This is a genomic window from Kitasatospora sp. NPDC057904 (assembly GCF_042887925.1).
Classification (GTDB): domain Bacteria; phylum Actinomycetota; class Actinomycetes; order Streptomycetales; family Streptomycetaceae; genus Kitasatospora.
The window spans coordinates 204,555-315,190 of sequence record NZ_JBHVOL010000008.1; the positions used below are offsets into that span (position 1 = coordinate 204,555).

The window sequence follows — 110,636 nt, forward strand, 5'->3', positions numbered from 1 at the left end:
GCCGGGTTTGTGCCTCTAATCCCCCCCGGGGGGCGCGGGGGGGGCCGCGGCCGGGGCGCGCCCCCCGACGGGCGAGACAGCCGAGGACGAGAGGGAGGGGAAGCGGGAGGAGGAAGCCCCCCGACGGTCATGTCCGATTCCCGCCAGTCGACACCCCTCCGGTGCCGCAGACTGGACAGCGTGATCGACGACGACATCCGGTATCGAGCCGTGGACAGCCGGGACTCCCGCTTCGACGGCGTCTTTTTCACCGCCGTCACGACGACCGGCATCTACTGCCGGCCGAGCTGCCCCGCGGTGACGCCCAAGCGCACCAACTGCGTCTTCTACCCGAGCGCCGCCGCTGCCCAGGGCGCCGGCTTCCGCGCCTGCCGCCGCTGCCGCCCCGACTCGGTGCCCGGCTCGCCGGAGTGGAACCACCGGGCCGACCTGGTCGGCCGGGCGATGCGCCTGATCGGCGACGGCCTCGTCGACCGCGAGGGCGTCGCCGGCCTCGCCCACCGCCTCGGCTACAGCGCCCGCCAGCTCCAGCGCCAGCTCATCGCCGAACTCGGCGCCGGCCCGATCGCGCTCGCCCGCGCCCGCCGCGCCCAGACCGCCCGGCTGCTCCTGCAGACCACCGAACTCCCGGTCACCGACGTCGCGTTCGCGGCCGGCTTCGCCTCCGTCCGGCAGTTCAACGACACCGTCCGCGAGGTCTACGACCGCACCCCGAGCGGCCTGCGGGCCGAGGTCGCGGCCGGCCGCCGCATCGCGACCCCGGCCGGCGGCCTCACCCTGCGCCTCGCCTACCGCGGCGCGATCGACAGCGACCACCTGATCGACTTCCTCGCCCTGCGCGCGGTCCCCGGCGTGGAGGAGGTCGTCCCCGGCGCGCGCCCCGGCGTCCGCACCTACCGCCGTACCCTCGCGCTCCCCTACGGTCATGGCATCGCCGAGGTCGACGGCCTCGCGCCCGGCGACGAGCGCACCCGCGGCTGGCTCGACTGCCGCCTCCTCCTCGCCGACCTGCGCGACCTGCCGACGGCCGTCCAGCGCCTGCGCGTCCTCTTCGACCTCGACGCCGACCCCGACGCCGTCGACGAGCAGCTCGGCGCCGACCCGCTCCTCGGCCCGCTGGTCCGCGAGCGTCCCGGCCTGCGCTCGCCCGGCCACGTCGACCCGCACGAGCTCGCCGTCCGCGCCGTGCTGGGCCAGCAGATCACCGTCGGCGCGGCCCGCACCCTGGCGGGCCGGCTCGCCGAGAAGTACGGCACCGCCCTGCCCGAGCCCAACGGCGGCCTGCGCCTGCTCTTCCCGACGGCGGCCGCCCTGGCCACCGCCGACCCCGAGGACTTCGCGATGCCCGCCGCCCGCCGCCGGGCGCTCACCGGCCTCTGCGCCGCGCTCGCCGAGGGCGTGGTCCGGCTGGACGGCGGCGTCGACCGGGAGCAGTCGGCCGAGCAGCTGATGGGCCTGCCCGGCATCGGCCCCTGGACGGTCGGCTACCTGAGGATGCGGGCGCTCGCCGACCCCGACGTCTTCCTCCCGAGCGACATCGGCGTCAAGCACGGCCTCGTCCGCCTCGGCGCCCCCGGCGACCCCAAGTCCGCCGCCCGTGCCGCCGAGGCGTGGGCCCCCTGGCGCTCCTACGCGGTCCACCGGCTGTGGGCCGGGTCCGCGAGCGCCACCAGTACCGGAACGGAGAACGCACGAGCATGACCACGACCGTGTTCACGACCATGGAGAGCCCGTTCGGCCGGCTGCTGCTGAGCGGCGTCCGGCCCGACGGGGACGGTCCGGCCGCGCTGGCCACCGTCACCGCCCCCGGCCAGAAGTACGCCCTCGCCGAGCCCGCCGACGACTGGGTCCTCGACCCGGAGTCCCTCGCCGAGCCGGTGGCCCAGCTGACCGCCTACTTCGCCGGTGAGCGCACCGGGTTCGACCTGCCGCTCGCCCCGGAGGGCACCGACTTCCGGCGGCGGATCTGGGCGGCCCTGGACGAGATCCCGTACGGCGAGACCGTCACGTACGGCCGGCTCGCCGCGATGGCGGGCGAGTCGCCGCGGGCCGTGCGCGCCGTCGGCGGCGCCGTGGGTGCGAACCCGCTCCTCATCGTCCGCCCCTGCCACCGCGTCCTCGGGGCCGGCGGGGCCCTCACCGGCTTCGCGGCCGGGGTCGACCGCAAGCGCTGGCTCCTGGAGCTGGAGAGCGGCACCCTGTTCTGAGTGCCGGCCGGCCCGGCCCCGATTCCTAATGCCGCCCTGCCCGGCCCCGATTCCGAGTGCCGTCCCGCCCCGTCCCGTCCCACCCCGCCCCGCCCCGTGCCGAGCCGGGTCTACGCCCGAAGGTCGACGCGCCAGTTGTGGCTCCGCATGAGGCGGCCGGGCGGGAACTCGAAGTCCGTCTCCCCGAGCAGCGTGAAGCCGGCCTTCTCGCAGACGGCGTTCGACGCGGGATTGTCGACCGACGGGAAGGCGTGCAGGTACCGGTGCCGGGCCTCGCGGCGGGCGGCGGCGACGGCCGCGCGGGTCGCGGCCACGGCGATGCCCCGGCCCTGGAAGGGCGGGAGGACGTTCCACCCCATCTCGTGGACCGTCCCGCCCTCCCACGTCCGGGTGCCGTAGCCGACGGTGCCGACGGGTTCGCCGCCGGGGAGCAGCTCGATCCGGTACATGCAGCCGAGGCCGGAGGGGACGAAGTCGAGGTAGCGGGCGTGCCGGACGAGCAGCTGCTCCTCGCTCTCCGGGCCGCCGACGTGCGTCTTCATCTCCGGCGTGTTGACCCGGCGCAGCAGCGCGAGGTCGGCGTCCGTCCAGGGTTCGAGGTGTACCAGTGCCGTGTTCACGGCACGCACGGTAGTGCTCGTGGGGTGGGCGTGACCAGCGGTTATTCGGCGGTCGGGGTGGGGCCGGCGAGGGCGCGGGCGAGCTGGTCGAGGGCGGGCAGGGCCTGGAAGACGGCGTCGCGGTCGGCGGGGTCGAGGGTGCCGAGGGCGTCGGCGATGCGGCGTTCGTGGGCGTGCTGCCAGTCGTCGAGCTGGCGCTGGCCGGCGGGGGTGAGGGCGATGCGGGCGGTGCGGCGGTCGCCGGGGTCGGCCTGGCGGTCGACGAAGCCGGCGTCGAGGAGTTTGCCGACGAGGCCGCTGACGGTGTTGGGTGCGAGTCGCTGGCGGGCGGCGAGTTCGCCGACGCGCAGGGGTGCGGCGGCGAGGGTCTGGAGGAGTTCGACCTGGGCCATGGGGAGGGATTCCCACGGGTAGTCGGTGCGGATGCTGCTGCGCAGGGCGCGGCGCAGGCGGGTGACGACGTCGGTCAGCCGGCGGGCGTGTTCGACCGACGTTTCGGGGGTTCCGGTGGCGGAGTCGGGAACGTGCGGTGACGACGGCATGGCGGACAGCGTATCGCCTGGTACGGACGCTTCGGCCGGCCCGGTGGGGGTGCCGGGGAGCGGGTTCGGGCGCTGCCCCCGGCCGCTGCGCCGGCCCATGCGAACCGCCGGCCGAACCGCTGGCCGAACCGCTGGCCGAACCGCTGGCCGAACCGCTGGCCGAACCGCCGGCCACACGCCGTGCGCATCTGATTCCGATCAGGTCGTAGAAAGAACATGTCTGCATCCGATATATTGAGTGACATGAACGCCACCGTCCTCGCCGCGCGGCTGCTCACCGAGCGCCCCAGGCCCCGCGGCATAGCCGGCTGGCGCCACGCCCACTGGCTGGCCGTCGGCACCGTGTGTCTCGGCGCCTTCCTCGGTCAGCTCGACGCCAGTGTGATCGCCCTGGTCTTCCCGGCCCTCGGCCGTCACTTCGGCGCGGGTTTCGCCGCCGTCGAGTGGGTCGCCCTCGCCTACCTGCTCGTCCTGGTCGCCCTGCTGGCCCCCATCGGCTGGCTGTCCGACCTGGTGGGCCGCAAGACGATGTACATCGGCGGTTTCGCCGTCTTCGGTCTGTCCTCGCTCTGCGCCGGGTTCGCCGGCGGCCTCTGGATCCTGGTCGGCTGCCGGGCTGTGCAGGCCGTCGGCGCCGCGATGATGCAGGCCAACAGCGTCGCGCTGGTGGCGCGCGGCGTGCCCGAGCACGCGATGCGGCGCGCGCTCGGCATCCAGGCGGCCGCCCAGGGCCTAGGGCTGGCGCTCGGGCCGACCCTCGGCGGGCTGCTGGTCGAGCACGCGTCGTGGCAGTGGGTGTTCTGGGTCAACGTGCCGATCGGCGTGCTCGGCATCGTCGCCGGCTGGTACCTGCTGCCGCGCACCAGGGCGGAGCGCGCGGCGGTCGTGCCCGGGCCGCGCCGGCCCCTTGGGAAGGCGCACCGCTTCGACTTCCCCGGCATGCTGCTGATCACCGGCGCCACCACGGCGCTGCTGCTCGCCCTGTCCACGGCCTCGGGCCTGCCGCTGCCCGGTTGGCTCGTCGCCGTCCTCCTCGTGGCCTCGGCCGTCCAGACGCTCGCGCTGGTGCGCCAGGAGCAGCGGGCCGCCCGGCCGATCCTGGCGCCCGGGCTGGTCAACACGCCGGGCGTGCGGTCCGGGCTGGTGGTCGCGCTGATCGGGTACCTGCTGCTGTTCTGCCCGCTCGTGCTGGGCCCGGTGCTGCTGACCGGAGCGGGCGTGTCGACGGCCGGCGCGGGCCTGGTGATCACGCTGCTGCCGGCCGCGTTCGCGGTCGCGGCGACGGTCGGCGGCGGGCTGCTGCCGCGCGGCTGGTCGGACGTGACGAGGTGTCGCTCCGGCGCGGTGACGGCGGGTGCCGGACTGCTGCTGTTCGCCCTGCTGCCGGTCTCGGCCGGGGTGTCGGCGGTCCCGCTGCTGGTCGCCGGGTACGGTCTGGGCCTGCTGCTGCCGGCGAACAACGCGTTGGTGATGCGGGCGATCCCGGCGGCCTGCTCGGCGGTCGGCGGCGGCATGGTGAACATGGCGCGCAGCCTGGGCACGGCGCTCGGCATGGCGCTGTCCGTCCTGGGTGTCCACCTGGCGGGCGCGGCGTCCGGTGGGCGGACGGTGCTGCTGGTCCTCGCGGGGGTCGCGGCGGCGGCCGTGCTCCTCACCCGGCCGGTCCGCCCTGCTCGCCCTGCCCGCCCTGCCGGCCCCGCCCGCTCCTGACGCGCGACTAGGACACGGCGTTCAGCGCGTCCTGGGCCCGGTTGAGGCCGAGCCGCACGAGCGTCTCCACCGCGTCCGCGCAGCGGTCCAGCACGCCCGGCAGGGCGGCGAGCTCGTCCTCCGAGAACTTCTTCAGGACGAAGTCGCCGACGCTCTGCCCTTTCGGCGGGCGGCCGAGGCCGAAGCGCAGCCGGACGAAGTCGCGGGTGCCGAGGACGTCGCCGACCGAGCGCACGCCGTTGTGCCCGCCGGGGCCGCCGCCGCGCTTGAGCTTGCAGGAGCCGAACGCGAAGTCGAGGTCGTCCTGGACCACCACCAGCTGCTCGACGGGCACGCCGTGGCGCCGCATCAGGCCGGCCACCGGGCGGCCGGACAGGTTGATGAACCACTGCGGCTTGACGAGCAGCACCCGCCGGCCGTCCACCTCGATCTCGGCGACCCGGCTGCCGATCGCGCGCCGCCGGAACCGCGCGCCGTGCCGCTCGGCGAGCCGGTCGACGGCGAGGAAGCCCGCGTTGTGCCGGGTGAGCCGGAACCAGGGGCCGGGGTTGCCGAGGCCGGCGACGAGCCAGGGGGCGGCGGGGGTCATGTTCGGTGCTCCAGAGCGCAAGGGGGAACGAACCGGGGGCCGGTTCGAGAAATCAGGGTCGAAAGAGAGCGGGGTGCGGTGGGGACGACGGAACATTCCGTCGTCCCCACCGCACCCCTTGGCCGGTCAGGCCGTGCGGACGCGGCTCAGGAGGCGGGCACGCCGGGGGCGGCGCCGCGCTCCTTGAGCATGTCGGTCATCAGCTCCAGCTCGGAGGTCTGGGCGACCACCATCGACTGGGCGAGCCGCTTCTCGCTGTCGTTCTTCGCCAGGTCCACGTAGCCCTGGGCCATCTCGACGCCGCCCTTGTGGTGCTCGATCATCAGCTGCAGGTAGTACACCTCGGCGTCCTTGCCGCCGAGCGTGCGCAGCTTCGCCAGCTGGGCGTTGGTCGCCATGCCGGGCATCAGAGAGCCGTCGTGGGCCTGGTAGTCGTGGCCCATGTCCATCCACGCCATCGGCTTGGCCGGCGAGTGCTGCGACAGCCCCCACTGGTCGAGCCAGCCCATCATCATGCCGCGCTGGTTGGCCTGGGTGTTGATGATGTCGAACGCCAGGGTGCGGGTCGGCTCGTCGGAGGTGCGGTCCCGGACGATGAACGACAGGTCCACCGCCTGCTGGTGGTGGGTCGCCATGTCGCGGGCGAACCCGGCCTCGGGCGAGCCGTCCGCCGGGACGGTCAGCGAGGACGAGCCGGAGGCCGACGTCCCGCTCGCCACCAGGGCCGGTATGCCGAGCGCCAGCGCGACGGCGGCGGCCAGCGCGGCCGGCCACCAGAGCCGGCGCCGGGGCCGGGCGGCGACGGCCTGCGGTTCGTCGGCGTCCTGCGGATCCCCGGGGGTCACGGGCTTCCCGGCGGTCACATCTGCCCCATGGTGCAGGAGGCGCCGGGCTCCTGCGTCTGCTTGCCCTGGACGTACTTGGTGAAGAACTGGTTGACCCGGGGGTCGGAGGCGCTGTCGACGACGAGCTGGGTGCTCCAGGCGTTCAGGGTGATGGTGCCCTGCTCGTCCGGGTAGGGGCTCATGAGCGAGTACGGGGTGGCCTTGACCTTGTCGGAGAGGGTCTTGACGTCCTCCGGGGTGGCCTTGCCGTTGTAGGTCACCCAGACCGCGCCGTGCTCCAGCGAGTGGACGGCGCGCTCGTTCTCGACCGGCTGGTCGTAGACGTGGCCCATGCAGTCCAGCCAGACCGCGTTGTGGTCGCCGCCGACCGGCGGGGTCATCGGGTAGGTGACCTTGTCCTTGACGTGGTTGCGGCTCAGGTCGCCGAAGGTCTTCACGCCCGGGATGTCCGCGTTGGCGGCGACCTCCTGGGCGTGCTTCTTGTCGCTCTGGTCTTTGAGGACCCAGGCGATGGCACCGCCGGTGCCGGCGACCAGGACGCACGCGGCGACGATGGCGATGATCTTGTTGCGGCGGTCGCGGCGCTGCTCGGCGGCGCGCAGCTCGGCGATCCGGGCGCGGCGGTCGGTGGCGCCCTGCTGCTTGTTCTTGCTGGACTGCTTGGAGGCGGAACCCATGATGGTTGTCCTTTGTCCCCGCGCGCCCGGCTGGGGCGGCGGTCGGATGAAGTGGGGAGGGCGGATCCGTCCGGTGGCGGACGGCGGGTTCCGCTCAGGAGCGGTGCACCTGGAGTTCGTGCAGATCGGGTGCGGGGTGCGGGCCGACGAGCAGTCCGGCGGGGGCGACCCGGGGCAGCGCCTCGGGGGCCGGTGCGTGCGGTGAGACCACCGGCTGCGGGTGCGGCGGCGGGTTGGGCAGCTGGGCGTCCTGGCCGCAGTACGGGTGGCTGGAGCAGCCGTTGTCCCGCTGCGGGGGACGGCCGTCGGCCGAGCACCAGGTCCAGTGGCGCGGTCCGTCGACGTGCGGGTGGTGGTCGGCGGGCTTGGCGGTGCGGCCGGTGGCCGTGCCCGCGGTGGCCTCCGTGGCGCCGGAGGCGGCGGAGACGGTGGTGACCGCCGTCACGGTGGACGGCGCCGGGGAGCCCTGGTCGGCGGCCATCGCCCGGCCCGAGCAGGGCAGTGCCGTCAGCAGCCCGACCAGCAGCAGGATCCACAGCACACCCGCCGGGCGGCCCGCCGGTGCGGCCCTCCCCGGTCGGGGCGAGCTGGGGGCCGACGCGGTCATGGGCACATTTAATCAGCCGAACGAGTGATGCGATGCCCCTCCTCCGGCCCCATTTTCGGCCCCCAACGGCACCGAACGGCACGGAAACACCCGCTCCGGACACTTCCGGCAACCAGGGACGGAACGGTGCTGAACGCGGGGGCGGACGGGGTGGCCGGGAACGTTCCGGACGGTGTCCGGTTGTCGCCGAAACCCGGACAGCGTCGTTGCACTTGGAGACAATGACGTCGAGTCCGGCCCCGCCGGGGGCGGCGCGACCACGGACCGACCAGGAGCCGCCAGATGAGCAAACAGGGTGCACCCGCACAGCCCCACCGGCCCGACGACGGGTGGTGGGACGCCGTCTACGACGGCCCGGCGGGCACCCTCCCGGACACCCCCGGGGCGGACCCGGGCGCGGGCAGCGTCGACGACTGGTTCGACACGGCGGCGGGCCTGATCGCGCCGCAGCGCACCGGCGAGCAGGCGGAGGCGGCGGCCGGGGCCGCGGCGGAGGCGCCCGTGGGCGCGCGGGACAGCATCGACGACTGGTTCGACACCGCGCTCGACGTGATCGGCCAGCCGGACCCGGCCCCGGCCCCGGTGTCGGCCCCGGTGTCGGACCCGGCCCCGGTGTCGGCGCCGGTCGAGTGGCCCCCGCCGTCGCCGTCGGCGGAGACGCACAAGTTCCCGGCACCGGACTTCCGGACGGGCCCCGTCGCGCTCGACAAGCCGGACGCACCCGAGGCGGCGGCAGCGGCACCGGAGGACGTGCGGCCGGAGCCCGCCGTGGAGCCCGAAGCCGGGCCCGAGCCCGAAGCCGGGCCCGCCGTCGACGCGGCACCGGCACCGGCACCCGCGCCGGACCCGCAACCGGAAGCGGAACCGGAACGAGAGCCCGAGCCCGAGGCCGTCCACGTCTCTCCGCCCGAGCCGGAACCGGCCCGCACGCCCGCGCCGGAACCGGAAGCCGTCCGCGCCCCCGAACCGGACCCCGCCCCCGAGCCCGAGGTCGTCCGCGCGCCCGAGCCGGAGCCGGAGGTCGTCCACGCCGCGGAACCCGAACCCGAACTCGCCCCCGAACTCGCCGCCGAACCCGAACCCGAACCCGCTCCCTCCCCCCGCCCCGTCACCCGCTCGCCGCTGGCCGCCGCCGCGGACGCCGTGCCGCACGTGGGGGAGCGCCCGCCGACGTACGGGCCGGAGCCGACGGCCGTGCCGGAGGCGGACCCGGGCTCGCTGGGGTCCGTCGTGGCGGACACCGTCCTGGAGGGCGCCCAGTACGGTCCGGCCGTCCTGCGGGCCGTGTCCGTGCGCGGCGACTTCGCCCGGTACCGGGGCGAGCCGCGGCGCGACGCGCTGCTGGTGACGCGGTTCGGCGACGGCCCGGACGGGCTGCTGCTCGCCGTGCTCGGCGGCTTCGACCGCAACGGGTTCGACGACGGCGGTTCGACGGCCGACGAGGACGTGCCGCCCGAGGCGGTCGGCACCGCGGCCGGCGAGGCCTGCCGTCAGCTGGCCGCCGCGATCGGCCGCAGCCGGGCCGGTCTCGCCGCCGACCTGCGCGCCGGCGCCCGCGACCGGCTGCGCTACGGCCTCCAGCGGCTGGTCACCGGCGCGGCGGCCCCGCTGCGGGCGCTGGCGCCGGGCGGGGAGGACGGCCCGTCCCCGGCGTCGCTGCACTGCCTGATGGTGTCGCTGGACCCGGCGGCCGGCTACCGGGCGGCGTTCGGGGTCGGCCCCGGCGGGCTGTACCTGCTGCGTTCCGGTCACTGGATCGACGCCTACGCGGCCCGGCTGCTGCACCACCCGGACGGCGTGCCGGCGCCGGCGGACGGTCCGGTGCCGGAGCCGCGGCCGTTCCGCTTCCGGCTGGTGCCGGCGACCCCGGGCGACATCCTGCTGCTCTGCACGCCGGGCCTGGCGGACCCGATCGCCGACGAGCCGGCCGTCGCCCACTTCCTGTCCTCGCACTGGGCCCACCCGCACCCGCCGGGCACGGTCGACTTCCTGCGCCAGGTGCAGGTCCGGGCGAAGGGCTACGCGGACGACCGGACGGCCGCCGCCGTCTGGACGGAGTAGGAAGCGGTCCCCCGCCTCACGTCACGCCCGCAGCAGGATCCGCGCCACCGCCGTGGCGTGGGCGAGGGCCTCGTCGGTGCGGCTGCCGGGGAGGCCGAGGGCGACGGGGACGGCGAGCCCGTCGAGCAGCGCGCGGAGCCGGGTGGCGCGGTCGGCGGTCGGGCCGGGGGTGAAGTGGCCGGCGGCGGTGCCCTCGTCGATGAGGCCCGCCAGGTCGGACTGCCACGGCGCCTCGATGTCCTGCTGGCCCTGGCGGAGTTCGGCGCTGGCGGGGGAGCGGCCCCACACCTCGATCCACAGGATCCAGCGCGGGTCGCCGGGCCCCTCGGGGAGGTAGAGCCGCAGGTAGGCGTCGAGGCGCTGCCACGGGTCGCGGGCGTGGTCGGCGAGGGCCTCGCGGCGGCGGGCACCGAGCTGGTCCTCGCTCCAGCGGAGGGTCTCCAGCAGCAGCTGGTCCTTGCTGCCGAAGTAGTAGAGCAGGTGCCCGGCGCTCATCTGGAGCTGCTTGCCGAGCCCGGCCATGGTGAGTTTGGCGAGCCCGTGTTCGGCGATCGCGGCGCGGGCGGTGGCGAAGACCTCCTCGCGGGGGCGCGCCGGCCGGCGCGGGCGGGCGTCCGCCATGTGTCGTGCTCTCCCTCGGTGCGCAGCGGAGGTCGTGGTTCGCAGCGGGACCGAACGCTACCGGAGCGGGGCGTGCGCACCCCGCTCCGGTGGCGTCCCGTCAGGCCTGGGGCTGCTGCTGGGTGATGCAGTGGATGCCGCCGCCGTTGGCGAAGATCCCGCGGGCGTCGACGAGTTCGACGGTGCGGCCGGGGTAGGCCTCGCCGAGGATGTCGGCGGCCTCCTGGTCGCGCGGGTCGTCGAAGCCGCACAGGATGACGGCGCCGTTGGCCACGTAGTGGTTGATGTAGGAGTAGTCGACCGGCTCGCCGTCCTCGTCGAACAGGACGGTGGGGGCGGGCAGTTCGACGACCTCCAGCTGGCGGCCCTGCGCGTCGGTGGAGGCGCGCAGGATGGCGACGAGCTCCTGGCAGACGGCGTGGTCGGGGTGGGCCGGGTCCGGCTGGACGTGGGCGACGACGACGCCGGGGCGCACGAAGGACGCGACGATGTCGATGTGGCCGCGGGTGCCGAACTCGTCGTAGTCGCGGGTGAGTCCGCGCGGCAGCCAGACGGCCTTGGTGGTGCCGAGGAAGGCGTGCAGCTCGGCCTCGACCTGCTCCTTGGTCCAGTCGCTGTTGCGGCCCTCGCCGAGCTGGACGGTCTCGGTGACGAGCACGGTGCCCTCGCCGTCGACGTGGATGCCGCCGCCCTCGTTGATCAGGCGGGAGACGAAGCGCCGGACGCCGGTCAGCTCGCCGATGTGCTCGGCGATGTGCTGGTCCTTGTCCCAGCGGGCCCAGGACTGGGCGCCCCAGCCGTTGAAGATCCAGTCGGCGGCGGCGAGCGAGCCCTTGCCGTCGATCAGGAAGGACGGGCCGATGTCGCGCATCCAGGCGTCGTCCAGGGGGCGTTCGACGATCTCGACCTGCTCGGAGACGTACTTCCTGGCCTCGGCGCTCTCCCCGGTGTTGACGATGAGGGTCACCGGCTCGTACCGGACGATGGTGTTGGCGACCGCGGCCCAGGCCTCGCGTCCGGCGTGCAGGTTCTCCGGGGTGTCGAAGGTGGGGTTGGTGGTGGGGAAGGCCATCCAGGTGCGGTCGTGCGGGTGCCATTCGGCGGGCATCCGGTAGCCGAGGGAGGCGGGCGTGGGGGTGGTCATCAGGGGGTCCTTGGGGGAGGAGGTCAGAGGAAGTAGAGGCGGCTGAGCGAGACGCTGTCGGCCGGTTCGGAGCGCAGCGGCGAGCCGTCGAGCGAGACCAGTCCGGTCTCGGTGACCTCGACGTGGCCGAGGCGGGCGTTGCGCACCATGTCGCGGGGCCCGATGCCGCGGGTGCCGCGGACGCCGACGCGGCGGCGGCGGGTGGGCAGGCCGTCGGCGGGGCGGTCGAGGTAGGCGCCGTCGGCGGCGGCCTGGGCGACGAAGGCGACCGAGATGTCGGCGGCGGTGGCGCCGTGGGCGCCGAACTGCGGTCCGAGGACCAGGGGTTCGCAGCGGTCGGTGGAGGCGTTGGGGTCGCCGACGACGCCGTAGGCGGGGAATCCGGCCTTGAGGACGAGCTGCGGTTTGGCACCGAAGTGGTCGGGGCGCCACAGGACGATGTCGGCGAGTTTGCCGACCTCGATCGAGCCCACCTCGTGGGAGAGCCCGTGGGCGATGGCGGGGTTGATGGTGAGCTTGGCGATGTAGCGCAGGACGCGCTCGTTGTCGTCGCCGCCCTCGGTGGTCCCGTACCCACCGTCGAGGGGGCCGAGTTCGGCCTTCATCTTGCCGGCCATGGCGAAGGTGCGCCGGACGGTCTCGCCGGCGCGGCCCATGCCCTGGGCGTCGGAGGAGGTGATCCCGATGACGCCGAGGTCGTGCAGGACGTCCTCGGCGCCCATGGTGCCGGCGCGGATGCGGTCGCGGGCCATGGCGGCGTCGCCGGGCAGGTCGACCTTGAGGTCGTGCGCGGAGACGATCATGCCGAAGTGCTCGCCGAGGGCGTCGCGGCCGAACGGCAGGGTGGGGTTGGTGGAGGAGCCGATGACGTTGGGGACGCCGGCCATCTTGAGGACGTTGGGGACGTGTCCGCCGCCGCAGCCCTCGATGTGGAAGGCGTGGATCGTGCGGCCCTCCAGCACCTTGATGGTGTCCTCGACGGACAGGCACTCGTTCAACCCGTCCGTGTGCAGGGCCACTTGGACGTCGTACTCGTCGGCGACGCGCAGCGCGGTGTCGAGGGCGCGGGTGTGGGCGCCCATGTCCTCGTGCACCTTGAAACCGGAGGCGCCGCCCTCGGCGAGGGCCTCGATCAGCGGGGCCGGGTCGGAGGACGAACCGCGGCCGAGGAAGCCGATGTTGACCGGCCAGGCGTCGAAGGCGTTGAAGGCGTGGCGCAGCGCCCAGGGGGAGTTGACGCCGACGCCCCAGACCGGGCCGAACTCCTGGCCGATGATGGTGGTGACGCCGGAGGCGAGCGAGGCCTCCATGATCCGCGGCGAGAGCAGGTGGACGTGGGTGTCGATGGCGCCCGCGGTGGCGATGAGGCCCTCGCCGGAGACGATCGTCGTGCCGGTGCCGACGACGACGTCCACGCCGTCGAGGGTGTCGGGGTTGCCGGCGCGGCCGATGGCGGCGATCCGGCCGTCGACGAGGCCGATGGACGTCTTGCGCACGCCCTGGATCGCGTCGATGACGAGGACGTTGCTGATGACGACGTCGCAGGTGTCGCGGACGGCGGCGGCCTTGAGGTGCAGGCCGTCGCGGGCGGTCTTGCCGAAGCCGGCCAGGAACTCCTCGCCGGGGGCCTGGGAGTCGGACTCGACGCGGACGATGAGGCCGCTGTCGCCGAGCCGGACGCGGTCCCCGGCGCGGGGGCCGTGGACGGAGATGTAGTCGTGCGGGGTGATCGAGCTCACGAGGGCACCTCCGAGTCGTCGAAGCCGGTCAGGTAGCCGGTGGCGCGGGCCTTGGCCAGGGCGGCCTCCTTGGCGCCGGGGGCGTCCAGGGGGCCGTCGACGAGGCCCGCGAACCCGATGGCGACGCGTTCGCCGCCGATCGGCACCAGGCCGACCTCGACGGTGACGCCGGGGTCGAAGCGCACGGAGGAGCCGGCCGGGACGGCGAGGTGGGTGCCGTAGGCGGCGGCGCGGTCGAAGGCCAGGCGCGGGTTGGCCTCGAAGAAGTGGAAGTGGGAGGTGACCGAGATCGGCACCTCGGAGGTGTTGTGGACGGGGAGCAGGAGCGTCTCCTCGACCGGGTCGTAGCCGGCGCCGTCGCCGGCGAGCGCGCCGCCGGGGGCCTCGTCGCCGAGCGAGCCGGCGCCCTTGAAGGGGTCGTTGACGACGGCCAGGCGGGTGCCGTCGTCGAACACGGCCTCGACCTGGACGACGGTGACGACGTCGGGGACGCCGGGCAGGACGTCGTCGGCGGTCAGGACGCTGCGTCCGGCCTCGATGGCCTCGGCCAGGCGCCGGCCGTCGCGGGCGGCCTCGCAGACGGTGTCCGCGATCAGGGCGGTGGCCTCGGGAATGTTGAGACGCACGCCCCGGGCGCGGCGGGCGCGGGCCAGCTCGGCTGCTGTGAAGATCAGCAGCCGGTCCCGCTCGGTGGGGGTCAGTCGCACGGTTCCTCGCTCGCGGCTCGTCGGGCCCCTCGGGCAGGTGGGGGGGCGGCTCGGGGGGTGCTCGGACGTTCGGGGCGCTCAGGGGTGTTTAGAACGTCGTTCAAACTTCTCGGGCCATTGAACCCGGCCCGGGCCGCTCTGTCCAGCGTTGCGGCTCCGCGCCGGTTCGGCGCGCCGGGGCGGCGGGCGGGGTGAGCGGGGCGCGCGGGGGAGGGGGCTCGACGGCGGGACGGGCCGGCGCACGGCGCGGGGAGGGCACGGTTCCGCGCGCCGGGTGTGCGCGGGATCGGCGAGGGGAGGGCTCGAATGCGGGCTCTGCGCTTCGCAAACCCGTCCGGCGCGGGCAGTTGGATCACGCGAACCTCCCCGTGCCCCTTTCACCCCACGTGATCGGACGCACACTGTTGCAAACGCCGTCAGCTGGGCATGAGGATGGTGGTCGGAACGAGGAGGGCCACCCGGCGGGCGGGGGATCCTGCCCGGGGGCCCGGATGCGAGGGCGGGGGCAAGTGGTGATGGACGGTCAGTCGCGATTCCCGCGGCAGCGGACGAGTTCGGGCGACGCCTACCGGTCCGGGCCGGTCCAGGCTCAGGGCGGCACGACGGGGACCGCCCTGCCGGGTGCCACCGCCCCCGGCTGCGCGCTGCACCGCCGGCTCCATCTGACGCTCGACCCGGCCGACCTGGTCGCCGTCGGCTCGGTCCGGCACCGGCTGCGCACCGCACTGAGCCACTGGGGGGTGCCGGAGCTCTCCGACACCGCCGAGCTGCTCTCCTCCGAGCTGGTGACCAACGCGCTGCTGCACACCGGCAAGGGCGCGGTGTTCGACGCGGTGCTCGGCACCGACCACCGGCTGCGGATCGAGGTGCAGGACGGCGCGACCCGGCTGCCCGGCCGCCGGCGCGACCCGGACGCCGAGTACGCGACCTCGGGCCGCGGGCTCATGCTGGTCGAGGCGCTCGCGGACGCGTGGGGCGTCCAGCTGCGCGGCGACGGCAAGGTCACCTGGTTCGAGCTCGCGACGCCCTGACCGGACCCGCGGCCGGGCCTACGGTCGGATCCGAAGCCGGTGCCGCGGCCGGTGCCGCGCCGGTGCGCCGCGGAAATCGCCGGAGCGCGCGACCCGCCCGCAGAATAGTTCGGATGCGGTTCATTCGTCGTCGAAGGACGCCCTGAACAGAAGGCGGAACAGAAGATTTCCGGCCCGTTGCCATTGCCGCTGGGCCGAACATTGGCCAGGATGGTGGGAATGTGTGACCACGTGCGGAGAGCAGCGGGGAGACGGTACCTCGACTGACCGCCGCAGGCCGGCACCGTCCGATCCAGCACCACCCACCACATCGCCACGCGGTCCGGCCGGACGGTCGGCGGGTCCGTCACGGCAGCGGCAGGAGCAGCATGCCCACTGAGCCCGAGTCGCCGGGGCCGGCGCTTCCTCCCGGCGCGTCCACGGCCGACCCGCCGGTCGGCTCACCCGGTCCCACGACCACGGGCACCGGCCGGGCGAAGCCGCCCGCCCAGGCCGTGCGCCGGCGCCCGCTGCGCACCGCCCCCGGGGCCGTCGGCCGCCTGGCGCCGATGCTCCCCGGCGGGCTGCCGTCGGCCGCCGGCGACGCCATGCCGGACTGGCTGGAGCCCGCGATGGCCGCCAACGGCATCGGCTCCTTCGACTGGGACATCCGCCGCGACGTGCTGGAGGGCGACCCGCGGGCCTGCGCGATCATCGGCCTGGACGAGGTCGGCCAGGGTGCGTTCGACCGCACCGCCGCCTCCTTCCTCGCCCTGCTGCACCCCGAGGACGCGCCCGTGGTGCGCCGCCGGGTCGAGCGCGCGGTCGCCGAGCTCGGCCAGTGCGGCGCCTACTACCGCACGGTCGGGCCGAACGGCACCATGCGCGCCGTGCGCTTCCGCGGCCGGGTGCTCGCCGACGCCTTCGGGCGCGCCTCCCGGATGGTCGGCTTCGTCTGGGACGCCACCGTCGAACTGCACAAGCGCGACCGCGCCGACCGGCTCGCGCTGCTGCGCGAGGAGCGCTCCCGCTTCATCAAGGAGGCCGCCCGCGCGCTGTCCGAGGCGGTCACCGTCCGGGACGTCGCCCGGGTCTTCACCGAGCTGCCGTTGCCCGGGCTGCCGCCGGACGGCCTGGTGCTGGCCGCCTTCGAGGCCGGGCGGGCCCGGATCCTCGGCGCCTCCGGCTACCGGCCCGGCGCGCTCGCCATCTGGGACCGCACGCTGCTGCCCGCCGGCCACCCCGCCGCCGAGGCGCTGCGCCACCGCGCGCCGGTGTTCGTCTCCTCCCGCGACGAGTACCGCGACTCCTACCCCGACGTGTGGGAGCCGACCAGCCGCAACGGCCGCGGCTCCTGGGCCTACCTGCCGCTGGTGGCCAGCGGCCGGGCGATCGGCGTGTGCGTGGTCAGCTTCGACGACGAGCGCGAGCTGGACGCCGACGAGCGGACCCTGCTGACGACGCTGGGCGGCCTGGTGGCCCAGTCGCTGGCCCGGGCCCGGCTGCACGACGCCGAGCACGAGCTGGCGGCCGGCCTCCAGAGGGTGATGCTGCCGCGCACCGTGCCGTCCGTACCGGGCGTCACCACGGCCGTGCGCTACCTGGCGGCCGGCTCCGGGCTGCAGATCGGCGGCGACTGGTACGACGTGGTGCCGCTGCCCGGCGGGCACGTGGGCCTGGTGATCGGCGATGTCCAGGGCCACGACGTGCACGCCGCCGGGATCATGGGCCAGCTGCGGATCGCGCTGCGCGCCTACGCGGCCGAGGGGCACCCGCCGGCCGCCGTGATGGCCCGCGCCTCCCGCTTCCTCGCCGACCTGGACACCGACCACTTCGCGACCTGCACCTACGCCGAGGTCAACGTGGACTACGGCGTCGTCTACGCGGTGCGGGCCGGCCACCTCGACCCGGTGGTGCGCCGCTCGGACGGCACCGCGGCCACCGTGCCGGTGGCCGGCGGCCTGCCGCTGGGCATCGACCCCGACCAGGAGTACCGGGTCACCCGCTTCAGCCTCGACCCGGGCGAGACGGTGCTGCTGTGCACCGACGGCCTGGTGGAGTCCCGCGGCATGGACCTGGACGAGGGCGTCGCCCGGCTCACCAGGGCGCTCGCCGAGCCGCTCCCGCCCGCCGAGGAGGCCGCCCGCGACCCGCTGGAGGACCTGGCCGACCGGATCGCCTCCCAGGCCGCCGACTCCAGCGAGCGCGAGGACGACATAGCGCTGCTCCTCCTGCGCTGGGACGGGCCGGCCGGCGGCCTGGCCGCCCAGCAGCTGCGCCGCCGGATCGGCCAGGCCGACCTCGCCCGCATCGCCGAGGTGCGGGCGGAACTGCGCGACGCGCTGCGCCGCTGGGGCGTCGCCGAGTTCATCGACACCGCCGAACTGCTCTCCTCCGAGCTGGTCACCAACGCCATCCGGCACACCGACCGAGACGCCATGTTCACCGCCCGCCTCTACCGGGAGGCGGCCTCCGACGGCGGCCGGGCCCGGCTGCGGGTCGAGGTGGAGGACGAGTCGGACCTGTGGCCGACCCGCCGGACACCGGGCGAACAGGCCTCCTCCGGACGCGGCCTGATGCTCGTGGAGGCGCTCGCGGACGCCTGGGGCGTCGAGCCGCGCGGCTCCGGCAAGCGCATGTGGTTCGAACTCAGCGGCGGCGCCGCGGCCGCGTAGGAGCGCGCCCGTGCCGCGGCACTAGCCGAACTGCTGCTCCAGGTCCTTGAGCTTCTGCTCCAGCGAGTCCAGCCGGGGCAGCGTCACGGTGTCCTCGTCGGCGGTGAGGTCGATGGTGCGCAGCTCGGGGCGGGCCGGGAGGCCGGGCGGCACCACGGTGCCCCCGGCCGCGGCCTCGACCCCGCGGGGGCCGGCGGAGCGCTCCGCCCCGGGCCCGCCGGCTATGGCGGGCTCCGAGCCGGCGGACTCCAACTGCCGGGCGCCGCCGCGTCCGCCGCGCCAGGCGCCGTTGCTGCGGCTGATGGCCCGGATCTCGGCGCGCTCCCGGCGCCCGGCGAGCTTGCGGCGCTCCTTCTCCGCCACCCGCTCCCGCTTCTCCTCGCGGACCTCGTCCACCGCCTCGTCGAGGCTGCGCACGCCCTCCAGGAGCATCAGCGACCAGGCCGCGTACGTCTCGCGCGGCGCGCGCAGCCAGCGCACGATGCGGATCTGCGGCAGCGGCCGCGGGACGAGCCCCTGCTCGCGCAGGGCGGCCCGGCGGGTCTGCTTGAGCGCCCGGTCGAACAGGATGGCCGCCGAGAGCGACATCCCGGAGAAGAACTGCGGGGCGCCGGCGTGGCCGAAGCCGCGCGGGGCGTGCACCCAGTTGAACCAGGCGGAGGCGCCGGCGAACAGCCACACCAGCAGGCGCGAGCCGAGGGCGGCGTCGCCGTGGCTGGCCTCGCGGACGGCGAGCACCGAGCAGAACATCGCCGCGCCGTCGAGCCCGAACGGCACCAGGTACTCCCAGCCGCCGGAGAGGTTCAGGTTCTGCACCCCGAAGCCGACCAGGCCGTGGAAGGAGAGCGCGGCGGCGACGGCGGCGCAGCAGAACAGCAGCGTGTAGGAGGCACCCCCGTACAGGGATTCCTTGCGGCGGCGCCGTTCCTCGGTTCGCTCCCAGGTGTCCGCGCCCGCGGCGGCGGATCCCCGGCTCCGGGCCAGGGCCAGGAGGAGTGCGCTGACCAGCAGCCCTACGCCTCCGGTGACGGCCCAGCCGAGCGGTATGTCGGACAATTTCATCGCCGGGACCAGCCTCGCTTTCCTGCGTCGCGTTCCTGCGTCGTGATGGCGGGGACCATCATGACGGATGCGTGCCGAAGGAATGGCCGATTCGCCGTCAATGCGCTGAGTAGAGGGATTTCTGACCCCGACTCAATCGCATTTTCGTATCAATGTGCGGCGGACGATTGCCGGAATTCCGGGCTTTCCGGATTCCCGCTCGCACGTCCTTTCGTCAATTCCGCGTGACGCGCGGGCAGCCGCCGCACATCGCCGCGGGCTCGGCGGTGTAGACGAGGCAGCAGCTGGCGCGCGCCCGGTCGGTACCCGAAGGACCGCCGGGGCCGCCGCCCCGCGGGCCGAAACCGGCGCCCGGGGTGAAGGGGGACGGGCCCGGGGCGGAGGTGGTGGCCGCGCCGGGCGTGCACGCCGGGGCGGCCGGGTCCAGCAGGGCGGTCAGCTCGGTCCGCGCCCGCTCCTCCTCGCCGAGCAGTCCGGCGACGTGCCAGAGCCCCTCGACCGCAGCGTCGGTGGCCATCGCCCACAGCACGCGCGGCCCGCGCCGCACCTCGGGGCGGAACGCGGCCAGCACCGGCGCGAGGAACCCGCCCACCGCCCGCCGGAGTTCGGCGGCCAGCGCGGCCCCGCCCGGCACCGGACGGGCCTGCGGCAGCTCGGCGGCCGGGTCCTCGGGCAGGCAGGCGAAGGCGCCCGGGCGGACCGTCACCTCGCCGGTGCGGCGGCGCAGCGAGACGTCGGCGGGGGTGAGCAGCGGGACGCGCCGCTCCAGGAACCACGGCGCGGTGAACAGCAGGGAGGCGGGCCAGACGAAGCGGTGCAGGGCGAAGCCGGCGGCGACGTCCGGGCGCAGCGGCTGCCCGTAGCGGGCGAGGCCCTGGCGGGCGTCGTGGGCGATCAGGTCGCGGACGGCCCCGGGGCGGTCGGCGAGGTCGGCGGCGGGGATCCAGCCGCGGCCGCGCCGGGGCGGGGCGCAGTGCACGCGCAGGACGGGGGAGAGGACGGCGAGCCGGCGGTAGGCGGCGGCGCAGGGGTCGGCGGGGTCGGGGTCGGCGGGATCGGAGGCGTCGGGGTGGGGGCCGGCCGTGGTGGTGTGCGGGGCGCGCGGCGCGGGGCCGGGCCGGGTGCTGCTCGCGGTGGCGCTGGTCGCGGTCATGGGCGGGCCCCATCGGGTCGTCCGGGCCCGCCGGCGGGTGGCACGGCGGGGCCCGCCGGACCGCTGGGCGGAGCCCCGGCGCGCGCCCGCGCCGGGCCGGGGCATGGCGGTGCCCGGGAGCGGCAAGGCGAACCTGGCCGGGGCGCTGCTCTCCCCAGCCAGGTTAGGCTCACCTTAGCTGATGCTGCCCCTGGTCTCCCGTCCGATGCGTCCGTCCGGGGGAGGCGCCGGAGCGCGGCCCGCGCCCAGCTGGCGCGCGAGCCACACGGGCACGCCTCCCAGGGCGTGGACGAGCCGGGTGGCCTCGGCGCGCAGCCGCGCCGCCTCGGCCGGTTCGGACACCTCGGCGAGCGCCGCGAGCGCCGGTGCGACGCCCACGGTGAAGCCGAGTTGCTCGCGCAGGCGCAGCGAGGCGTCGAAGCCCTCGCGGGCGTGGCCGTGGTCCCCGCGCGCGAGCGCCAGTGCGGCGAGGTGGCGCCAGGTGTAGGAGCGCAGCAGCTCGTCGCCGCGCTCGCCGGCGCCGTCGTGCGCCCTGCGGTAGGCGATCCAGGCGGCACCGCGGTCCCGCAGGAGGTTCTCCGCGACCAGGCCGCGGCGGAAGTCCAGCAGCGGGCGCCCGGGGGCGTCCGGCGGGAGCAGTGCCGAGGTGCGGCCGAACGCGGCCTGCGCCTCGTCGAGCCGGTCGCGGGGGCCGAGCACGCTGGCGAGGTACGCCAGGAAGCCGCGGGCGCAGGCGGCGGCCGCGCGCTGCTCGGTGGTGGTGACGCCGGCCTCGGCCAGGCGCAGCGCCTGCTCCGCCTGCGTCCAGTGCGCCGCGGTGAACAGGCAGCGCTCGATGAGGAGTTCGGCGCGCCCGAGGGCGACCGCCGGATCGTGTTCGGCGGCCGGTCGCAGCACGTCGGCGGCCTCCTGCCAGCACCCCCGGGACCGCAGCCGCCACACGGCGTCCCCCGGCTCCTCCGGTGCCGCCCGCCCCCGCCCGTCCGGGCCGCTCGGGCCCCATCCGTGCTCCGACAACGCCACCTCCTTGTGTGCGCCATCCAGCATCGGCACGGCACCCCGCAGGTCCTGGCGCCGGGCTCCTGCTCACCTTGCGGGCGAGGGGAGTTCGGCGACAGGACGGGGTCCGCGCTGTGGCGGCAATTCAACACGCGGGTGAGCTTGTGCACCAGATCACGAGCGCAGGTTGTTGCGTCCGCGGAGGAATCGATCCAGTGGGGCGGGCGGGGTCAGGAGGTCCAGCCGGTCTCCATCAGCGCCTCGGCGGCGCCGTTGGCGGGCTGCGGGACGCCGGCGAGGTCCAGGCTGAACAGGGCGACCAGCAGTTGTTCGCCGCGGACGGTGGCCTGGTGGGAGTAGCCCGCGAGGGTGAACATCGCGGCGGCCATCTCCTCGGCGTGCAGGGTCTGCAGCCACAGGCACTCCACCGACTTGACGTCGGCGGGCTCGGTCCAGGTGTCGACCTGGGCGACCATCCGGCTGCCCAGCAGGGTGACGCCGTCGCGCTCCTGGGCCTCCGTCAGCTCCAGGTCGTCGAAGCCGAGCCACTCCAGGTAGCGGGCGGCGGTGAACACGGCGTCCTGGGAGGTGCGCACCGGGTGCGGGCGGAAGGGCGCGCGGTGGCGGAAGGGCTTGGCCTGGCCGCCGCTGCCGCCGGGCGGGGCGGGCACCGGGGCGTTCATCGGGTGCGCCGGGTACGGGCGGGCGGGCTGCGGCCCGGTGCCGCCGAGCGGGGCGGCGGTGCCGCCGCCGCCCAGGCGGGTGGTGCGGTCCACCGGCAGGCGGACGGTGGCGCCGCAGTTGCAGGTGAACTCGGGCTGCGGCCACTGGTCGGAGCGCCCGCAGTGCGGACAGCGCATGCTCAGCCAGGAGTCCTCCCAGGAGCGGAAGCGCACCTGCACGGGCACACCGCCGCGCAGCAGCGGCACCTTCAGGGAGGCGCCGCAGGGACAGGGCAGCGAGGGCGGTTCGTAGAGGTGTTCGCGGCGGCAGGCCGGGCAGCGGATCGCCCGGCCGCCACCGCCCGCCCCCGGCCCGTGGCGAGCGGGGTCGTGTCCGGTGAAGTCGTCGGGCAGTCCGGCCATCTCGGGCTCCGTCCGTTCGAGTCGGGTGGGAGGACGCCTCCCATGCTCCCTGAAACCGGGGCCGATGGACGCGGAATGGGGCAATCCTCAGGGAGAGATCAGGGGTGTGCGGCCGGTCGGTGTGCGGAGCGTGCGGTGGGGCGGCGCGGGCCGGTGGTGTGCGCCGGGCGGATGGTCACCCGGCGGACCAGCGGGCCAGGTCGGCCGGGGTGTCGAGGTCGTCCGGGACGGCGATGTCGGCGCACTCGACGAGCGTGATCGCGTCCGCGTGCGCCGTCAGGAGCGCGCGGGCTCCCGCGTCGCCCGTCGCGCCCCGGGCGGCCTCCGCGAAGTGCCGGGCGCCGATCAGCACCGGGTGCCCGCGCCGCCCGCCGTAGGCCGCCGCGGCGAGGTCGGCGCCCGCCCGGTGCGCGGCCAGCAGGCGGGCCACCGCGGCCGGGGTGACGCCCGGGGTGTCGACGAGCATCACCAGCACCGCGGACGCGCCCGGGGCGAGCGCGGCCAGGCCGGCCCGCAGCGAGGAGCCCATGCCGCCCGCCCAGTCCGGGTTGGCGACCAGGCGGCAGCCCGGCAGGTGGGCGGTGGCGCGGACCTTCTCGCGCTCGGCGCCCAGCACCACCGTCACGTCCGTGCAGCCGCCGGCCCGTACGACGGCCACCGCGTGTTCGACCAGCGGCCGGCCGTCGTAGCGGATCAGCGCCTTGGGCCGCCCGCCGAGCCGGCGCCCGCCGCCGGCGGCGAGCACGAGCGCGGCGACCGGCGCGGGGGGCCCGGGAGTGGTCTGCATGGGCCCAGCCTGCCCGCCCGGGGCGTCGCCGTGCATCGTGGGAACCCACAGTTGTACGAATCCACAAGGCGAAGCCGCAGGTCGTGGCCGGTCCCCGGCGGTTCGGCCGCTGGCGGTGCGCCCCCGCGGCCCCTGTACTTGGCAGATGAACACCGCACCGCGCCCGCTGCTGGACCGCTTCGGCCGGGTCCACACCGACCTGCGGGTCTCGCTCACCGACCGCTGCAACCTGCGCTGCACGTACTGCATGCCGGCCGAGGGTCTGAACTGGCTGCCCAAGGCCGAGGTGCTCGGCGACGACGAGGTGCTGCGGCTGGTGCGGATCGCCGTCCGGCGGCTCGGGATCACGTCGGTCCGGCTCACCGGCGGCGAGCCGCTGCTGCGCCGCGGCCTGCCGGACCTGGTCGGGCGGATCACCGCGCTCGGCCCCGAGGTGTCGCTGACGACCAACGGCATCGGGCTCGCCCGCACCGCCGCCGCGCTGCGCGAGGCCGGGCTGCACCGGGTGAACGTCAGCCTGGACACGCTGCGGCCCGAGCGCTACGCGGCGATCACCCGCCGGGACCGGATCGCCGACGTGTTCGCCGGCCTGGCCGCGGCGCAGGCCGCGGGCCTCGCGCCGGTGAAGGTCAACGCCGTGCCGGTGCGCGGCGTCAACGACGACGAGATCGTGCCGCTCGCCGAGTTCGCGGCCGAGCACGGCTACCGGATGCGGTTCATCGAGTCGATGCCGCTGGACGCGCAGGGCGCCTGGGACCGTTCGACGATGGTCACCGCCGACGAGATCCTCGCCGTCCTCGGCGCCCGCTGGGACCTCGTCCCGGTCGGCCGGCACGGCAACGCCCCCGCCGAGGAGTGGCGCATCGCCGGCACCGACACCGTGATCGGCGTGATCGCCTCCGTCACCCGCCCGTTCTGCGGCGGCTGCGACCGGGTCCGCCTCACCGCGGACGGGCAGCTGCGCAACTGCCTGTTCGCGACCGAGGAGTCCGACCTGCGCGCCCTCCTGCGCGGCGGCGCCGACGACGACGCGGTGGAGGCGGCCTGGCGCGCCACCATCGGCCGCAAGGGCCCCGGACACGCCATCAACTCCGAGGGCTTCGTCCGGCCGGAGCGCCCGATGTCCGCGATCGGCGGATAGGGCGCGCCTTTCGGCAATTGTGATCTTCGACATGCTCCTTGGGGTTCGCGTGGCGTCGCCTTGACCCGCTCTTGGGGCGGCTGATCTGCTGGTGCGCCGTCAGACCGCCCCTCACCCCGGGAGTCCTCCGTGCCCGCCCGCCGCACCGCGCTGTCCGCCGCCACCGTGTTCCTCATATGCGTGCTCGCGCTGGCCGGGTGGCTCGTCGGCGGGCGCGACGGCACTCCGCACGTCCGGGCCGGGGGCGCGGGCACCAGTCCGCTGGAGAACCCCGACGGCACCAAGCCCGGTCTCGCGCCGCTGAGTTCGCCGCAGGACCGCAAGGCCGGCCGCGACCTCATCGCGAAGGTCGCCACCGCCGCCCCCGGCCCGCGGGACGGCTACGACCGGAGCGAGTTCGGGCCCGCCTGGACCGACAACGTCGAGGGCGTCCCGCTCGGGCGCAACAACTGCGACACCCGCAACGACCTGCTCGCCCGCGACGGCACCGCCGTCGAGCGCAAGGACGGCTCGGACTGCGTCGTCACCGCGATGACCATCCTCGACCCGTACACCGGCACGACCGTCCGGTGGACCAAGCAGCAGGCCACGAAGATCCAGATCGACCACGTGATGCCGCTCTCCTACGACTGGCAGATGGGCGCCGCCACGTGGGACAAGGCCAAGCGCGTCCGGATCGCCAACGACCCGCTCAACCTGATCCCCGCCGACGGCTCCCAGAACGCCTCCAAGGGCGACTCCGGCCCGGCCGCGTGGCTTCCGGCCGACACCGAGATCCGCTGCGCGTACGCGGTGCGCTTCGCCCAGGTGTCGCTCAAGTACCAACTCCCGGTCACCGAAGCCGACAAGAAGACCATGCTCGAACAGTGCTCCGCCCGGTGAACGCCCGATCCCGCCGTCCCCGCAGGTCCCCGGCGTGACCGGAGCACCGGCCAGGTGGTATTCGTGGGCGGTGGACTCGATGATCCCCCGGTACCCGCGGCGCGCCCTGCCGGCCCTCGCCGCCGCCCTCGCCGTCGCGCTGCCCGCGGGCTGCACCGGCTCCGTCGCCCCGGGCGGCGCAGCGGGCACCGCCCCCCGCGCGCCGATCGCCGAACGGGTCTCCGACACCGCCTCCCCGGCCCTGCGCGCCCTCTACGACCAGCGGATCGCGTGGGCGCCCTGCAGCGACGACGGCAACGGCGATCCCGAGGAGACGGTCGTGCAGTGCGCCGTCCTCAAGGTGCCGCTCGACTACGCCGACCCCGGGGGCGAGACCATCGACGTCGCCCTCGCCCGCGTGCCCGCCGCCGACCCGGCCCACCGCCTCGGTTCGCTCGTGCTCAACCCCGGCGGCCCCGGCAACTCCGGCGTCTCCCAGGTCCAGTGGGGCTGGCGGAGCTTCGACACCCCGCTGCACGACCACTTCGACCTGGTCGGCTTCGACCCGCGCGGCGCCGGGCGCACGATCCCCGTCACCTGCCTCGACGACCGCACCCGCGACGAGTGGACCAGCACCGACGACCCGTCCTACGACCACGGCCAGGTGCTCGCCGACGCCTGCGGGGCCAAGTACGCCAAGGTGCTCCCGTTCGTCGGCACCCGCAACAGCGCCCGCGACATGGACGTGCTGCGCAGCGCCCTCGGCGACCGCAAGCTCGACTTCCTCGGCCTCTCCTACGGCACCTACCTCGGCGCCCTGTACGCCGAGGAGTTCCCCGAGCGCACCGGCCGGCTCGTCCTCGACGGCGCCGTCGAGCGCAGCACCGACCTCCTGCACATGAACGGCGAGCAGGCCGCCGCCACCGAGACCGAGTTCACCGCGTTCGCCGCCGACTGCGCCTCGGCCGAGGACTTCTGCCCGCTCGGCACCGACCCGGACACCGCCCCCAAGCGGCTCGCCACGTTCCTCGACGGCCTCAAGAAGCACCCGCTGAGCACCTCCGGCGGGCGGCCGGTCACCGCGACCCTCGGCTGGAACGGCGTCCTCAACGTCCTCTACGACGGGCACCGTTCCTGGGAGCGGCTGCGCGCGGCCATCGAACCCGCGATCACCCGCGCCGACGGCGACGAACTGCTCAAGCTCGCCGACGCCAACACCGGCCGCGACGAGGACGGCCACTTCGAGACGCCCGCCGACGCGTACGCCGCGATTCACTGCGCCGACGCCCCGCTGGCGCCCACCGACGCGGACCTGCGCGAGGCGCTCGCCGACCTCTCCGCCCGGGCCCCGCTGACCGGCTCGCACGACACCCGGGCCACCCTGCTCGACCCCGACTGCCGCCCCTGGCCCTACCGTTCGACCGAGCAGCCGCACACGGTGCGGGCGCCGGGCAGCGCCCCGGTCCTCGTCGTCGGCTCCACCGGCGACCCGGTCACGCCCTACCCGTGGGCGCAGCGGATGGCGGCCGGCTTCGAGCACGGCGTGCTGCTGACGCGCGAGGGCGACGGGCACACCGCGTACGACAAGAGCGGCTGCGTGCGCGGCGCGGTCACCTCGTACTTGGTGGACGGGCGGCTGCCGGAGGCGGGCACGCACTGCGCGACGGACTGACGGCCGGCCGTCGATGCGCCGAGGGGCGCACCGCGTGGTTCGCGGTGCGCCCCTCGGGGTTCGTCCGGCTCAGGAGGACGGGGCCGCCGTGAGGTCGTAGAACGTGGCGCCGCCGACCGTCTTCGCGGTGAAGTGGCCGGTCACCCACGCCTCGATCTGGGCGCTCTCGTTCTGCTGCCCGCTGTCGTCGCCGGCACCGCCGCCGCCGAAGCCGCGGTGCGAGCCGCCGCCGATGAACCAGTGGATCCTGCCCTCCTGGACGTACTTCTGGAAGTCGGCCAGGCTCAGCGACGGGTCGGTGCCGTTGAAGCCGCCGAGGGCCATCACCGGCTTGCCGGTGGCGAGCTGGTAGCTCGCGGCGTTCTGGGAGCCGGTGGTCGCGGCGGCCCAGGTGTAGTGGTCGGCGTCCTGCTTGAGGAGGGCCGCGGCCTCGTCGCCGACCTTGGTGCCGCCGAGCAGGCCGCCCATGCCGCCGCCCGTGCCGCCGGGGCCGCCGAAGCCGCCCGCGCCCTCGGGGTCCGCCGCGCCGGGCATGCCCGGGGTGCCGGTGCCGGTGCCGGTGCCGTTGCCGCGCTCGTGGCGACCGCCGTCGGCGCTGCCGCTGCCGGAGCCGTTGCCGGAGCCGTTGCCGGCACCGGGGAAGCCGCCCTGGCCGCCGCCGAAGCCGCCCGGGAAGCCGCCGCCGTTCTGGCCGTGCGGGGCCCGGCCGCCGGGGAAGCCGCCCTGACCGCCCTGACCGCCCTGACCGCCGGGGAAGCCCTGCCCGCCGGGGAACTGGCCGCCGAAGCCCCGGCCGTTGCCCGTGGCGCCCTTGCCGCCCCGGCCGCCCTTGCCGAACGCTCCCGGCCCGAACGCGCCCTTGACGGACGGCCCGGCCGTGATGATCGAGCCGTTGTGCGCCGTGCCGACGGTGTCCACCGCGTACGCCGCCGGGCCGCCGAGCGCCGCCGCGAGGCCCACGAGGCCGGCCACCGAGGCGATCCGCGCCCCGGTCCGCCCGGAGGTCCGCCCCGCGAACTGCCCGGCCACCAGCGCGGCCGCCGCCGCGAGCCCGGCGGCCAGGACCGCCCAGCGCAGCCACGGCAGGAAGCCCGAGCTGCGGCCGAGCAGGACGAACGCCCACACCGCCGTCGTCGCGAGGGTGCCCGCGAGGACCAGCGCGTACGGCAGGCGGTGGCGCGCCCGCCACAGCCCGTCCACGCCCATGCCGACCAGTGCGGCGACGGCCGGGGCGAGCGCCACGGTGTAGTACTGGTGGAAGATCCCGGACATGAAGCTGAAGATCAGCGCGGTGGAGACCAGCCACCCGCCCCAGACCAGGAACGCCGCGCGGGCGGTGTCGGTGCGGGCGTAGCGGCGGGTCGCCCAGAGCGCGACCAGCAGCAGGATCAGCGCGGCCGGCAGGAGCCAGGCGATCTGGCCGCCGATGTCGCTGCCGAACAGGCGGGTGATGCCGGTCTGGCCCCAGCCGCGGTTCTTCATCCCCTGCGCGGCGCCGGCCGGCAGGTCGAGCCCGGCCGGGAGGCGGCCGCCGCCGCCCACGCTGCCGCGCTCGTTGCCGTCGACCCGGCCGAGGCCGTTGTAGCCGAAGGTGAGCGACAGGAAGCTGTTGTCCTGCGAGCCGCCGACGTACGGGCGGGCGGAGGCGGGCAGCAGTTCGACGACCGCGACCCACCAGCCGCCGGCGACGGCCAGCGCGACGCCCGCGAGCAGCGTCTGGCGCACCCGCCGCCACAGGCCGGTGGGCGCCACGACGAGGTAGATCACCGCGAAGGCGGGCAGGATCAGGAACGCCGCCAGGGTCTTGGTGAGGAACGCGAAGCCGAACACGGCGCCGGTGAACAGCAGCCACCGGGTGCTCGCCGTCTCGATCGCGCGGATAAGCCCGTACGCGCCGACGGTGAGCAGCAGGACGAGCAGCGCGTCCGGGTTGTTGAAGCGGAACATCAGCGCCGCCACCGGGGTGAGGGCGAACGCGGCGCCGGCGAGCAGGCCGCCGAGCGGGGAGAAGCGGCGGCGCACCGCCGCGTACAGGACGCCGACGGTGGCGGCGCCCATGAGCGCCTGCGGGGCGAGGAGCGACCACGACGAGAGGCCGAAGATCCGCGCGGACAGCGCCATCGGCCACAGCGATGCCGGGGGCTTGTCGACCGTGATGAAGTTCGAGGCGTCGGAGGAGCCGAAGAAGAACGCCTTCCAGCTCTGGCTGCCCGCCTGGACGGCCGCGGAGTAGAAGGCGTTGGCCCAGCCGGAGGCGCTGAGGTCCCACAGGTAGAGGACGGCGGTGGCGGCCATCAGGCCGAGCAGGGCCGGGCGCACCCAGCGGGGGTCGTCGGCGCGGCCGCGCCAGGCGCGGGCGGGGAGCGTACGCAGTCGGCCCGACCAGGAGGCCGGGCCCTTGGGTCCGGCCGGCGGCAGGGACTGCTCGGGGAAGAGCGGTGCCGGGACCGGTGCGGGGGCCGGCTGGGGCACCTCCGGCGGCGGGAAGTCCGCGGCCTCGGGCCACGGTTCACCGGCCGGCTGGGTGTAGCTGGTCGTGGTCATGCGCCATACCGTGCGTGGCGCGCCTGAGAGAAGCGTGAGACGGGACTGTGAGCCGGGTGTGATCTAGGGTTTCACGCCCGGTTCGGCCGTTCTTGGCGGCCCGACGGGACGGCTCGCAGCACGCTCAGGCGGGCTGGGGCATGACCAGGTGCTTGCCGAGCCACTCCAGGGCCGGGGGGATCTCGCGGGTCCAGGTGTGGAAGTTGTGGCCGGCGGTGTCCAGGGTGATCGTGGACATCTTGGTCGGGGCCTTGAAGGCGCCGACCATGGCCTGGGTCTCGCCGTAGTTGTTCTCGTCGTTGGCGGTCGTCAGCAGCAGCGAGACCGGGGCGGGCGGCTGGTTCTTCAGCCGCCACAGGAGGTCGTTCTCCTGCTTCAGCTTGTCGCTGCCGCCGAACAGGTCGCCGGTGGTCTCGTCGTGGGCCGCGCTGTAGTAGCCGGAGAGCGCGATCGCCGCGGGGTAGGAGTCGGGCTTGCGCAGGGCGAACTTGAGCGCGCAGTAGCCGCCGGTGGAGTTGCCGATCACGGCCCGGTTGTCCGGGGCGGTGCCGATCCGGTAGGTGGTGGCGAGGGCCTTGGGCAGGTCGGTGGTGAAGAAGGTCTCCACCTGGGGGCCGTTCGGCACGTCGACGCACTCGGTGTCCCGGTTGCCGACGAGCGTGGGCCTGGTCATCACGAGGATGGTCGGCGGCAGCTTCTTCTGGGTGATCGCGTCGAGGGTGGACGCCGGGTACTGCATGAGCGAGATCAGCTTCTCCGGGGTGCCCGGGTAGCCGGTGAGCACCAGGGCCATCGGGAAGCGCTGCTTGGCGTAGTCCGGCTGGAAGTACTGCGGCGGCAGGTAGACGTAGGCCTCGCTGGTCAGGCCGCTGCCCGCTCCTTTGACGTCGACCTTCTGGATCAGGCCGGAGCGCTCGGGGTCCGAGCCCTGGGCCGAGTAGAACTTCTGCTCGCCGGTCACGGCCACGCCGGAGGCGTTGGGCGTGTGGTCGACCACGGTGCCGTTCTTGCCGCTGGTGCCGAGCAGGTCGGTCCACGAGCTGTAGAAGCCGAAGTAGCTGTTGGCGACCAGGCCCATGGCGATCAGCACCGAGACTTGGGTCGCGAGGAAGGCGCCGATCCGGCCGAGCCAGGACCTCCAGGTCCGTCCGCCGAATCTCGGCCACAGCCACATGGTGGCGGCGAAGACGGCGATCGCGATCACGGACGCGACGATCTGGAGGGGGAGGCCGGTGAGACTGAGCACGGGCCCGATGGTAGTTGACCGCCGCAGGCTCCCCACGCGCCCCTCGTGCGCGCCCGTACGCTCCTTGTGCGCCCTGTTGACCTTGCTGTGCACGCTCCGGGACGATGTCCCGCGGGATACGTGCACGTAGTGTGCGCGGCGCGTGCGGGGGACGACACGTGGGGGCGGGGTTCATGAGGTCCATCACCAAGGCCGGTCTGGCCGTCGGATCGGTGCTGCTGCTGGCGGCCTGTTCCAGCGGGGGAGGGCAGTCGGCCGCGGATCCGAAGCCGTCCGGTGGTTCCGCCGCGCCGCCGGCGCCGACCGCCACGCCCCGGCCGACGCCCACCCGGCCCGCGTACGGGCCCGTGCTCACCGGAGCCGTCGACCCGGTCACCACCGCGCTCGGCAAGGTGACCTCGGCCACGACCCTCGCCGACCTCGACACCGACCTCGCCGGGATCGCCACCAGCGCCAAGGCCGCGAGCCTCACGCTGCGCACGGCCGACCAGCCGCCCGAGGTCGGGATCACGCAGAGCGACCTCGCCTCCGCCCTCACCCAGCTCGGCACCGAGATGGCGAAGATCCAGGGCGACATCAAGCACAAGACCGTGTGCGGGCTCGGCGCCGGCCTCGCGGAGGTGGGCCAGGCGGCGAGCCTGAAGGCCGTCACCGCCTCCCTCGCGAAGATGGCGACGGCCGGCTACCCGACCACCTTCGCCGTCCCGCAGCTCCCGGCGGCGCAGAACCGCACGCTGGACAACGGCACGCTGGTCCGCAAGGGGCGGCTGAACGGCGAGGGCGTGTTCAAGGTCGACAACGGCGGCTCGTCGGACGCCGTCGTCACGCTCGCCCTGGACGGCAAGGCGGTCAACTCGGTGTACGTGGCCAAGGGCTCGAACGCGAGCATCGAGGGCGTCCGGGACGGGACGTACGAGGTGTACTTCTCGGGCGGCGTGGACTGGGACAACGACGCGAAGGCGTTCACCCGGAGCTGCCGGTTCACCAAGTTCCAGGACACGCTGGCCTTCGAGACCGGGCGCACCGCCACGTCGTGGTCGGTCACCCTCAAGCCGGTGGTCGGCGGCAACGCCAAGACCGAGGACGTGGACCAGAACAACTTCCCGCAACCGTAGCGTCCTTGACGTTCGACGGCGTTCCCCGGCCTTTTTCGGTCAGGACTGTTGACCCCTTGAAGTGGCCATGGCACTTTCGTGCGGCGCGGGCCTCGGCGACCAGTCGGGCACCCCGCGATCCCCCACAAGGAGAGCCATGTTCAAGAGACTTGTCGCCGTCGCCGGCGCGAGCGCGGTCATCGCCGGCGGGCTGACACTCGCCGCAGCCCCCGCACAGGCCGTCCAGGCGGCCGACCTCACGGCGACCATCGCGCTCGACGACTGCTCGGCCTCGCTGGTCCGCTACCCCGCCTCCGTCGACGGCGACCGGGCGCTCATGCTCACCAACGGCCACTGCCTGCCCACCATGCCGAGCGCCGGCCAGGTCATCCAGAACGTCCCCGCCAGTCGCAGCGGCACCCTGCTCGACGGCGCCGGGAACAGCCTCGGCACCGTCCAGGCCGACAAGGTCCTGTACGCGACGATGACCGGCACCGACGTCACGCTCTACGAACTCACCGACACCTACGGCGCGATCAAGAGCCGCTACGGCGTCACCGCGCTGACCGTCAACGACGGCCACCCGGTCAACGGCGCGGCGATGTACATACCCTCGTCGTACTGGAAGCAGGTCTGGAACTGCTCGGTCAACGGGTTCGTGCCCACCCTGCGCGAGGACCAGTGGACCTGGCACGACTCGCTGCGCTACAGCTCCGGCTGCAACACCACCCACGGCACGTCGGGCTCGCCCATCATCGACTCCGCGAGCGGGCGGATCGTCGGCATCAACAACACCGGCAACGACGACGGCCAGATGTGCACCCTCAACAACCCGTGCGAGGTCGCCGCCGACGGCAGCACCACCGCCACCAAGGGTCAGAGCTACGGCGAGGAGACCTACTGGTTCACCACCTGCCTCGGCGCGGGCCGGGCCATCGACCTGAGCGTCGCCGGCTGCCTGCTCACCAAGCCGGGCGGCGGCAGCTCCGTGTCGGTGAGCAGCCCCGGTGACCAGTCGACCACCGTCAACGGCTCGGTGAGTCTCCAGCTCCAGGCCTCCGGCGGCACCGCGCCGCTGTCGTACTCCGCCACGGGCCTGCCCACCGGCCTGTCGGTCGACTCCTCGACCGGCCTGATCTCCGGCGCGGTGAACACGATCGGGCAGTTCCCCGTGACGGTCACGGTCACCGACGCGACCGGGGCGACCGCGACCACGAGCTTCAACTGGTCGGTCCTGGGCGCGGGTGGCTCCTGCACGCCGGCGCAGCTGCTGGGCAACCCGGGCTTCGAGACGGGTACGGCGGCGCCGTGGACGGCGTCGAGCGGTGTGATCGACAACAGCGCGTCGCAGGCGGCGCACGGCGGCAGCTGGAAGGCGTGGTTGGACGGCTACGGCTCGGCGCACACGGACACGCTGTCGCAGACGGTGACGATCCCGGCGGGCTGCAAGGCGACGCTGAGCTTCTGGCTGCACATCGACACCGCGGAGACGGGCACGACGGCGTACGACAAGCTGACGGTGTCGGTCAACGGGACCACGCTGAAGACGTACAGCAACGTGGACGCGGCGGCCGGCTACCAGCAGCGGACCTTCGACCTGTCGGCGTACGCGGGCAAGAGCGTCACGCTGAAGTTCACCGGCACCGAGGACGCCTCGCTGCAGACGAGCTTCGTGATCGACGACACCTCCATCCAGACGAGCTGACGGACCGCTGACCGGCGGTGGCTCCTGCCGCGCGGTCCGGCCGGCCCGGCTGGCTAGACTGCGCGGCATGCCTCCCGTCCTCCGCCTGAAAGGCCCCCACGACCACCACTCCCGCGAGAGCCACGCGCAGGCCTGCACGGCCGCCGTCGCCGGCCTCGCGCTCGACGCCGGGGTGACCCGGCTGACGCTCGACAACCCGGCGCTGACCGGGTTCTTCTCGTTCTCCCAGCGCCGCGTGGGCATCAACGGTGACGGGCTGCACGGCCTCTTCGACTACCGACAGCGGGGCTACCACGACGGCGCCGAGGTGCCGTTGGCCACCGGACTGGCGCTGGTGCGCGCGATGGTGCTGCGGCACGGCGTGTGGTGCCGCCTCGACGGCGACGACGGGTTCTTCGTCCACGTCGACGACGAGGGCGAGTTGTACGTCGGCGGGGCCTTCCCGGGCGCCGCCGTGGAACGGGTGCGGGCGCTGGGACTTGACGTCGACGAGGTCCAACAGTCGCCGTACGTACGGGAGTTGGACGATGTGGCCGACGCACGCCCGGCCGACGACGCGTTCTGGGCGGAGGTCGGCGCGCTGGCCGAGGCCCGCGGCGCGGTGCTGCTTGAGGAGCAGTACGTCCGCAACGGCCGCCGGTGGTACGAGATCTCCTCCGTCGAGGAGGTCGCGACCGTGCGGGCGAAGCTGACGCCCCGCGCCCGGCTCGCCGTCTGGCCGGCCCTCTCGCCCGACACCGACGCCGTCCTGGCCGCGATCGAGCGGCGCGGGCCGGTCGCGCTGCTCGTCGAGGAACCGCAGCTCGGCGACTCCTTCCCGGCGTGTGTCGCCGAGCGGCACACGTCCGTGCGCAAGGGCCGGGCCGCGCTGATCCCCGTCGATGCGGCCGATCGCCACCCGCTTCTGTCCGCCGAACTCCCGGATCGGGATGGCGTGTTGCGCACCCGGTGGCGCCTCCAGCCGACCCGCGCCGAGCGGCTGCGGACCTACCTCGGGACGCTGTGGGCCGGCGACCGGGTGCGCGGGGTGGTGTCGACGGGCCTGGACGACATCGGTGTGCACGTGAACCTCGGCGACGGTGTCGGGCGGTACGCCGGATTCCTGCGCGTCCCCGACATGTCCTGGAGCCGCTTCGACTCGGTGGAGGACGTCGCGCCGGTGGGCCGGGAGATCGAGGCGCTCGTGTTGAACGTCGAATTCTCCTGGGAGCAGGTCAACTTGTCGGTGAAGGGCCTCCTGCCGGACCCGTGGCAGCTCTTCGCCGACACCGAGCCGGTCGGGCGGATGTTCACCGGAGTGGTCCGCAAGCTCCTCGTGCCGGGGGCGCTCGTCGACCTGCGCAACGACGCCGGCCTGGAACTGGGCGGCCTGCTGCCCGCCGAGGACGTCCCGTCCTGGGTCGAGGAGGGCTCCGAAATCGCCGTCGTCCTGGAGGAATTGGACCTCGACCGGCGCCGCATCCTGCTCCGGCCTAAGCTGAGCGGATGATCAAGCCGATTGAGTTGGTGATATTCGACTGCGACGGTGTCCTCGTGGACAGCGAGGTCATCGCCGCCCGCGTCCAGATGCGCCTCGGCGCGGAGCTGGGCTGGCCGCTGACCCTGCCCGACGTGGTCGAGCACTTCATCGGCCGCTCCGAGGCCGCCAACCACGCGGTGGTCGCCGAGCGGCTCGGCGCGGCGACCGCCGACCGCTGGCGCGCGCGGTTCGTCGAGCTCCATGCCGAGGCCGTGGACGCCGAGTTGGAACCGGTGGCCGGGATCCGCGAGGCGCTCGCCGGGATCGCCGAGCTCGCCCTGCCGACCTGCGTCGCGTCCAGCGGCTCGCACGACAAGATGCGCCACACCCTCGGCCGCACCGGCCTGTACGAGCACTTCGCCGGGCGGATCCACAGCGCCACCGAGGTCGGGCGCGGGAAGCCCGCGCCCGACCTCTTCCTGCACGCCGCCCGCTCGATGGGCGTCGACCCGGCCGCGTGCGTCGTCGTCGAGGACAGCCTGCCCGGCGTCCAGGCCGCCCGGGCGGCCGGGATGCGCGCCCTCGGCTACGCGGGCGGTCTCACCCCGGCGGAGCGCCTGGCAGGGCCGGACACGGTCGTCTTCGACGACATGCGGAAGCTGCCCGAGCTGATCCGACCCTAGGGCGGGTCTTTCGGGTCAGGCGACTACCAGGGCAGGGTGGTGCCGTACTCGCTCAGGAAGCGGCCGGTCGGGCCGTCGGCCGCCGCCGTCACCTGCGCGGCGATCCGTCGGCCGCCCTCCTCGGCGGTGAGCGAGCCGGTGTGGTCGTTCAGGTCCGTCGCGCAGAAACCGGGTTCGACGGAGCTGAACTTCACCCCGGCCTCCCGCAGGGCGCGGGCGTAGACGAGCGTGACGGCGTTGAGCGCGGCCTTGGACGTGTTGTACGCGAGCAGGGTCGCGTGCTCCCACACCGGGGAGTCCGGGTCGGCGAGGAACGACGTGCTGGCGAGGCCGCTGGAGACGTTGCACACGCAGCCGGCGGACGACTTCCGCAGCAGCGGGAGCAGCGCGTTGGTGACGGCGACGACGCCGAACACGTTCGTCTCGTACACCTCCCGCATCGCGGCGACGGGCAGCCGGTCGGGCGTGTGCTGCCGGTCCCGGGTGATGCCGGCGTTGTTGACGAGGGTGTCGAGCCGGCCGTGCTCGGCCTCGACCTGCTCGACGGCGGCGCCGATCGACGCCTCGTCGGTCACGTCGAGCCGCACGAAGTGGGCGTCGAGCCCCTCGGCGGTGAGTCGGGCGGCGGCCGCGGTGCCGCGCCGGTGGTCACGGGCACCGATCAGCACGGTGTGGCCGGCCCGGCCCAGTTCGCGGGCGGCGGCGAATCCGACACCCTTGTTGGCGCCGGTGATGAGGATGATGCGCTCGGTCATGGCATCGAGCCTGGCCCGCCGCGGGCGGCGCCGGGAGGGCACTGCCGAGGGTGGTATCGCCAATGCCATGGTCGCCGGGCGAGCGGACGGGCCACACTGAAGGCGTGGAACACGTCGACCGGGCGGAGCTCGCCGCCTTCCTGCGCCGCTGGCGGGCGCGCGTGCAGCCGTCGGACGTCGGCCTGCCGGCCGGCGGGCGCCGCCGCACCCCGGGCCTGCGCCGCCAGGAGGTCGCCCAGCTCGCGGGCATGTCGGTGGAGTACTACATCCGCCTCGAACAGGGCCGCGGCCCGCGGCCGTCCCGCCAGATGCTCGGGGCGATCGGCCGGGCCCTGCGCCTGTCCGACGACGAGCGCGCCCACCTCCACCACCTCGTCGGCGAGCAGCCCGGCCCGCCGCCGGGCCTCGACCGGGAGGTCAGGGCGGGCGTCCTGCACCTGCTCGACCGGCTCGACGACACCCCGGCGGTGGTGTGCAGCGCGGTCCGCGACCTGCTCGCCTGGAACGCCATGGCCGCCGCCCTGCTCGGCGACTACTCCGCCCTGCCGCCCGCCGAGCGCAACCTGATCTGGCGCTTCTTCACCGATCCGGAGAGCCGCTCCCGCCACGACCCGGCGGGCGTCGAGCAGTTCAGCCGCGGCGCGGTCGCCGACCTGCGGGCGGCGACGGCCCGCTACCCCACCGACGCGGGCGTGCGCGGCCTGGTCGACCGCCTGCTGTCGGCCAGCGCCGAGTTCCGGGAACTGTGGGCGCGGCAGGACGTCTCCGCCAGCCGCTCGAACCACAAGCGGATCCTGCACCCGGTCGTGGGCCCGCTCGACCTCGACTGCGAGGCGCTGCACGACCCGAAGCGCGACCAGTGGATCATCCTGTACACGGCGGCGCCCGGCACGCCCTCGCACGAGGCGCTGCGGCTGCTCAAGGTGGTCGGGAACCAGGACCTGGCGGTGCGGTAACCGCTTGCGGGGCTCCGGGGCTCCGGCCCGCTGGTGCGTCGTGTTCAGGTTCCCGGCCGGCCGTCCTGGGCTCGACGGCGTTCCGGTGGTCCGCGAGGTCGGTGACCGGACTCGGTCCGGGCCTCAGCTGTCGCCGGCCGGGAGCCGCCACACGAACGGGAAGAAGTCCCGCTTCCACTGCTCGGACCTCGCCAGGGCGTCGGCGGCCGCCGGGGCGCGCAGGAAGGTGCGGTGGCGCAGCAGTTCGCGGCGCTCGGCGGGGGTGAGCAGGCGGTCGTCCTCGTCGAGGTTCTCCGGGTGGTCGGCGGGCAGGTCCGGGTGGCCGTCGATCGGCACGCACTCGGTGACGTTGAGGTGGTCGCCGTCGGCCGTCCGGTAGTCGAGGCGCAGCTCGGTGCGCCACTGGGAGTTGCTGCCCCAGCCCTGCGAGAGGTCGACGGTCGGGCGGTGGCGCCGGCGGAAGGTCCAGTAGATCGGCCAGGCGTCGGCGACCCCGCGCTCCGCGTGCGCGGCGCCGGCCCGGACCCGTACGCCGGCGCGGCTGAACAGCAGCTCGCCGAGCATCAGTCCGGGCCAGCGCAGGCCGAGCACCTCGACGGGCGCGTCCCGGTCGTCGGCCTGGTCGACCTCGGCGATCTCGTGGTGGAAGGGGTCGAAGGCGCCGTCGTCGACGATCGGGGTCATGCCGAGCGAGGCGAAGAAGCCGAGGTACTCCTGCCACGTCCGGGTGTCGTCCAGCAGGAGGTAGTCGCTCACGCGGCTCAACGCGTAGAGCTCCCAGTTGAGTTCGCGCCCGTCCGGATCCTCCCACCACGGCTGGTGCCGGGCCGCGGTGGCGAGCTCCTCGCGGTAGCCGGCGTGCAGGGCCCGGTCGAGCCAAGGGGTGACGATCTCCTCGTACCGGTGCGCGCCCTCGTAGTCCAGCAGTGCCTCGTAGAGCGCCCGCGCGCCGACCTCGTCCGTCATGCCGGGAGCCTACTCGCAGGTTTTACCGAACGGTCGACCAATTGTCCGCGCAGGTCGCGTAGCGTCCGGGGCATCCACCGAACGCGAACGACGCGGACGCCTGCCGCCACGGCCGGGCGTGCCGCCGGGAGGCATGCCGTGAACCTTGTCCACACCGCTTCGTCCCTGCCCGGGGCCTGGGAGTCGGCGCTCCTCGCCGAGGTCGGGACGGCGGTGGTGAAGGTCCTGCGGATGGACGGCCGCCCGCTGCCGCCCGAGGTCCACGCGACGGCGGAGGCGCTGGTCGTCGTGGAGGGGCGGCTGGAACTGCTGGTGGACGACGCGGAGTTCACCGTTGCGGAGGGCGAGCTGTACCGGGTGCCGGCCGGTGCGGTCCATGCGGTGCGCCCGGGCAGTCGCGGGACGCTTCTCATCGTCGAGGTACCGGAGCGGCCCTCGTCTGGGACGATCGATTCATGATCTCGGACGAACGTTTGGACCAAGCCGCGCGGCTCTACGATCGTGCCGTATTCGGCGCCGACGCCGACGCCATCCCCGCCGCCGACCGCTGCCTCGACGCGGTGGAGGCGGACCTCGCGATGGCCCGCGGCCGGAACCTCCATGCCCGGTTCCTCGCGGAAGGGGTGGCGGAGGAAGGGGAGTTGACGCTCTTCTCGCGGGCGGATGAGCTCTACGAGGCGCTGGGGGACATGAGGGGCCGTGCCGACGCCCAGTTCTGGATCGGCACGTACCAGCAGTTAATGCGCGGGGACGCCGAGGCCGCGCGCCCGTTCTTCGAGCGGGCACTTGAGCTGGCGGAGCAAGCCGACGACGACCTCATCCGGTCCTACGCCCTGCGCCACCTCGGCATCCTGGCCCACATGGCCGGCCGGTTGGCGGAGGCCCGCGCATGGTTGGAGGAGTCCACCGCGCTGCGGAGGAAGCTGAACTTCCGTGCGGGCGTGGCGGCGAACCTGGTGGGCCTGGCGTACATAGCCGCCCAGGAGGGCCGGGAGGACGATGCCGTCGCGACCCTGGCCGAGGCGGAGCGCCTGGCGACCGAGACGGAGTCGCACGGCGTCCTGCGCTGGGTTGCGGACGCGATGCTCAAGCTTCGCTCAACTTCCGTGTAGGAAAGGGGAGTTTGGCTAATCTCAGAGGTGGGGGGAGAGAGCCCCGGCAGGCCCGGCCTGCCGGGCGCTCCCATGGGTTCAGAGCAGCCCGAAGTGGAACTCCCCAGCGGCGACCGGCGCCGGTGAACGCGGAGTGCGCCTCACGGTCGACGGCCAGACGAGTGGTTCAGGCGAGCGCTGCCGTGATCGCCGCCTCGGCGTGGAGGCGGGCGGTGGGGAAGACGGGGACGGGGCTGTCCTCGGCGTGGACGAGGAGTTCGATCTCGGTGCAGCCGAGGATGATGCCCTCGGCGCCAGCGGCGACCAGCTCGGCGATCACCCGGCGGTACGCGGCGCGCGACTCCTCGCGGACGACGCCGACGCACAGCTCCTCGTAGATGACCCGGTGCACGAGTGCGCGGCCCTCCGGGTCCGGGACGAGGACGTCCAGGCCGCCGCTCGATGCGAGCCGGCCGCGGTAGAAGTCCTGTTCCATCGTGAACGCCGTGCCCAGCAGCCCGACCCGGCGCAGGCCGGCGGTGCGGACGGCGGCCGCGGTGGCGTCGGCGAGGTGGAGGAGGGGGATGGTGACGGCGGAGGAGACCTGGTCGGCGACCTTGTGCATGGTGTTGGTGCAGATCAGCAGCAGGTCGGCCCCGGCCGCCTCCAGGGAGCGTGCGGCGTCGGCGAGGAGTTCGGCGGCCTCGGTCCAGCGGCCTTCGGCCTGGAGGCGTTCGACGGTGGCGAAGTCGACCGAGTAGAGCACGAGTCGGGCGGAGTGCAGTCCGCCGAGCCGCTCCCGGGCGAGTTCGTTGAGGAGGCGGTAGTACTCGGCGGTGGATTCCCAGCTCATGCCGCCGATCAGGCCGAGGGTCTTCATGGGGCCAAATATAAAGACAGAGGCGAATTTCATGCAAATATATAAGGCTAGCTTTGAGGGGTGTCCCGCGGTACGCGGTGCTGCCATTCCCTCGTGAAGACGACCGAGCCGGCCTCCAGGGCGCGGAGCTGGACGATGCTGATGAAGTGGGTGGCGTCGCACCGGAGTTGGGCGCGGGTCTGGAGGGTGACGTCCCAGCCGAGGTCGGGGCGTTCCAGGCGGGTGGTGTGGTCGGTGCGGGCCTGGGCGCTGAGGGGGGCGTCGGTGAGGACGCGGTAGGCGGTCACGGTGTGCTCGTCGCGGACGAGGCCGTCGGGCTGGGTGCGGGTGCCGTCGGCGGCGGGGGAGAGTTCGGTGCGCCACTCGTGGCGGCCGAGGTCGTGGACGGTGACGCGTTCGGGGCGGGCGGTGAGCGGCTCGGTGAGGTGGACGGCGAGCGGGTCGGGCAGCACCGGGGACTCCAGGACGACGGCTGTCGCGCCCACGTCGGCGGCGAGGTGGCGGACGGGCAGGGCGAGGGTGCTGTGCGACGGGTCGACGGCGTACCCGGAGCCATCGGGGGCGGGCCACACCCACGGCCAGTACACGGACGAGAGCGCGAGCCGCAGCCGGTGCCCGGCCGGGAGGGAGAACGCGCAGGCGGCCAGTTCGACGGTGACGTCGGCCGTGCCCGACGTCACCAGTACGCCCCGGGTGATCAGTTCCGACGTCCCGTCCGGCCGGACCGCGCACAGCCGCGCGACGATCAGAGCCGGCCGCTCGTCCTCGCGCAGCCGCAGCCGGACGGACGGGATGCCGAGGACCTCGACGGGCTCGGGCTGCGGCCGGGAGTCGAAGCAGACCGAGCGCCCGTCCTCCTCGCGCTGGTCCGGCGCCCGGTCGGCGGGCCGGCCGAGCGGGACGTAGGCGCCCGCGTTGAGGCCGGTGTGCTGGGGCGAGCGGACGTGGACGTAGCGGTCGTCGGAGGTGGTGCCGGCGGTCTGCAGCTGGCCGTCGAGGGCGTAGTGGATCTCGCGGACGTCGGGGGAGGGCCAGACCTCGTCGCCGACCCACCGGGTGCCGAGCAGGCTGCGCAGGGCCGGTTCCCTGCGGACGCCGGTGTCGATGTCGCGCAGCCAGTGGTCCCACCAGCGGAGGGTCTCGGGGAGGGTGTCCTCGGGCAGGCCGTGCGGCCAGGGGCCGACCAGGGCGCGGGCCTCGGGTGAGGTGGCGAGCAGGCGCAGGACGAACGAGCAGGACGGGTCGCCCCACCCGGCGATCGCGAGTGCGGGGACGGAGACCGGGACGGACGTCTCCCCGGCGGCGAGCCAGCGTTCGGCCGGCGGTTCCAGGGATTCGAGCCGGGCCAGCCACTGCGGGCGCCAGGCGTCGCCGACGTGGCGGGGGTCCGGCGGCCGGGCGGCGGAGGCGACCAGGGCGGTGAGCCGGGTGTGGAGGTCGGCGGCGAGGACGGCGCCGCCGAGCCGGTGGCCGCCCTCGGGGCAGGCGGCGACGACGGCGCGGACGGTCTCGGGGGAGCGCGCGGCGAGCTGCAGGGCCGTGGTGCCGGCCGCGCCGACGCCGAGCAGCCCCACCCGGCCGCTGCACCAGGGGCGGGCGGCGAACCAGGCGATCACGGCGGTGCCGTCGGCGAGCTCCCGGTCGTCGCCGGGGGTGACCGGCAGGCCGCCGGAGTTGCCGTGACCGCGGGTGTCGACCCGGACGGCGGCGTAGCCGTGGCCGGCGTACCAGGGGTGGCGGCGGGCGTCGTCGGCGGCGGACCAGTCGGTGAGCCGTCCGGCGGAGTACTCCAGGAGGGCGGGGACGGGTTCGTCGCTGACCGGCCGCCACACCCGGGCGGACAGCTCGGTGCCGTCGGGCAGGGGGATGCGGACGTCCTCGCGGGTGGTGTGGAAGGGGTACGACGGCATTGCCGCTCCCATCGGGTCCCGGGCCGGTGAACGCCGACGGGGGTGTGCGTGCCGGCATTCCGACCCTAGGGGAGGAGTCGGCCGATTTCCTGATGAATCGGGCGCGGTGGTGAAGGCCCGGATTTGCACCGCCTTCACCCGGCGTGTTCGGGGCTCGCCAGCGCGTGTTTGTGTCCGCAGTGCTTCAGTATTTGCGAACGGCTTGCAACTGCCTCCCGGTCGAGGGAAGGATGTCCCCGCACTCCGCTCCCCCGAAAGGACCACAGCAATGGCCAGCCCCGCCGCAGGTGCCCCGTCCGTCAGATGGTGGCACCGGCTCACCCGCGAGGAGTGGATCCGCCTGGCCGGCATGGGCGGCTTCATCCTCGCGCTGCACGTGATCGGCTGGTTCACGCTGCTGGCGCTCGTCGCGCCCGAGCACTACGACGTCGGCGGCCAGGTCTTCGGGGCCGGCATGGGCCTCACCGCCTACACCCTCGGCATGCGGCACGCCTTCGACGCGGACCACATCGCGGCGATCGACAACACCACCCGCAAGCTGATGGGCCAGGGCAAGCGGCCGCTGTCGGTCGGCTTCTGGTTCTCGCTCGGCCACTCCTCGATCGTCTTCGGCCTCTGCGCCCTGCTGGCCTTCGGCATCCGCTCGCTCGCGGACCAGGTCGAGGCGGACGACTCGACGCTGCACCGGATGACGGGCCTGATCGGCACCACCGTCTCGGGGACGTTCCTGCTGCTGCTCGGCCTGATCAACCTGGGCGCCTTCAACGGCATCCTCAAGGTCTTCCGCAAGATGCGCGTCGGCGAGTACGACGAGGAGGAGCTGGAGCGCCAGCTGGAGAAGCGCGGGCTGATGAACCGCATCCTCGGCAAGGTCACCCGGGCGGTCACCAAGCCCTGGCACATGTACCCGGTGGGCCTGCTGTTCGGGCTCGGCTTCGACACCGCGACCGAGGTCTCGCTGCTGGTGCTGGCGGGCGGCGCGGCGGCCTTCTCGCTGCCCTGGTACGCGCTGCTGACGCTGCCGATCCTGTTCGCGGCCGGGATGAGCCTGCTGGACACGATCGACGGTTCGTTCATGAACTTCGCCTACGAGTGGGCGTTCTCCCGCCCGGTCCGCAAGATCTACTACAACCTGACCGTCACCGGCCTGTCGGTCCTGGTCGCGCTGGTGATCGGCCTGATCGAGCTGATCGGCCTGCTCGGCGAGAAGCTGGACATCACCAGCGGCCCGATCGGCTGGATCGGCTCCCTGGACCTCAACTTCGTCGGCTACGCGATCGTCGGCCTGTTCGTGGTCACCTGGGCCGGGGCGATCCTGTTCTGGAAGTTCGGCAAGGTCGAGGAGAAGTGGTCGGCGGGCCTGGTCTCGGCCGGCAGCGAGGCGGAGTAGTCCCCGGAGCGGTACGAAGGGGCGGCGGACCGGAGTGCGGTCCGCCGCCCCTTCGGCGTTCCGGGGTCAGCGCAGCGCGGCCAGCACCGCGTCGGCCATCACCTTCTCGCCCGTCGCGTTCGGGTGGAACGGCACGGCGGGCGAGCCGGGCAGCGCGCCCTCGACCCAGCGGTCGTCCGAGCAGGCGTCGTGCCCGGCGGTCGGCGTCTGCGTGTCGACGTAGACCGCGCCGCTGCTCGCGGCGGTGGCCTTGAGCATGGCGTTGAGGCTGCTCAGCGTCCGGTACAGGTACGGGATGTCGCGCGGCGCGATGGGCTGGCGCAGCACGCAGGACGAGCCGTCGGCGGGCAGCACGGACGGGTATCCGACCAGCAGGAGCTTGGCCTTGGGGGCCTTGGCGCGGATCGTGGCGATCGCGGCGGCGAGCCGGGGCTGCGCCGCGTCGATGCGGTCGGCGAGGTCGTCCTCGCCGTACTGCCAGCTCCAGCTGCTCCAGTCCCAGTGGCCGTGGTTGTAGACGTCCTGGCAGGGCGTGCCGAGCGGGTTGACGACGGCGCCGGCGATGCAGGTGGCGATGACGTCGCCGATGCCGATGTCGCTGGTGCCGAGGTCGTTGCCGCCGATGCCGAGGGTGATGAGGTCGGCGTCCGGGGTCACGGCGTCCAGCTGCGGGTCGTTGACCTTCAGGAACAGGTCGTACTGGGACTCGGTGACGTTCTTGACCTTGGCCGCGGCGCAGGTGACGTCGGTGTAGGCGCCCGCGTGGAGGGCGGCGGCGACGAGGTGGCCGTAGTTGTGGTCGGAGCGCAGGCACAGGCCGGCGGACTGGCCGGGCACGCCCGCGCCGGCGGCGTAGGAGTCGCCGAGCGCCACGTAGTGCTTCGGGGCGGGGGTGGCCGCCTGGGCGGTCGTCGTGGTGAGCGCGAGCGCGGCGCCGAGGGCGACGGCGGCGAGCGCGGAATTGCGGGCGCGGCGGACGCGCGAGCGGTGGGGCTGATTCCGGGCAGGGCGGAACACGGTTCCTCCTGGGGGAGAGAAACGACGAGGTGGGGGTCGTGCCAGCCGGGCGCCACAGCTACTCACAGGTAAGTTACTGCCAGGTTTCGTGCCCGTCCATCCTCGGCGGGGAATTTCTCGAAAATGCGTCAGATGGGGCCGCAGGTTATTTCGAATTACGCTCCGGTGTGTATCGAAGGTATTTCCGAAACGCCCCGGAGCGGAATTGGTGCCATTGCTTGTCACCTGCGGCCGCCGCCGGTTGACCGGACGTCACCGCAGGCCGCAGTATCGGGCGCACAGCGACGGCGCCCGTCCCCCCGCGCCGTCCGCACCCCCGCGACGGAGGACTGCGCAATGGCCCTGGACGCCGACGTCATCGTCATCGGAGCGGGACTCGCCGGTCTCACCGCCACCGCCGAACTCGCCGACGCCGGACGGAAGGTGATCCTGCTCGACCAGGAGCCCGCGGCCTCCTTCGGCGGCCAGGCGCACTGGTCCTTCGGCGGCCTCTTCCTCGTCGACTCCCCCGAGCAGCGCCGGATGCGGATCCGCGACTCGCACGCCCTCGCCGTGCAGGACTGGTTCGGCACGGCGGGCTTCGACCGGCCCGAGGACGCCTGGCCGCGCCGCTGGGCCGAGGCCTACGTCGACTTCGCGGCCGGCGAGAAGCGGGCCTGGCTGCACGGGATGGGCGTGCGGTTCTTCCCCGTGGTGGGCTGGGCCGAGCGCGGCGGCTTCCTCGCCGACGGGCCGGGCAACTCGGTGCCCCGTTTCCACATCACCTGGGGCACGGGGCCGGGGCTGCTCGAACCCTTCGTCCGCCGGGTGCGCGCCGCGGCCGCCCGCGGGCTCGTCGATCTCCGGTTCCGCCACCGCGTCACCGGGCTCGCGGCCACCGCGGGCGTCACCGACACCGTCACCGGGGAGGTGCTGGAGCCCAGCGCGGCCGCCCGCGGCGAGGCCAGCTCACGGGACGTCGCCGGACGGTTCGAACTGCGCGCCCAGGCCGTGATCGTGACCTCCGGCGGCATCGGCGGCAACCACGAACTCGTCCGCAGGGCCTGGCCCGCCCGGCTCGGCACCCCGCCCGCGCGGCTGCTCTCCGGCGTGCCCGCGCACGTCGACGGCCTGATGCTCGGCATCGCCGGCGCGGCCGGCGGGAACCTGATCAACGGCGACCGGATGTGGCACTACACCGAGGGCATCGAGAACTGGGACCCGGTCTGGGCCCGGCACGGCATCCGCATCCTGCCCGGCCCGTCCTCGCTCTGGCTCGATGCGACCGGCCGCCGGCTGCCCGTGCCGCTGTTCCCCGGCTTCGACACCCTCGGGACGCTCGAACACATCATGGCCACCGGGTACGAGCACACCTGGTTCGTGCTCAACCAGCGCATCATCGAGAAGGAGTTCACCCTCTCCGGCTCCGAGCAGAACCCGGACCTGACCGGGCGGTCGGTGCGCGGCGTGCTCGGCCGCGCCCTGCCCGGCGCCCCCGGCCCGGTCAAGGGCCACCTGCGGCACGGGCCCGACTTCGTCGTCGCGGGCAACCTCCCCGACCTCGCCCGCGGCATGAACGCCAGGACCCGCCGGCCGCTGATCGACCCGGACGAGCTGCGCCGCACCGTCGAGGACCGCGACCGGCAGCTGGCCAACCCCTTCGCCAAGGACCTCCAGGTCACCGCGATCCACGGCGCCCGCCGCTACCTCGGCGACCGCCTGGTGCGCACCGCCGCCCCGCACCGCATCCTCGACCCGGCCGCGGCGCCGCTGATCGCCGTCCGCCTCAGCATCCTGACCCGCAAGTCCCTGGGCGGCCTGGAGACCGACCTCGCCTCACGCGTCCTGCGCCCGGACGGCGAGGTGCTCCCGGGCCTGTACGCGGCGGGCGAGGCGGCGGGCTTCGGCGGCGGAGGCGTGCACGGCTACCGCTCGCTGGAGGGGACGTTCCTCGGGGGCTGCCTGTTCTCGGGCCGCGCCGCAGGCCGCGCGGCGGCGGAGGCGACGGCCTGACGATCCGTCAGTTCGCGCCGATCGGAGCCTTCCCGGCCCGGCCGGAGCCGGCGGCGGCGACGAGGGCGGCGATCCCGTCGGCGAAGAACAGGAGCGGGCCGAGGACGAGCAGGACGATCGCGCCGGTCAACTTGCCCGGCAGGGGAGGCGTTTCGACATCGGTGCCGGTGTGCCAGACCACCCGCTCGCCGAGCTGCGCCAGGTCCACCGTCGCCGTGCCCTGCCGGTCCTCGACGAAGGCCTGGCCCGGCAGGACGGTGACGTCGACGTCGCGCGGGCACGAGCCGTCCACCGGCTTCCCGTTGAGCGTGAACCGCCCGGCCCGGCAGGTGATCCGGTCGCCGGCGAGGGCCATGACCCGTTCGAGGAAGGCGTGGTCCGTGGCCGGCGGGGTGCCGAGGTAGTGGATCTCGCCGCGCTGCACGTCTTCGGCCCGGACCCGGTCGGTGAGCAGCAGGTCGTCGTCCAGGGTCTTCGTCGCGTAGCCGGTGAGGAGCACGGCGAAGCCGAGGCCCACCGCGACCAGTCCCGCCGCCCGGAGCGCGATCCTCCGCAGCCGCTTCCCGTTCACCGGTCGGCCAGGCCCAGGCGCAGGTGGTCGACGTGGTAGACGGCCTGGTCGAGCAGCGCGGCGACGTGGTCGTCGTGCAGCGAGTAGACGACCGAGCGGCCGCGGCGCTCGCCGACGACCAGGCCGAGGTTGCGCAGCAGCCGCAGCTGGTGCGAGCACGCGGACTGTTCCAGGCCGACGGCCTCGGCGAGTTCGGTGGCGGCCATCGGGCCCTCCCGCAGCCGGCCGAGGATCAGCAGGCGGGACGGGGTGGCCAGGGCCTGGAGGGTGGTGGCCACCTTGGCCGCGTTGGACGCGTCCAGGCGCATCCGCGGTACGGCGCTGTCGGCGGTCGCATGTCCCATGGGGGCATCCTACGGACCGCCCGCGGGCGGACGGCACCCGCCGGTGGGCCGGAACCGTGCGGGTACGCTGCGGAGGCCGAACGGGCCGCCGACCAGAGGAGAAGCCGAACCCATGAGCCGCCGAGACCGCGACCGCCCGCGTGCCGCCGCCTCCCCGGTGACCGTCACGGTCTGCCGCGGGTGCTGCTGCGGCACCGAGCAGAAGCACCCGGGTGTGGACCACGCCGGGCAGTACGAGCGGCTGCGGACGGCGGTCGGGTCGGCGGGCCGGGTGCGGGCGGTCAAGTGCCTGGACGCGTGCACGCATTCGAACGTGGTCGTGGTGGGCCCCTCCGGCGAGGGGCGGGCGGCCGGGGGCCGGCCGGTCTGGCTGGGCTGGGTGCTGGCCGACGACATGATCGACGAGATCGCCGCGTGGGTGCACGCGGGCGGCCCCGGCCTGGCCGATCCGCCGGGCCTGCTCGACCTGCAGGAGGTCGCGGTCTCGCGCCGGATCCGCGAGGGCCTGCCGGAGTGAGGCCCCCGTCGTGACGGGGTCGCCCCGGTCATGCGTACACAAGTCTCACGCGGGGTCAACTGGCCCGACTAGCATGACCGGTGGCTCCGAGCGGATCCGCCCAGGGAGGAAGACGATGACCACGGTCTGCCGCATCTGCGCGGGCACCGGCCGCACCGCCGGCCTCAACTGCCGCACCTGCCAGGGCACCGGGACGACGGAGGTCGGCGGCGGGGGCGGCAACTGCTTCCTGTGCGACGGCACCGGGGTGTACGTCCGCTACCGGGTGGACGCGACCGGCGCCAAGCACGCCTACCGCGACGAGATCTGCCGCACCTGCGACGGCACGGGCAACCGCGCCACCACGAGCTGGGACGAGCCGTCCGGCTGAGGCCTGACGTCCGACGGCCGGTCATGTCCGCCACCACCGGGAGGCCATGATCCGGTGTCGGAATGGTCGTGGACATGATCTTTACCTGGACTTGACCGGGTATTGGCGTCCGGGTGGTGTTCGCGCACCTGTCCGTTCACCGCGCGTCCGTGCACGGGCCACGCGCCGCTGGAAGAGTCCCGCGCATGGATATCCCTCACATGGGCGTACCGGCCAAGCTCGCCGACCGCATGAGCATGGCCGAGCAGCACGAGTACCTGCGGGCCCACTTCTCCCGTCGCCGGATGCTCCGCGCCGGTGCCGTCACGGTCGGTGCGGTCGCGGTGGGCGGTGCCCTGGGCAGCGGCACCGCCTTCGCGGCGCCGGCCACCCCGCAGCTGCTGACGGGCGGCACGGCGGACGGGATCGACGGTGCGGTGGTCGCGCCGACCGGCCGTCACCTCCAGTTCGGCGCCGAGCCGGACACCCAGTTCCGCATCTCGTGGCAGGTGCCGGTGCCGGTCAAGAAGCCTTTCCTGCGCTTCGGCAAGCACCCGTGGGACCTCGGCCACAAGGTCGAGGCCGAGGTCCGTGCCCTGCACACCCCGGCGCTGACCCCGACCGGCCAGCCGGTGGACCAGTACTACCTGCACGTGGCGCTGGAGGACCTGGAGCCGGACACCACGTACTACTACGGCGTCGGCCACCAGGGCTTCGACCCGGCCTCGCAGCAGCAGATCTCCACGCTGCACACCTTCCGCACCGCGCCCTCCCGCGACCACCGCTGGGGCAGGGTGTACGAGCCGTTCACCTTCACCGCGTTCGGCGACCAGGGCGTCAGCGCGCACGCGGCGGGCAACGACAACATCATCAAGGCCCAGAAGCCGGCCTTCCACCTGCACGCCGGCGACATCTGCTACGCCGACCCGGCCGGCTCCGGCACCGACCCGGACAAGGCCGTCTACAACGCGAAGACCTGGGACGCCTTCCTGGTCCAGACCGAGACGGTCGCCGCCGACATCCCGTGGATGGTCGCCTACGGCAACCACGACATCGAGGCCTGGTACTCGCCCAACGGCTACGGCGGCGAGAACACCCGCTTCTTCCTGCCGGACAACGGGCCGGACCCGCGCAACGTCCCCGGCGTCTACACCTTCCGCTACAAGAACGTCGGCGTCATCTCCCTGGACGCCAACGACGTCTCCTACGAGATCCCGGCCAACCTCGGCCTCTCCGCGGGCAAGCAGACCCGGTGGCTGGAGCGCACCCTCAAGGACCTGCGCGGCGACGAGACCGTCGACTTCATCGTGGTCTTCTTCCACCACTGCGCCTTCTCCACCACGGTCGCGCACGCCTCCGAGGGCGGCGTCCGCGAGGCCTGGGTGCCGCTGTTCGAGAAGTACCGGGTGGACCTGGTCATCAATGGCCACAACCACATCTACGAGCGCACCGACGCCATCCTGGGCAACAAGGTCTCCAAGCAGGTGCCGAGCGGCGCCACCATCGAGCCCGAGAAGGACGGCGTGGTCTACGTGACCGCCGGTGCCGCCGGGCGCAGCCTGTACAACTTCGCGACCCCGGACACCTACGAGGGCCACGAGAACCACCAGGACGAGGTCCAGAGCTACTACTGGAGCAAGGGGCGGGTGAAGACCCCCGAGACCATCCAGTGGTCGCGGGTGCGCTACACCGGCTACTCCTTCATCAAGGTCGACGTGACCCCGGCCCAGCTGGGCCAGAAGTCGGTCATGAAGGTCACCGCGCTGGCCGAGAACGGCACGCAGATCGACAACTACACGATCCTGCGCAAGGTCGGCGAGGGCTGGGACTCCGGCCGCGACGACGACGGCGAGGGCGGCGGCTGGGGCTGGTAGTCCCGCGCGGTCGTGACGGTACCCCGGTGTCGAGGACCGACGCCGGGGCACCGGTGCGTCAGCGCCGGGGCCCGTACATGATCACGCCGACCCCGGCGAGGCAGACCAGAGCGCCGATCACGTCGTAGCGGGTCGGCCGGAAGCCGTCCACGGCCACGCCCCACAGCAGGGAGCCGGCCACGAACACCCCGCCGTACGCGGCCAGGACGCGGCCGAAGGTGCCGTCCGGCTGGAGCGCGGCGACGAACCCGTACGCGCCGAGCGCCACGACGCCCACGCCGGCCAGCCACCACGGCCGTTGCTCCCGGACGCTCTGCCACACGAGCCAGCAGCCGCCGATCTCGGCGAGCGCGGCGAGGGCGAACAGGGCGACGGAGCGCAGGACGGTCATGACGTGCCAGGGTATGCGTTCCGACGTGCCGGGGTGTGTGCTCAGACCTGCCGGTACGTCGCCAGGAAGCGCCCGATGCGGTTGATCGCCGTCTCCAGGTCGTCGGCCCGGGGGAGGGTGACGAAGCGGAAGTGGTCCGGGCGGGGCCAGTTGAAGCCGGTGCCCTGGACGACGTGGATCTTCTCGCGGAGCAGCAGGTCCAGCACGAACTGCTCGTCGTCGACGATCTTGTGCACCGCCGGGTCCAGCCGGGCGAACGCGTACAGCGCGCCCTTGGGCTTGACGCAGCTGACGCCCGGGATCTCGTTGAGCGCCTTGAACGCGACGTCCCGCTGCTCGGTGAGCCGGCCGCCGGGCAGCACGAGGTCGTTGATGGACTGGTGGCCGCCGAGCGCGGCCTGGACGGCGAACTGCGCGGGCACGTTGGGGCACAGCCGCATGCCGGAGAGCATCGTCAGGCCCTCCAGGTAGTCCGTGGCGTGCTGCTTGGGCCCGGAGACGACCAGCCAGCCGCTGCGGAAGCCGGCCACCCGGTAGGCCTTGGACAGGCCGTTGAACGTCAGGGTGAGGACGTCGTCGGCGAGCGCGGCCAGGCAGTGGTGCTCGGTGTCGTCGTAGAGGATCTTGTCGTAGATCTCGTCGGCCAGGACCATCAGCTGGTGGCGCCGGGCGAGGTCGAGGATGCCCTCCAGGAGCTCCTTCGGGTACACCGCGCCGGTCGGGTTGTTGGGGTTGATGACCACGATCGCCTTGGTGCGGGCGGTGATCTTGGCGGCGATGTCCTCCAGGCTCGGGTACCAGTCGGCCCCCTCGTCGCACAGGTAGTGGACGGCCTTGCCGCCGGCCAGCCGCACCACGGCCGTCCACAGCGGGTAGTCCGGCATCGGGACGAGCACCTCGTCGCCGTCGTCGACGAGCGCCGTGACGGCCATCTGGATCAGCTCGGAGACGCCGTTGCCGAGGTAGACGTCGTTGACGTCGACGCCCTGCACCCCGCGCTGCTGGTAGTACTGCACCACCGCGCGGCGGGCGGGCAGGATGCCGCGCGAGTCGCTGTACCCGTGCGCCTTCGGGAGGTTGCGGATGATGTCCTGGATGATCTCCTCGGGCGCCTCGAAGCCGAACGGCGCCGGGTTGCCGGTGTTCAGCCGCAGGACGCTGTGTCCGGCTTCTTCCAGCGCGTTGGCCTGGTCGACCACCGGACCGCGGATCTCGTAGCACACGTCATTCAGCTTGCTGGACTGCCGAAACTCCACTGCGGCCTCCCGACCGTTACGGTCACACCCCGTTCGCGCTCTGCAGCTTTGTTCTACCAAGTAAGCACTTGGAAAGTCCAACCTTTTGGCTATGCTGATCCACATGTCACGCCGAAGCTACGACCAGTACTGCGCCGTCGCCCGCGCCCTGGACGCGGTGGGGGAGCGCTGGAGTCTCCTGATCGTCCGTGAACTCCTCCGCGGCCCGCGCCGCTACACCGACCTGCACGCCGACCTGCCCGGCGTCTCCACCGACATCCTCGCCGCCCGGCTCAAGCAGCTGGAGGGCGAGGACCTCGTGCTGCGCCGCCGGCTCGAACCGCCCGCCAGCGCCACGGTCTACGAGCTCACCGGGCGCGGCCGCGAACTGCGGCGCGTCATCGAGGCGTTGGGCGAGTGGGGCCTGCCGGCCCTCGGCGAGCAGCGGCCGACGGACGCGGTGCGGGAGCACTGGGTCACGGGGGCGCCGGAGGCCGTCGACGTGGTCGCGGCCGCCACCGGCTGACGGGGGGCGGCGGACGGCGCCGGCTGACGGGGGGTGGCGGACGGCGCCGCTCCGGTCCATGCGTACGATCGTCGGACCACGGAGCAGTCGGAGGAGAGCGGAGAGCGCCCGTGCCCACCACGTACCGCAGTTACGTCGCCGTCGGGGACTCCTTCACCGAAGGCATGTGCGACGACCTCATGCCCGACGGCCACTACCGCGGCTGGGCCGACCGGGTCGCCGCCGCGCTCGCGGACGAACCGGCCGAAGCGCCCGGCGCCGACGCCTTCCGCTACGCCAACCTCGCCGTCCGCGGCAAGCTCATCGGCCAGATCCACGACGAACAGCTCGCCGTCGCGGCCGGGATGGGCGCCGACCTCGTCACCCTCGCCGGCGGCCTCAACGACGTGCTGCGCCCCGGCTGCGACATCGCCGAGGTCGAGCGGCTGCTCGGCCGCTGCGCCGCCGGGCTGCGGGCCGGCGGCGCCACCGTCGTCATGTTCACCAGCACCGACCCCAGCCGCAGGATGGCCGGCGGCGCCCGGCTGCTGCCCGCGATCCTGCGGATGAAGGCCTTCGTGCACGAGCTCGGCCAGGACGACGGCATCGCCGTGGTCGACCTTTTCTCCGCACCCTGCTTCGACGACCGCCGGCTCTGGGCCGAGGACCGCCTGCACCTCTCGCCCGAGGGGCACCGCCGGGTGGCCGCCGCCGTCCTGGAGGCGCTCGGCCGCCCCGCCGGCTTCGACTGGCGCGCCCCGCTGCCGCCCGCCGCCCCGCGCGGCCGTGCCGAGAAGCTCGGCGCCGACGCCCGCTGGATCGGCTCCCACCTCGGCCCGTGGATCGGCCGCCGCCTCACCGGCCGCTCCTCCGGCGACGGCCGCCCGCCGAAGCGGCCGGAGCTGCTGCCCTACCGCTGACCGCTGACCGCTGCCCTACTGCCGGCCTACCGCTGAGCGCCGCGCTCCCGTGCCTCCGGCTCCAGGACGAGGCTCGCCATCGGGGAGTGGACCGTCCAGCCGAGCGCCGAGTACAGCGCGCGGCCGTCGGTGGTGCCGACCAGGACGGCCTGTTCGGCACCGGCCTCGCGGGCGGCGTGCTGGAGCGTGCCCATCACGATGCTGCCGAGGCCCCGGCGGCGGTGGTCGGGGGACGTGACGATCTGGTCCGGCACGGCGACCGGGCCCGCCAGGCCCGCCTGCCCCCGGGCGGCGAGGTGGCCGGTCGAGGTGCGGACCAGCGTGCGGACGACGCCGCCGCGGATCCACGTGGTGACGGTGTAGCCGGCCGGCGGCGCGGGGCGCCCCGCGCCGCCGAGCGGCAGGCTCATCAGGAAGCCCGGCACGTCCAGCCGCCACTCGGGCCCCAGCCAGGGGCGGACGGTGTCGTCCTCCGCGAACAGCTTGAGCCAGGTGCCCGGGGCCGTCGTCGCCCCGGCGATCTCGCGGACGTCGTCCTCGGCGGGGTGCGGCAGCACGCGCCGCGCGACCTCGCCGGTCGGGGCCCCGACATCGATGCTCCAGCCCCACGGCGCGGGGGCGGGTTCGGCGGCGCCCCGGGAGACGACCCAGCCGGAGATCCAGCGGCGGACGAGTTCCGTGGTGTCCGGGTCCTGGTTCCGCATCGGCTTACCCCCGTTGGTAATAGGTGAATATGTGCTGCATACCTTACATCTGGGGGAGGGGTGAGGCCAGGGGCGCAGTAGGCTTGGCGGGTTCGACGCACCGGAACGATTCGGTGCGCCCAGGCCGGAAGGACGACGACACGTGAGCGAGCGCAGCGAGCGAACCATTGAGAGGTGCGTGTTGCGCGAAGCGGCTGCCGAGCGCAGCGAGGTGGGCGCATGAGCGAGCTCAGTGAGGTGGGCGGCAACGGCGGATCGCTGCCGGTCGAACTCCGGTCCGACTGCACCAGCTGCTTCGGGCTCTGCTGCGTCGCCCTCCCGTTCGCCGCGGGCGCCGACTTCGCGGTCGACAAGGCCGCCGGCACCCCGTGCCGCAACCTCCAGACCGACTTCACCTGCGGGATCCACGCGCGCCTGCGCGACACCGGCTTCCAGGGCTGCACCGTCTACGACTGCTTCGGCGCCGGCCAGCGCGTCTCGCAGGTCACGTACGGCGGGCGCAGCTGGCGGGAGGAGCCGGCGAGCGCGCGGGAGATGTTCGACGTCTTCCCGGTCGTGCGGCAGCTGCACGAGCTCATGGCGTACCTCGGCGAGGCGCTCGGCTTCGACGCCGCCCGCGCCGTCCATCCCGAGCTGCGGGAGGCCCTGGAGGCCACCGACCGGCTCGCCGGCGGCACTCCGCAGGAGGTCCTCGCCGTCGACGTGAACGCGCACCGGCAGCGCGTCAGCGAACTGCTGCTGCGGGCGAGCGAGCACGTCCGCGCTGCCGTCCCGCGCCGCCGCGAGCACCGCGGTGCCGACCTCTTCGGCGCCCGGCTGCGCGGCGCCGACCTGCGCGGCGCGAACCTCCGCGGGGCGCTGCTGGTCGCCGCCGACCTGGGCGGGGCCGACCTGCGGCTCGCCGACCTGATCGGCGCCGACCTGCGCGACGCCAACCTGGCGGGCGCCGACCTCACCGAGGCCCTCTTCCTCACCCAGGCCCAGCTCAACGCCGCCCGCGGCGACGCGACCACCCGCCTCCCCGCCGGCCTGACCCGCCCGGCCCACTGGCCCGACACGGCCCCGGCGGAGGCCGCCCGGCAGGGCGCCCCGCGCAAGCCGCGCAGCGGCGGCCGGGCCGGTGGCGGCCGCCCGCGTCGGCGCTAGCTTCGGAGGTCCGGCCAGCCCTCGGCGTTGGAGCACGACTCGTAGTCGTAGCGGGTCGGGAAGTCCCACTCCTCGCCGGTGGCCGCCTCGTACGCCTCCTCGTGGACGTACAGCAGCTCCTCCGCCTGGAGCGCGGTGTACGGCGCGAATCGCTCGGGGTGGCCGAAGACTCCTTCGTAGACCTCTCGCCCGGCCGTCACCACGGCGGCGCGGGTGTAGAGGAAGTGGTCGTCGGTCTGCCAGTCGTGCGGCGCCTCGGCGTCCTGGACCGGCAGCCGTCCGAACTCCGCGCGGTCCAAGCGGTACAGCGCCTCGGCCAGCCGCTCCCCGAAGCTGGTGATCTCCTCGACCGGCCCGAGCGCGAGCCGCTGCGCAAGGCCCTCGCACGCCTCCTCCAGGTGGTCGCACCTCTCCAGGACGGCCGGCCCGCCCAGCGTGCCGACCAGCTCCCAGAACCGGTCCCAGGTCATGACCGACAGTTCGTCGTGCGCGTTCTCGTTCCGCATGCGACCCACCTTGTCGCATGCCACTGACACGCGATTCCCCCATGGTGCAACCGGGGCATGATTCTTACCCGAGTAGATTCTTTACCGAGTTCAGTTATGCTGGTGGTCCAGTGTGCGGGAACGACGGTCGGGAGGTCGCGGCATGGTGGCGGGAATCGACGGAGAGCTGGCGCGGGAGCGGGCCCACGTCGCCCGGTGCCGGGAGGCGCTCGCGCGGCAGGTGGACGACGCCGGGTACCAGGTGATCGCGGGCGAGGACGTGTCCGGCGACGGCGCGAGCGCCGAAGCGCTCGGCCGCTACCTGCGCACCCGGGCCCGGCGGATGGCGGACCTGCCGGACAGCCCGGCGTTCTTCGGCCGGCTGGACTTCGGCGACGTCCCCGAGGCCGGTGAGCACCGGCGGCAGCGCTACTACGTGGGCCGCCGCCGGATCTCCGAGGACCCGACCGCGCCGCCGCTGGTGGTCGACTGGCGGGCCCCGGTCTCCCGGGTCTTCTACCAGGCCGGCCCGCACGACCCGCTCGGCCTGGCCGGGCGTCGCCGGTTCGGCTGGGCGCCGACGAGCCCCGGGGCGCCGGAGGACCTGACCGGCCTGGAGGACGAGCGGCTCGGCGGGCCGCCCGCCGATGCCCCCGGCGGCATCCTGGCCGCGGAGATCGAGCGCCCCCGGACCGGGCCGATGCGGGACATCGTCGCAACCATCCAGCCCGAGCAGGACGCACTGGTGCGCGGCGGGCTGGCCGAGTCGGTGTGCGTGCAGGGTGCGCCCGGCAGCGGCAAGACCGCCGTCGGCCTGCACCGCGCCGCGTACCTGCTCTACACCCACCCGCAGCGCATCCGGCGCTCGGGCCTGCTGGTGATCGGGCCCAACCGGGCGTTCCTGCGCTACATCGCCGAAGTCCTGCCCGCGCTCGGCGAGATCGACGTCGCCCAGTGCACCGCGGAGGATCTGGTCGCCACCCACCCGGTGCGCGGCGAGGACGACACGCGCGCCGCGGCCGTCAAGCAGGACGCCCGGATGGCCGCCGTCCTGGAGCGCGCCCTGTACGCCAGGGTCCGGGCGGCGGGCGCCGAGCCGGTGGTCGTCACGGAGGGCTCGTACCGCTGGCGGATCCCGGGGGAGGCGCTGGAATCGATGGTCGCGGAGGTGCGCGGGCAGGGCGTGCCGTACGCGATCGGGCGTGAGCACCTGCGCACCCGGGTGGTGGCGGCGCTGCGGGACCGGGCCGAGCGGCGCACGGGCGTCCGCAGCGGGACGTGGGAGGCGCGGATCGGGCGCTGCCGTCCGGTGAAGGAGTTCCTGGACGCGGCGTGGCCGGCCGTCCGCCCGGAGCTCGTGGTGGCCGAACTGCTCGGCGATCCCGTGGTGTTGGCGGCGGCCGCGGCCGGCCTGCTGGACGCGGGCGGGCAGGCGGCGATCCGGTGGCGGCGCCCGCCGCGTTCGGAGCGGAGCGCGGCCTGGTCGGCGCAGGACCTGTTCCTGCTGGACGAGGTCGCGGGCCTGATCGAGCGGCCGGACGGGTTCGGGCACGTCGTCGTCGACGAGGCGCAGGACCTCTCGCCCATGCAGTGCAGGGCGATCGCCCGGCGCAGCGGCTTCGGCTCGCTCACCGTGCTCGGCGACCTCGCGCAGTCCACCACGCCCGGGGCGGCGCGGAGTTGGCCCGAGCAGCTGGCCCACCTCGGCAAGCCGCGGGCGGCGGTGGTGCCGCTGACGACGGGATTCCGCGTCCCGGCGGCGGTGATGGAGCTCGCCAACCGGGTGCTGGGTGCGCTCGGCGTGGACGTGCCGCCGGCGGTTTCGCTGCGGGCGGGTGGAGAAGTGACGGTCCGTCACGTGGGGGACGTGGAAGAGGAAGTGGCCGACATCGTCCGCGAGGCGCTCGGTCGCGAGGGCTCGGTGGCCGTGATCGCGGCGGATGCCGCAGTGGCACGGACGGCGGAGGCGCTGGCGGCGGCCGGGCTGCCGGCGGCGACCGCGGACGGGGTCGGCGGGGCGGCCCGGCTCACTGTACTGCCCGCCTCGCTGGCCAAGGGACTCGAGTACGACCACGTGATCGTCCTGGAGCCCGCCGCGATCGTCGACGCCGAACCGCGTGGCCTGCACCGCCTCTACGTGGCGCTCACCCGGGCCGTCTCCCGCCTCGACGTGCTGCACGCCCGCCCGCTGCCGGAGGCCATGCGGGCGGGCGGTTAGCGGGTCGGGCGCCCGGGGCCGGCAGCCCGGGCCCAGCCGTGCTCCAGGAGTTCGAAGGCGCGGTCGGCGTCGCCGACGGCCTCGAAGTGGAGCTCGTCGGCGCTCTGGCCGTCCTCGGCGATGCGGTGGTGGTTGTGCTCGGCGAGGACGCGCCGGGTCGCGGTGAGCTGGGCGGCCAGGAGCCGCGCCGAGAGCACGCGGGGCGGGGTGGCGTCCGAGTCCTCGCGCAGGGCCTCGGCCAGGGACTCCTCGGCCCGCGCGAGGTACTGGGCGCCGCGGGCCACCAGGCCCGGGGTCGAGCGGACGAGCCGGTTGAACGCCAGCACGGCGGGGTGGTCGTTGAGCCCGGTGATCGGGTCGCGCCGGTCCAGTCCGGCCACGAAGTCCCGGTGCAGCGCACCGATCGCCGTCTCGCCCGGAGCCCGGCCGCGGACCACGTCGGCGGCCTGGTCCTGGTGGTCGGCGAAGCGGTGGACGACCAGGTCCTCCTTGGACGGGAAGTAGCTGAACAGCGTCGGCTTCGACACCTCGGCCGCCGCGGCTACGTCGGCCACCGACACCCGGTCGAACCCGTGCTCCAGGAACAGTGCGATCGCCGCCTCCGAGATCGCCCGCCGCGTCCGTTCCTTCTTCAGCTCCCGCAGTCCACTCATGCGCCCACCTCGCTGCGCTCGGCGGTCGCTTCGCGAAACACGCACCTCTTGACTGTTCGCTCGCATCGCTCGCTCATGCCAACCAGGCTAGCAGCCAAGCTTGACCGGGGAAGGTTTCTGACCCGGTCTGGAGTGTCAGGAGCTCTGGGACTCCAGGATCCGGCGCACGGACTCGACTTCCGCCACTGGCGCCGGGTCTCGATCCGCCGGGCGCCGGCGATGTTGTGCAGGGGGTAGGCGTCCGCGTCCACCCACGGCACGCGCTTGCTGACTCTGACCTGGATGACGTCCTTGAACAGCGCCACGGTGCGCTCCCCCCTGCGGCAGGCAGGCGCCAACTCCGCTTTCCGTAAAGCGGGTTGGCGGCAGCACGCCATAGCAACGGCGTCCTGTGCGGGCAGTAGGAGCGACAGAACCGCTACCGCGTGGAGGGGCCGGATCAGGCGGTGCGGTCGGCGAGGACCTCGCGAACGACGTGGCGGGCGGCGGCGGTCAGGGTGGGGTTGGTGTGCCGGTAGTACGGGATCGCGATGAGGGCGATGGACAGGGCCCAGGCGCGGGCGCGGGCCCACATGGCGTCGTCGGCGCCGAGGGCGGTGCGGAAGGTGCCGCGGGCCTGGGCGGGCAGGACGGTCCACGCGGCGATGACGTCGACGGTGGGGTCGCCGACGCCCATCAGGCCGAAGTCGATGACCGCGCCGAGCCCTCCGGTGGGGGCGAGCAGGAGGTTGCCGGGGGAGAGGTCGCCGTGCATCCAGGTGGCCGGGCCGGTGTGGTCGGGCAGGCGCAGGGCCTTGTCCCACAGGGCCGTCGCGCTCGCGGTGTCGATCGTGCCGGTGAGCCGGGCGAGCGCCGCGCGGGTCGCGCCGTCACGGGCGGCGAGCGGGACCCCGCGGGCCGCGGGCGGTCCGCCGGCCGGGTCGGCGGATCTCAGGCCGGTGATGAACGCGGCCAGGTCGCGGGCGAGTCGGAGCGGTGCGGCGAGGGCGCCGACGGCCGGGTTCACGCCGTCGAGCCAGCGGACCACCGACCACTCCCACGGGTAGCCGGCGGCGGGCCGGCCGAGGGCTACCGGCGCGGGGATCGGCTGCGGCAGGTGCGGGGCGAGCCGCGGCAGCCAGTACTGTTCGCGGCCGACGCCGTCCGCGGCCCAGCCGACCCGGGGGAGGCGGACGGCGAGGTCCGGGCCGAGCCGGAACATCGCGTTGTCCGTCCCGGCGGAGACGACCGGGCGGATGGGCAGGCCGGCCCACTGCGGGAACTGGGCGGAGAGCAGCCGCCGCACCAGGGCTGTGGTGATGTCCGGTTCGTCGGGGTGCATCCTGACGGCAGCGCACATGCCCGGCAGCGTACAGCGCGGCCCGTGCGGCCAGCAGCCGGATCATCGAACTGCTGTGACAAATTCGGATCATCAGATCACTACGCTGGCGCGATGATCACCACACGGGGGCAGGCGGACGGCCGGCCCGCCCGGCCTACGGGCAGACGCAGCATCGAGTGGACGGCTTTCGAGCGCTGGGCGTTCCGGGCCGCGTTCGCCGTCCTGGCCGTCCTGCTGCTCCTGGGCGTGACCGGGCACTACAACAGCCGCTCGGGCGGCTACCTCGTGCTGCAGCAGTGGTTCGACCGGCCGTTGCTGCTCTGGACCCTGGCGATCCCGGCCCTGTTCGTCGCGGTGCTCAACGTTCCTTGGTGGATGTGGCTCCGGATCCTGCTCACCACCGCCGTCACACTGCTGGCGGCCGGGACGATGATGCTCTGGCTCTTCCTCGCGACCTCCACGGTCGTGAAGGGCACCCAGGAGGCGCCGGGCCGCACCGACCGGAAGATCGTGCAGGAGGAGACGGGCTGGGCGCTCGACTCCACCACGGCGTACTACGTCGACGAGGGGACCGGGCTGACCACCCGCCGGTGGCTGGTCCTCGCCCAGGGCCCCCACGACCCGTACGACCGCGCCGTCCGCTGGTCGGGCCCGGACCGGATCCAGGTCGACACCGACACCGGGACCGTCACGATCGACCTCGCCGCCGACGGCCGGCCGAGCCGGGAGCTCCACCTCGACGGCTGACGTGCGCCGGCCGGCCTCAGCCGAGCGTCACCCGCACCCCGACCGTGCCGCCCCGGCCGAACCGGACCACGTTGGCCGCCAGCGCGACCGCGCACAGCGGGCCGTACTTGCGGCGCAGCAGCTTCCGGTACGCGGGCGCCCGGGCGGCGTCGAGCACGGCGGTGGCCGGGACCTGCTCGCCGAGCAGGGTGCCGCGGATGTCGCACGGCCCGACCAGGACGTCGGTGCGCCGGCGCAGCCGCTTGACCTTGCCGGTGCGGGTGACGGTGGTGAAGACGAGCGCGTCGCCGTCCCGGGCGACCCACACCGGCGTCGGCACGCCGGTGCCGTCCCGCCGGAAGGTCGTGAACAGCAGGTACTTGGCGGAGGCGAGCCGGTCGAGCCGCGCGGCACGCCCCGCCTCCAGCGAAGGGGAGGTGTCCATGCCCGCCACCGTAGGGGCGCGCAACGGAGCACCGCTCAAGCCCGGTTGGAGCCGGGCGGCGCACCCGCCACGCCCGGCCGCCCCGGGTGCGGCCGGGAGCCGTCCGCGGCACCTGCCAGAATGCAGGGCGTACGGCGAACGCACTGAAGGAGAAGGTGACCGGCTTCGTGACCACGCCAGTCGATGAGCAGTCCCGGCGGGCCCAGCGGGCGATCGAGCGGAAGATCGCCGAGGAACTGGGCGTGCGCGACGGGCAGGTGACGGCCGCCGTCGACCTGCTCGACGGCGGCGCGACCGTCCCGTTCGTCGCCCGATACCGCAAGGAGGCCACCGGCTCCCTCGACGACGCGCAGCTGCGCACGCTGGAGGAGCGGCTGCGCTACCTGCGCGAACTGGAGGAGCGCCGCACCGCCGTCCTGGAGTCGATCGAGGCCCAGGGCAAGCTGGACGACGCGCTGCGCGCGCAGGTCCTCGCGGCCGACTCCAAGGCCCGCCTGGAGGACATCTACCTGCCGTTCAAGCCGAAGCGGCGCACCAAGGCGCAGATCGCCCGCGAGGCCGGCCTGGAGCCGCTCGCCGACACCCTGCTCGCCGACCCCTCCCAGGACCCGGCCGCGCTGGCCGCCGGCTACCTCAACGAGGCCGTGGCGGACGGGAGCGCGGCCCTGGAGGGCGCCCGCGCGATCCTGGTCGAGCGCTTCGGCGAGGACGCCGACCTGGTCGGCTCGCTGCGCGAGCGGATGTGGACCCGCGGCCGGCTGGTCGCCCGGGTGCGGGACGGCAAGGAGCAGGACGGCGCCAAGTTCGCCGACTACTTCGACTTCGCCGAGCCCTACACCAGGCTCCCCTCGCACCGCATCCTCGCGATGCTGCGCGGCGAGAAGGAGGAGGTGCTCGACCTCGAACTGTCCCCGCTGGACGGCGACGAGACCGGCGACACCAGGGGCGACCTGCCCGGCGCGGCCGACTACGAGCAGCGCATCGCCGCCCGCTTCGGCATCGCCGACCACGGCCGCCCGGCCGACAGGTGGCTCGGCGACACCGTCCGCTGGGCCTGGCGCACCCGCGTCCTGGTGCGGCTCGGCATCGACCTGCGGTCCCGGCTGCGCGCCGAGGCCGAGGAGGAGGCGGTGCGGGTGTTCGCGGCGAACCTCCGCGACCTCCTGCTCGCCGCCCCGGCCGGCACCCGCGCCACCATGGGCCTGGACCCGGGCTTCCGCACCGGCGTGAAGGTCGCCGTGGTGGACGCCACCGGCAAGGTCGTGGCGCACGACACGATCTACCCGCACCAGCCCGCCAACAAGTGGGACGCCTCGCTGGCCACCCTGGCGGCGCTGGCGAAGAAGCACGGCGTGGACCTGATCGCGATCGGCAACGGCACCGCCTCCCGCGAGACCGACAAGCTCGCCGAGGACCTGCTGGGGCGCCACCCCGAACTGGGGCTCACCAAGGCGATGGTGAGCGAGGCCGGCGCCTCGGTGTACTCGGCCTCCGCGTTCGCCTCGCAGGAGCTGCCCGAGCTGGACGTGTCCATCCGCGGCGCGGTCTCCATCGCCCGCCGCCTCCAGGACCCGCTCGCCGAACTCGTGAAGATCGACCCCAAGTCGATCGGCGTCGGCCAGTACCAGCACGACCTGAGCGAAGTGAAGCTCTCGCGCTCGCTGGACGCCGTCGTCGAGGACTGCGTGAACGCCGTCGGCGTGGACGTCAACACCGCCTCCGCGCCGCTGCTGACCCGCGTCTCCGGCATCACCGGCACGCTCGCCGACAACATCGTGGCCCACCGCGACGCCAACGGGCCGTTCCGCACCCGCAGGCAGCTCAAGGACGTCGCCCGGCTCGGCCCGAAGGCGTTCGAGCAGTGCGCGGGCTTCCTGCGCATCCCCGGCGGCGACGACCCGCTGGACGCCTCCAGCGTGCACCCCGAGGCCTACCCGGTGGTGCGCCGCATCCTCGCCGCGACCGGCGGCGAGCTGCGCGAGCTGATCGGCAACGGCGAGCGGCTGCGCGCGCTGCGCCCGGCGGACTTCGCCGACGACACCTTCGGCATCCCGACCGTCACCGACATCCTCGGCGAGCTGGACAAGCCGGGCCGCGACCCGCGCCCGGCGTTCCGCACCGCCGTCTTCAAGGAGGGCGTCGACAAGATCGGCGACCTGGAGGTCGGCATGGTGCTGGAGGGCGTGGTCACCAACGTCGCCGCGTTCGGCGCCTTCGTGGACGTGGGCGTCCACCAGGACGGCCTGGTGCACGTCTCCGCGCTGTCGAGGAACTTCGTGAAGGACCCGCGCGAGGTGGTCAAGCCGGGCGACATCGTGAAGGTCCGGGTCACTTCGGTGGACGTCCCGCGCAAGCGGATCGGACTGACGCTGCGGCTGGACGACGAGCCCGGCCGCGGCGGGGATCGGGGCGGGGATCGGGGTGGCGAGCGCGGCCGAGGCGGCGGCGACCGGCAGGCCCGCCCGCCGCGCCAGGACCGCCGCGGGGACGAGCGCCGCGACGACCGCCGCGGTCAGGACCGGCGCGGCCAGGGCGGCTCCGGCGGCAGCACCCCGCCGGCGAACAGCGCCATGGCGGACGCGCTGCGCCGGGCGGGCCTGACCGGCGGCTCGGGCGGTCAGGGCGGGCGCGACGACCGCCGCTCCGGGCGGCGCTGACCGGCACCCGGCACCCGGCCCCCAGGGCCCGGAACGCAGCACGCAGCACGCAGTACGCAGAACACGGAACGGCCGGGGCCGGCGGGCACATCGCCCGCCGGCCCCGGCCGTTCCGCCATTTCCGCTCACACCGGTCACACGCTCACACCACTCACACCAGGAGCTTGTCCTTGGCCCGCTGGTACTCCTCGGCGGAGATGAGGCCCTTGTCCTTCAGGTCCGCCAGCGTCGCCAGGTCGTCGACGTGGCTGCGCCCGGCGCCGTCCGCCGTGGCCCCGGAGGTCCCGGCCGCGTCCCGGATGTACGCCTGGACGGCTGCCTCGGCCTGCTGTGCCTGGGCGACGTCCCGTTTCCCCATGCCCTCGCCGCGCGCGATCAGGTAGGCGAGCACGCCGATCAGCGGCAGGATGATCACCAGGACCAGCCAGCCGGCCTTGCCCCAGCCGCTCAGGTCGTGGCTGCGGAAGATGTCCGTGATGATCTTGAACAGCAGGAAGAACCAGAGCACCCAGAGGAACAGCTCCAGCATCGTCCAGAAGATGTTGAGCACCGGGTAGTCCACGGCCAGCGAGGCGGCCAACGAAGAGGTGTCCATGGCCGAGTCATATCATCGCAAAACGGACGGTGCGCACTGCTGCTGGGCCGTTCCGGTGATCTTCGCCCGGGGTGGGAATACCGCTGCGGGACGCGGTCTCAGCCGAGCTCCGCCCGCCGCCGCAGCTCCACCGCGAGCCCGATCAGCTCGCCCCACCAGGCCTCGTGCGAGTCCACCAGGAGCCGCTGCGCCTCGGCCGCCGGCAGTGCGCGGACCTCGACGACCTGCTCGCCGTCCGAGGGGTTGGTCGGCGCGGAGTCCAGCGCGACCTCCGCCCAGCCCCACAGCCACGCCTTCTCCGGGTGCGGCTGCCAGGGCCGGTAGGGCGTCGGGTCGTCCGTGTGGCAGCGGTGCGCGCCGAGCCAGGCGGGCTCGCCGAGCAGCCGGGCGCCCGCCTCCTCCCTGAGCTCGCGCCGCAGGCAGTCGGCGACGGTCTCGTCCTGTTCGCGCGTGCCGCCGGGCAGGAACCAGTGGTCCCGGTCGTCCCGGCAGAGCACCACGCCGCCGTCCGCGAAGCCCACCAGGTGGATGTTGGTCACCAGGCCGTCCGGCGGCAGCTCGGTCGAGAACTGCGCGTCGTACCTCCCCCAGGCCCAGTGCTGCGGCGCGTGCAACGCGGGGAAGAGCGCGGCGAGTTCGGCGGCTCTGGCGGAGGGGGCGGCGTCGGTGCGGTCCGTGGTATCGGTCATTCGGTGATCGTAGTGCCGGCCGGGAAACGGCGGGGGACACCGGGGTGGACGCGAGAGAGGTCGGCGGTGGCGATGGCGCGCGGCCGCCGGGGCTGCGCGACGCCGCGCGGCGCGGACACCCAACTCCCCAGCGAGATCTCGGCGGTGATGCCGGGGCCGAAGCCGGCGATCAGCCCGTGGGTGCCGTCGGCCGCGCCGCCGTCGGCGAACAGCCGGGCGAGGGCGTCGAAGACGACGGCGCTCGCGATGTTGCCGCGCTCGGTCAGCGTGGCCCGGCTGTAACGGAACATCGCCGGTTCGAGGTTGAGGAAGTGGCACAGGTCGTCGAGGATGCGCGGGCCCCCGGCGTGGACGATGTAGAAGCCGAGCCCCGACACGTCCCAGCCGTGCTCGCCGGCCAGGCCGCGCAGGGCGGGTGCGAGCATCTCCATCGTGCCGGGCACGCGCCGGTCGAGCTGGAAGTGGAAGCCGGTGTCCCTGACCCCGTAGGAGATCCAGTTCTCGGTGTCCGGGACGAGGTGCGAGCCGTTGCGCTCGACCGACACCCCGGTGCCGCCGTGCCCGCGCATCACCACGGCGGCGACGGCGTCCCCGAAGAGGCCGTTGGAGAGCAGCGAGCCGACGCCGAGGTCGGTCGGCTGGTAGCACAGCGAGCAGAACTCGCAGGCGACGATGAGCACGTTGGCGCCCGGGTAGGCGCGGCAGAAGTCGTGCGCGCGGTTGACGGCGGCGCCGCCGGCCGCGCAGCCGAGCTGGGCGATCGGCATCTGGCGGGTGTCCGGGCGCAGGCCCATCGTGTTGATGAGCCAGGCGGTCATCGACGGCATCATGAAGCCGGTGCACGACACGTAGATCAGGAGGTCGATGTCCTGGGCGCCCAACTGGGCGTTGCGCAGGGCCGCTTCGACCACCTCGGGGACGCGGCGCTTGGCCTCCCGCTCGTAGACGGCGTTGCGGGCGGTGAAGCCGGGGTGGCGCAGGGTCTGCTCGATGGGCTGGACCAGGTGCCGGGTCCGCACGCCGGTGTTCTCGATCAGCCGTAGCGCGAGGCCGAGTTGGGGGTGGCCGGCGTGCATCGCGCGGGCCAGGTCGAGGGTCTCGTCGAGGGTGATGACGTGCTCGGGCACGGCGATGGCGGGGCGGCAGAGTGTTGCCATGGGTACGCGGTCTCCCCTGGGTGGCCCGTGGGTGGGCCGACGGGCGGCCGGGCCCGGCGCGCGGGGCGGCCGGTGCCCGGTGGTGGTGGCGGTGGACGGACGGGCGCGCGCGGTGGCGCGGCGGGTCACCAGGCGAGCGGCAGGACCCGCGGGTAGCGCCAGATGGAGCCCGTCCGCCAGTCGAGCTCGGCCGGCGGCACGGCCAGGCGCAGCCCGGGGAACCGCCGCAGCAGCGTGCCGATGGCGACCTGGAGCTCCATCCGGGCCAGGTGGGCGCCGAGGCAGTGGTGCTGGCCGTACCCGAAGGTCATGTGGGTGGGCGCGCCGCGGTCGAGGTCGAGCTCGTCGGGCCGCTCGTAGAACGCCGGGTCGCGGTTGGCGGCCAGGTAGGAGACGTGCACCGGCTCGCCGGCCCGGACGAGCACCCCGCCCAGTTCGACGTCCTCGGTGGCGACCCGGGCGATGCCGACGCCCTGGCGGAACGGGATGAAGCGCAGCAGCTCCTCCAGGGCGCGGGGCAGGAGGTCGGGCTGGGCGCGGAGCTTGGCGAGCTGCTCGGGGTGGGTGAGCAGGGTGTAGGTGATGTTGCTGAGCTGGTAGGTGCTGGTGTCGTGGCCGGTGACCAGGAGCACCATCGCCATGACGGCGAGCTCGTCGTCGTCCAGCAGTTCGTCGCCGTCGCGGGCGATGGCGAGGGCACTGATCAGGTCCTCGCCGGGGGCGCGGCGGCGGGCGGCGGTCAGCTCGGTGAAGTAGGCGCGCAGCGCGGCCTTGGCGCGCTCCTGGCCCTCGCGGCCGTCCGGGCTCATGGCCATCATCGCGACGGCGTGGCCGCGCAGTTCGGCGCGGTCCTGCTCGGGGATGTCGAGCATCTCGCAGATGGTGGTGAGCGGGAGCCGGGAGGAGAGGAAGTGCACGAGGTCGGCGGGGGCGCCGTGTTCGGCCATCTCGTCGAGGTACCCGTCGACGATCCGCTGGGTGTGTGCCCGCATCCGCTCGACCTGGCGGTTGGTGAAGCCCTGGGCGACGAGGCGGCGCAGCCGGTTGTGGGCGGGCGGGTCCATCAGGTTGATCGCCTCGGCCTGGGCGATCGGGGCGGGCGTCATGCGGGGGAGGTCCCGCCCGATGCCGGCGGCGCGGCTGAAGCGGCGGTCGGTGGTGACGGTCCGGACGTCCTCGTAGCGGGTGGCCAGCCAGGCCTCGCCCTCGCCGTGCGGCAGCCGGATCCGGGCGACCGGGGCCTCGGTGAGCAGCCGCTTGAGGAGGGGGTCGAACTCCAGGCCTTCGGTGTGGTTGAAGGGGCAGTCCCACACGGGGGCGGAGGTAGTCACGGGCCGATCCAAAGGCTGAGGGTGATGCCGCCCGGAGGGGGATGACCCGTCCGGGCGCGGACATGCAGATGTTCCCCCATGGGCTGGCAAAAATGTGGTGGAGGAGGCCAGTTACCTCGAACGAGTTAGATAGATGATTTTCGTGCGAATCACGGGAGTTGAGCGCGACGGTTCGCAACCCGGCCCGCTCACCGCCCCCTTGGGGTGACCAGGCCGGTCTCGTACGCGAGGACCACGGCCTGGGCCCGGTCGCGCAGGTCGAGTTTGGCGAAGATCCGGGCCACGTGCGTCTTCACCGTCGATTCGCTGAGCGTCAGTTCGCGCGCCAGCTCGCCGTTGGACAGTCCGCGGCCCATCAGGGTGAGCACCTCCACCTCGCGGGGCGTGAGCGGTGCGAGGTCCCGGTGCACGGTGGCGGCGCCCGCGTCGGCGGGGGCCGTGCCGGAGGCGAAGCGCTCGACGAGGCGGCGGGTGATGGAGGGCGCGAGGAGGGCGTCGCCGGTGGCCACGAGGCGGACGGCGGCGGCGAGGTGGGCGGAGGTGACGTCCTTGAGGAGGAAGCCGCTCGCCCCGGCGGCCAGGGCCGCGTACACGTAGTGGTCGAGGTCGAAGGTGGTCAGCATGACGACCCGGCAGCCGGGCACCAGCGCGAGGATCCGGCGGGCCGCCTCCAAGCCGTCCGTGCCGGGCATCCGGATGTCGAGGAGCGCGACGTCCGGCCGGTGCGCGACGGCGGCGGCCACCGCCCCGGCGCCGTCGGCGGCCTCGGCGACCACGTCGATGCCGCGCGCGGTGAGGATCATGCGGAAGCCGGTGCGGACGAGCTCCTGGTCGTCGGCGATCACGACGCGCGGGCGGCGCTCGGCGCTCCCGGCCACCGCCTCCTCCGGGGGCGGGGCGCTCACGGCCGGTCCAGCGGGATGCGCGCGCGGACCCGGAAGCCGCCGCCCAGCCGGCGCCGGGCGTCGAAGTCCCCGCCGTACACGGCGACGCGCTCGCGCAGGCCGAGCAGCCCGCGCCCGGCGCCGTCGGCCGCCCTGGCGGGCGCCGTGCCGCCGGAGAGCACGCTGGGCCCGCGGTTGAGCACCTCGACCCGCAGGTAGTGGTCCGCGTAGCGCACGGTCACGTCCGCCGTCACCCCGTCCCCGTGCTTGAGCGCGTTGGTGAGCGCCTCCTGGATGATCCGGTACGCCGTCACGTCGATGCCCCCGGGCAGCGGGCGCGGCTCGCCGGAGACGCGGACCTCCACCGGCAGGCCGGCGAAGGCGAAGCGGTCGATGAGCGGGCCGAGCCGGGCGAGGCTCGGCTGCGGCGCGAAGCCGTCCGGGTCCTCCTCCTCGGAGCCGTCCGCCGCCGGAGCGAGCAGGCCGAGCAGGTGGCGCAGTTCGGTCATGGTGTCGCGGCCGGCGGCCTCCACGGCGGCCATCGCGGCGGCGGCCTCCTCGGGCATGGTGGCGAGGACCTCGCGCGCGGCGCCCGCCTGCACCACCATCACGCTCACGTTGTGGCTGACGATGTCGTGCAACTCGGCGGCGATGCGCGCCCGTTCGGCGTCGACCGCGGTCCGCGCGGCGCTCTCCCGCTCGCGCTCCAGCAGCCAGCCGCGCTCCCCGACCGCCGCCCGGTGCAGCCGCCGCGCCCGCGCGAGCGCCACGCCCAGCCAGCCGGCCGCGCCGGCCGATCCGCCCGCCGCGGCGAGCGCCGCCCACTGCCACCCCGTTCCCCACACACCGCCAGCTTCCCAGCCCGGGGCGTGATCCGCATCATCCGGGGGTGCCGGTCCCGTACATCCCCGGTACTACCGCCCCCGACGGTTACACCCCAGGTGGGACGCGGTGCCCGGGCCGCCCGCCTACCGTCGTCGTCCATGAGAAACGTTCACGACGGGACGTCCGGACCCGGCGGCGCGCAGGCCGTCGTCGAGCTGTCCGGGGTGCACAAGGAGTTCGGCGACGCGCGGGCCCTGGACGGGGTCGACCTGACGATCCGGCCGGGCGAGGCGGTGGCCGTGATGGGCCCCTCGGGCTGCGGCAAGTCCACCTTGCTGAACATGGTCGCCGGCCTGGACCGGCCGACCTCGGGCACCGTCCGGGTGCACGGCCAGGACCTCGGGCGGCTGGACGAGACCGGGCTCGCGCTGTTCCGGCGCCGCCACGTCGGCATGATCTTCCAGTTCTTCAACCTCATCGACGACCTGCCGGCCCTCGACAACGTCGCCCTCGCCGCCCAGCTGACCGGCACCACCGCCAAGCAGGCGCGCCGCCGGGCCCTTGAACTGCTCGACGAGCTCGGCGTCGCCCACCGCAAGGACACCTACCCGGCCACCCTCAGTGGCGGCGAGCGCCAGCGCGTCGCCGTCGCCCGGGCCCTGATGAACCGCCCGGCGCTGCTGCTCGCGGACGAGCCGACCGGCGCCCTGGACAGCCGCTCGGGCGAGCAGGTGATGGACCTGCTGATCGACCTCAACCAGATCGGGCAGACCCTGCTGATCGTCACCCACGACCCCGACCTGGCCGCGCGCTGCGCCAGTCGGCTGGTGGAGATGGCGGACGGCCGGGTGGCGCGGGAGCGCTCGCTGGAGGCGTCGTCGTGAGCGAGCAGAGCGAGCGAACGGACATGAGGTGCGTGCGCCGGTCATCGGCTGCCGAGCGGAGCGGGGTGGGCGCATGAGTGGAGCCGTGTGGCGGGCCTCCCGGGCGGCGGTGAAGCGCCGCCGGGTGCAGACCGTCGTGATCGGCCTGGTCGTCTTCTGCTCCACCGCGACCGTGCTGCTCGCCCTCGCGGTGATCAGCGCTGCCCGGGCGCCGTTCGACACCGCCTTCGAGGCCGAGCGCGGCGCGCACGTCACCGCCCTCTTCGACCCGGCCGAGGCCTCGCCGGAGCAACTGGCCGCCACCGCCCACCGGCCGGGCGTCGAGGCGGCCGCCGGGCCCTTCGACCAGGCCGTGGTGACCATCCCCACCGAGTGGATCGGCCACGCGCGGGGCCCGCTGACCCTGGTCGGCCGGGCCGACCGGGCCGGCCCGGTGGACCGGGTGCGACTGCTGGCCGGCCGCTGGGCCGACGCACCCGGCGAGGTGGTCGTGAACAACCCGGCCGGGGGCGCCGCGGCGAAGTTCGTCGGCACGCCGCTCACCACCAGCACCGGGCTGAAGCTCACCGTCGTCGGCTTCGCGACCGGCATGAGCCAGTCCGCCGGCGGCTGGGTCACCCCCGAACAGGCGGCCGCCCTGCACCCCACCGGGCGCCAGATGCTCTACCGCTTCACCGACGCGGCCACCGAGCAGCAGCTCACCGCTTCGCTCGCCGGTGCCACCGAGGGCCTGCCGAAGGACGCCGTCGCCAGCGCGCAGTCCTACCTGGTGCTCAAGCGGGCCTTCTCGGCGGGCGCCGACGCCTACCTGCCGCTGATGACGGTCTTCGGCGTGCTCGGCCTGGTCGTCGCCGCGCTGATCGTCGGCAACGTGGTGAGCGGCGCGGTGGTCTCCGGCTACCGGCACATCGGCGTGCTGAAGTCGATCGGGTTCACCCCGCGCCAGGTGGTGGTGGTCTACCTGACCATGGTCTCGGTGCCCGCGGTCGTCGGCACCGTCCTCGGCACGGCGGCGGGCTGGGCGGCGTCGTTCCCGATCCTCCGGGCCGCCTTCAGCGGGATCTCGACCGGCACCGCGGTGATCGAGCCGGCCGGGTGGCTGCCCGCCGCCACCGTGATCGGCGTCCCGCTGCTGGTCGCCCTCGCCGCCCTCGTGCCCGCCTCGCGCGCCCACCGGCTCTCCGCCGCCCAGGCGATCTCGGCCGGCAGCGCGCCGCGCAACGGCCGCGGGCTCGGGATCCAGCGGTGGCTGAGCGGCACCCGGCTGCCGCGCGCCGTCAGCCTCGGCCTCGGCCAGCCCTTCGCCCGCCCCGCCCGCACCGCGCTGACCATGGCGGCGATCGTGCTCGGCGTGGTCACCGTCACCGTGACCACCGGGGTGAGCAGCACCCTGGCCAGGACCCTGCCCACTCCCGACCGCAAGACCCACGTCGTCGTGGCGACCGCCGGCTTCTCCGGCAGCGGGACCGAGCCCCGGCTGACCCCCGAGCAGACCGAGGCGATGCTCCGCGCCACCCCCGGCGCCGAGCGGGTCTCCGTCCGCGGGCTGGTCCGGCTCGGCGTCCTCGGCCAGCCCCAGCTCGTCTTCGCCGACTTCTACGGCGGCGACGACGCGGTCGACCAGCGGCGGCTCCAGGCGGTCGAGGGCCGCCCGGCGACCGGGCCGAACGAGATCGAGGCCGGTCCGGGCTTCCTCGACCAGCACGGGGTCAAGCTCGGCGACCGGCTCACCCTGGTCCTGGACGGCGCACGGACCACCGTCACCATCGTCGGCGAGGAGAACGAGGGCAACGCCAACGCGATCTCCTCCAACGACGCCACCAGGGCCCTGCTCACCCCCGACCCGCACGTGGTCGAGTACGACGTGCGGCTCGCCGACGGCACCGACGCCGAGGCGTACCTGAAGGCGGTCACGGCCGCCGACCCGAGCCTCTCGCCCTCGGTCTACGCGGCGGGATCGGACGGGGGCATCGTCGCGATCCGGACCTTCAGCACGACGTTCACCGTCCTGCTGTCCGTCGTCGCCGCGCTCGGCGTCTTCAACACCCTGCTGCTCACCATCCGCGAACGCCGCCGCGACCTCGGCACGCTGAAGTCGATCGGCATGACGCCCCGGCAGGTCGTCGCCATGACGGTCACTTCGGTGGCCTGGCAAGGCGTGGCCAGCGGAATCATCGGCATCCCGGTCGGGATCCTGGTGCACCGGCTGATCGTGGAGAACGTCCGGCTCATCGACTTCCCCGAGCGGACGATCGACGTCTGGGGCGCCCCGCTGCTGGCCGGCCTCGCCCTGGCGGGCGTCGCGATCGCCGTCCTCGGCGCGCTCGTCCCGGCCCGTGCGGCGGCCCGGCTGCCGATCGCCGAGGTGCTCCACAACGAGTAGGGACATCGCCGAGGTGCTCCACAACGAGTAGGGACGGGGACCGGGCGCCCGCGGGCTTCCTCCGGATTGCGGCACTTGAGACGCCGTCACCGAGGTCGCGCGCGGGCGCCTATCATCGCGCCATGGCCACCGCTGAGCTGATCCGCATCGTCTCCCGCTCCTCGCCCATGGCACTCGCCCAGGTCGAGCGCGTCCGCGCCGAACTCGCCGTCGCGCACCCGGGGTTGCGCACCGAGGTGGTGCCGGTGACCACCTCCGGCGACCGGTGGACGGGCGACCTCGCCCGGCTCGGCGGCAAGGGCGCGTTCACCAAGGAGGTGGACGCCGCGCTGCTCGCCGGGGAGGCCGACGTCGCCGTGCACTGCCTCAAGGACGTGCCCGCCGACCGCCCGCTGCCCGCCGGCACCGTCTTCGCCGCCTACCTGCGCCGCGACGACATCCGCGACGCCCTCGTCCACCCCGGCGGCCTGACCCTCGACGAGCTGCCGCCCGGCACCCGGATCGGCACCTCCTCCGTCCGCCGGGTCGCCCAGCTCGCCGCCTCCCACCCGCACCTGGTGTGCGTGCCGATCCGCGGCAACGCCAACAGCCGGCTCGCCAAGCTCGCCGCGGGCGAGGCGGACGCGCTGCTGCTGGCCGTCTCCGGGCTGGAGCGGATCGGCGAGTCGGCGCGCGTCACCGAGGTCCTCGGCGTCGACGCGATGTGCCCGCCGATCGGCGCGGGCATCCTCGTCCTGCAGTGCCGCGAGGACGACGAGGCCACGATCGCCGCGGTCGCCGCGCTCGGCCATCACGACACCTGGCGCGAGGCCACCGCCGAGCGGATGTTCCTGCACGTCCTCCAGGGCCACTGCAACAGCCCGATCGCCGGCTACGCGCACGCCGAGCCGGACGGCCGCCTGTCGATGCGCGGACGGGTCTTCAGCCCGGACGGCAAGCAGGTGCTGGACGCCCACGAGTGGGCCGGCGCGCTCACCCCCGAGGACCTCGGCACCTCGACGGCCCTGGCCCTCAAGCGGCAGGGCGCCCACGAGCTGATCGCGGCGATCCCGCACTGAGGCCCCCGCGCCGCCCGGCCGATCTTCTTCACGGAACGGTGACAGCTTTTCCATACGAGTGACACCTGCCATGATGCGGGTGCACCGTAGGGGAGTTGACGATCAATCGGACGAACGTGCGGACACGCCGGGGGTGGACGTGGAGGCCTTGAGACCCACCGATCCGACGACGGTCGGCGGCCGGTACCGGCTGCTGGCCCGGCTCGGCAGTGGCGGGATGGGGGTCGTCTACCTGGGGCGGTCCCCGGGCGGACGGCTGGTCGCGGTGAAGTGCGTCCACTGGGACCTGGCGACGGACCCGGAGTTCCGCCGCCGCTTCACCCGCGAACTGGAAGCCGTCCGGCGGGTCGGCGGCTTCCACACCGCGCAGGTCGTCGACGCCGACCCGGACGGTGACCCGCCGTGGCTGGTCACCGCGCACATCGCCGGGCCCTCCCTGGAGGCGGCCGTCGCCGCGCACGGACCACTGCCCGAACCGGCGCTGCGGGTGCTCGGCGCCGGCCTGGCCGAGGCGCTGGAGGCGATCCACCGGGCCGGCCTGGTGCACCGGGACCTCAAGCCCTCCAACGTCCTGCTGAGCGAGGACGGCCCGCGGGTCATCGACTTCGGCATCGCCCGGGCCCTGGACGGCGCCTCCATCACCCGCACCCAGGTCGTGCTCGGCACGCCCGGCTACATGGCCCCCGAGCAGATCGCGGGCGGCGTGGTCGGCCCCGCCGCCGACGTGTTCGCGCTCGGCCGGGTGCTCTGCCACGCGGCCGGCTGCTCGCCCTGGGGCACCGGGGACCCGCAGGTCCTGCTCTACCGGATCATGCACAGCGAGCCCGACCTGTCCGGCGTGCCCGAGCAGCTGCGGCCCGTCGTCGCCTCCTGCCTGGCCCGCCACCCGGTCGGCCGGCCGGCCCCCGCCCAGCTCGTCGCCGTACTCGGGCCGCCCGAGTACGGCGGGGCGAGCGGTTCGTGGCTGCCGGAACCGCTGCGGGCGCGGCCCGCCGTCCCGGACACGCCGTGGGTGGAGCCGGCGGCCGCCCCGCCGCCGCCCGCGGCTCCGCCGCTCGCCGCACCGCCCGTCACCGCCCCGCCCGTGCCGCCGCCCGCGGTCGGCCGGACGCCGACCGTGTTCTCCAACGTGCCACCGCCCGGCGGGGGTCGACGCCGGGCCAGGCCGTGGCTGCTGCTCCCCGCGGTCCTCGCGCTCGTCGCCGCGGCCGTCGCCGTGCCGCTGTACCTCCAGCGCGACACCCCCGACACGCGCGACACGCACGACCTCGGCAACGGCTTCGTCGTCGCGACCGACGACGGCAGGCCGCCCGACTGCGTCAACGGCGGGGTCAACGGCAACGCGGGAGGCCCGGGCCCGGCCGAGACGACGGGCCCCCCGAGCCCGCCGGCCGACCTGCCGGGCATCCCGGCCCTCGCCGCCCCGGCCGACAACGCCACCGTCGAACAAGGCGCCCCGGTCACCCTCAGCTGGACCAAGACCGGCGCGGTGACCAGGGTCCTCACCAAGGCCGGCGACGGCCAGTGGCGCGTCTCCGGCTCGTTGACCTCCGCCGACTGCACCTTCACGCCGACCACTCCGGGCCTCTACCAGTGGGCCGTGGACAGCGCGACCAGCGCCTCCCAGAAGGCCGCCAGCGGCATGAGCGGCGTCCGCTACCTGTACGTCAAGCCCCCGGGCGGCAGCTCGGTGAACCAGCTGGCGCACGTCCCCTCCGCGCCGATCCTGGTGTTCCCCGCCTCCCGGGCGGTGGTCCGTGCCGGGCAGCCCGTCCAGCTGTCCTGGGCGGCATCCGGCACCAGCTCCCAGGTGGACCTGCTCCTCCCGAACGGCACGTGGCAGAACCTCCCGTGGCAGGCCGCGACGTCGTACACCTGGGTCCCGACGAGCCCGGGCACGTACCTGTGGAGCGTCTTCACCTCGAACGGCTCCAACTGCGGCGCGTTGGTCTGCGTCAGCGGATCGAGCGAGCAGCGGTACCTGACCGTGCAGTGAGCGCCCGTCAGCCGGCCGTCCGGCCCCAGCACGCTCGAACCGAAACGGTCCGGCCGGGACTTGTGCTTCCTCCTGTCGCTGTCGCGCGGCAGGATCGGGCGCATGACCGAACCCGCCCACCTCGCCGCCGTCCGCGCGTCCTACAACGCCGTCGCCACCGATTACGTCCGACTCGTCATCCCGCCCGAGGAGTTGGACCCGGTCTCGCGCGCGATGCTGGCCGCCTTCGCCGAGCTCGTCCGGTCCTCGGGTGGTGGGCCGGTGGCGGATCTGGGGTGCGGGCCCGGGCGGGTGGCGGCGTACCTGGCCGGGCTCGGGCTCGACGTGTTCGGGGTGGACGTGTCGGACGAGATGGTCCGGCTCGCCCGGCTCGCGCACCCCGGACTCCGGTTCGTGCGGGGCTCGATGGGAGCGCTGGAGGCCGCGGACGGCGGTCTCGGCGGCATCCTGGCCTGGTACTCCGTCCATCACACGCCGCCCGCACAACTGCCCGCGCTGTTCCGCGAGTTCCGGCGCGTGCTCCGCCCCGGGGGTCGGCTGCTGCTCGGCGGCCACGTGGGGGACGTCCATCTGCGGCCGGCCGAGGGGTACGGGCACCCGGTGTCGTACGAGTCCCATCTGGTGCCCGTCCCGCGGCTCGTCGAGCTGCTCACGCTCGACGGATTCACCGTCACCACGCGCGTGGAGCAGCCGCATCCGTCGCGCGCGGATCGTTCGTACGTCTGCCTCCTGGCGGACGCCGGATAGCTCTCGTGGGGGAGGGGGTCCGGCCGGGTTCGGCCGGGTGGACGACGTCCGGGCCCGGGGGCGCCGCGAGAGTGGAGCCATGGCGATCACGATTCCCCTGGGCGACACCGAACGACCCGTGCAGCGTTGGGCCTTGTGGCTGGCGAAGGCCCTCCCGTTCGTCGTGCTGCCGCACTGTCTGTGGCGGCTCCCCTTCGCGGCCGGCTTCGAGATGGGCACGATCGACCCGAGACGGCCGCCGATGCCCTGGTGGGCGCCGGGCTACGTGGTCGGGCTGAGCGTGCTCACCGAGGCGCTCTGCCTGCTGACCCTCGGTCTGGTCGCGGGGTGGGGCGAGGTCTTCCCGCGCTGGGTGCCGTTCCTCGCGGGCCGCCGGGTGCCGCCGCTCGCGGCCGCCGGGCCCGCCGTGGTGGGCGGGCTGGTCCTGGTGGGGCTGTTCGACCTCCAGCCGCTCGCGTGGACCGGTGTGGTCGACGAGGTCGGCTACCGGAACGGCTGGTGGCTGGCGCTGGCCCGGGTGTGCGTCGGCCCGGCGATGCTGTGGGGCCCGATCGTGCTGGCCCTGGCCTTCGCGTACTACCGCCGCCGCCGGCCCGTGGGCGTCCGGTAACCGCCGGGGCGCCGGCCACCGGGGTACCGGCCGCCGGAGTACTGGCCACCAGAGTACTGGCCGCCGGGGTGCTGGCCACCGGGGTGGTGGCCGCCGGAGTACTGGCCGCCGGGCTGGTGTGCGCGGGAAGTCGGACCGGCCGACTTCCTGCGCACGCGTCGTTCGCCAGCGCCGCTACTGCGCCGCCCCGGCGACCAGCGATGCGGCGAGCCGGTCGGCGGCGTCGGCGTCCAGGGGGGCGTGGCCGAGCAGGAACCGGTACCAGAAGACGCCGTAGACCTGGTCGACGATCAGGTCGAGGTCGGCGTCCCCGCGGAGCTGGCCGCGCTCGCGCCCGCGGGCGAGGAGCTCGCGCAGGGCCGTCCGGCGGGTCGCGGTGAAGGTCTGCATCAGGTCGGCCAGGTGGGGGTCGCGGGCGGCCTCGCGGACGAGGGTGCGCAGGGCGGAGGCGGTGGTGTCCTGCTGGGCGGCGTTGAAGGTGGCGGCGACGAAGGCGCGCAGGTCGGCGCGGAGGTCTCCGGTGTCGGGGCCCGCGACGTCCTGGTCGGCGCGGTCGGAGAGGGCGTCCAGGAGGACGGCGCCCTTGGAGGGCCACCAGCGGTAGACGGTCTGCTTGCCGACGCCGGCGGTGCGGGCGATGGCGTCGATGGTCACGGGCGTGCCGTGGGACTCGGCGAGGAGGCGCAGGGCCGCGTCGAGGATGGCCCGGTGGGCGGCCTCGTTGCGGCGGCGTCCGGTGTGCGGGCGGGCGGCGCCTGGCTGGGGGTCCGTCGCGTTCATCGGTCGTCCTCTCGTCCTGCGGTCGTCCCGGCTCCAGCTGTCTGGGTCCTCCATTGACAAGACTAACAGTCTCGACGATCATCATTACCGGAACGGACAGTCTCGACAAGCCGGAAGGAAGCACCACCATGAACACCACGTCGGACCTCTTCGCCGGACAGCGCGTCGTCGTGATGGGCGGCAGCTCGGGCATCGGCGAGGCCGCGGCCACCGCGTTCGCCGCCGACGGCGCGGAGGTCGTGATCACCGGACGGGACCGCGGGCGCCTCGACGCGGCCGTCGCGCGGATCGGCGGCAAGGCCACCGGCGCGTCGGTCGACGCGACGGACACCGCCGCCGTCGCGGCCTTCTTCGCCGGGGGCGGCACCGTCGACCACCTGGTCCTCGCCGTCAGCGGTGCGGCCGGCTCCGGACCGTTCGCCCGGCTCGACCTGGCCGACCTCGCGCACGGGTTCGACGCCAAGTTCTGGCCGCAGGTCCGGGTCCTCCAGGCGGCCCTGCCGCACCTTCGGGCGGACGGCTCCGTCACGCTGATCACCGCCGCCTCGGCGCGCGCCGCGATCCCGGGCACCGCCGGACTGGCCGCCATCAACGGCGCGCTGGAGGCGATGGTGCCGCCGCTGGCGGTCGAGCTCGCGCCGCTGCGGGTCAACGCGGTGTCGCCCGGCGTGGTCGACACCCCGTGGTGGGAGCGCGTGCCCGAGGGGCAGCGCAAGGCGCTGTTCGACGGCCTCGCCGCCACCACGCCGGTCGGGCGGGTCGGCCGTCCGGAGGACGTGGCCCGCGCGATCCACATGCTCGCGGCCAACACCTTCGTGACGGGCGTGGTCCTCGACTGCACCGGCGGCGCCAACCTGGCCACCGGCCGCTGAGACGGCGGCTCGGGCGTGGCGGTCGGGTGCGACGCTCAGGTGTGGCTCGTGGGGGTGTTCGTCGAGTGTGCCGGTCGGGTGCGGAGGCCGGGTGCGGAGGTCGGGTGTGGAGGTCGGGTGTGCCGGTCAGGTGTGCCGGTCAGGTGCGGCGGACGAACCCGGCCATGAGGCCCCGCAGTTCCCAGCCGAGCGAGGCGTACAGCGCCCGCCCCTCCTCCGTCGCGCCGAGGGCGGCCGTCTCCGCGCCCGCGTCGAGGGCGGCGTCGGTCAGCAGCCGCATCACCGCGCTGCCGAGCCCGCGGCGCCGGTGGGCCCCGTCGGTCTCGATGCGGTCGAACACCGCGAGCGCGCCGTGCACCCCGGTGTGGCCGCCGGCCGCGAACTCGCCGTCCGGGGTGAGGAGTCGGGCGTACGCCACGCCGTTGCCGCGCTCGACCTCCGCCGTGTAGCCGGCGGGCAGGCGGACCTCCTCCCGGCGCAGCACGGTCGTCATCATCAGCTCGTCGGCGTTGCGCTCCCAGGCCGGGCCGAGCAGGCAGAGGGCCGCCTCCGGCTCGACGAACCCCTTGATCCGCGCGTACGGCCGGTCGGCGGCGGCCGCGGCGGCCCGGACGCTCCGCTCGTCGGTCCGCAGCAGGACGTGCCGCACGGACTCCCTGCCGCGTCCGACGTCGACCCGCAGCCCCCACGGCACCTCGACCGGCGTCGGGCAGCGGCGGGCCGCGGCCAGCCCGTGCACCCAGGCGTGCGTCAGTTCGTTGTCCGGCGCCATGCGTTCCCCCCGATGCGGCGATCCTGATCGCCGCAGCCTATCCCGGGGTCACCACGCGGCCTCCCGGTAGTCCTTGAGGAACACCCCCGACACCGGGGAGCCGGACTCGCCCCGGACGATCGGGTCGTAGACGCGGGCGGCGCCGTCGACGATGTCGAGGGGCGTGCGGAAGCCCCGGTCGGCGATCCGGGCCTTCTTCGGGGCCGGGTTCTCGTCGGTGATCCAGCCGGTGTCGACGGCACACATGTGCACGCCCTGGCGGGCGAGTTCGGCGGCGCTCGTGCGGGTGAGCATGTTGAGGGCGGCCTTGGCCATGTTGGTGTGCGGGTGGCCGCCGGTCTTGTTGGCGACGGCGAAGCGGCCCTCGACGGCGGTCACGTTGACGACGTAGCGGCGCGGGTGCGGGGAGGCGAGCAGGAGGGGGAGCAGGCGGTCGCAGAGCAGGGCCGGGGCCAGCGCGTTGACCAGCTGCGTCTCCAGCACCTCCGCCGGGTCGAGCTCGCCGAGCCGGGCGGACCACGAGTTGCCGGGGGCGAGGTCGGGCAGCAGGCCGGCCTCGTCGGGCAGGGTGAGCAGCCCGTGCGCCGCGGCCGGGGCGGGGTCGAGCTCCGCGGCGGGCCAGGCGGCGGTGAGCGCGGGCATCGGCCGGAAGCCCGGGGCGTGCGCGACGGCGCGGCGGTCGGCGGCGGGCAGGGCGTCGTGCTCCCCGGCGGCGAGCAGCGCGTACGACTCGGGCGGGCGGCGCAGGGTCTGCGCGGCGTTGTTGATCAGGATGTCCAACGGCTGTCCGTCGGAGCGCAGTTGCTCGGTGAGCCCGAGGACCTGGCGCGGGTCGCGCAGGTCTATCCCGACGACGGTGAGCCGCTCCCACCACTGCGCGCTGCCCTCGGCGGCGCGGAAGCGGCGGACGGTGTCGTGCGGGAAGCGGGTGGTGACCGTCAGCTCGGCGCCGTCGCGCAGCAGCATGAGCGCGAGCTGGAAGCCGATCTTGACCCGGCCGCCGGTGAGCAGCGCGCGGCGCCCGCGCAGGTCGGTGCGGAGGCCGCGCCGGGCGGTGTTGTCGGCGGCGCAGTCCGGGCAGAGCATGTGGTAGAAGCCGTCGACCTCGCGGTACTGCTGTTTGCAGACGTAGCACCGGCGCGGTGTGCGCAGCTCCCCGACGGGTCGGCCGGTCGGCTCCCCGCTGGCCGGGGCGAGCGGGGCGTCCTCGCGTCGGTCGAGGGCGCCGGTCGCGGTGGTGGCGAGCAGGGCGGCGTCGGCGTCCCGGACGGCCTGCTTGGCCTCCTGACGGCGGCGCTTGCGGCTCTCCATCACGAAGGAGCTGAGCTGTCGCTCGGCGTGCAGGCGGGTGCGGTCGTGGGGCGGCAGGTCGCGCAGGCGGCGCAGGGTGCGGCCGAGGGCGGCGAGTTCCTCGGCGGTGACGGTCTCCGCGGCGCTGCCGGCAGCGGCGCCCGCGGCGCCGCGGCCGGTGGCCCGGTCGTGTTGGTGGTCTTCCGTTCGAATCGTCCGGACCGTCATGTCCGCCCCCTTGTGGTCGTGCCGTGGGTCGGACTGTAACGGAGGGTCGCATGTGATGTGACTTCAATAAACCGGGGTGCGAGCCGGCCGGGTGCGAACGGTGGGGTGCGAACGGCGGGGGGCCGGTGGCCGTTCGGCCCACCGGCCCCCGCCGCAGGGAATCCCCTGGTCAGCCCGCGTACTTCGCGAAGATCTTGGCGAACTCGTACGGCTGCTGCGGGATGTTGGTGCACTTGGACAGCGAACCGCCGGTGCACGCGTTGGCGTCCCGGGTGGCGTCCCAGAAGGCCAGCAGGCCGAGGTGGTTCTGCTGGGCGAAGGTCACCAACTGCTGGGCGGCCGCCTGGTTGTAGACCTGGTGGTCGTCGTTCTCGCCGATCATCGGGGTCACGCCGACCGCGGCCCACAACTGCGCGTCGGTCTTCGCCGGGTACAGCGCCTTGAGCTGGCCGAACAGGGCCTGCGCGGCCTGGACGGCGGCGTTGCCGTAGTCGGTGCCGGAGCGGTAGTAGTCCATCGCCATGATGTTCACCAGGTCGACGCTCACGCCCGCGTCCCGGGCCGACTTGACGATGGCGACGCCGTCGGAGGTCAGGCCCTCCGGCAGCACTGGCAGGGTGAACGACACCTTGAGGCCCGGGTTGGCCTGCTGGAGCTTGGCGAGCGCGGCCGAGCGGCGGTCGTTGGAGGCGGTGTCGGCGATCGCCGCGCCCTCGATGTCGAAGTCGACGTAGCGCAGGTTGTAGGCCTTCACCACGGCGTCGTACTCGGCGAACAGCGAGTCCACGGTGCTGCAGGCGGCGGCGAGTTCGGTGCCGCTCGCGCCGCCGAAGGAGAGCTTGACGTCGCCGCCGGCCGCGCGCAGCGCGTCCACCTGGTCCTTGGCCCAGCCGGTGCGCGGGTCGTAGGCGTTGAACCAGCTGGCCTTGCAGCCGACACCGGTCACGAAGCCCATCGTGTAGCCCTTGAGGTTGCCGGACTTGGCCATGTCGGGCATGGACGGCGTGGGCCAGGCGCCCATGTCGATGTAGGGGGCGACCGGGAGGGCGACGTTCGGCGGCGGGGTGCCCGGTCCGCCGGTCGGGGTGCCCGTCGGGGTGCCGGTGGGCGTCACGGTCGGCGTGGCGGTCGGGCTGGGTCCTCCGCCGCCGGGGCCGGTGAGGGTGACGTCGTCGGCGAGGTAGGCGCCCTGCCCGTACCAGCCGTGCAGGTAGACGGTGACGCTGGTGGTGCTCGGGCCGGTGGTGAAACCGGTCGACAGCTGCTGCCAGCCGGTGCCGCCGGGGGTCCAGGTGGCCGGGTCCGTGACGCCGTTGCCGGTGGCGCCGAGGTACACGTACTGGCCCTGCACCCAGGCGCTCAGCGAGTACGTCGTGTTGGGCTGCACGCTGACGGTCTGTCCGCACTGCGCGGTGTCGCTCGCGCTCGCCGCGCCCTTGAGCGCGTAGGTGCCGCCGTGGGCACCGGAGTTGACGACGCTTCCGGTGCCGGCGGAACAGCTCCACGGGTTCAGCGAGCCGCTCTCGAAGCCGGCGTTGGCGAGCAGGTTGGTGTCGGCGGCGCCGGCGTTCCCGGCGAGGGCGGCGAGGCCGCCGGCCGCGAGCGCGGTGGCCGCGGCGAGGCTCAACAGCTTGGTGCGGCCCGGGGACCGGCGGTGCGCGGGGGCGTCGTGGGGCGCGGTGGGCATGGGGGTGCCTCTCGGGGACGATGGGCCGCCCGCGCCGCACAGGTGGGGGCGCGGGCGGGCGGCCGACTGGGGGCGTGGTCCGGTGCGGGGGAGCTGTGTGGGGGAGCTGCGTGGGGTGCTGAGGATCAAACTGGACTAGACCAGCTGTGCACGTCAAGCACTTCCCCGGTCCCGGGGGCCCGCCGTGAGCAGGTTTTAGGACGCGTTTAAGGAGACGGTTCCGCACGGTTCCGCACGGGCCCGGAACCGTGCCGCGCTTGACCTCGAGTGCACTCCAAGGTGGAGGCTGTTCCCCGTTGGCCCGCTGAGCAGGTCGGCCCGCTGGGCCACGGGAACCGGGCCACCGGAACTGAGCCACCAGATCGGAGAACCGTCATCATGCGCACCGCCCCGTTCGGACTCAACGGCCCGGAGATCGGCGTCCTCGGCCTCGGCTGCATGGGGATGACCCACGCCTACGACGTGGGGAACCGGGACGACGAGAAGTCCGTCCAGGTGATCCGCCAGGCGCTGGACCTCGGCGTCACGCTGATCGACACGGCCGACATGTACGGGCCCTACACCAACGAGGAGGTGGTCGGCGCCGCCCTCGCAGGCCCGTACCGCGAGCGCGCGTTCCTCGCCACCAAGGTCGGCATCGTCCCGGGCGGCAGCGGCCAGGGGGACCGCAACGGGCGCCCCGAGCACGTGCGGCGCTCGATCGACGAGAGCCTGCGCCGTCTCGGCACCGACCACGTCGACCTCTACCAGCTGCACCGGGTCGACCCGGCCGTCCCGATCGAGGAGACCTGGGGCGCCTTCGCCGAGGTCGTCCAGGCCGGCAAGGCGCGGCGGATCGGCCTGTCCGAGGCGACCGTCGAGGAGATCAAGCGGGCTCAGTCGGTGCACCCGGTGGCCTCCGTGCAGTCCGAGCTCTCGCTCTGGACCCGGGACGCCCTGGCCGACGTCCTGCCGTACACCGAGGAGCAGGGCATCGCGTTCCTGCCGTTCTCGCCGCTCGGCCGCGGCTTCCTGACCGGCAGCATCTCCTCCTTCGACGAGCTGCCCGCCGACGACTTCCGCCGCCGGCTGCCGCGCTTCCAGCAGGACGCGCTCAAGGCGAACCTGGCGCTGGTCGCGAAGGTCGGGGAGGTCGCCGAGCGGATCGGCGCGACGCCCGCGCAGGTCGCGCTGGCCTGGACGCTGGCGCAGGGCCGGTACGTCTTCCCGATCCCGGGCACCCGGACCCCGCGCTACCTGGTGGACAACGCCGGCGCGGCCGACGTCGTGCTCTCCGCGGCGGACCTCGCCGAGCTGGACGCGATCCCGTCGGCGACCGGCGGGCGCTACTGAGCGGCCCGGGTCCTACCGCTCCTTGACCCACACCTGCTGCCGTCCGGTCTCCGCCGGGGCCCGGACGGCGGCGTCGGTGATCCGCTCCAGCCGGTAGCCGAGCTTGCGCGGGACGGCCGCGCTGGCGCCGTTCGCCTGGTCGCAGCGGATCTCCACCCGGGCGATCCCGGGCAGCGCCAGCGCGGCCGAGGTCAGCGCCCCGGCCCCGGTGGTCGCGATGCCGCGGCCGACGTGCCGGGCGCTCACCCAGTAGCCGATCTCCAGCGCGCCGGGGCCGATCCGGCCGTGCAGGCCGAACGCGCCGATCACGCTGCCGGGTTCGGCGTCCAGTCCGACCAGGTACATGAAGTCGGTGCCGGCGTCCCAGGCCGCCGTTCCGGCCCTGGTCAGCCGGGCCGTCCTGGCCCGGCTCGGCGCCTCGGCCGCCCACTCCAGCCAGGGCCGCAGGTGGTCCAGGTTGGCGCGGACGGCCTTGGTGAGCGCGGCCGTGTGCGTGCTGAGCCGACGGTGCAGCGAGACGCCGCCGGCCAGCCGCAGCAGCTCCGGGGGCCGGCCGGCGGTGGCCTCGCCCGGCGCCGCCGGGTGGTGGTCACAGGACCGTGGCTGTGCGTCGCTCATGACGGCGATTATGTCCTTGGCCAGGACCTGTCACCAGCGGCGTCCGCCGTGGACCGGAAGCACGCGGGAGGCGGACGTCCGCGGCCCCGCGGTCGCGGGAGCGCTCAGAGCCGCACGAGCACCTCGTCGAGCTCCTTGCGCCGCAGGTCCGGCACGCGCGCCCCCTCGGCCGGGTAGCCGACCGGGATCACGTACGCGGCGCGCTCCTCCGCCGGGCGCTCGCACACCTCGTTCAGGAACTTCATCGGGCTCGGCGTGTGGGTCAGCGTGGCCAGTCCGGCCTGGTGCAGCGTGGCCAGCAGCAGCCCGACCGCGATGCCCACCGACTCCTTCGTGTAGTACGGGCGCGGCGAGCCCGGCCCCTTGTGCACCTCGAACACGACGATCACCGCCGGCGCGTCCTCCAGGAACGGCTTGTGCCAGTCGGTGCCGATCGGCGCCAGCGCCGTCAGCCACTCCTCCGAGGCCCGGTGCGCGTAGAACTCGCGCTCCTCCGCCTCGGCGGCCTCGCGCAGCCGCCGCTTGCGCTCCGGGTCGGTGATCACCACGAACCGCCACGGCTGCACGTGCGCGCCGCTGGGCGCGGTGTTGGCGGTGCGGACCGCCCACTCGACCACGCCGTCCGGGATCGGGCGGGTGGAGTAGTCGCGGACGGTGCGGCGCTGCGCCATCACGTCGTGGAACGACCTGCTGCGGGCCTCGGCCTCGTGGGCCGGCACGGTCATCGGGGTGTGCGGGACGGTCGGGTGGGCCGTCTCCGCCACTGCGCTCTCTGCACTCTCAACCATGGCGGACAGCACAGCACATGACGGTTCCGCCGGGAAGAGGTCGAGACCAATCCCGGCGGAACCGCCAAGTGCCGCGTGTCGTGCGCGCCGTGCTGCGCCCGGCCCGGACGTGCAGCTGCTACAGCTCGTGCACCCGTCCGTCCCGGACCTCCAGGCGCCGGTTCACGGTGACGGTGTCCAGCATCCGCCGGTCGTGCGTGACCAGCAGCAGCGTGCCGGTGTACGACGCGAGCGCGGACTCCAGCTGCTCGATCGCGGGCAGGTCCAGGTGGTTGGTGGGCTCGTCCAGCACGAGCAGGTTGACCCCGCGCGCCTGGAGCAGCGCCAGCGCGGCGCGCGTGCGCTCGCCGGGGGAGAGGGTGGCGGCCGGGCGCAGCACGTGCACCGCCTTCAGGCCGAACTTGGCGAGCAGCGTGCGCACGTCCTCCGGCGACAGCTCCGGTACGGCGGCGGAGAACGCCTCTACCAGCGGCTCCCCGCCCAGGCTGTGCTCGTTCTTGAAGATGTGCCCGCGCGCCTGGTCGACCTCGCCGACCACGACGCCCGAACCCAGCACGGCGCTGCCGCCGTCGAGTTCGAGCCGGCCGAGGAGGGCGGCCAGCAGCGTGGACTTGCCCGCGCCGTTGGCGCCGGTGATCGCGACCCGGTCGGCCCAGTCGATCTGCAGGTCCACCGGGCCGAAGGAGAAGTCGCCGCGGCGGGCGACGGCCGCGCGCAGGGTGGCGACGACGGAGCCGGAGCGCGGCGCGGTGGCGATCTCCATCCGCAGCTCCCACTCCTTGCGCGGCTCCTCGACCACGTCCAGCCGCTCGATCATCCGCTGCGTCTGCCGGGCCTTGGAGGCCTGCTTCTCGGTGGACTCGGTGCGCTTCGCCTTGGCGTTCTTGTCGTTGTCGCCGCTCTTGCGGCGGGCGTTGCGGACGCCGTGCTCCATCCAGTTGCGCTGCATCTGGGCGCGCGCCTCCAGCGAGGACCTGGTGTCGGCGTACTCCTCGTACTCCTCGCGGGCGTGCCGGCGGGCGACCGCCCGCTCCTCCAGGTACGCCTCGTAGCCGCCGCCGTACAGGTTGACCTGCTGCTGGTGCAGGTCCAGCTCCAGCACCTTGGTGACCGTCCGGGCCAGGAACTCGCGGTCGTGGCTGATCAGCACGGTGCCGGCGCGCAGGCCCTTCACGAAGGCCTCCAGCCGCTCCAGGCCGTCCAGGTCGAGGTCGTTGGTGGGCTCGTCGAGCAGGAAGACGTCGTAGCGGGAGAGCAGCAGCGAGGCGAGGCCGGCCCGGGCGGCCTGGCCGCCGGACAGCGCCGTCATCGGCAGGTCGAGCGAGACCTTCAGGCCGAGCGAGTCGGCGACCTCCTCGGCGCGCTCCTCCAGGTCGGCGCCGCCGAGGTCGAGCCAGCGGTCCAGGCTGGTCGCGTACGCGTCGTCGGCGCCCGGGCGGCCCTCGACCAGGCCCTCGGTGGCCGCGTCCAGCTCGGCCTGCGCGGCCGCGACGCCGGTGCGCCGGGCCAGGAAGTCGCGCACCGACTCGCCCTCGCGCCGCTCCGGCTCCTGCGGCAGGTGGCCGACGTTGGCGCTCGCCGGGCTGAGCCGCAGCGAGCCCGCCTCGGGGGTGTCCAGCCCGGCCAGCAGCCGCAGCAGGGTCGACTTGCCGGCGCCGTTCACGCCGACCAGGCCGATCACGTCGCCGGGGGCGACGACCAGGTCCAGGCCGGAGAAGAGGGTGCGTTCGCCGTGGCCGGCGCTGAGGTCCTTGACTACGAGTGTGGCGCTCATGATGGGGCCGATTCTACGGAGCCGCGGGCCCCGGGCGGAAAACACCGGGGTCGCGGCTGTTCCCAGCCACGGCCCCGGTGCTCACTCGCCTGGACGTTCATGCGTTCAGGCGCTCGGCTTGCTCCCGCGCGGCGCTACTTCGTGGTGCTCCTGCGCGGTGCTGCTTCGTGGTGCTACTTCGTCTTCTTCGAGATGTAGTCCAGCGCCTTGGCCGCGACGTCGTCCAGGTACGGCCCGGCCTCCCAGGTGTTGTCCTCGCCACCGATGGAGGTGTCCGAGACCAGCACCTGCTTGCCGTCCTTCATCGCGAACCAGCCGCCGCCGCTGTCACCGCCGGTGCCGTTGCAGCCGGAGGTCAGCATGGCCGGGCGGGACGGGTCGATGGTGCGGCGGGCCGGCTTCGGGCCGTCGCAGTGGTCCAGCTCCATGCCGTCGAACGGCTTGGCGGCCGGGTAGCCGTAGCTGCTGACCGCGGTGATCTGGTCGCGCGGGGCGTTGAACCAGACCGGCACGGAGCCGCCGACCGTCTCCTCCAGCGACTTGCCGCCGCCGTCCGGGTTGGCGACCCGGACGATGCCGAAGTCGTACTGGCTCCACGGGCCGCCGCTCTCCGGGTCGGCCTCGCCGGCCCAGGTCGGCGACACGATGCCGGCGGTGGCGCCCCACTCGCCGAACGGCTCGGCCTGCGCCAGCGAGCCCTGCTTGCCGCCGCTGAGCACGCCGTTGCTGTTGAAGGCCGGGGCGAAGACGATGTCGGTGTGCGACTTGCCGCCCTTGCCGCCGTGCAGGCAGTGGCTCGCGGTCCACACCAGGTTGCTCTTGCCCGGGTTGGCCGGGTCGGAGATCACGGTGCCGGAGCAGACGTACTCCTGGGTGCCGTCCATGAAGAACAGCTTCCCGTTGACGTTCAGGTTCTTCGCGAACGGGTGCTGGACCGGCTTCATCTGGACCAGGGCCGGCTTCGGGTCGTTGCCGCCGTCGGCCGGCGGCTGGACCGGGGCCTGCGAGGTCGGCTGGGCCGGTGCCGGCGCGGCGCCGGTCGGGGCCGGGGCGGTCGGCTGGCCGGTGGGCTGGTTGCCCAGGCCCGGCTTGACCGGCTTCGCCTTCAGGATCTTCTGCAGGTCCCAGTAGCCCTTGACGGCCGGGGTGATGACGTTGGCCTGGGCCCACTTCTCCCAGTCCTCGGGCTTCCACTTCTTGATCTCGTCGACCGTCGGGAGCTTGATCGGCGCGGCGCCCGGCTTGGCCGTGTCGCCCGCCGCGGCAGCGGTGGTGGGCGCCGCGGTCTGCGCCCCGGTCGAGCTGTCGCTGTTGTCCGGGCCGCACGCCGAGGCCAGCACCATCGTCAGCGCGACGACGGAGGCGCCCAGGGCGGCACGGGTGGTCCGGGATATCGATGACATCGTGTTCTGTTCCCCCTGTGAATGAACGCCATACGGCCCGATCCGCGGGTACGGCCGCGAGGGCCGCAGGTATGGCAGGTGAGGAGTCTGCCATGCCGCATAAGGGCTTTCTCACGTCCGCCCCCGACTGCGACGAGGCTGTCACGGGATCGGCACCGGATCGGCACCTCGGCATTGCCGCCTTCGCCGGCGCCGGTCCCGCGGCTCCGACGCCGGTCCGCGGGGCGTACGGAAATTCGGTTGCGGAGCGGTGCGCGGGGTCCGTAGCGTCGTGTCCGTCAGTCACCCGAACAGGAGCAGGCCGTTGAACTACTGAGGTCCCAGGACACCGCCCCGCCGCGCAGGCCGCTTCGCCGCGCGGTGTGCGTCATGGTGTGCGACCTCGGTCACGGCCCCTGTGGTTCCCCACGGCTCGTGCGGCGTTCTTCTCAGCTGTCCTCCGCCGCGTTCTGCCGTTCTCCGCCGCTTCCCGCCGTTTTCCGCCGAGCCCTTTCGCGCCCTTCCGCACCCGCGGTGTCTCCCCGTGTTGCTCACCCCGTTTCTCCACCAGCAACCAACCGGGAGGCCGACCATGGCACAACCCACCACCGCCGTCCTCTGCACCGACCTCGACTTCGAGTGGCCCGACGGCAAGTCCGTCCTCGACGGCTTCCAGCTCGCCGTCGGCCCCGGCCGCACCGGCCTGATCGGGCTCAACGGCGCCGGCAAGTCCACGCTGCTGCGGCTGATCGCCGGGGACCTCACGCCCTCCGGCGGCACCGTCCGCGTCGCGGGCGAACTCGGCTACCTGCCGCAGGGGCTGACGCTCGACACCGCCCTGCGCGTGGACGAGGCGCTCGGCGTCCGGGCCGCCCGCGAGGCCCTGCACGCCATCGAGTCCGGCGACACCGCCCAGCACCACTTCGACGCCGTCGGAGACGACTGGGACGTCGAGGAGCGCGCCCGCGCCACCCTCGACAAGCTCGGCCTCCAGCGGCTCGACCTCGACCGCACCACCGGCGAACTCTCCGGCGGCGAGGCCGTGTTGCTGCGGCTGGCCGCCTTGCTGATGCGCCGCCCCGACGTCCTCCTGCTCGACGAGCCCACCAACAACCTCGACCGTGCCGCCCGCGAGCGGCTCTACGAGACGGTGGCCGGCTGGCGCGGCGTCATGCTGATCGTCAGCCACGACCGCGAACTGCTCGAACACGTCGACCAGATCGCCGACCTGCGCGACGGCCGGATCACCTGGTACGGCGGCAACTTCACCGAGTACGAGCGCACGCTCGCCGCCCAGCAGGAGACGGCCGAGCGGCTCCTGCGCAACGCCGAGGCCGACGTCCAGCGCCAGAAGCGGGACCTCGCCGACGCCCGCATCCGGCTCGACCGCAGCGCCAGCTACGGCAAGAAGCGCTCGGTCACCCGCAACGACCCGCACATCTTCGCCGGCATGCTCAAACGCCAGGGCCAGGAGACGGCGGGCCGGCTCACCGGCATGCACACCGAGCGGCTGGAGGAGGCCAAGCAGCGGCTCACCGCCGCCGAGGAGGCGGTCCGCGACGACGCCGAGATCCGGATCGACCTCCCGCGCACCGCCGTCCCGGCCGGTCGCACCGTGCTCACCCTGCAGAAGGTCCGGCTGCCCAACGGCGCCACCGCCGACCTCGACCTGCGCGGCCCCGAGCGGATCGCGCTGGTCGGGGGCAACGGCAGCGGCAAGACCACCCTGCTGCGCACCATCGCGGGCGAACTCGTCCCGCCGGCGGGGGAGGTCACCACGCCGGTGCCGCTGCGCCACCTGCCCCAGCGGCTCGACCTGCTGGACGACGGGCTCACCGTCGCGCAGAACGTCAAGCGGTTCGCCCCCGCCGCCGGGGACAACGCGATCCGCGCCCGGCTCGCCCGCTTCCTGTTCCGCGGCGGGCGGGCCGACCAGCCGGCCGTCACGCTCTCCGGCGGCGAGCGGTTCCGGGCCACCCTGGCCGCCCTGCTGCTGGCCGACCCGCCGCCGCAGCTCCTGCTGCTCGACGAGCCGACCAACAACCTGGACCTCGCCAGCGTCCGCCAGCTCACCCAGGCGCTCGCCGCCTACCAGGGCGCGCTGATCGTGGCCAGCCACGACCTGCCGTTCCTGCGCGGCCTCGGTCTCACGCGGTGGCTGGAGCTGGACGGGGAGCTGAGGGCGGTGGCCCCGATGTAGCCGTGGCCTGCTCCCGCCCACCGATGTTGTTCCTCGTCCGACAGCACACGGCGGGCCGGGCTCAGGGCCGAGTCCTTGAGCCCGGCCCGCTCGTCGGGGGTGAACACCGGCACCCGCGGGTCCGGCGGGACGCCCGGACCGTCGAAGCCGTCCTTCCGCGCCGTGGTGCGGTCCGGTGTTCAACTGCCTTGGGAGCCAGTAGCATCGGGGTCATGCCAGCGCTCAACATCGAGTACACCGAGCACGAGCTCGCCGCGATCCGGGCGGCGGCGGCCGCGGACGGGAAGAGTGTCAAGGCGTACGTGCACGACCTGAGCGTGCGGGAGCAGCAGCGGCGGGTCTTCGTCGATCACGCGGTGTCCTTCTGGAAGGAGCACCGCGCGGAGTTCGACGCGGCGTTCCCGGAGGACGCGCCCGCCGCGTGAGGGGGCGGGCGTGACGGTGTTGCACGTCGATCTGCGCTGGCTGCTGGACGTCCAGGAGCACGCCTCGCCGGAGGACCTCAGCGTGCGGGACTACTCGGCGCTCCAGGCCGCCGTCGCGCGACACCGGGTCAACACCGCGCAGCTCGGGCACGAGGCCGACGCCGCGTGGTGCGCCGCGACGCTGATGCACACGATCGTCCTGCTGCGGCCGCTCCCGGTGCGCAACAACCTGTACGCCTGCATGACCACGGCCGCGTACATGCATGCCGCCGGCGAGGGCGTCGACCCTCCGTACGGGGCGCTGGTGGAGCTGGCCCGGGACGTCGCCGAGGGCCGGGCGGACGTCTACACGGCGGCCGACCGGATCCGCTCCTGGCGGATCTGAGCACGCGTGGGCGGATCCCACGAGTGATCGACCGGCCGCCGGGGTTCGGTGCTACGCCTCGGTGGCGGCGGGCCGCAGCTTGCCCGCGACCAGCGTGCCCAGCCGGTCCAGGCCGACCACGGCCGCGCCGAGCACGACGAACTCGACCGTCAGCATGCCGATCTGACCCCACACGTAGCCGTATCCCTTGGTCGTCGGGTCGAAGAAGAAGTACGGGTACTTCAGCGGGAAGTCGGCGAACAGCGCGTTGCGGGTGAGCACGATCGCCGCGTACCCGAGCGGGAAGGCCAGCCAGAGCGGGATGTCCCGCCAGGCGGAGGCGTTGCGGGGCTTGAGCAGCAGCCAGTCGGCGACCACCATCAACGGCGTCACGTAGTGCAGGAAGAACGACGACCAGTGCGCCAGCTTGTCCGGCCCGTCGACGAGCCCCGGCAGCGGGTTGGCGCCGTGCTGGAGCAGGATGTGCGAGACCAGCCCGGTGATGACGATGTACAGCGTGGCGGCGCCGCGCAGTCTGGGCGCGGGCGCGTCCACGGTGCCGCGCTTGAGCATCCAGTAGGCCGCGCCGATGAAGTAGCCGAGCACGATGACGTTGCTCTGTACGGTGAAGTACACGAGCGACGCGTTGCCGAGCGTCAGACCGAGGAATGCCGACAGCGCGATGCCCATGCGCCACCACAGCGCCGGGCGGGTCCGGACTGACATGCGGCCACCAGTTCGTTTCAGGCGATACGGGAGGTATCGGACGGGCAGGGGATCGAAGCACTCTACTCGCAGGTAGTGGCCGGATGAAAGAATCGTTCCTGCGTGAAGGGCGCTGAGCGGCTCAGCCGGGGAGCGCGAACCCCGAGCGGCTCAGCCGGGGAGCACGAATCCCGACTCGTACGCCGCGATCACCGCCTGGGTGCGGTCCCGGGCGCCGAGCTTCGCGAGCACGCTGCCGACGTGGGTCTTCACCGTCTCCTGGCTGACGACCAGCTCCCGCGCGATCTCCCCGTTGTTCAGCCCGGTGGCCATCAGCCGCAGCACCTGGGCCTCGCGCTCGGTCAGCCGCCCGATCGGCCCCCGGTCCGGGGCGGCGGCGCCGCGGGCGGCCGCGGGCGCGTGCCGCAGGGCGAGCTCCCGGACGGCCGCCGGGAACAGCAGCGAGTCCCCGCGGGCGACCAGCCGCACCGCCTGCACCATCTCCTCGGCCCGCGCCCGCTTCAGCAGGAACCCGGCGGCACCGGCCCGCAGCGCGTCGTACACGTGGTCGTCGTGCTCGAAGGTGGTCACGACGAGGATCCGCGGCGGCTCGGCCATCCCGCCGACCAGCTGTTCCGTCGCCCGGATCCCGTCGATGCCGGGCATCCGGACGTCCATGAGCACGACGTCCGGCCGCAGTTCGCGCACCAGTGGCACGACCTCGGCGCCGTCCGCCGCCTCGCCGACGACGTCGAGGTCCGGCTCGGCGTCGATCACCACCCGCAGGCCCATCCGGACCAGCCGTTCGTCGTCCGCGATCACCACGCGGATGTTCCCCGTCATCTCGTCTTCCCCGTCGGTTGGTTGGCGTTCGGTCGGCGTTCGGTCGGCGTTGGTTCGCGTTCGGTTGGCGTCTGGGTGGCGCTCGGTCGGCGTCGGTCGGTGTCGGTTCGCATCGGTCGGCGTCCGGTGGGTGTGTGGTCGATGTCCGGTGTCCGGTGGCTGATCGGCCGGCGTTCCATCCGTTCCTACCGGCCGGCGGGCAGCCAGACGGCCAGCCGCCACGCCGTGCCGTCCCCGGTCGGCCCCGCCTCGCTGCCGCCGCGCAGCGCCGCCGCCCGTTCCCCGATGCCGCGCAGCCCGCGCCCGCCGCCGGGGCGGCTGGGGCGCGCGGAGCCCAAGGGGTTGGTCAGTTCGATGTCCACCCGGCCGTCGGCCAGGGCCACCCGCAGCGCGGCCGGCGCGGGCCCGGCGTGCCGCAGCACGTTGGTCAGGCCCTCCTGGACGATCCGGTACGCCTCGCGGGAGACCGCCGGCGGGAGCCGGTCCAGGCCGGGGGAGAGCTCGGCGTCGACCCGCACGCCGGTGCGGGCGAGCTGACGCAGCAGGTCGTCCAGCCCGGTCAGGGTGGGGCCGGCGGGTCCGTCTCCGGTCTCCTCCTCGCGCAACAGCCCGAGCACGGTGTCGAGTTCGGCGACGGCGGCCCGCGCGGTCTCCTCGATCGCGGCCAGCGCCTCGGCGGCGAAGTCCGGGTCGCTGCGCAGCACCCTGGCCGCCGCCGAGGCCTGGATGCCGACGGCGCTCAGCGCGTGCCCGACCGAGTCGTGCAGTTCCCGGGCCAGCCGGTTGCGCTGGGCGAGCACGGCGGCCCGGCGTTCGGCCACGGCCAGCCGTTCCTCGGGGGTCGGGCCGAGCAGGACGGGCGCCCAACGCGCGAGCAGCGCGCCGCACGCCGCGTTGGTGCCGGCGATCAGGGCCAGGACGGCCAGGCCGAGGGCGACGCCGGTGAGCATCCAGCCGGGAAAGCCCCGCTCCCAGTAGTGGGTGAGGTCGTTGACCCCCGGGAAGTCGAAGATGAGCACGACCGCGAACGGCGCCCCGGCCAGCGTCATCCCGGCGACCACCCCGCCGAGGAACAGGTGCAGCACGTACCAGCCGGCCGCGCGGCGCCGGGCCGCCCACGACCGGGCGGGGCCGGTGGCCAGCGCCTCGGGCCGGTCGGGCGTGCACAGGGCCCGCGCCGCCGCGCTCTCCAGCGTGCGGACGGTCGGCAGCAGGGCGGTGACGGCGGCCATCGGCAGCGAGGTGCCCACCGAGAGGAGCTGGAGCAGGAGTTGGCGCAGGTGGGACTGGTTGTTGTTGAGCGCCCCGAACAGTACCTGCGACAGCAGCCAGTACGGCATCAGCAGGGCGCCGCCGAGTACCAGGTGCACCCAGCGCAGCCGTGCCCGTCGTCCGAACAGCGTCTCCGCCGTCCGCCGGATCCGCCCCTGCCGCTGCGCCCGCGCGCCCGTTTTCACCTGCCCGCCCCCGTGGTCACGCGCGCGACTCTACGGCAGGCGACGGCCTTGCGGCGGCGGCCGCCGCCCGTTCGGTCAGCGCCATCGCGCCCGCCGCCAGGGCCAGCAGGCCGGCCACGACCTGCCCGGCCTCCACCAGGACCATCAGCCCGGGCACCGCGTGAGGCAGGTCCGGGACGGTCGTCGTGCTTCCGAACGCCACCAACTGCCAGGCGCCCCAGGCGAAGACCGACCCGGCCGCGGTCCACGCCACCGCGAACGGCGTCCGCAGCCGCCGCCCCGGCCCGATCCGGAATACCAGCACCAGCAGGGCACCGGCGGAGGCCACCGCCATCAGCGCCGTCACCGCGTCCATCGTCGCGATCGACCTGCTGCGCTCCTCGGCCCACTGCAGCGGCAGCCCGACCGTCCCGCCCGCCGCCCAGTACGCCCGGACCACCGCGACGCCCAGCCCGAGCAGCGCGGCCACGCCCGCGAAGACGCGCTGCACGACGAGCGTGGGGGAGTCCGGCAGGTCGCCGATCCGGTCGTGCAGCAGGCCCGCCCAGCGCCGGCGGGCGTACAGGACGAAGGCGAGGATCAGTGCCACGCCCTGCACCGAGAACCCGCCGTACACCAGCCCGAACACCCAGCCCGCGAGGCCGTCGTCGGCCTGCTGCGCCGCGTTCTGGTGCTCCGGGCCGAGCACCAGCCCGGCGATCAGTGTCACCGGCACGGCCACCAGGATCGTTCCGAGCAGCCCGGTCGCCACCCACATCGGGAACGCCACCAGCCCGGCCCGCACCCGTCGGCCCCACGGCCGGACGAAGGTGAGCGCGAGTGCCAGGGCGATCGCGTCCATCCCGAAGGTGATGAGGTTGAGCAGCCAGAGCTTGTCCATGGAGCCCGGGTCGCGCACGCCGACCTCGGACCCGCTCAGCCAGAGCGACTTGAGCGTCAGGTAGGGCACCGTCGAGGCCATCGCGACTCCGGCCGCGACGCCCCGCACCACATCCTCTTTGTTCCTCATGCCCCTACGGTCGCGCCGGGGGCGGGGGCGGCACGTCGGTCCTGGAAACGATCCCCCTCCCCCTGGCGGGGGATCCGGCAACGGGGTCCTGCGCCAGGGGGAGGGGGAGGGGGGAGAGGGAGGGTGAGGGGAGGTGAAGGGGCGGGGTGGGGCGGGGTGGGGTCTCAGGGCATCCGGTGGATCAGGCGCTCCTCGTGGTCGACCCTGCCGTCCGGGTCCGGGACCAGCCCGAGCCGCTCGGCCAGCCGCCGCGACGGCAGGTTGTCGGCACGGATCAGCGCGGTCACCGGCAGGCCGGGGAACCGGGGCAGGGCCTCCGCGAGCGCGGCCCGGGCCGCCTCGGCCGCGTACCCGAGCCCCCAGGCGGCGGGCCGGAACCGGTAGTAGAGGTTGAACACCGGCTCGTCGTCCAGCGTGTGGAAGCACACCCCCGCGAACCCGATCACCACCCCCGGCTCCTCGCGCGTCGCCACCGTGCAGTACCCGACCCCGTCCCGCGTCCACTGCGCCACGAAGCCGTCCAGCATCGCCCGGCTCTCCGAGCGCTCCCGGTGCGGCCCGTGCGGGTTGTACCGGTTGGTCTCCGGATCCCCGTGAACGGCGAACACCGCCTCCACGTCGTCGTCCTGCGGCCGCGTCAGCAGCAGCCGTCCGGTCTCGGTGACGATCGTGCGTCCGGCAACGGTCATGACGGTTCCCCCGTGTCATCCGTAATAGATCCAGTGCACCCTAGACCATTACCCCCGTCGTCCGCCTCACGGAATCGGCTCACATCCGACCGCCTCGCCCCCGGCCGGGTGGTGAAGTCCGGGTTCCCCCTGCGTGGCTCACATTTTCCCGGTGCGGAGGGGGTGCCCCTCGCAGCGCGAAGACGTTATTGGGTAGCGCCGTCAGCGGGCGGAGGGACTCTCCGTGGTCGTCGCGGCACGGGGGGGTTGGGGTGTCGAGGTCTTGTTACCGGCGGGTCGCTTCTCTATCATCGCGAGTGTTACAGCTTTACTGTCAAACCCCGAAGGGTTCTGCAGCCAGTGCGTGACACCAGTGGTTCCCAGGCCTCGGGTGGCGGTCCGTTGGCGGGTGTGCGGGTGGTCGAGCTCGCGGGGATCGGCCCCGGGCCGTTCGCCGGCATGTTGCTCGCGGACCTCGGCGCCGACGTGGTGCGGGTGGACCGGCCCGACCCCTCGCCGCTCGGCATCGACCCGGCGCGGGACGTCACCAACCGCAACAAGCGCTCGGTGCTGATCGACCTCAAGTCCCCGGACGGGCCTGCCCGGGTGCTCGACCTCGTCGAGCGGGCCGACCTGCTGATCGAGGGCTACCGGCCCGGGGTCGCCGAGCGGCTCGGCGTCGGCCCGGACGCCTGCCTCGCGCGCAACCCCGCGCTGGTGTACGGCCGGATGACCGGCTGGGGGCAGGAGGGGCCGCGCTCCGCGCAGGCCGGACACGACATCGGCTACGCGGCGGTCGCCGGCGTGCTCGGGCTGGTCGCCGCCCCCGGCGGGGCCGAGGAGGCGCCCGGGATCCCCGCGAACCTGCTCGGCGACTACGCGGGCGGCTCCCTCTACCTCGTCGTCGGCCTGCTCGCCGCCCTGCACCACGCCCGCGCCACCGGCACCGGCCAGGTCGTCGACGCGGCGATCGTGGACGGCGCCGCGCACCTCGGCAGCATGCTGTGGGGCCTGCTCGCGGCCGGCCACTGGCAGGACCGCCGGGGCGTGAACCTGCTCGACGGCGGCGCCCCCTTCTACGCGGTCTACCGGGCGGCGGACGGCGGTCACCTCGCCGTCGGCGCGCTGGAGCCGCGCTTCTACGCCGAGTTCGCCCGCCTGCTCGGCCTCGGCCCGGACGCGCCCGGCCAGTACGACCTCGCCCGCTGGCCCGAACTGCGCACCCTGATCGCCGAACGCTTCGCCACCCGCACCCGCGCCGAGTGGGAGGCCGTCTTCACCGGCTCCGACGCCTGCGTGGAACCCGTCCTGACGCTGCGCCAGGCCGTCTCCGACGCCCACCTGGCGGCGCGCGGCACCTACGTCGAGGCGGACGGCGTCACCCAGCCCGCCCCCGCCCCGCGGTTCTCCGCCACCCCCGGCTCGCTGCGCCGCCCGCCGGCCAGGCCCGGCGCGCACACCGCCGAGGTGGCCCGCGACTGGGACGTGCCCCTCCTGAGCCCCGACCCGGACAACTCCGCAGCAGAACAAGGAGCGTAGCGTTGCAGCGCGACATCTTCACCGAGCAGCACGACGACTTCCGGGACACCGTCCGGTCGTTCCTCGCCAAGGAGGTCCTGCCGCACTACGACCGCTGGGAGAAGGCCGGCATCGTCGACCGCTCCGCCTGGCTCGCCGCCGGGCGGCAGGGGCTGCTTGGCATCGCCGCCCCGGAGGAGTTCGGCGGCGGCGGCGCCCCGGACTTCCGCTACGCCGCGGTGCTGGCCGAGGAGTTCGCGCGCGCGGGCGTCCCCGGGCTGGCGATCGGGCTGCACAACGACATCATCGGCCCCTACCTCACCTCGCTCGCCACCGAGGAGCAGAAGCGCCGCTGGCTGCCCGGCTTCTGCAGCGGCGAGATCATCACCGCGATCGCGATGACCGAGCCCGGCACCGGCTCCGACCTCCAGGGCATCCGCACCCAGGCGGTCGACCAGGGCGACCACTACCTGCTCAACGGCGCCAAGACCTTCATCTCCAACGGCATCCTCGCCGACCTCGTGATCGTCGTGGCCCGCACCACCCCCGAGGGCGGCGCGCACGGCCTGAGCCTGCTCGTCGTCGAGCGCGGCACGCCCGGCTTCGAGCGCGGCCGCAACCTCGACAAGATCGGCCAGAAGTCCCAGGACACCGCCGAACTGTTCTTCGAGGACGTCCGGGTGCCGAAGGAGAACCTGCTCGGCGAGCTCAACGGCGGCTTCGTCCACCTGATGCAGAACCTCGCCCAGGAGCGCCTCGCGATCGCCGTCGCCGCGATCGCCGGAGCCGAGTACCTGGTCGAGATCACCACCGACTACGTCAAGCAGCGCGAGGCCTTCGGCCGTCCGCTCGCCAAGCTCCAGCACGTGCGCTTCGAGATCGCCGAGCTCGCCACCGAGTGCGCCGTCACCCGGGCGTTCGTCGACCGCTGCATCACCGAGCACAATCGCTACGCTCTCACCCCGGCGGACGCCTCGATGGCCAAGTGGTGGGCCACCGAACTGCAGAAGCGCACCGCCGACCGGTGCCTCCAACTGCACGGCGGGTACGGGTACATGAGTGAGTTCCCGGTCGCCCGGGCGTTCACCGACGGGCGCATCCAGACCATCTACGGCGGCACCACCGAGATCATGAAGGAGATCGTCGGCCGCTCCATCCTCGGCTGACGCCCTTCCGTCCGGCCTCCGGCCCTCCCGGATCTCCCGGTTCTCCTCGTCCTCCGGCCCCTAAGCCCTGAATCCCCTAAGCCCCGAAGCTCTGAAGTCCCGAAGTCCTGAAGCCCCGAAAGGCGTTCCCACCGTGACCACCGAAGCGTACGTCTACGACGCGATCCGCACCCCGCGCGGCCGGGGCAAGGCCACCGGCTCGCTGCACGGCACCAAGCCGATCGACCTGGTCGTCGGCCTGATCCACGAGCTGCGCGGCCGCTTCCCCGACCTGGACCCGGCAGCGATCGACGACATCGTGCTCGGCGTCGTCAGCCCGATCGGCGACCAGGGCTCCGACATCGCCCGGATCGCCGCCATCGCGGCCGGCCTGCCCGACACCGTCGCCGGCGTGCAGGAGAACCGCTTCTGCGCCTCCGGCCTGGAGGCCGTCAACCTGGCCGCCGCCAAGGTCCGTTCCGGCTGGGAGGACCTGATCCTGGCCGGCGGCGTGGAGTCCATGTCCCGGGTGAAGATGGCCTCCGACGGCGGCGCCTGGTTCGCCGACCCGATGACGGCCTACGAGACCAACTTCGCCCCGCAGGGCATCGGCGCCGACCTGATCGCCACCATCGAGGGCTTCTCGCGCACCGATGTGGACGCCTTCGCCGCCGAGTCCCAGGCCCGCGCCGCCAAGGCCCAGGCGGACGGCCTCTTCGACCGCTCGGTCGTCCCGGTGCGCGACCGCAACGGCCTGGTGGTCCTGGACCGCGACGAGTTCATCCGCCCCGGCACCACGGTCGAGACCCTGGCCGGCCTCAAGCCCTCCTTCGCCCAGATCGGCGACGCCGGCGGCTTCGACGCCGTCGCGCTGCAGAAGTACCACTGGGTCGAGGCCATCGACCACGTCCACCACGCCGGCAACTCCTCCGGCATCGTGGACGGCGCCGCGCTGGTCGCCATCGGCAACCGCGAGGTCGGCGAGCGGTACGGGCTGCGCCCCCGCGCCCGGATCGTCTCCGCCGCCGTCTCCGGCTCCGAGCCGACCATCATGCTCACCGGCCCCGCCCCGGCCACCCGCAAGGCCCTCGCCAAGGCCGGGCTCACCGCCGCCGACATCGACCTCGTCGAGATCAACGAGGCCTTCGCCGCCGTCGCACTGCGCTTCATCCGCGAACTCGGCTTCCGCCACGACCAGGTGAACGTCAACGGTGGCGCGATCGCGCTCGGCCACCCGCTCGGCGCCACCGGCGCGATGCTGATCGGCACCGTGATCGACGAACTGGAGCGGCGCGACCTGCGCTACGGCCTCGTCACCCTGTGCGTGGGCGGCGGCATGGGCATCGCCACCGTCGTCGAGCGCATCTGACCTCCCCGTTCCTCGGATCCCCGGAGACCCTGACCTCATGAGCGACACCACCACCATCCGCTGGGAGCAGGACCAGGACGGCGTGGTCACCCTCGTCCTCGACGACCCCACCCAGTCCGTCAACACCATGAACGACGCCTTCACCGCCGACTTCGACACCGTCGTCGAGCGGCTGGCCGGCCTCGCCGCCTCGGACGAGCTGCGCGGCGTCGTCGTCACCTCGGGCAAGAAGACCTTCTTCGCCGGGGGAGACCTCCGGATGCTCTCCGCCGCCCGCCCCGAGGACGCCGCCGCCGTCTTCGAGAAGTCGATGCGGCTCAAGCGCGCGCTGCGCACCCTGGAGACCCTCGGCAAGCCGGTCGTCGCGGCCGTCAACGGCAGCGCCCTCGGCGGCGGGCTGGAGATCGCGCTCGCCTGCCACCACCGGATCGCCCTGGACACCCCCGCCAGCCGGATCGGCCTGCCCGAGGTGACCCTCGGCCTGCTGCCGGGCGGCGGCGGGGTGGTCCGCACGGTGCGGCTGTTCGGCATCGCCGACGCCCTGCTCAAGGTGCTGCTCCAGGGCCGCCAGTACCGCCCGGCGCAGGCGCTGGAGCAGGGCATCGTCCACGAACTCGCCGCCACCCCGGAGGAGCTGACGGCGAAGGCGCGGGCCTGGATCGCGGCCAACCCGACCGCCGTCCAGCCCTGGGACGTCAAGGGCTACAAGATCCCCGGCGGCACCCCGTCGACCCCGGCGCTCGCCGCCAACCTGCCCGCCTTCCCGGCCAACCTGCGCAAGCAGCTGGCCGGCGCGCCCTACCCGGCCCCGCGCAACATCCTCGCCGCCGCCGTCGAGAGCTCCCAGGTGGACATCGACACGGCCATGGTGATCGAGGCCCGCTACTTCACCGAGCTGGCCTGCGGACAGACCAGCAAGAACATGATCCAGGCCCTGTTCTTCGACATGCAGGCCGTCAACTCGGGCGCCGGCCGCCCGAAGGACGTCGAGAAGCGGACGGTCCGCAAGGTCGCCGTGCTCGGTGCGGGCATGATGGGCGCGGGCATCGCCTACGCGTGCGCCAAGGCCGGCATCGAGGTCGTGCTCAAGGACGTCAGCGTCGAGGCCGCCGAGCGCGGCAAGGCCTACAGCGCGGGCCTGCTGGACAAGGCCGTCGCCCGGGGCCGCTCCACCGAGGCCAAGCGCGACGAGCTGCTCGCCCGGATCACCCCCACCGGCGACCCGGCCGACCTGGCCGGCTGCGACGCGGTGATCGAGGCCGTCTTCGAGAACACCGAGCTCAAGCACAAGGTGTTCCAGGAGATCGAGGGCGTCGTCGCCCCCGACGCGCTGCTCTGCTCCAACACCTCCACCCTGCCCATCGGCGTGCTCGCCGAAGGCGTGCAGCGCGTGGGCGACTTCATCGGCCTGCACTTCTTCTCGCCGGTCGACAAGATGCGGCTGGTAGAGATCATCCGCGGTCCGCAGACCGGCGACGAGGCCCTCGCCCGCGCCTTCGACCTCGTCCGGCAGATCGACAAGACCCCGATCGTCGTCAACGACTCGCGCGGCTTCTTCACCTCCCGGGTGATCGGCCAGTTCCTCAACGAGGGCGTCGCCATGGTCGGGGAGGGCATCGAGCCCGCCAGCATCGAGCAGGCCGCGGCCCAGGCCGGCTACCCCGCCAAGGTGCTCTCGCTGGTGGACGAGCTCACCCTCACCCTGCCCCGCAAGATCCGCGACGAGTACCGCCGCGCCACCGAGGCGGTCGGCGGCACCTGGACGCCGCACCCGGCCGACGCGGTCGTCGACCGTATGGTCGACGAGTTCGGCCGCCCCGGCCGCAGCGGCGGCGCCGGCTTCTACGAGTACGGCGAGGACGGCCGGCGCGGGCGGCTCTGGCCGGGGCTGCGCGAGCACTTCACCCGCGCCGACGCCGAGGTGCCCTTCGAGGACCTCAAGGAGCGCATGCTGTTCAGCGAGGCGCTCGACTCGGTGCGCTGCCTGGAGGAGGGCGTCCTGACCTCCGTCGCCGACGCGAATGTCGGCTCCATCCTCGGCATCGGCTTCCCGGCCTGGACCGGCGGTGTGTTCCAGTACATCAACGGCTACGAGGGCGGCCCGGCCGGCTTCGCGGCCCGGGCCCGCGAGCTCGCCGCTGCCTACGGCGAGCGGTTCGCGCCGCCCGCGCTGCTGGAGCGGATGGCGGCGGAGGGGCGGACGTTCTCCGACTGAGGACTCCGACCGGGGACTCTGCCAGGGGTCTCCGGCTGAGGACTCTGCCGGGGGTCTCCGCCTGAGGTGCGCTGCCTGAGGCGGAGGTCCTCCGCCTCGCGGGCGCTTCCCGAGGTGCGCCCCCCGGGTGCGCCGACGGATCCGTCAGTCCTGGGCGGGTGGGGCCGTGTCACGCACGGCCTCACCCAACTCCTCGCGCAGCGACCGCTGGAACGCCGTCACGAGCGCCTGCGCCACCATCGGCTGGATGTGGTCGGTCAGCGCCTTCATCCGCACCAGATCGTCCGGTGCGGGTTCGCTCTCCCGATAGGGCTTCCACACCGTCTCCCGGAAGAGCCGGTGCAACTCCCGGGCCGTGGCCCGGCTGTGCTCCAGCACCACGGCCCGGGCGGCCAGCAGCGTCTCCAGCGGGATCGGCACGTCCAGGATGCGCACCCCCAGCGGGAGCAGCCCCGGATCCACCCGGAACACCTCCGGGTCGGCCGTCCGTTCCAGCGCCCCCATCGCGAGGAGCCGGTCCACCTGCTCCTCGGACAGCTCGCGCCCGGCCCGGCGTTCCAGTTGCTCCCGTCCGACCTCCTCGGCAGCCTCCGGGGTCCAGGAGGCCACCAGCGCGCGGTGGATGGCGAGGTCCAGCGGCGTGCTGTCCTCCGGCAGACGGGCGAGGTAGCGCTCGATCGCGGCCAGCGTCAGCCCCTGTCGCTGCAACTCCTCGATCAGCCCCAGCCGGTCCAGGTGCGTGACGCCGTACAGCCCGACGCGGCGCGGCCCCAACTCGGGCGGCGGCAGCAGCCCCTTCGTCCCGTAGAACCGGACGGTCCGCACCGTGACCCCGGCCCGCGCCGCCAGCTCGTCCACCGTCAGCCGGACCTCACCCGCCACGGCCCCGTGCTCCCCCATCCGCCGCCTCCCGCTGCGCTGGCACACTCATGCTGTAACAGCAGCAGTGTGACAGTGCCCGCCCCGCCGGTCCACCGCGTCCTTGAGCGCTGTCGACCCGGATCACTGTCGATCCGGGACACTGCCGCTCCGGGGCCCTGCTGTTTTGGGACGTTGCCGCTCTGGGGCACGCGACCGGCGGGGCGGGGCGACGGCCGGTTCAGCGGGAGGCGGTCTCCGCCAGGCCGGGGTGGTGGCGGCGGGTGACCTCAGGATGGGCCCTTGTGTACCCCTTCCACTCGTTTTGCCCGAATTCGGCGAACAGCGGGTTGTCCGGGTCCTCGGTCGCGCCGGGGGCGTGGTGCGCGAGCGGGAAGTCGAGCGGCTCGATGTGGGCGTCGAGGCGGGGGTTGTAGAAGAACGGCACCGAGTAGCGCTCGTGCGCTCCGGGCGGGCTGACCACGCGGTGGCTGGTGGCCTTGAGGTAGCCGTCGGTGGCGACCTCCAGCAGCTCGCCGAGGTTGACGACGAAGGCGCCCTCCAGCGGCGGGATGTCGAGGAAGGTGCCGTCCGGGCGCTCGACCTGGAGCCCGCCGACGGTGTCCTGGAGGAGCAGCGTGATGAAGCCGTAGTCCTTGTGCGCGCCGACGCCCTGGCCGGCGCCGTCCGGGGCGGTGCCGGGGTAGCGGACGAGCTTGAGCCGCAGGTGGGGGTGGCCGGCGAAGGCGGCGTCGTAGAAGTCGGGGCGGGCCCCGATCGCGGTGAGGAGTTCGTGCAGCAGGTGGCGGGCGACGGAGCCCAGGCGGTCGATCCACCCGAGGGCCGCGGTGCGCAGCTCGGGGAGCGCCGTGGGCCACTGGTTCGGACCCTCCAGCCACCAGTACGGCGGCTCGCCCCGGCCGGGGACGTGCGGGGGCAGCTCGGCACCGATGTCCAGCTGGTCGCGCCAGTCCTGGCTGCCGCCGGTGCGCTCGTCGCCGGTGCGGGTGTAGCCGCGGTAGTGGGGGGAGTTCAGGTTGCTCACGGCGAGCCGGTCGGCCTCGGGGAGGGCGAAGAAGGCCCGCATCGCTTCGGTGAGAGCGGCCGTCTCGGCCGGGGTTATGCCGTGGCCGACGAGCTGGAAGAAGCCGACGCCGGTGGCGGCGGCGCGGAGCTCGTCGTGCAGGCGGCGGCGGTCCTCGGGACCGCCGTCGGCGAGCGAGAGGTCGATCACCGGGAGTGACTGGAGGTGGGACAGGGTGTGCTGCTGCGTCATGGGTGACATCCGCTGGGTCTCGTCCCGGCCGGTCCCGGTGGTCGACCGGGGGAGGGCGGAGCGGTGGCCTGGTGCGGCGCGTGCTCCGGGTGCCGGGTGGTGGTGGCGGCCCGGTTGGGGCCGCCCTGAGGGTGGTGGCGCGAGGTTCAGCCGGAGCGTCGACAGGACATGCTCGTCACGCGGAGCAGGTCCACGTGGCGACGACGAACAAGGATGAGCACGTCACCAGCCTAAATGACCCGTTCTGTGTCGGGCGAGCCCCCTGCGGCGGAGGGCTCGTCCCCACTTCTCTACTTCTCTGTGCTCTTGTCAAGGAGCCGTTCTCTCGGCCGGGCGGTCCTCAGGCGCCCGGTGCTCGGTCGTGGGACATCTGGTCGTCGGCTCGCCGGCGGTCGGATCGGCGGCAGTCGGGTCGCCAGCAGTCGGGTCGCCAGCAGTCGGGTTCTCGGTGGTTCGTTTCTCGGTCGTTCAGTTCTTCTCCCCGTTGTTGAGGAAGGCGAGGACGGCCAGCACCCGCCGGTTGTCGTCGTCCGAGGGCTGGAGGTCGAGCCGGACGAAGATCGACGCCGTGTGCTTGGCGACCGCGCGCTCGGTGATCACCAGTTGCTGGGCGATCGCGGCGTTGGAGCGGCCCTCGGCCATCAGCGCGAGCACCTGCCGCTCGCGCGGGCTGAGGGTCGCGACCGGGCCGGCCGAGGAGTTGTGGGTGAGCAGTCGGGTGATCACCTCCGGATCCATCGCGGTGCCGCCCTGGGCGACCCGCCGTACCGCGTCGATGAACTGGGCGCCGTCCATCACCCGGTCCTTGAGCAGGTAGCCGATGCCCCCGGTGCTGCCGCCCGCCAGCAGCTCGCGGGCGTATAGCTGCTCGACGAACTGGGAGAGCACCAGCACGGGCAGCCCCGGGTGGGCCTGACGGGCCGCCAGGGCAGCGCGCAGCCCCTCGTCGGTGAAGCCGGGCGGGAGCCGTACGTCGACCACGGCGATGTCCGGCCGGTCGGCGGCCACCGCGGCGAGCAGGTCCTCACCCGTCTCCACGGCCGCCGTGACCTTCATGCCGTTGGCTTCCAACAATCGGGTCAGCCCGTCCCGGAGGAGGAAGAGGTCTTCGGCGATGACAACGCGCACGGGATCTCCAGGTTCACGATGGTCGGACCGCCCGGCGGGCTGCTGATCGCGAGCACCCCGTCGAACGCGGCCAGGCGGCGTTCGGTACCGCTGAGGCCGGTGCCCCGGGACGGGTCGGCGCCGCCGCGCCCGTCGTCGGTCACCGATATCCGCAGCAACCCGTCACTGTGCCCTATCTCGATCCACACGTGTGAGGCGCCCGCGTGTTTCACCACGTTGGCCAGCAGCTCGCTGACCGCGAAGTAGGCGGCGGACTCGACCGGCGCCGGGGGGCGGCCGGTCAGTGTGCCGGCGAAGGTGACCGGCAGGGGGAGGTCCAGTGCCGTGGCCTGGACGGCGTCGGCCAGGCCACGGTCCGCGAGCACCGGCGGGTGGATGCCGCGGACCAGGTCCCGCAGCTCGCCGAGCGCCTTGACCGAGGAGAGCCGGGCCTCGGCCAGCAGGGGGCGCAGCGCCACCGGGTCCTCCACCAGCTGGTCGGCGACGGTCAGCAGCATGCCGAGCGCCACCAGCCGGGCCTGGGCCCCGTCGTGCAGGTCCCGCTCGATGCGGCGCAGCTCGGCGGCGCCGGCGTCGATGGTGTCCGCCCTCGTCCGGGTCAGATGGCTGACCTGGCGGGCCAGTTCGGCCCGCCGGGAGGGCCCGAGCAGGAGGCGCGCGGCCCGCTCGTGCAGCCGCAGGACCGGAGGGGCGGCCCAGAGGGCGGCCACCGGAGCGACCCAGAGCCCCATCATGTAGACGACTCCCAGGTGGACCAGGGGGCCGTTGCGCCCCAGGACCTCCAGCGAGACCGGGGCGAGGACGACGAACGCGGCGGTGAACAGGTAGGCGAGCCCGCTGAGGGCCGTCCAGGCGAGGTCCCGCCAGGTCGCCGGGTCGGTCAGCCAGCCGCCGGACAGCAGCCGCTGCCACGGATCGGTGCCGGCGGCGCGGCGGTACGGCACCGGGACCGGGCGGCCGCTCCACTTCCCGACGACGCGCCTGGTCTCCGCCGCGACCCAGCGCGCGCCGAGCACTCCGAACACGAGCATCGCCGGGGCCAGCCAGAGCGAGCCGGAGCGGCCGCCGGGCGCCGCGCCGCCGTACAGGTGGGTGGCCATCACCGCGAGCGCGCCCGGTGCGGCCAGGGCGGCCCCGACCGCCCGGCCCCCGCCCCCGGTGGCCCAGCAGAGGGCCCAGAGGGCCACCGGCCCGAGCGGCACGAGCAGGATCAGCGGCCCGCCCGGCGAGCGCCCGCCCGAGTCGTCGGGGCCGAGCAGCGCGGCGGCCAGCAGGACCGGCCCGGCCGCCAGCGAGACCAGCCCGGTCACGCCCAGCGTGACCGCGTAAAGCGCTCGTACGCCGGCCACGACGGTGCCCTCTGCCCGCGCGGTGGCCCGCGTCACCACGTTCGTGTTCGTCCCGGCATCGGTCCTCATCCCGCGCCTCCTCTCCGTACGGCGGCCCGCAAGCCCCCCGGTCGATCGGTCGGCAGCCAGTCTGCAGCGCCGTCCACCTGCGGCGCTCTAGGTCTGAACCCCGAAAACCAGGTGTATCTGAATACACCTCAGAGATGCCGCCTAGACAGCTGTCCGGACCCGGGCCCCGGTTCGTAGCGTCGTGTTCCGTCAGTCGGCACCGGCCTTCCGGTGCCGGACCCCGAGCAGTGGAGGGCCCGTGAGTACGCCGATCATCCAGATCCGCGGCGTCGGCAAGACGTACGACCGATCCGACGCCGCCCGTGCCGCGCTGGCCGGGCTCGACCTCGAGGTGGGGGCCGGCGAGGCGCTGGCCGTGCTCGGCCGCTCCGGCAGCGGCAAGTCGACGCTGCTCAACCTGATCGCCGGGCTCGACCGGCCCAGCGAGGGCGGCGTGGTGGTGGACGGCGTCGCTGTGCACGAGCTCGGCGAGGCCGCGCTGGCCGAGTACCGACGGACGCGGATCGGCATGGTCTTCCAGTTCTTCAACCTCCTGGACGACCTGAACGTCGAGGACAACGTGCTGCTCCCGGCCCAACTGGCCGGGATGCGGCGGGAGAAGGCCCGGGCCCGGGCCGGTGAGCTGCTGGAGCGGCTCGGGGTGGCCCGGCACGCCACCGCCTTCCCCGGCCGGCTCTCCGGCGGCGAGCGCCAGCGCGTCGCGGTGGCCCGGGCGTTGATGAACCGTCCGCCGCTCCTGCTGGCCGACGAGCCGACGGGGGCGCTCGACTCGGCCTCGGCCGCCGACGTCCGGAGCCTGCTCACCGAACTCAACGCGGAGGGCCAGACGATCCTGTTGGTCACCCACGACACCGCGCTCGCCGACGCCTGCGCGAGCCGGACGATCGAACTGCTCGACGGCCGACTCGTCCGGGACACCGCGGCGCCCGTCACCGGAGGTGTGCGGTGAGCCGGCGGTGGGGTCACCCCCGACCGGGGGCCGGAGGAGAGCGGAGAACGGGACGGCGCGGGTGGGCGATCGCCCCTGCCGACGGAAGGGAGGTGGGCGCATGAGCGCGCTGAGCAAGGTGGTTCGGGCCGGGGTCGGGCGCAAGCGGGTGCAGACGCTCGTCATGGTCCTCACCACGATGATGTCCGTGACGGCGTGCATCCTCGCGATGGGGCTGCTGGTCGCCGCGCAGGGGCCCTACCAGCGCTCCTTCGCCGACCAGCGCGGCGCACACCTGAACGTGCTGTACGACCCGGCCAAGGCGACTCCCGCGCAGCTCGCGGCGACCGAGCACGTCCCCGGTGTGACGGCCTCGGCCGGCCCCTACCCGGCGGTCACGGTGCAGGCGCGGTCCGGGCCGGACACCCGGATCCCGCCGCCCGGGAGCCCGCTCCCGCCACTGACGCTGGTCGGCCGGGAGCAGGGCGGTCCGATGGACGACCTGCACATGCTGATGGGCCGGTGGGTCGCGGGCCCCGGTGAGGTGGTGTTCCTGGACGGCCACTCGCCGTTGGCCGTCGGCGACAGCATGGCCTTCCCCGACCTGCCAGGCAGGCCGACCCTCAAGGTCGTCGGCATCGCCTCCTCCGTCTCCTGGAGCGCGGACGGCTGGGTCGCCCCCGGGCAGGTCCCCGCGCTGACCGCGCCCGGTATGGTGCCCGCCCAGCAGTACCTCTACCGCTTCGCCCACGCCGCCACCGACGCCGAGGTCGATGCGGATCACGCCGCGCTCGTCGCCGCGGCGCCGCCCGGCGCGCTCACCACGGCCACCTCCTACCGACCGGCGCAGGCGGAGGCCAACCGGACGGCGGCGACCTTCGTCCCGTTCGTGACGGCCTTCGGGGTGCTCGGCCTGGCCATGTCGGTGCTGATCATCGGGGTGGTGGTCAGCGGCGCCGTCAGCGCGGCGACCCGGCGGATCGGCATCCTCAAGTCGCTCGGCTTCACCCCGGCCCAAGTGGCTCGCGCCTACGTCGGCCAGGCGCTGATCCCCGCCGGGATCGGCACCGCGCTCGGCGTGCTCGGCGGGAACGTGCTCTCCGTCCCCGTCCTCGGGCTGGCCCACAAGGCCCTGCACGGCGGCCTGCTCGGCATACCGCTCTGGGTGGACCTCGCGGTGCCGGCCGTCGCCCTGGCCGCCGTGGTGGCCACCGCACTGGTGCCCGCCCTGCGCGCCGGCCGGCTGCGCACGGTCGAGGCGCTCGCGGTCGGCCGCACGGCGCCGGGCGCCAAGCGGGCCACGGCCCGCGGCGGCGGTGCGGCGGGCTCGGGCCCGGTGGCCGCGGTCCAGCGGCTGATCGGCCGACTGTCGCTGCCGCGTGCCCTGAGCCTCGGGCTGGCGAGTCCGTTCAACCGACCTGGCCGCTCGGCGACCACCGCCGCCGCCGTGGTGCTCGGCACCGCAGGGGTCACGCTCTGCGTCGGCCTCACGCTCTCGCTCACCGGCTTCCAGGAGGGCCTGACGGCCGAGCACGCGGGCAAGGTCGTGGTGGAGGCCCCGATCGACGGCTCCGTGAAGGTCCCCGACCACGTGGACGAGGCGGCCGTGGCCGGGGCGATCGACACCCGCCCCGGCACCCGGGCCTGGTACAGCACCGTTCCGACCTCGGTCGCGGTGGCCGGGAACACCGCCCGCTCCGAAGTGGTGGCCTTCTCCGGCGACGCCTCCTGGAGCGGCTACCAGATGGTCTCGGGCCGCTGGTTCAACGGCCCCGGCGAGGCGGTGGTCGGCTCCGGCTACCTCCGGGCCAACCAGGCGAAGGTGGGCGACACCATCACCCTCACCGACCAGGGGCGCTCCACCCCGGTTCGGATCACCGGTGAGGTGCTGGCCACCAACGACCTGGTCTTCGTCGACCGGGCCGCGCCGACCGCGCTGGGCTCGCCCGTCCACGCCGAAGCGATCGCCTACCACATCGACCTCACCGCCGGCACCGATGCCAAGGCGTACGCGGACGGGCTCGACGCCGCCGTCCGGCCACTGGGCCTCGGCGCCGAGCCCGGTGGGACGCACCTCAACCTCGTCGTCCTCGCGATGAACACCCTGGCCGGGACACTGACCCTGCTGCTGATCGCGGTGGCCGGCCTCGGCGTTCTCAACACGGTGCTGCTGGACACCCGCGAACGGGTGCACGACCTCGGGGTGTTCAAGGCGCTCGGGATGTCGCCCCGGCAGACGGTCGGCATGGTGCTCACCTCCGTCTGCGGGAGCGGGCTGGTGGCCGGGCTGGTCGGAGTGCCGATCGGGATCCTGGTGCACCACTGGGTGATGCCGGCCACGGCGAGCGCCGCCGGGGTCGGGGTGCCCGAGGCGGACCTGGCCGTGTTCGCCCCCTCGGTGGTGGGGCCGCTGATACTCGGCGGCCTGGTGCTGGCGCTGATCGGCGCCCTCCTGCCCGCGACCTGGGCGGCCCGCACCCGGACGGTCACGGCGCTGCGCACCGAGTGAGGCCGCCGCCGGGCCGGGAGGTCGCTGCTCGGGGCGGCCGGAGCGGCGGCCCGGCCCGAGCAGCGTCCCGCGGCCGTGGCCTGCCACCGACCGCCCCAGACCGGCCCCAGACCGCCCCACCGCGCCGACCGCCCTGACGGCCCTGACCGGCCATCATCGACCGTCCTGACCTCCTTGACCGTCCTGATCAGCCGTGGCCTTCCACCGGCTGCCCCGACCGGCTGTTACCCGCAGGACCGGCTCAGGAGAGCCGCGCCGCCGCGTAGGCCTCCATGGCGGCCCGCTGGTAGGCGGCCAGGGCCGGGGCGACGGCCTCGTAGACGGCGTGCCACTGCTCGTGCTCCACGCAGGACCGGGCGATCGCGAGGTACTCCTCGACGGGGACCGGTCGGAGCGCGATGAGGGCCCGGTACTCCGTGTCGATCTTGGTCTGCACGGGTTCGGCGTCGGCCGGGAGGCCGTCCGTCATGAACTCGGCGAGCCGGATCATCTGCGCGGTCCGTTCGCGCTGGCCGGCCTCGACCTCGGCCGGGGACATCGTGGCGGTCGCCCGCAAGGCGGCCTCCGCGTGCTCGGGGAAGTCGCGGAGGCTCTCCGCGACGTCCGTGGGCTGGATGCCCTCGAACAGGTTCTCCGGGCGGTTGATGCTGGTCATG

97 protein-coding genes and 3 pseudogenes (1 of these 100 only partly in view) are annotated in these 110,636 nt (G+C 74.0%); 45 read left to right on the forward strand and 55 right to left on the reverse strand.

The window, feature by feature from the left end; all coding sequences use genetic code 11:
- Nucleotides 1-129: 129 nt before the first annotated feature.
- Together ACFVSN_RS21860 and ACFVSN_RS21865 are read left to right on the forward strand one after the other, a co-directional pair.
- The gene (locus tag ACFVSN_RS21860) at nucleotides 130-1,701 is read left to right on the forward strand and encodes a DNA-3-methyladenine glycosylase 2 family protein (protein WP_380440923.1); all 1,572 of its coding nucleotides are present in this window, start codon (nucleotides 130-132) and stop codon (nucleotides 1,699-1,701) included.
- Nucleotides 1,698-2,207, forward strand: a complete 510-nt coding sequence (locus tag ACFVSN_RS21865) for a methylated-DNA--[protein]-cysteine S-methyltransferase (protein WP_380440920.1) — start codon at nucleotides 1,698-1,700, stop codon at nucleotides 2,205-2,207. Before ACFVSN_RS21860 ends, ACFVSN_RS21865 begins: the two co-directional genes overlap by 4 nt.
- Nucleotides 2,208-2,317: 110 nt before the next feature.
- On the opposite strand, the gene ACFVSN_RS21870 is transcribed toward ACFVSN_RS21865, so the two are convergent.
- Complete coding sequence (locus tag ACFVSN_RS21870) at nucleotides 2,318-2,836, reverse strand: GNAT family N-acetyltransferase (protein WP_380440918.1); 519 nt, start codon at nucleotides 2,834-2,836, stop codon at nucleotides 2,318-2,320.
- Nucleotides 2,837-2,868: 32 nt separating this feature from the next.
- Nucleotides 2,869-3,369: a MarR family winged helix-turn-helix transcriptional regulator gene (locus tag ACFVSN_RS21875; RefSeq protein WP_380440916.1), complete on the reverse strand. Its 501-nt coding sequence runs from the start codon at nucleotides 3,367-3,369 to the stop codon at nucleotides 2,869-2,871.
- A 243-nt stretch (nucleotides 3,370-3,612) separates the two neighbouring features.
- Here ACFVSN_RS21875 and ACFVSN_RS21880 point away from each other — a divergent pair, with 243 nt between their 5' ends.
- Nucleotides 3,613-5,079 (forward strand): MFS transporter, encoded by a 1,467-nt coding sequence (locus ACFVSN_RS21880; RefSeq protein WP_387956425.1) that lies wholly within the window; start codon nucleotides 3,613-3,615, stop codon nucleotides 5,077-5,079.
- Nucleotides 5,080-5,086: 7 nt separating this feature from the next.
- Here ACFVSN_RS21880 and pth read toward each other — a convergent pair whose 3' ends face one another.
- The 4 genes from pth to ACFVSN_RS21900 form a co-directional block, all read right to left on the reverse strand.
- Nucleotides 5,087-5,668, reverse strand: coding sequence for an aminoacyl-tRNA hydrolase (pth, locus tag ACFVSN_RS21885; RefSeq protein WP_380501195.1), 582 nt, complete (start codon nucleotides 5,666-5,668; stop codon nucleotides 5,087-5,089).
- Between the two features lie 146 nt (nucleotides 5,669-5,814).
- The gene (locus ACFVSN_RS21890) at nucleotides 5,815-6,531 is read right to left on the reverse strand and encodes a DUF305 domain-containing protein (RefSeq protein ID WP_387956426.1); all 717 of its coding nucleotides are present in this window, start codon (nucleotides 6,529-6,531) and stop codon (nucleotides 5,815-5,817) included.
- The gene (locus tag ACFVSN_RS21895) at nucleotides 6,528-7,190 is read right to left on the reverse strand and encodes a DUF3105 domain-containing protein (RefSeq protein ID WP_380443559.1); all 663 of its coding nucleotides are present in this window, start codon (nucleotides 7,188-7,190) and stop codon (nucleotides 6,528-6,530) included. The genes ACFVSN_RS21890 and ACFVSN_RS21895 overlap by 4 nt, the downstream gene beginning before the upstream one ends.
- Before the next feature lie 94 nt (nucleotides 7,191-7,284).
- The gene (locus ACFVSN_RS21900) at nucleotides 7,285-7,797 is read right to left on the reverse strand and encodes a hypothetical protein (RefSeq protein ID WP_380499096.1); all 513 of its coding nucleotides are present in this window, start codon (nucleotides 7,795-7,797) and stop codon (nucleotides 7,285-7,287) included.
- Nucleotides 7,798-8,079: 282 nt separating this feature from the next.
- Here ACFVSN_RS21900 and ACFVSN_RS21905 point away from each other — a divergent pair, with 282 nt between their 5' ends.
- Nucleotides 8,080-9,858, forward strand: a complete 1,779-nt coding sequence (locus ACFVSN_RS21905; protein WP_387956427.1) for a hypothetical protein — start codon at nucleotides 8,080-8,082, stop codon at nucleotides 9,856-9,858.
- A 21-nt stretch (nucleotides 9,859-9,879) separates the two neighbouring features.
- On the opposite strand, the gene ACFVSN_RS21910 is transcribed toward ACFVSN_RS21905, so the two are convergent.
- The 4 genes from ACFVSN_RS21910 to ACFVSN_RS21925 all read right to left on the reverse strand — a co-directional run bounded on the left by ACFVSN_RS21910 (nucleotide 9,880) and on the right by ACFVSN_RS21925 (nucleotide 14,069).
- Nucleotides 9,880-10,479, reverse strand: coding sequence for a TetR/AcrR family transcriptional regulator (locus tag ACFVSN_RS21910; protein ID WP_380443553.1), 600 nt, complete (start codon nucleotides 10,477-10,479; stop codon nucleotides 9,880-9,882).
- 100 nt (nucleotides 10,480-10,579) lie between these two features.
- Entirely contained in the window at nucleotides 10,580-11,623 is a 1,044-nt protein-coding gene (locus ACFVSN_RS21915) for an agmatine/peptidylarginine deiminase (protein WP_380443551.1), read from the reverse strand.
- 23 nt (nucleotides 11,624-11,646) lie between these two features.
- Nucleotides 11,647-13,362 carry an urease subunit alpha gene (locus tag ACFVSN_RS21920; protein WP_380499100.1) on the reverse strand — a complete coding sequence of 572 codons (1,716 nt, stop codon included), beginning with the start codon at nucleotides 13,360-13,362 and terminating at the stop codon, nucleotides 11,647-11,649.
- A complete protein-coding gene (locus tag ACFVSN_RS21925; RefSeq protein WP_387956428.1) occupies nucleotides 13,359-14,069 on the reverse strand; it encodes an urease subunit gamma in 711 nt (236 codons plus the stop codon). Before ACFVSN_RS21925 ends, ACFVSN_RS21920 begins: the two co-directional genes overlap by 4 nt.
- A gap of 515 nt (nucleotides 14,070-14,584) precedes the next feature.
- Between ACFVSN_RS21925 and ACFVSN_RS21930 the strand changes: the two genes are divergently transcribed.
- Nucleotides 14,585-15,100 (forward strand): ATP-binding protein, encoded by a 516-nt coding sequence (locus ACFVSN_RS21930; protein ID WP_387956429.1) that lies wholly within the window; start codon nucleotides 14,585-14,587, stop codon nucleotides 15,098-15,100.
- A gap of 368 nt (nucleotides 15,101-15,468) precedes the next feature.
- The gene (locus tag ACFVSN_RS21935) at nucleotides 15,469-17,754 is read left to right on the forward strand and encodes a SpoIIE family protein phosphatase (RefSeq protein ID WP_387591121.1); all 2,286 of its coding nucleotides are present in this window, start codon (nucleotides 15,469-15,471) and stop codon (nucleotides 17,752-17,754) included.
- A gap of 21 nt (nucleotides 17,755-17,775) precedes the next feature.
- Here ACFVSN_RS21935 and ACFVSN_RS21940 read toward each other — a convergent pair whose 3' ends face one another.
- The 5 genes from ACFVSN_RS21940 to ACFVSN_RS21960 all read right to left on the reverse strand — a co-directional run bounded on the left by ACFVSN_RS21940 (nucleotide 17,776) and on the right by ACFVSN_RS21960 (nucleotide 22,840).
- Nucleotides 17,776-18,816 (reverse strand): DUF2637 domain-containing protein, encoded by a 1,041-nt coding sequence (locus tag ACFVSN_RS21940; protein WP_380443542.1) that lies wholly within the window; start codon nucleotides 18,814-18,816, stop codon nucleotides 17,776-17,778.
- 214 nt (nucleotides 18,817-19,030) lie between these two features.
- Nucleotides 19,031-19,969, reverse strand: coding sequence for a (2Fe-2S)-binding protein (locus tag ACFVSN_RS21945; RefSeq protein WP_387956430.1), 939 nt, complete (start codon nucleotides 19,967-19,969; stop codon nucleotides 19,031-19,033).
- A 174-nt stretch (nucleotides 19,970-20,143) separates the two neighbouring features.
- Nucleotides 20,144-21,016 (reverse strand): hypothetical protein, encoded by an 873-nt coding sequence (locus ACFVSN_RS21950; RefSeq protein WP_380443538.1) that lies wholly within the window; start codon nucleotides 21,014-21,016, stop codon nucleotides 20,144-20,146.
- A 182-nt stretch (nucleotides 21,017-21,198) separates the two neighbouring features.
- Nucleotides 21,199-22,053 carry a hypothetical protein gene (locus ACFVSN_RS21955; protein ID WP_387956431.1) on the reverse strand — a complete coding sequence of 285 codons (855 nt, stop codon included), beginning with the start codon at nucleotides 22,051-22,053 and terminating at the stop codon, nucleotides 21,199-21,201.
- Nucleotides 22,054-22,228: 175 nt separating this feature from the next.
- A complete protein-coding gene (locus ACFVSN_RS21960) occupies nucleotides 22,229-22,840 on the reverse strand; it encodes an NTP transferase domain-containing protein (protein ID WP_380499105.1) in 612 nt (203 codons plus the stop codon).
- 145 nt (nucleotides 22,841-22,985) lie between these two features.
- Between ACFVSN_RS21960 and moaA the strand changes: the two genes are divergently transcribed.
- The 3 genes from moaA to ACFVSN_RS21975 all read left to right on the forward strand — a co-directional run bounded on the left by moaA (nucleotide 22,986) and on the right by ACFVSN_RS21975 (nucleotide 26,514).
- Entirely contained in the window at nucleotides 22,986-23,981 is a 996-nt protein-coding gene (gene moaA / locus ACFVSN_RS21965) for a GTP 3',8-cyclase MoaA (protein ID WP_387956432.1), read from the forward strand.
- A gap of 129 nt (nucleotides 23,982-24,110) precedes the next feature.
- Nucleotides 24,111-24,863: an HNH endonuclease family protein gene (locus ACFVSN_RS21970; protein ID WP_380443530.1), complete on the forward strand. Its 753-nt coding sequence runs from the start codon at nucleotides 24,111-24,113 to the stop codon at nucleotides 24,861-24,863.
- Nucleotides 24,864-24,942: 79 nt separating this feature from the next.
- Nucleotides 24,943-26,514 (forward strand): alpha/beta hydrolase, encoded by a 1,572-nt coding sequence (locus tag ACFVSN_RS21975; protein ID WP_380443528.1) that lies wholly within the window; start codon nucleotides 24,943-24,945, stop codon nucleotides 26,512-26,514.
- A 69-nt stretch (nucleotides 26,515-26,583) separates the two neighbouring features.
- On the opposite strand, the gene ACFVSN_RS21980 is transcribed toward ACFVSN_RS21975, so the two are convergent.
- Both ACFVSN_RS21980 and ACFVSN_RS21985 read right to left on the reverse strand, forming a co-directional pair.
- Nucleotides 26,584-29,058 (reverse strand): ArnT family glycosyltransferase, encoded by a 2,475-nt coding sequence (locus ACFVSN_RS21980; RefSeq protein ID WP_387956433.1) that lies wholly within the window; start codon nucleotides 29,056-29,058, stop codon nucleotides 26,584-26,586.
- A 124-nt stretch (nucleotides 29,059-29,182) separates the two neighbouring features.
- The gene (locus ACFVSN_RS21985) at nucleotides 29,183-30,304 is read right to left on the reverse strand and encodes an alpha/beta hydrolase (protein WP_380499109.1); all 1,122 of its coding nucleotides are present in this window, start codon (nucleotides 30,302-30,304) and stop codon (nucleotides 29,183-29,185) included.
- 173 nt (nucleotides 30,305-30,477) lie between these two features.
- On the opposite strand from ACFVSN_RS21985, the gene ACFVSN_RS21990 reads away from it, so the two are divergent.
- From ACFVSN_RS21990 to ACFVSN_RS22010, 5 genes and pseudogenes are all read left to right on the forward strand, one after another.
- Nucleotides 30,478-31,419, forward strand: a complete 942-nt coding sequence (locus ACFVSN_RS21990; protein WP_380508269.1) for a hypothetical protein — start codon at nucleotides 30,478-30,480, stop codon at nucleotides 31,417-31,419.
- A gap of 136 nt (nucleotides 31,420-31,555) precedes the next feature.
- A pseudogene (locus tag ACFVSN_RS21995) lies at nucleotides 31,556-32,173 on the forward strand (trypsin-like peptidase domain-containing protein); the annotation flags it as partial.
- A 204-nt stretch (nucleotides 32,174-32,377) separates the two neighbouring features.
- Nucleotides 32,378-33,103, forward strand: a pseudogene (locus ACFVSN_RS22000) (putative Ig domain-containing protein); the annotation flags it as partial.
- Between the two features lie 67 nt (nucleotides 33,104-33,170).
- Nucleotides 33,171-34,592 (forward strand): RNA-binding protein, encoded by a 1,422-nt coding sequence (locus ACFVSN_RS22005; RefSeq protein ID WP_387956434.1) that lies wholly within the window; start codon nucleotides 33,171-33,173, stop codon nucleotides 34,590-34,592.
- Complete coding sequence (locus ACFVSN_RS22010) at nucleotides 34,589-35,245, forward strand: HAD family hydrolase (RefSeq protein WP_387956435.1); 657 nt, start codon at nucleotides 34,589-34,591, stop codon at nucleotides 35,243-35,245. The genes ACFVSN_RS22005 and ACFVSN_RS22010 overlap by 4 nt, the downstream gene beginning before the upstream one ends.
- Nucleotides 35,246-35,268: 23 nt before the next feature.
- Here the strand turns inward: ACFVSN_RS22010 and ACFVSN_RS22015 are convergent, their stop codons facing one another.
- Nucleotides 35,269-36,000 carry an SDR family oxidoreductase gene (locus ACFVSN_RS22015; protein WP_387956436.1) on the reverse strand — a complete coding sequence of 244 codons (732 nt, stop codon included), beginning with the start codon at nucleotides 35,998-36,000 and terminating at the stop codon, nucleotides 35,269-35,271.
- Nucleotides 36,001-36,104: 104 nt separating this feature from the next.
- Here ACFVSN_RS22015 and ACFVSN_RS22020 point away from each other — a divergent pair, with 104 nt between their 5' ends.
- Nucleotides 36,105-36,956 carry a helix-turn-helix transcriptional regulator gene (locus ACFVSN_RS22020; protein ID WP_380443515.1) on the forward strand — a complete coding sequence of 284 codons (852 nt, stop codon included), beginning with the start codon at nucleotides 36,105-36,107 and terminating at the stop codon, nucleotides 36,954-36,956.
- 123 nt (nucleotides 36,957-37,079) lie between these two features.
- Here the strand turns inward: ACFVSN_RS22020 and ACFVSN_RS22025 are convergent, their stop codons facing one another.
- Nucleotides 37,080-37,922, reverse strand: coding sequence for a hypothetical protein (locus ACFVSN_RS22025; protein WP_387601960.1), 843 nt, complete (start codon nucleotides 37,920-37,922; stop codon nucleotides 37,080-37,082).
- A 138-nt stretch (nucleotides 37,923-38,060) separates the two neighbouring features.
- On the opposite strand from ACFVSN_RS22025, the gene ACFVSN_RS22030 reads away from it, so the two are divergent.
- Both ACFVSN_RS22030 and ACFVSN_RS22035 read left to right on the forward strand, forming a co-directional pair.
- Nucleotides 38,061-38,381 carry a cupin domain-containing protein gene (locus ACFVSN_RS22030; protein ID WP_387601957.1) on the forward strand — a complete coding sequence of 107 codons (321 nt, stop codon included), beginning with the start codon at nucleotides 38,061-38,063 and terminating at the stop codon, nucleotides 38,379-38,381.
- Nucleotides 38,378-39,034: a tetratricopeptide repeat protein gene (locus ACFVSN_RS22035; protein ID WP_387601954.1), complete on the forward strand. Its 657-nt coding sequence runs from the start codon at nucleotides 38,378-38,380 to the stop codon at nucleotides 39,032-39,034. The genes ACFVSN_RS22030 and ACFVSN_RS22035 overlap by 4 nt, the downstream gene beginning before the upstream one ends.
- A gap of 166 nt (nucleotides 39,035-39,200) precedes the next feature.
- Here ACFVSN_RS22035 and ACFVSN_RS22040 read toward each other — a convergent pair whose 3' ends face one another.
- Together ACFVSN_RS22040 and ACFVSN_RS22045 are read right to left on the reverse strand one after the other, a co-directional pair.
- Entirely contained in the window at nucleotides 39,201-39,893 is a 693-nt protein-coding gene (locus tag ACFVSN_RS22040; protein WP_387601951.1) for an aspartate/glutamate racemase family protein, read from the reverse strand.
- 47 nt (nucleotides 39,894-39,940) lie between these two features.
- Nucleotides 39,941-41,803, reverse strand: a complete 1,863-nt coding sequence (locus ACFVSN_RS22045; protein ID WP_387601948.1) for a CocE/NonD family hydrolase — start codon at nucleotides 41,801-41,803, stop codon at nucleotides 39,941-39,943.
- A 268-nt stretch (nucleotides 41,804-42,071) separates the two neighbouring features.
- Between ACFVSN_RS22045 and ACFVSN_RS22050 the strand changes: the two genes are divergently transcribed.
- Entirely contained in the window at nucleotides 42,072-43,193 is a 1,122-nt protein-coding gene (locus ACFVSN_RS22050; protein WP_380443503.1) for a HoxN/HupN/NixA family nickel/cobalt transporter, read from the forward strand.
- Nucleotides 43,194-43,259: 66 nt separating this feature from the next.
- On the opposite strand, the gene ACFVSN_RS22055 is transcribed toward ACFVSN_RS22050, so the two are convergent.
- Entirely contained in the window at nucleotides 43,260-44,210 is a 951-nt protein-coding gene (locus ACFVSN_RS22055) for an SGNH/GDSL hydrolase family protein (protein ID WP_387601944.1), read from the reverse strand.
- Between the two features lie 132 nt (nucleotides 44,211-44,342).
- Between ACFVSN_RS22055 and ACFVSN_RS22060 the strand changes: the two genes are divergently transcribed.
- The gene (locus ACFVSN_RS22060) at nucleotides 44,343-46,202 is read left to right on the forward strand and encodes an FAD-binding dehydrogenase (protein WP_387956437.1); all 1,860 of its coding nucleotides are present in this window, start codon (nucleotides 44,343-44,345) and stop codon (nucleotides 46,200-46,202) included.
- 7 nt (nucleotides 46,203-46,209) lie between these two features.
- Here ACFVSN_RS22060 and ACFVSN_RS22065 read toward each other — a convergent pair whose 3' ends face one another.
- Together ACFVSN_RS22065 and ACFVSN_RS22070 are read right to left on the reverse strand one after the other, a co-directional pair.
- Nucleotides 46,210-46,773, reverse strand: coding sequence for a S26 family signal peptidase (locus tag ACFVSN_RS22065; protein WP_387601938.1), 564 nt, complete (start codon nucleotides 46,771-46,773; stop codon nucleotides 46,210-46,212).
- Nucleotides 46,770-47,117 carry a metalloregulator ArsR/SmtB family transcription factor gene (locus ACFVSN_RS22070; RefSeq protein WP_359968280.1) on the reverse strand — a complete coding sequence of 116 codons (348 nt, stop codon included), beginning with the start codon at nucleotides 47,115-47,117 and terminating at the stop codon, nucleotides 46,770-46,772. The genes ACFVSN_RS22065 and ACFVSN_RS22070 overlap by 4 nt, the downstream gene beginning before the upstream one ends.
- Nucleotides 47,118-47,229: 112 nt before the next feature.
- On the opposite strand from ACFVSN_RS22070, the gene ACFVSN_RS22075 reads away from it, so the two are divergent.
- From ACFVSN_RS22075 to ACFVSN_RS22085, 3 genes are all read left to right on the forward strand, one after another.
- Nucleotides 47,230-47,634, forward strand: coding sequence for a (2Fe-2S) ferredoxin domain-containing protein (locus tag ACFVSN_RS22075; RefSeq protein WP_380443495.1), 405 nt, complete (start codon nucleotides 47,230-47,232; stop codon nucleotides 47,632-47,634).
- Nucleotides 47,635-47,749: 115 nt separating this feature from the next.
- A complete protein-coding gene (locus ACFVSN_RS22080; RefSeq protein ID WP_380443493.1) occupies nucleotides 47,750-48,004 on the forward strand; it encodes a hypothetical protein in 255 nt (84 codons plus the stop codon).
- A 185-nt stretch (nucleotides 48,005-48,189) separates the two neighbouring features.
- On the forward strand, nucleotides 48,190-49,857 hold the full coding sequence (locus ACFVSN_RS22085; protein WP_387956438.1) for a fibronectin type III domain-containing protein: 1,668 nt from the start codon (nucleotides 48,190-48,192) through the stop codon (nucleotides 49,855-49,857).
- Nucleotides 49,858-49,915: 58 nt separating this feature from the next.
- On the opposite strand, the gene ACFVSN_RS22090 is transcribed toward ACFVSN_RS22085, so the two are convergent.
- A complete protein-coding gene (locus ACFVSN_RS22090) occupies nucleotides 49,916-50,248 on the reverse strand; it encodes a YnfA family protein (protein ID WP_380498282.1) in 333 nt (110 codons plus the stop codon).
- A gap of 41 nt (nucleotides 50,249-50,289) precedes the next feature.
- Nucleotides 50,290-51,504: a pyridoxal phosphate-dependent aminotransferase gene (locus ACFVSN_RS22095; protein WP_380443487.1), complete on the reverse strand. Its 1,215-nt coding sequence runs from the start codon at nucleotides 51,502-51,504 to the stop codon at nucleotides 50,290-50,292.
- Nucleotides 51,505-51,607: 103 nt separating this feature from the next.
- On the opposite strand from ACFVSN_RS22095, the pseudogene ACFVSN_RS22100 reads away from it, so the two are divergent.
- Both ACFVSN_RS22100 and ACFVSN_RS22105 read left to right on the forward strand, forming a co-directional pair.
- Nucleotides 51,608-51,958: pseudogene (locus ACFVSN_RS22100) on the forward strand (winged helix-turn-helix transcriptional regulator); the annotation flags it as partial.
- A gap of 161 nt (nucleotides 51,959-52,119) precedes the next feature.
- A complete protein-coding gene (locus tag ACFVSN_RS22105) occupies nucleotides 52,120-52,908 on the forward strand; it encodes an SGNH/GDSL hydrolase family protein (RefSeq protein ID WP_380443485.1) in 789 nt (262 codons plus the stop codon).
- Nucleotides 52,909-52,934: 26 nt separating this feature from the next.
- Here ACFVSN_RS22105 and ACFVSN_RS22110 read toward each other — a convergent pair whose 3' ends face one another.
- Nucleotides 52,935-53,612: a GNAT family N-acetyltransferase gene (locus tag ACFVSN_RS22110; protein WP_387956439.1), complete on the reverse strand. Its 678-nt coding sequence runs from the start codon at nucleotides 53,610-53,612 to the stop codon at nucleotides 52,935-52,937.
- A 219-nt stretch (nucleotides 53,613-53,831) separates the two neighbouring features.
- Between ACFVSN_RS22110 and ACFVSN_RS22115 the strand changes: the two genes are divergently transcribed.
- Nucleotides 53,832-54,758, forward strand: a complete 927-nt coding sequence (locus ACFVSN_RS22115) for a pentapeptide repeat-containing protein (protein ID WP_387956440.1) — start codon at nucleotides 53,832-53,834, stop codon at nucleotides 54,756-54,758.
- Here the strand turns inward: ACFVSN_RS22115 and ACFVSN_RS22120 are convergent.
- Nucleotides 54,755-55,264, reverse strand: a complete 510-nt coding sequence (locus ACFVSN_RS22120; RefSeq protein ID WP_387956441.1) for a DUF4240 domain-containing protein — start codon at nucleotides 55,262-55,264, stop codon at nucleotides 54,755-54,757. The genes ACFVSN_RS22115 and ACFVSN_RS22120 overlap by 4 nt on opposite strands.
- 142 nt (nucleotides 55,265-55,406) lie before the next feature.
- Here ACFVSN_RS22120 and ACFVSN_RS22125 point away from each other — a divergent pair, with 142 nt between their 5' ends.
- Complete coding sequence (locus ACFVSN_RS22125) at nucleotides 55,407-57,461, forward strand: HelD family protein (RefSeq protein ID WP_387956442.1); 2,055 nt, start codon at nucleotides 55,407-55,409, stop codon at nucleotides 57,459-57,461.
- Here ACFVSN_RS22125 and ACFVSN_RS22130 read toward each other — a convergent pair.
- Both ACFVSN_RS22130 and ACFVSN_RS22135 read right to left on the reverse strand, forming a co-directional pair.
- Nucleotides 57,458-58,114: a TetR/AcrR family transcriptional regulator gene (locus ACFVSN_RS22130; protein ID WP_380443476.1), complete on the reverse strand. Its 657-nt coding sequence runs from the start codon at nucleotides 58,112-58,114 to the stop codon at nucleotides 57,458-57,460. The genes ACFVSN_RS22125 and ACFVSN_RS22130 overlap by 4 nt on opposite strands.
- 439 nt (nucleotides 58,115-58,553) lie before the next feature.
- Complete coding sequence (locus ACFVSN_RS22135; RefSeq protein ID WP_380443472.1) at nucleotides 58,554-59,453, reverse strand: aminoglycoside phosphotransferase family protein; 900 nt, start codon at nucleotides 59,451-59,453, stop codon at nucleotides 58,554-58,556.
- Nucleotides 59,454-59,546: 93 nt separating this feature from the next.
- On the opposite strand from ACFVSN_RS22135, the gene ACFVSN_RS22140 reads away from it, so the two are divergent.
- A complete protein-coding gene (locus ACFVSN_RS22140; protein ID WP_380443470.1) occupies nucleotides 59,547-60,182 on the forward strand; it encodes a hypothetical protein in 636 nt (211 codons plus the stop codon).
- A 16-nt stretch (nucleotides 60,183-60,198) separates the two neighbouring features.
- Here the strand turns inward: ACFVSN_RS22140 and ACFVSN_RS22145 are convergent, their stop codons facing one another.
- Nucleotides 60,199-60,606, reverse strand: coding sequence for a PPOX class F420-dependent oxidoreductase (locus ACFVSN_RS22145; RefSeq protein ID WP_380443469.1), 408 nt, complete (start codon nucleotides 60,604-60,606; stop codon nucleotides 60,199-60,201).
- A 167-nt stretch (nucleotides 60,607-60,773) separates the two neighbouring features.
- Between ACFVSN_RS22145 and ACFVSN_RS22150 the strand changes: the two genes are divergently transcribed.
- Nucleotides 60,774-63,263: a Tex family protein gene (locus ACFVSN_RS22150; RefSeq protein WP_387956443.1), complete on the forward strand. Its 2,490-nt coding sequence runs from the start codon at nucleotides 60,774-60,776 to the stop codon at nucleotides 63,261-63,263.
- 151 nt (nucleotides 63,264-63,414) lie between these two features.
- Here the strand turns inward: ACFVSN_RS22150 and ACFVSN_RS22155 are convergent, their stop codons facing one another.
- The 6 genes from ACFVSN_RS22155 to ACFVSN_RS22180 form a co-directional block, all read right to left on the reverse strand.
- Nucleotides 63,415-63,858, reverse strand: coding sequence for an SHOCT domain-containing protein (locus tag ACFVSN_RS22155; protein WP_380437542.1), 444 nt, complete (start codon nucleotides 63,856-63,858; stop codon nucleotides 63,415-63,417).
- A 98-nt stretch (nucleotides 63,859-63,956) separates the two neighbouring features.
- Nucleotides 63,957-64,547, reverse strand: a complete 591-nt coding sequence (locus ACFVSN_RS22160; RefSeq protein ID WP_387956444.1) for an NUDIX domain-containing protein — start codon at nucleotides 64,545-64,547, stop codon at nucleotides 63,957-63,959.
- Nucleotides 64,544-65,704, reverse strand: a complete 1,161-nt coding sequence (locus ACFVSN_RS22165; protein WP_380437538.1) for a type III polyketide synthase — start codon at nucleotides 65,702-65,704, stop codon at nucleotides 64,544-64,546. Before ACFVSN_RS22165 ends, ACFVSN_RS22160 begins: the two co-directional genes overlap by 4 nt.
- 125 nt (nucleotides 65,705-65,829) lie before the next feature.
- Entirely contained in the window at nucleotides 65,830-67,035 is a 1,206-nt protein-coding gene (locus tag ACFVSN_RS22170) for a cytochrome P450 (RefSeq protein WP_387593244.1), read from the reverse strand.
- 188 nt (nucleotides 67,036-67,223) lie between these two features.
- Nucleotides 67,224-67,838 (reverse strand): response regulator, encoded by a 615-nt coding sequence (locus tag ACFVSN_RS22175; RefSeq protein ID WP_380437572.1) that lies wholly within the window; start codon nucleotides 67,836-67,838, stop codon nucleotides 67,224-67,226.
- Nucleotides 67,839-67,936: 98 nt separating this feature from the next.
- The gene (locus tag ACFVSN_RS22180) at nucleotides 67,937-68,764 is read right to left on the reverse strand and encodes a sensor histidine kinase (protein ID WP_380437535.1); all 828 of its coding nucleotides are present in this window, start codon (nucleotides 68,762-68,764) and stop codon (nucleotides 67,937-67,939) included.
- Between the two features lie 138 nt (nucleotides 68,765-68,902).
- On the opposite strand from ACFVSN_RS22180, the gene ACFVSN_RS22185 reads away from it, so the two are divergent.
- From ACFVSN_RS22185 to ACFVSN_RS22210, 6 genes are all read left to right on the forward strand, one after another.
- The gene (locus tag ACFVSN_RS22185; protein ID WP_380437533.1) at nucleotides 68,903-69,628 is read left to right on the forward strand and encodes an ABC transporter ATP-binding protein; all 726 of its coding nucleotides are present in this window, start codon (nucleotides 68,903-68,905) and stop codon (nucleotides 69,626-69,628) included.
- 73 nt (nucleotides 69,629-69,701) lie between these two features.
- Nucleotides 69,702-72,011 carry an ABC transporter permease gene (locus tag ACFVSN_RS22190; RefSeq protein ID WP_387593239.1) on the forward strand — a complete coding sequence of 770 codons (2,310 nt, stop codon included), beginning with the start codon at nucleotides 69,702-69,704 and terminating at the stop codon, nucleotides 72,009-72,011.
- Nucleotides 72,012-72,133: 122 nt separating this feature from the next.
- Entirely contained in the window at nucleotides 72,134-73,069 is a 936-nt protein-coding gene (hemC, locus tag ACFVSN_RS22195; protein ID WP_380437529.1) for a hydroxymethylbilane synthase, read from the forward strand.
- A 148-nt stretch (nucleotides 73,070-73,217) separates the two neighbouring features.
- A complete protein-coding gene (locus tag ACFVSN_RS22200) occupies nucleotides 73,218-75,065 on the forward strand; it encodes a protein kinase (RefSeq protein WP_387593236.1) in 1,848 nt (615 codons plus the stop codon).
- Nucleotides 75,066-75,167: 102 nt separating this feature from the next.
- A complete protein-coding gene (locus tag ACFVSN_RS22205; protein WP_380505306.1) occupies nucleotides 75,168-75,812 on the forward strand; it encodes a class I SAM-dependent methyltransferase in 645 nt (214 codons plus the stop codon).
- A gap of 79 nt (nucleotides 75,813-75,891) precedes the next feature.
- Entirely contained in the window at nucleotides 75,892-76,422 is a 531-nt protein-coding gene (locus tag ACFVSN_RS22210) for a hypothetical protein (RefSeq protein WP_380505309.1), read from the forward strand.
- 174 nt (nucleotides 76,423-76,596) lie between these two features.
- Here the strand turns inward: ACFVSN_RS22210 and ACFVSN_RS22215 are convergent, their stop codons facing one another.
- Nucleotides 76,597-77,202, reverse strand: coding sequence for a TetR/AcrR family transcriptional regulator (locus ACFVSN_RS22215; RefSeq protein WP_380437521.1), 606 nt, complete (start codon nucleotides 77,200-77,202; stop codon nucleotides 76,597-76,599).
- Between the two features lie 128 nt (nucleotides 77,203-77,330).
- On the opposite strand from ACFVSN_RS22215, the gene ACFVSN_RS22220 reads away from it, so the two are divergent.
- Nucleotides 77,331-78,074 carry an SDR family oxidoreductase gene (locus tag ACFVSN_RS22220; protein ID WP_387593231.1) on the forward strand — a complete coding sequence of 248 codons (744 nt, stop codon included), beginning with the start codon at nucleotides 77,331-77,333 and terminating at the stop codon, nucleotides 78,072-78,074.
- Nucleotides 78,075-78,213: 139 nt separating this feature from the next.
- Here the strand turns inward: ACFVSN_RS22220 and ACFVSN_RS22225 are convergent, their stop codons facing one another.
- The 3 genes from ACFVSN_RS22225 to ACFVSN_RS22235 form a co-directional block, all read right to left on the reverse strand.
- Complete coding sequence (locus ACFVSN_RS22225; RefSeq protein WP_387593228.1) at nucleotides 78,214-78,846, reverse strand: GNAT family N-acetyltransferase; 633 nt, start codon at nucleotides 78,844-78,846, stop codon at nucleotides 78,214-78,216.
- A 48-nt stretch (nucleotides 78,847-78,894) separates the two neighbouring features.
- Entirely contained in the window at nucleotides 78,895-80,364 is a 1,470-nt protein-coding gene (locus ACFVSN_RS22230) for an SDR family oxidoreductase (protein WP_387593225.1), read from the reverse strand.
- A gap of 169 nt (nucleotides 80,365-80,533) precedes the next feature.
- Nucleotides 80,534-82,051 (reverse strand): carbohydrate binding domain-containing protein, encoded by a 1,518-nt coding sequence (locus ACFVSN_RS22235; RefSeq protein WP_387593222.1) that lies wholly within the window; start codon nucleotides 82,049-82,051, stop codon nucleotides 80,534-80,536.
- Nucleotides 82,052-82,429: 378 nt separating this feature from the next.
- On the opposite strand from ACFVSN_RS22235, the gene ACFVSN_RS22240 reads away from it, so the two are divergent.
- Entirely contained in the window at nucleotides 82,430-83,383 is a 954-nt protein-coding gene (locus tag ACFVSN_RS22240; RefSeq protein ID WP_387956445.1) for an aldo/keto reductase, read from the forward strand.
- Nucleotides 83,384-83,395: 12 nt separating this feature from the next.
- Here ACFVSN_RS22240 and ACFVSN_RS22245 read toward each other — a convergent pair whose 3' ends face one another.
- The 4 genes from ACFVSN_RS22245 to ACFVSN_RS22260 form a co-directional block, all read right to left on the reverse strand.
- Entirely contained in the window at nucleotides 83,396-84,001 is a 606-nt protein-coding gene (locus tag ACFVSN_RS22245; protein WP_387956446.1) for a GNAT family N-acetyltransferase, read from the reverse strand.
- A gap of 104 nt (nucleotides 84,002-84,105) precedes the next feature.
- On the reverse strand, nucleotides 84,106-84,789 hold the full coding sequence (locus ACFVSN_RS22250) for a nitroreductase family protein (RefSeq protein ID WP_380437507.1): 684 nt from the start codon (nucleotides 84,787-84,789) through the stop codon (nucleotides 84,106-84,108).
- A 118-nt stretch (nucleotides 84,790-84,907) separates the two neighbouring features.
- Nucleotides 84,908-86,563, reverse strand: coding sequence for an ABC-F family ATP-binding cassette domain-containing protein (locus ACFVSN_RS22255; protein ID WP_380437505.1), 1,656 nt, complete (start codon nucleotides 86,561-86,563; stop codon nucleotides 84,908-84,910).
- A gap of 173 nt (nucleotides 86,564-86,736) precedes the next feature.
- Nucleotides 86,737-87,966 (reverse strand): trypsin-like serine peptidase, encoded by a 1,230-nt coding sequence (locus ACFVSN_RS22260; RefSeq protein WP_380437503.1) that lies wholly within the window; start codon nucleotides 87,964-87,966, stop codon nucleotides 86,737-86,739.
- Nucleotides 87,967-88,537: 571 nt separating this feature from the next.
- On the opposite strand from ACFVSN_RS22260, the gene ACFVSN_RS22265 reads away from it, so the two are divergent.
- The 3 genes from ACFVSN_RS22265 to ACFVSN_RS22275 all read left to right on the forward strand — a co-directional run bounded on the left by ACFVSN_RS22265 (nucleotide 88,538) and on the right by ACFVSN_RS22275 (nucleotide 90,955).
- Complete coding sequence (locus ACFVSN_RS22265; RefSeq protein ID WP_380437501.1) at nucleotides 88,538-90,145, forward strand: ABC-F family ATP-binding cassette domain-containing protein; 1,608 nt, start codon at nucleotides 88,538-88,540, stop codon at nucleotides 90,143-90,145.
- Between the two features lie 212 nt (nucleotides 90,146-90,357).
- Nucleotides 90,358-90,570 carry a hypothetical protein gene (locus ACFVSN_RS22270; protein ID WP_380437499.1) on the forward strand — a complete coding sequence of 71 codons (213 nt, stop codon included), beginning with the start codon at nucleotides 90,358-90,360 and terminating at the stop codon, nucleotides 90,568-90,570.
- Between the two features lie 10 nt (nucleotides 90,571-90,580).
- Nucleotides 90,581-90,955, forward strand: coding sequence for a toxin Doc (locus ACFVSN_RS22275; protein ID WP_380437497.1), 375 nt, complete (start codon nucleotides 90,581-90,583; stop codon nucleotides 90,953-90,955).
- A 51-nt stretch (nucleotides 90,956-91,006) separates the two neighbouring features.
- On the opposite strand, the gene ACFVSN_RS22280 is transcribed toward ACFVSN_RS22275, so the two are convergent.
- From ACFVSN_RS22280 to ACFVSN_RS22300, 5 genes are all read right to left on the reverse strand, one after another.
- On the reverse strand, nucleotides 91,007-91,660 hold the full coding sequence (locus ACFVSN_RS22280; protein ID WP_380437495.1) for a Pr6Pr family membrane protein: 654 nt from the start codon (nucleotides 91,658-91,660) through the stop codon (nucleotides 91,007-91,009).
- Between the two features lie 150 nt (nucleotides 91,661-91,810).
- Nucleotides 91,811-92,482 (reverse strand): response regulator, encoded by a 672-nt coding sequence (locus tag ACFVSN_RS22285; RefSeq protein ID WP_380437493.1) that lies wholly within the window; start codon nucleotides 92,480-92,482, stop codon nucleotides 91,811-91,813.
- A gap of 185 nt (nucleotides 92,483-92,667) precedes the next feature.
- Nucleotides 92,668-93,939 carry a histidine kinase gene (locus ACFVSN_RS22290; protein WP_380437491.1) on the reverse strand — a complete coding sequence of 424 codons (1,272 nt, stop codon included), beginning with the start codon at nucleotides 93,937-93,939 and terminating at the stop codon, nucleotides 92,668-92,670.
- A gap of 16 nt (nucleotides 93,940-93,955) precedes the next feature.
- Entirely contained in the window at nucleotides 93,956-94,948 is a 993-nt protein-coding gene (locus ACFVSN_RS22295; RefSeq protein ID WP_380437489.1) for a hypothetical protein, read from the reverse strand.
- Nucleotides 94,949-95,112: 164 nt separating this feature from the next.
- Nucleotides 95,113-95,637: a GNAT family N-acetyltransferase gene (locus ACFVSN_RS22300; RefSeq protein WP_380437487.1), complete on the reverse strand. Its 525-nt coding sequence runs from the start codon at nucleotides 95,635-95,637 to the stop codon at nucleotides 95,113-95,115.
- A 339-nt stretch (nucleotides 95,638-95,976) separates the two neighbouring features.
- Here ACFVSN_RS22300 and ACFVSN_RS22305 point away from each other — a divergent pair, with 339 nt between their 5' ends.
- From ACFVSN_RS22305 to ACFVSN_RS22320, 4 genes are all read left to right on the forward strand, one after another.
- The gene (locus tag ACFVSN_RS22305) at nucleotides 95,977-97,155 is read left to right on the forward strand and encodes a CaiB/BaiF CoA transferase family protein (protein WP_387956447.1); all 1,179 of its coding nucleotides are present in this window, start codon (nucleotides 95,977-95,979) and stop codon (nucleotides 97,153-97,155) included.
- 2 nt (nucleotides 97,156-97,157) lie between these two features.
- Nucleotides 97,158-98,300, forward strand: a complete 1,143-nt coding sequence (locus ACFVSN_RS22310; RefSeq protein ID WP_380437483.1) for an acyl-CoA dehydrogenase family protein — start codon at nucleotides 97,158-97,160, stop codon at nucleotides 98,298-98,300.
- 133 nt (nucleotides 98,301-98,433) lie between these two features.
- The gene (locus ACFVSN_RS22315; RefSeq protein WP_380437481.1) at nucleotides 98,434-99,648 is read left to right on the forward strand and encodes an acetyl-CoA C-acetyltransferase; all 1,215 of its coding nucleotides are present in this window, start codon (nucleotides 98,434-98,436) and stop codon (nucleotides 99,646-99,648) included.
- 37 nt (nucleotides 99,649-99,685) lie between these two features.
- Nucleotides 99,686-101,863: a 3-hydroxyacyl-CoA dehydrogenase NAD-binding domain-containing protein gene (locus ACFVSN_RS22320; RefSeq protein ID WP_380437479.1), complete on the forward strand. Its 2,178-nt coding sequence runs from the start codon at nucleotides 99,686-99,688 to the stop codon at nucleotides 101,861-101,863.
- Nucleotides 101,864-102,007: 144 nt separating this feature from the next.
- On the opposite strand, the gene ACFVSN_RS22325 is transcribed toward ACFVSN_RS22320, so the two are convergent.
- The 4 genes from ACFVSN_RS22325 to ACFVSN_RS22340 form a co-directional block, all read right to left on the reverse strand.
- Nucleotides 102,008-102,763, reverse strand: coding sequence for a MerR family transcriptional regulator (locus ACFVSN_RS22325; RefSeq protein WP_380437477.1), 756 nt, complete (start codon nucleotides 102,761-102,763; stop codon nucleotides 102,008-102,010).
- Nucleotides 102,764-102,962: 199 nt separating this feature from the next.
- A complete protein-coding gene (locus tag ACFVSN_RS22330) occupies nucleotides 102,963-103,997 on the reverse strand; it encodes an isopenicillin N synthase family dioxygenase (protein WP_387593210.1) in 1,035 nt (344 codons plus the stop codon).
- 468 nt (nucleotides 103,998-104,465) lie between these two features.
- On the reverse strand, nucleotides 104,466-105,125 hold the full coding sequence (locus tag ACFVSN_RS22335; RefSeq protein WP_380437475.1) for a response regulator transcription factor: 660 nt from the start codon (nucleotides 105,123-105,125) through the stop codon (nucleotides 104,466-104,468).
- Nucleotides 105,077-106,543, reverse strand: a complete 1,467-nt coding sequence (locus tag ACFVSN_RS22340; protein ID WP_387593207.1) for a histidine kinase — start codon at nucleotides 106,541-106,543, stop codon at nucleotides 105,077-105,079. Before ACFVSN_RS22340 ends, ACFVSN_RS22335 begins: the two co-directional genes overlap by 49 nt.
- A 238-nt stretch (nucleotides 106,544-106,781) precedes the next feature.
- Here ACFVSN_RS22340 and ACFVSN_RS22345 point away from each other — a divergent pair, with 238 nt between their 5' ends.
- Together ACFVSN_RS22345 and ACFVSN_RS22350 are read left to right on the forward strand one after the other, a co-directional pair.
- Nucleotides 106,782-107,492, forward strand: coding sequence for an ABC transporter ATP-binding protein (locus ACFVSN_RS22345; RefSeq protein ID WP_380437471.1), 711 nt, complete (start codon nucleotides 106,782-106,784; stop codon nucleotides 107,490-107,492).
- 100 nt (nucleotides 107,493-107,592) lie between these two features.
- Nucleotides 107,593-109,980 carry an FtsX-like permease family protein gene (locus tag ACFVSN_RS22350; RefSeq protein WP_387593204.1) on the forward strand — a complete coding sequence of 796 codons (2,388 nt, stop codon included), beginning with the start codon at nucleotides 107,593-107,595 and terminating at the stop codon, nucleotides 109,978-109,980.
- A gap of 241 nt (nucleotides 109,981-110,221) precedes the next feature.
- Here the strand turns inward: ACFVSN_RS22350 and ACFVSN_RS22355 are convergent, their stop codons facing one another.
- On the reverse strand, nucleotides 110,222-110,636 hold the 3' portion of the coding sequence (locus tag ACFVSN_RS22355; RefSeq protein WP_387956468.1) for a MerR family transcriptional regulator. It continues 347 nt past the right edge of the window; only the last 415 of its 762 coding nucleotides appear in the window; the start codon falls outside the window, past its right edge; it ends in the stop codon at nucleotides 110,222-110,224.

What these genes read in the sequence shown, in the direction of transcription:
- ACFVSN_RS21860 (WP_380440923.1), top strand. Translation starts at nt 130, where the DNA reads ATGTCCGATTCCCGCCAGTCGACACCCCTCCGGTGCCGCAGACTGGAC.
- ACFVSN_RS21865 (WP_380440920.1), top strand. Translation starts at nt 1,698, where the DNA reads ATGACCACGACCGTGTTCACGACCATGGAGAGCCCGTTCGGCCGGCTG.
- ACFVSN_RS21875 (WP_380440916.1), bottom strand. Translation starts at nt 3,369, where the DNA reads ATGCCGTCGTCACCGCACGTTCCCGACTCCGCCACCGGAACCCCCGAA.
- ACFVSN_RS21880 (WP_387956425.1), top strand. Translation starts at nt 3,613, where the DNA reads ATGAACGCCACCGTCCTCGCCGCGCGGCTGCTCACCGAGCGCCCCAGG.
- pth (WP_380501195.1), bottom strand. Translation starts at nt 5,668, where the DNA reads ATGACCCCCGCCGCCCCCTGGCTCGTCGCCGGCCTCGGCAACCCCGGC.
- ACFVSN_RS21895 (WP_380443559.1), bottom strand. Translation starts at nt 7,190, where the DNA reads ATGGGTTCCGCCTCCAAGCAGTCCAGCAAGAACAAGCAGCAGGGCGCC.
- ACFVSN_RS21900 (WP_380499096.1), bottom strand. Translation starts at nt 7,797, where the DNA reads ATGACCGCGTCGGCCCCCAGCTCGCCCCGACCGGGGAGGGCCGCACCG.
- ACFVSN_RS21905 (WP_387956427.1), top strand. Translation starts at nt 8,080, where the DNA reads ATGAGCAAACAGGGTGCACCCGCACAGCCCCACCGGCCCGACGACGGG.
- ACFVSN_RS21910 (WP_380443553.1), bottom strand. Translation starts at nt 10,479, where the DNA reads ATGGCGGACGCCCGCCCGCGCCGGCCGGCGCGCCCCCGCGAGGAGGTC.
- ACFVSN_RS21915 (WP_380443551.1), bottom strand. Translation starts at nt 11,623, where the DNA reads ATGACCACCCCCACGCCCGCCTCCCTCGGCTACCGGATGCCCGCCGAA.
- ACFVSN_RS21930 (WP_387956429.1), top strand. Translation starts at nt 14,585, where the DNA reads ATGGACGGTCAGTCGCGATTCCCGCGGCAGCGGACGAGTTCGGGCGAC.
- ACFVSN_RS21935 (WP_387591121.1), top strand. Translation starts at nt 15,469, where the DNA reads ATGCCCACTGAGCCCGAGTCGCCGGGGCCGGCGCTTCCTCCCGGCGCG.
- ACFVSN_RS21940 (WP_380443542.1), bottom strand. Translation starts at nt 18,816, where the DNA reads ATGAAATTGTCCGACATACCGCTCGGCTGGGCCGTCACCGGAGGCGTA.
- ACFVSN_RS21945 (WP_387956430.1), bottom strand. Translation starts at nt 19,969, where the DNA reads ATGACCGCGACCAGCGCCACCGCGAGCAGCACCCGGCCCGGCCCCGCG.
- ACFVSN_RS21950 (WP_380443538.1), bottom strand. Translation starts at nt 21,016, where the DNA reads ATGCTGGATGGCGCACACAAGGAGGTGGCGTTGTCGGAGCACGGATGG.
- ACFVSN_RS21955 (WP_387956431.1), bottom strand. Translation starts at nt 22,053, where the DNA reads ATGGCCGGACTGCCCGACGACTTCACCGGACACGACCCCGCTCGCCAC.
- ACFVSN_RS21960 (WP_380499105.1), bottom strand. Translation starts at nt 22,840, where the DNA reads ATGCAGACCACTCCCGGGCCCCCCGCGCCGGTCGCCGCGCTCGTGCTC.
- moaA (WP_387956432.1), top strand. Translation starts at nt 22,986, where the DNA reads ATGAACACCGCACCGCGCCCGCTGCTGGACCGCTTCGGCCGGGTCCAC.
- ACFVSN_RS21975 (WP_380443528.1), top strand. Translation starts at nt 24,943, where the DNA reads ATGATCCCCCGGTACCCGCGGCGCGCCCTGCCGGCCCTCGCCGCCGCC.
- ACFVSN_RS21980 (WP_387956433.1), bottom strand. Translation starts at nt 29,058, where the DNA reads ATGACCACGACCAGCTACACCCAGCCGGCCGGTGAACCGTGGCCCGAG.
- ACFVSN_RS21990 (WP_380508269.1), top strand. Translation starts at nt 30,478, where the DNA reads ATGAGGTCCATCACCAAGGCCGGTCTGGCCGTCGGATCGGTGCTGCTG.
- ACFVSN_RS22005 (WP_387956434.1), top strand. Translation starts at nt 33,171, where the DNA reads ATGCCTCCCGTCCTCCGCCTGAAAGGCCCCCACGACCACCACTCCCGC.
- ACFVSN_RS22010 (WP_387956435.1), top strand. Translation starts at nt 34,589, where the DNA reads ATGATCAAGCCGATTGAGTTGGTGATATTCGACTGCGACGGTGTCCTC.
- ACFVSN_RS22015 (WP_387956436.1), bottom strand. Translation starts at nt 36,000, where the DNA reads ATGACCGAGCGCATCATCCTCATCACCGGCGCCAACAAGGGTGTCGGA.
- ACFVSN_RS22025 (WP_387601960.1), bottom strand. Translation starts at nt 37,922, where the DNA reads ATGACGGACGAGGTCGGCGCGCGGGCGCTCTACGAGGCACTGCTGGAC.
- ACFVSN_RS22035 (WP_387601954.1), top strand. Translation starts at nt 38,378, where the DNA reads ATGATCTCGGACGAACGTTTGGACCAAGCCGCGCGGCTCTACGATCGT.
- ACFVSN_RS22040 (WP_387601951.1), bottom strand. Translation starts at nt 39,893, where the DNA reads ATGAAGACCCTCGGCCTGATCGGCGGCATGAGCTGGGAATCCACCGCC.
- ACFVSN_RS22045 (WP_387601948.1), bottom strand. Translation starts at nt 41,803, where the DNA reads ATGCCGTCGTACCCCTTCCACACCACCCGCGAGGACGTCCGCATCCCC.
- ACFVSN_RS22050 (WP_380443503.1), top strand. Translation starts at nt 42,072, where the DNA reads ATGGCCAGCCCCGCCGCAGGTGCCCCGTCCGTCAGATGGTGGCACCGG.
- ACFVSN_RS22060 (WP_387956437.1), top strand. Translation starts at nt 44,343, where the DNA reads ATGGGGCCGCAGGTTATTTCGAATTACGCTCCGGTGTGTATCGAAGGT.
- ACFVSN_RS22070 (WP_359968280.1), bottom strand. Translation starts at nt 47,117, where the DNA reads ATGGGACATGCGACCGCCGACAGCGCCGTACCGCGGATGCGCCTGGAC.
- ACFVSN_RS22075 (WP_380443495.1), top strand. Translation starts at nt 47,230, where the DNA reads ATGAGCCGCCGAGACCGCGACCGCCCGCGTGCCGCCGCCTCCCCGGTG.
- ACFVSN_RS22080 (WP_380443493.1), top strand. Translation starts at nt 47,750, where the DNA reads ATGACCACGGTCTGCCGCATCTGCGCGGGCACCGGCCGCACCGCCGGC.
- ACFVSN_RS22085 (WP_387956438.1), top strand. Translation starts at nt 48,190, where the DNA reads ATGGATATCCCTCACATGGGCGTACCGGCCAAGCTCGCCGACCGCATG.
- ACFVSN_RS22090 (WP_380498282.1), bottom strand. Translation starts at nt 50,248, where the DNA reads ATGACCGTCCTGCGCTCCGTCGCCCTGTTCGCCCTCGCCGCGCTCGCC.
- ACFVSN_RS22110 (WP_387956439.1), bottom strand. Translation starts at nt 53,612, where the DNA reads ATGCGGAACCAGGACCCGGACACCACGGAACTCGTCCGCCGCTGGATC.
- ACFVSN_RS22115 (WP_387956440.1), top strand. Translation starts at nt 53,832, where the DNA reads ATGAGCGAGCTCAGTGAGGTGGGCGGCAACGGCGGATCGCTGCCGGTC.
- ACFVSN_RS22120 (WP_387956441.1), bottom strand. Translation starts at nt 55,264, where the DNA reads ATGCGGAACGAGAACGCGCACGACGAACTGTCGGTCATGACCTGGGAC.
- ACFVSN_RS22125 (WP_387956442.1), top strand. Translation starts at nt 55,407, where the DNA reads ATGGTGGCGGGAATCGACGGAGAGCTGGCGCGGGAGCGGGCCCACGTC.
- ACFVSN_RS22130 (WP_380443476.1), bottom strand. Translation starts at nt 58,114, where the DNA reads ATGAGTGGACTGCGGGAGCTGAAGAAGGAACGGACGCGGCGGGCGATC.
- ACFVSN_RS22135 (WP_380443472.1), bottom strand. Translation starts at nt 59,453, where the DNA reads ATGTGCGCTGCCGTCAGGATGCACCCCGACGAACCGGACATCACCACA.
- ACFVSN_RS22140 (WP_380443470.1), top strand. Translation starts at nt 59,547, where the DNA reads ATGATCACCACACGGGGGCAGGCGGACGGCCGGCCCGCCCGGCCTACG.
- ACFVSN_RS22145 (WP_380443469.1), bottom strand. Translation starts at nt 60,606, where the DNA reads ATGGACACCTCCCCTTCGCTGGAGGCGGGGCGTGCCGCGCGGCTCGAC.
- ACFVSN_RS22155 (WP_380437542.1), bottom strand. Translation starts at nt 63,858, where the DNA reads ATGGACACCTCTTCGTTGGCCGCCTCGCTGGCCGTGGACTACCCGGTG.
- ACFVSN_RS22160 (WP_387956444.1), bottom strand. Translation starts at nt 64,547, where the DNA reads ATGACCGATACCACGGACCGCACCGACGCCGCCCCCTCCGCCAGAGCC.
- ACFVSN_RS22165 (WP_380437538.1), bottom strand. Translation starts at nt 65,704, where the DNA reads ATGGCAACACTCTGCCGCCCCGCCATCGCCGTGCCCGAGCACGTCATC.
- ACFVSN_RS22175 (WP_380437572.1), bottom strand. Translation starts at nt 67,838, where the DNA reads ATGATCCTCACCGCGCGCGGCATCGACGTGGTCGCCGAGGCCGCCGAC.
- ACFVSN_RS22185 (WP_380437533.1), top strand. Translation starts at nt 68,903, where the DNA reads ATGAGAAACGTTCACGACGGGACGTCCGGACCCGGCGGCGCGCAGGCC.
- ACFVSN_RS22190 (WP_387593239.1), top strand. Translation starts at nt 69,702, where the DNA reads ATGAGTGGAGCCGTGTGGCGGGCCTCCCGGGCGGCGGTGAAGCGCCGC.
- hemC (WP_380437529.1), top strand. Translation starts at nt 72,134, where the DNA reads ATGGCCACCGCTGAGCTGATCCGCATCGTCTCCCGCTCCTCGCCCATG.
- ACFVSN_RS22205 (WP_380505306.1), top strand. Translation starts at nt 75,168, where the DNA reads ATGACCGAACCCGCCCACCTCGCCGCCGTCCGCGCGTCCTACAACGCC.
- ACFVSN_RS22210 (WP_380505309.1), top strand. Translation starts at nt 75,892, where the DNA reads ATGGCGATCACGATTCCCCTGGGCGACACCGAACGACCCGTGCAGCGT.
- ACFVSN_RS22215 (WP_380437521.1), bottom strand. Translation starts at nt 77,202, where the DNA reads ATGAACGCGACGGACCCCCAGCCAGGCGCCGCCCGCCCGCACACCGGA.
- ACFVSN_RS22220 (WP_387593231.1), top strand. Translation starts at nt 77,331, where the DNA reads ATGAACACCACGTCGGACCTCTTCGCCGGACAGCGCGTCGTCGTGATG.
- ACFVSN_RS22225 (WP_387593228.1), bottom strand. Translation starts at nt 78,846, where the DNA reads ATGGCGCCGGACAACGAACTGACGCACGCCTGGGTGCACGGGCTGGCC.
- ACFVSN_RS22230 (WP_387593225.1), bottom strand. Translation starts at nt 80,364, where the DNA reads ATGACGGTCCGGACGATTCGAACGGAAGACCACCAACACGACCGGGCC.
- ACFVSN_RS22235 (WP_387593222.1), bottom strand. Translation starts at nt 82,051, where the DNA reads ATGCCCACCGCGCCCCACGACGCCCCCGCGCACCGCCGGTCCCCGGGC.
- ACFVSN_RS22240 (WP_387956445.1), top strand. Translation starts at nt 82,430, where the DNA reads ATGCGCACCGCCCCGTTCGGACTCAACGGCCCGGAGATCGGCGTCCTC.
- ACFVSN_RS22245 (WP_387956446.1), bottom strand. Translation starts at nt 84,001, where the DNA reads ATGAGCGACGCACAGCCACGGTCCTGTGACCACCACCCGGCGGCGCCG.
- ACFVSN_RS22250 (WP_380437507.1), bottom strand. Translation starts at nt 84,789, where the DNA reads ATGGTTGAGAGTGCAGAGAGCGCAGTGGCGGAGACGGCCCACCCGACC.
- ACFVSN_RS22255 (WP_380437505.1), bottom strand. Translation starts at nt 86,563, where the DNA reads ATGAGCGCCACACTCGTAGTCAAGGACCTCAGCGCCGGCCACGGCGAA.
- ACFVSN_RS22260 (WP_380437503.1), bottom strand. Translation starts at nt 87,966, where the DNA reads ATGTCATCGATATCCCGGACCACCCGTGCCGCCCTGGGCGCCTCCGTC.
- ACFVSN_RS22265 (WP_380437501.1), top strand. Translation starts at nt 88,538, where the DNA reads ATGGCACAACCCACCACCGCCGTCCTCTGCACCGACCTCGACTTCGAG.
- ACFVSN_RS22270 (WP_380437499.1), top strand. Translation starts at nt 90,358, where the DNA reads ATGCCAGCGCTCAACATCGAGTACACCGAGCACGAGCTCGCCGCGATC.
- ACFVSN_RS22280 (WP_380437495.1), bottom strand. Translation starts at nt 91,660, where the DNA reads ATGTCAGTCCGGACCCGCCCGGCGCTGTGGTGGCGCATGGGCATCGCG.
- ACFVSN_RS22285 (WP_380437493.1), bottom strand. Translation starts at nt 92,482, where the DNA reads ATGACGGGGAACATCCGCGTGGTGATCGCGGACGACGAACGGCTGGTC.
- ACFVSN_RS22295 (WP_380437489.1), bottom strand. Translation starts at nt 94,948, where the DNA reads ATGAGGAACAAAGAGGATGTGGTGCGGGGCGTCGCGGCCGGAGTCGCG.
- ACFVSN_RS22300 (WP_380437487.1), bottom strand. Translation starts at nt 95,637, where the DNA reads ATGACCGTTGCCGGACGCACGATCGTCACCGAGACCGGACGGCTGCTG.
- ACFVSN_RS22320 (WP_380437479.1), top strand. Translation starts at nt 99,686, where the DNA reads ATGAGCGACACCACCACCATCCGCTGGGAGCAGGACCAGGACGGCGTG.
- ACFVSN_RS22325 (WP_380437477.1), bottom strand. Translation starts at nt 102,763, where the DNA reads ATGGGGGAGCACGGGGCCGTGGCGGGTGAGGTCCGGCTGACGGTGGAC.
- ACFVSN_RS22330 (WP_387593210.1), bottom strand. Translation starts at nt 103,997, where the DNA reads ATGACGCAGCAGCACACCCTGTCCCACCTCCAGTCACTCCCGGTGATC.
- ACFVSN_RS22340 (WP_387593207.1), bottom strand. Translation starts at nt 106,543, where the DNA reads ATGAGGACCGATGCCGGGACGAACACGAACGTGGTGACGCGGGCCACC.
- ACFVSN_RS22350 (WP_387593204.1), top strand. Translation starts at nt 107,593, where the DNA reads ATGAGCGCGCTGAGCAAGGTGGTTCGGGCCGGGGTCGGGCGCAAGCGG.